General features: G+C 43.2%; 93 protein-coding genes and 2 pseudogenes (2 of these 95 cut by a window edge). 36 read left to right on the forward strand and 59 right to left on the reverse strand.

Annotated elements, in window-relative coordinates; genetic code table 11:
- The 3 genes from L3V23_RS05380 to L3V23_RS05390 form a co-directional block, all read right to left on the reverse strand.
- Positions 1 to 961, reverse strand: the 5' portion of a protein-coding gene (locus tag L3V23_RS05380) for a serine protease (protein ID WP_102966891.1). The gene continues 50 nt to the left of window position 1, outside the view; the window shows 961 of its 1,011 coding nt (coding positions 1-961); the start codon lies at positions 959 to 961; the stop codon falls past the left edge of the window.
- A gap of 117 nt (positions 962 to 1,078) precedes the next feature.
- Positions 1,079 to 2,212: a glycine cleavage system aminomethyltransferase GcvT gene (gene gcvT / locus L3V23_RS05385; protein WP_180980347.1), complete on the reverse strand. Its 1,134-nt coding sequence runs from the start codon at positions 2,210 to 2,212 to the stop codon at positions 1,079 to 1,081.
- Between the two features lie 290 nt (positions 2,213 to 2,502).
- Positions 2,503 to 3,126: an XRE family transcriptional regulator gene (locus tag L3V23_RS05390; RefSeq protein WP_042487373.1), complete on the reverse strand. Its 624-nt coding sequence runs from the start codon at positions 3,124 to 3,126 to the stop codon at positions 2,503 to 2,505.
- A gap of 585 nt (positions 3,127 to 3,711) precedes the next feature.
- Here L3V23_RS05390 and gcvH point away from each other — a divergent pair.
- A complete protein-coding gene (gene gcvH, locus L3V23_RS05395) occupies positions 3,712 to 4,092 on the forward strand; it encodes a glycine cleavage system protein GcvH (protein ID WP_042487376.1) in 381 nt (126 codons plus the stop codon).
- A gap of 88 nt (positions 4,093 to 4,180) precedes the next feature.
- Positions 4,181 to 7,042 (forward strand): aminomethyl-transferring glycine dehydrogenase, encoded by a 2,862-nt coding sequence (gene gcvP / locus L3V23_RS05400; protein WP_102966910.1) that lies wholly within the window; start codon positions 4,181 to 4,183, stop codon positions 7,040 to 7,042.
- A gap of 415 nt (positions 7,043 to 7,457) precedes the next feature.
- Here gcvP and L3V23_RS05405 read toward each other — a convergent pair whose 3' ends face one another.
- On the reverse strand, positions 7,458 to 7,952 hold the full coding sequence (locus L3V23_RS05405) for a DUF2938 domain-containing protein (protein ID WP_102966893.1): 495 nt from the start codon (positions 7,950 to 7,952) through the stop codon (positions 7,458 to 7,460).
- Between the two features lie 90 nt (positions 7,953 to 8,042).
- Here L3V23_RS05405 and L3V23_RS05410 point away from each other — a divergent pair, with 90 nt between their 5' ends.
- Positions 8,043 to 8,432: a helix-turn-helix domain-containing protein gene (locus L3V23_RS05410; protein ID WP_042487382.1), complete on the forward strand. Its 390-nt coding sequence runs from the start codon at positions 8,043 to 8,045 to the stop codon at positions 8,430 to 8,432.
- A gap of 219 nt (positions 8,433 to 8,651) precedes the next feature.
- On the opposite strand, the gene L3V23_RS05415 is transcribed toward L3V23_RS05410, so the two are convergent.
- Both L3V23_RS05415 and L3V23_RS05420 read right to left on the reverse strand, forming a co-directional pair.
- Entirely contained in the window at positions 8,652 to 9,482 is an 831-nt protein-coding gene (locus L3V23_RS05415) for an AraC family transcriptional regulator (RefSeq protein ID WP_237291996.1), read from the reverse strand.
- A 13-nt stretch (positions 9,483 to 9,495) separates the two neighbouring features.
- Entirely contained in the window at positions 9,496 to 10,089 is a 594-nt protein-coding gene (locus L3V23_RS05420; RefSeq protein WP_237291997.1) for a LysE family translocator, read from the reverse strand.
- Between the two features lie 370 nt (positions 10,090 to 10,459).
- On the opposite strand from L3V23_RS05420, the gene L3V23_RS05425 reads away from it, so the two are divergent.
- The 4 genes and pseudogenes from L3V23_RS05425 to acnA all read left to right on the forward strand — a co-directional run bounded on the left by L3V23_RS05425 (position 10,460) and on the right by acnA (position 16,377).
- Positions 10,460 to 11,665, forward strand: coding sequence for a DUF1611 domain-containing protein (locus L3V23_RS05425; protein ID WP_102966896.1), 1,206 nt, complete (start codon positions 10,460 to 10,462; stop codon positions 11,663 to 11,665).
- On the forward strand, positions 11,662 to 12,795 hold the full coding sequence (locus tag L3V23_RS05430; RefSeq protein WP_237291998.1) for an alanine/ornithine racemase family PLP-dependent enzyme: 1,134 nt from the start codon (positions 11,662 to 11,664) through the stop codon (positions 12,793 to 12,795). The genes L3V23_RS05425 and L3V23_RS05430 overlap by 4 nt, the downstream gene beginning before the upstream one ends.
- A gap of 409 nt (positions 12,796 to 13,204) precedes the next feature.
- Positions 13,205 to 13,407 (forward strand): annotated as a pseudogene (locus L3V23_RS05435) (cold shock domain-containing protein).
- A 246-nt stretch (positions 13,408 to 13,653) separates the two neighbouring features.
- Positions 13,654 to 16,377 carry an aconitate hydratase AcnA gene (acnA, locus tag L3V23_RS05440; protein WP_237291999.1) on the forward strand — a complete coding sequence of 908 codons (2,724 nt, stop codon included), beginning with the start codon at positions 13,654 to 13,656 and terminating at the stop codon, positions 16,375 to 16,377.
- A gap of 516 nt (positions 16,378 to 16,893) precedes the next feature.
- On the opposite strand, the gene L3V23_RS05445 is transcribed toward acnA, so the two are convergent.
- The 3 genes from L3V23_RS05445 to L3V23_RS05455 all read right to left on the reverse strand — a co-directional run bounded on the left by L3V23_RS05445 (position 16,894) and on the right by L3V23_RS05455 (position 18,576).
- Positions 16,894 to 17,445, reverse strand: coding sequence for a DUF4019 domain-containing protein (locus tag L3V23_RS05445; protein WP_237292000.1), 552 nt, complete (start codon positions 17,443 to 17,445; stop codon positions 16,894 to 16,896).
- A gap of 306 nt (positions 17,446 to 17,751) precedes the next feature.
- Entirely contained in the window at positions 17,752 to 18,096 is a 345-nt protein-coding gene (locus L3V23_RS05450; protein ID WP_102953523.1) for a YajD family HNH nuclease, read from the reverse strand.
- 231 nt (positions 18,097 to 18,327) lie between these two features.
- Positions 18,328 to 18,576, reverse strand: coding sequence for a LysR family transcriptional regulator (locus tag L3V23_RS05455; protein WP_180980348.1), 249 nt, complete (start codon positions 18,574 to 18,576; stop codon positions 18,328 to 18,330).
- A gap of 229 nt (positions 18,577 to 18,805) precedes the next feature.
- Here L3V23_RS05455 and L3V23_RS05460 point away from each other — a divergent pair, with 229 nt between their 5' ends.
- Both L3V23_RS05460 and L3V23_RS05465 read left to right on the forward strand, forming a co-directional pair.
- Positions 18,806 to 19,885, forward strand: coding sequence for a hypothetical protein (locus tag L3V23_RS05460; RefSeq protein WP_102953524.1), 1,080 nt, complete (start codon positions 18,806 to 18,808; stop codon positions 19,883 to 19,885).
- Positions 19,886 to 19,906: 21 nt separating this feature from the next.
- The gene (locus L3V23_RS05465; RefSeq protein WP_237292001.1) at positions 19,907 to 20,233 is read left to right on the forward strand and encodes a hypothetical protein; all 327 of its coding nucleotides are present in this window, start codon (positions 19,907 to 19,909) and stop codon (positions 20,231 to 20,233) included.
- 158 nt (positions 20,234 to 20,391) lie between these two features.
- Here L3V23_RS05465 and glgC read toward each other — a convergent pair whose 3' ends face one another.
- Entirely contained in the window at positions 20,392 to 21,648 is a 1,257-nt protein-coding gene (gene glgC, locus L3V23_RS05470) for a glucose-1-phosphate adenylyltransferase (protein ID WP_102964766.1), read from the reverse strand.
- Between the two features lie 555 nt (positions 21,649 to 22,203).
- Here glgC and tssI point away from each other — a divergent pair.
- The 5 genes from tssI (at position 22,204) to L3V23_RS05495 (ending at position 28,717) form a co-directional block, all read left to right on the forward strand.
- Positions 22,204 to 24,261 (forward strand): type VI secretion system tip protein TssI/VgrG, encoded by a 2,058-nt coding sequence (gene tssI / locus L3V23_RS05475; RefSeq protein ID WP_237292002.1) that lies wholly within the window; start codon positions 22,204 to 22,206, stop codon positions 24,259 to 24,261.
- A complete protein-coding gene (locus L3V23_RS05480; RefSeq protein ID WP_102969830.1) occupies positions 24,258 to 25,037 on the forward strand; it encodes a DUF4123 domain-containing protein in 780 nt (259 codons plus the stop codon). Before tssI ends, L3V23_RS05480 begins: the two co-directional genes overlap by 4 nt.
- On the forward strand, positions 25,034 to 27,130 hold the full coding sequence (locus L3V23_RS05485; protein ID WP_237292003.1) for a DUF2235 domain-containing protein: 2,097 nt from the start codon (positions 25,034 to 25,036) through the stop codon (positions 27,128 to 27,130). The genes L3V23_RS05480 and L3V23_RS05485 overlap by 4 nt, the downstream gene beginning before the upstream one ends.
- Positions 27,120 to 27,875 (forward strand): DUF2931 family protein, encoded by a 756-nt coding sequence (locus L3V23_RS05490; protein WP_237292004.1) that lies wholly within the window; start codon positions 27,120 to 27,122, stop codon positions 27,873 to 27,875. Before L3V23_RS05485 ends, L3V23_RS05490 begins: the two co-directional genes overlap by 11 nt.
- A gap of 299 nt (positions 27,876 to 28,174) precedes the next feature.
- Entirely contained in the window at positions 28,175 to 28,717 is a 543-nt protein-coding gene (locus tag L3V23_RS05495; protein ID WP_237292005.1) for a glutathione peroxidase, read from the forward strand.
- A gap of 60 nt (positions 28,718 to 28,777) precedes the next feature.
- On the opposite strand, the gene L3V23_RS05500 is transcribed toward L3V23_RS05495, so the two are convergent.
- The 3 genes from L3V23_RS05500 to L3V23_RS05510 all read right to left on the reverse strand — a co-directional run bounded on the left by L3V23_RS05500 (position 28,778) and on the right by L3V23_RS05510 (position 31,541).
- The gene (locus tag L3V23_RS05500; RefSeq protein WP_237292006.1) at positions 28,778 to 29,236 is read right to left on the reverse strand and encodes an EF-hand domain-containing protein; all 459 of its coding nucleotides are present in this window, start codon (positions 29,234 to 29,236) and stop codon (positions 28,778 to 28,780) included.
- A gap of 169 nt (positions 29,237 to 29,405) precedes the next feature.
- Positions 29,406 to 30,149 (reverse strand): hypothetical protein, encoded by a 744-nt coding sequence (locus L3V23_RS05505; RefSeq protein ID WP_237292007.1) that lies wholly within the window; start codon positions 30,147 to 30,149, stop codon positions 29,406 to 29,408.
- A gap of 231 nt (positions 30,150 to 30,380) precedes the next feature.
- Positions 30,381 to 31,541 (reverse strand): benzoate/H(+) symporter BenE family transporter, encoded by a 1,161-nt coding sequence (locus L3V23_RS05510; RefSeq protein WP_237292008.1) that lies wholly within the window; start codon positions 31,539 to 31,541, stop codon positions 30,381 to 30,383.
- A 99-nt stretch (positions 31,542 to 31,640) separates the two neighbouring features.
- Between L3V23_RS05510 and L3V23_RS05515 the strand changes: the two genes are divergently transcribed.
- The 3 genes from L3V23_RS05515 (at position 31,641) to L3V23_RS05525 (ending at position 33,366) form a co-directional block, all read left to right on the forward strand.
- Entirely contained in the window at positions 31,641 to 32,183 is a 543-nt protein-coding gene (locus L3V23_RS05515; RefSeq protein ID WP_237292009.1) for an XRE family transcriptional regulator, read from the forward strand.
- 327 nt (positions 32,184 to 32,510) lie between these two features.
- Positions 32,511 to 33,029: a YgjV family protein gene (locus L3V23_RS05520; protein ID WP_237292010.1), complete on the forward strand. Its 519-nt coding sequence runs from the start codon at positions 32,511 to 32,513 to the stop codon at positions 33,027 to 33,029.
- Positions 33,030 to 33,042: 13 nt separating this feature from the next.
- Positions 33,043 to 33,366, forward strand: coding sequence for a cupin domain-containing protein (locus L3V23_RS05525; protein WP_102968626.1), 324 nt, complete (start codon positions 33,043 to 33,045; stop codon positions 33,364 to 33,366).
- Positions 33,367 to 33,488: 122 nt separating this feature from the next.
- Here the strand turns inward: L3V23_RS05525 and L3V23_RS05530 are convergent, their stop codons facing one another.
- The 9 genes from L3V23_RS05530 to L3V23_RS05570 all read right to left on the reverse strand — a co-directional run bounded on the left by L3V23_RS05530 (position 33,489) and on the right by L3V23_RS05570 (position 46,426).
- The gene (locus tag L3V23_RS05530; protein ID WP_102964677.1) at positions 33,489 to 33,839 is read right to left on the reverse strand and encodes a helix-turn-helix transcriptional regulator; all 351 of its coding nucleotides are present in this window, start codon (positions 33,837 to 33,839) and stop codon (positions 33,489 to 33,491) included.
- A gap of 225 nt (positions 33,840 to 34,064) precedes the next feature.
- Complete coding sequence (gene kdgR, locus L3V23_RS05535) at positions 34,065 to 34,853, reverse strand: DNA-binding transcriptional regulator KdgR (RefSeq protein ID WP_042480882.1); 789 nt, start codon at positions 34,851 to 34,853, stop codon at positions 34,065 to 34,067.
- Between the two features lie 314 nt (positions 34,854 to 35,167).
- Entirely contained in the window at positions 35,168 to 37,138 is a 1,971-nt protein-coding gene (locus L3V23_RS05540) for a methyl-accepting chemotaxis protein (RefSeq protein WP_102965856.1), read from the reverse strand.
- Between the two features lie 63 nt (positions 37,139 to 37,201).
- The gene (locus tag L3V23_RS05545; protein WP_237292011.1) at positions 37,202 to 38,890 is read right to left on the reverse strand and encodes an ABC transporter ATP-binding protein; all 1,689 of its coding nucleotides are present in this window, start codon (positions 38,888 to 38,890) and stop codon (positions 37,202 to 37,204) included.
- Positions 38,890 to 40,050 carry an ABC transporter permease gene (locus L3V23_RS05550; RefSeq protein WP_042480889.1) on the reverse strand — a complete coding sequence of 387 codons (1,161 nt, stop codon included), beginning with the start codon at positions 40,048 to 40,050 and terminating at the stop codon, positions 38,890 to 38,892. The genes L3V23_RS05545 and L3V23_RS05550 overlap by 1 nt, the downstream gene beginning before the upstream one ends.
- A gap of 2 nt (positions 40,051 to 40,052) precedes the next feature.
- Positions 40,053 to 41,060, reverse strand: coding sequence for an ABC transporter permease (locus L3V23_RS05555; RefSeq protein ID WP_042480893.1), 1,008 nt, complete (start codon positions 41,058 to 41,060; stop codon positions 40,053 to 40,055).
- A 170-nt stretch (positions 41,061 to 41,230) separates the two neighbouring features.
- On the reverse strand, positions 41,231 to 43,150 hold the full coding sequence (locus L3V23_RS05560) for an ABC transporter substrate-binding protein (RefSeq protein ID WP_102965854.1): 1,920 nt from the start codon (positions 43,148 to 43,150) through the stop codon (positions 41,231 to 41,233).
- 74 nt (positions 43,151 to 43,224) lie between these two features.
- Entirely contained in the window at positions 43,225 to 44,937 is a 1,713-nt protein-coding gene (locus L3V23_RS05565) for a DUF2264 domain-containing protein (protein ID WP_237292012.1), read from the reverse strand.
- Between the two features lie 289 nt (positions 44,938 to 45,226).
- Positions 45,227 to 46,426 (reverse strand): anaerobic sulfatase maturase, encoded by a 1,200-nt coding sequence (locus tag L3V23_RS05570; RefSeq protein ID WP_102965852.1) that lies wholly within the window; start codon positions 46,424 to 46,426, stop codon positions 45,227 to 45,229.
- 180 nt (positions 46,427 to 46,606) lie between these two features.
- Here L3V23_RS05570 and L3V23_RS05575 point away from each other — a divergent pair, with 180 nt between their 5' ends.
- Together L3V23_RS05575 and L3V23_RS05580 are read left to right on the forward strand one after the other, a co-directional pair.
- Positions 46,607 to 48,082: a sulfatase gene (locus tag L3V23_RS05575; protein ID WP_237292013.1), complete on the forward strand. Its 1,476-nt coding sequence runs from the start codon at positions 46,607 to 46,609 to the stop codon at positions 48,080 to 48,082.
- Positions 48,082 to 49,545 (forward strand): arylsulfatase, encoded by a 1,464-nt coding sequence (locus tag L3V23_RS05580; protein WP_237292014.1) that lies wholly within the window; start codon positions 48,082 to 48,084, stop codon positions 49,543 to 49,545. The genes L3V23_RS05575 and L3V23_RS05580 overlap by 1 nt, the downstream gene beginning before the upstream one ends.
- Positions 49,546 to 49,652: 107 nt before the next feature.
- On the opposite strand, the gene gnpA is transcribed toward L3V23_RS05580, so the two are convergent.
- The 4 genes from gnpA to L3V23_RS05600 all read right to left on the reverse strand — a co-directional run bounded on the left by gnpA (position 49,653) and on the right by L3V23_RS05600 (position 55,880).
- The gene (gene gnpA, locus L3V23_RS05585) at positions 49,653 to 51,839 is read right to left on the reverse strand and encodes a 1,3-beta-galactosyl-N-acetylhexosamine phosphorylase (RefSeq protein WP_237292015.1); all 2,187 of its coding nucleotides are present in this window, start codon (positions 51,837 to 51,839) and stop codon (positions 49,653 to 49,655) included.
- Positions 51,840 to 51,919: 80 nt separating this feature from the next.
- Positions 51,920 to 53,089, reverse strand: a complete 1,170-nt coding sequence (locus L3V23_RS05590; protein WP_237292016.1) for a glycoside hydrolase family 88 protein — start codon at positions 53,087 to 53,089, stop codon at positions 51,920 to 51,922.
- A gap of 39 nt (positions 53,090 to 53,128) precedes the next feature.
- Positions 53,129 to 54,178: a UDP-glucose--hexose-1-phosphate uridylyltransferase gene (locus L3V23_RS05595; RefSeq protein ID WP_237292017.1), complete on the reverse strand. Its 1,050-nt coding sequence runs from the start codon at positions 54,176 to 54,178 to the stop codon at positions 53,129 to 53,131.
- A gap of 64 nt (positions 54,179 to 54,242) precedes the next feature.
- Positions 54,243 to 55,880 carry a SulP family inorganic anion transporter gene (locus L3V23_RS05600; protein WP_237292018.1) on the reverse strand — a complete coding sequence of 546 codons (1,638 nt, stop codon included), beginning with the start codon at positions 55,878 to 55,880 and terminating at the stop codon, positions 54,243 to 54,245.
- A gap of 706 nt (positions 55,881 to 56,586) precedes the next feature.
- Here L3V23_RS05600 and L3V23_RS05605 point away from each other — a divergent pair.
- The 3 genes from L3V23_RS05605 to L3V23_RS05615 all read left to right on the forward strand — a co-directional run bounded on the left by L3V23_RS05605 (position 56,587) and on the right by L3V23_RS05615 (position 60,752).
- Positions 56,587 to 57,552: a porin gene (locus L3V23_RS05605; protein WP_042480921.1), complete on the forward strand. Its 966-nt coding sequence runs from the start codon at positions 56,587 to 56,589 to the stop codon at positions 57,550 to 57,552.
- Between the two features lie 193 nt (positions 57,553 to 57,745).
- The gene (locus L3V23_RS05610; RefSeq protein ID WP_102965845.1) at positions 57,746 to 58,699 is read left to right on the forward strand and encodes a 2-dehydropantoate 2-reductase; all 954 of its coding nucleotides are present in this window, start codon (positions 57,746 to 57,748) and stop codon (positions 58,697 to 58,699) included.
- A 394-nt stretch (positions 58,700 to 59,093) separates the two neighbouring features.
- Positions 59,094 to 60,752 (forward strand): putative transporter, encoded by a 1,659-nt coding sequence (locus tag L3V23_RS05615; RefSeq protein WP_042480927.1) that lies wholly within the window; start codon positions 59,094 to 59,096, stop codon positions 60,750 to 60,752.
- Positions 60,753 to 60,827: 75 nt separating this feature from the next.
- Here the strand turns inward: L3V23_RS05615 and L3V23_RS05620 are convergent, their stop codons facing one another.
- The 4 genes from L3V23_RS05620 to L3V23_RS05635 all read right to left on the reverse strand — a co-directional run bounded on the left by L3V23_RS05620 (position 60,828) and on the right by L3V23_RS05635 (position 64,815).
- On the reverse strand, positions 60,828 to 61,553 hold the full coding sequence (locus tag L3V23_RS05620) for an amino acid ABC transporter ATP-binding protein (protein ID WP_042481561.1): 726 nt from the start codon (positions 61,551 to 61,553) through the stop codon (positions 60,828 to 60,830).
- 19 nt (positions 61,554 to 61,572) lie between these two features.
- Positions 61,573 to 62,517 (reverse strand): amino acid ABC transporter permease, encoded by a 945-nt coding sequence (locus L3V23_RS05625; protein ID WP_042480929.1) that lies wholly within the window; start codon positions 62,515 to 62,517, stop codon positions 61,573 to 61,575.
- A gap of 77 nt (positions 62,518 to 62,594) precedes the next feature.
- On the reverse strand, positions 62,595 to 63,401 hold the full coding sequence (locus tag L3V23_RS05630) for a transporter substrate-binding domain-containing protein (protein ID WP_102953545.1): 807 nt from the start codon (positions 63,399 to 63,401) through the stop codon (positions 62,595 to 62,597).
- A gap of 181 nt (positions 63,402 to 63,582) precedes the next feature.
- A complete protein-coding gene (locus L3V23_RS05635) occupies positions 63,583 to 64,815 on the reverse strand; it encodes a PLP-dependent aspartate aminotransferase family protein (protein WP_102965844.1) in 1,233 nt (410 codons plus the stop codon).
- 224 nt (positions 64,816 to 65,039) lie between these two features.
- Here L3V23_RS05635 and L3V23_RS05640 point away from each other — a divergent pair, with 224 nt between their 5' ends.
- A complete protein-coding gene (locus tag L3V23_RS05640) occupies positions 65,040 to 65,510 on the forward strand; it encodes an Lrp/AsnC family transcriptional regulator (protein WP_102965883.1) in 471 nt (156 codons plus the stop codon).
- An 86-nt stretch (positions 65,511 to 65,596) separates the two neighbouring features.
- Here the strand turns inward: L3V23_RS05640 and speB are convergent, their stop codons facing one another.
- Positions 65,597 to 66,523, reverse strand: coding sequence for an agmatinase (gene speB / locus L3V23_RS05645; RefSeq protein WP_102953546.1), 927 nt, complete (start codon positions 66,521 to 66,523; stop codon positions 65,597 to 65,599).
- Complete coding sequence (gene speA, locus L3V23_RS05650; protein ID WP_042480944.1) at positions 66,524 to 68,434, reverse strand: arginine decarboxylase; 1,911 nt, start codon at positions 68,432 to 68,434, stop codon at positions 66,524 to 66,526. It abuts the gene before it with no gap.
- A 493-nt stretch (positions 68,435 to 68,927) separates the two neighbouring features.
- On the opposite strand from speA, the gene proV reads away from it, so the two are divergent.
- The 5 genes from proV to L3V23_RS05675 all read left to right on the forward strand — a co-directional run bounded on the left by proV (position 68,928) and on the right by L3V23_RS05675 (position 74,438).
- On the forward strand, positions 68,928 to 70,115 hold the full coding sequence (gene proV / locus L3V23_RS05655) for a glycine betaine/L-proline ABC transporter ATP-binding protein ProV (protein WP_102964544.1): 1,188 nt from the start codon (positions 68,928 to 68,930) through the stop codon (positions 70,113 to 70,115).
- A gap of 2 nt (positions 70,116 to 70,117) precedes the next feature.
- Positions 70,118 to 71,236, forward strand: a complete 1,119-nt coding sequence (proW, locus tag L3V23_RS05660; protein ID WP_237292019.1) for a glycine betaine/L-proline ABC transporter permease ProW — start codon at positions 70,118 to 70,120, stop codon at positions 71,234 to 71,236.
- On the forward strand, positions 71,233 to 72,240 hold the full coding sequence (gene proX, locus L3V23_RS05665) for a glycine betaine/L-proline ABC transporter substrate-binding protein ProX (protein WP_237292020.1): 1,008 nt from the start codon (positions 71,233 to 71,235) through the stop codon (positions 72,238 to 72,240). Before proW ends, proX begins: the two co-directional genes overlap by 4 nt.
- Before the next feature lie 97 nt (positions 72,241 to 72,337).
- On the forward strand, positions 72,338 to 72,820 hold the full coding sequence (locus tag L3V23_RS05670) for a MarR family transcriptional regulator (RefSeq protein ID WP_042480960.1): 483 nt from the start codon (positions 72,338 to 72,340) through the stop codon (positions 72,818 to 72,820).
- A gap of 268 nt (positions 72,821 to 73,088) precedes the next feature.
- On the forward strand, positions 73,089 to 74,438 hold the full coding sequence (locus L3V23_RS05675) for a magnesium transporter (RefSeq protein WP_237292021.1): 1,350 nt from the start codon (positions 73,089 to 73,091) through the stop codon (positions 74,436 to 74,438).
- 100 nt (positions 74,439 to 74,538) lie between these two features.
- On the opposite strand, the gene L3V23_RS05680 is transcribed toward L3V23_RS05675, so the two are convergent.
- The 3 genes from L3V23_RS05680 to L3V23_RS05690 form a co-directional block, all read right to left on the reverse strand.
- Positions 74,539 to 75,969 carry a PepSY domain-containing protein gene (locus tag L3V23_RS05680; RefSeq protein WP_237292022.1) on the reverse strand — a complete coding sequence of 477 codons (1,431 nt, stop codon included), beginning with the start codon at positions 75,967 to 75,969 and terminating at the stop codon, positions 74,539 to 74,541.
- 226 nt (positions 75,970 to 76,195) lie between these two features.
- Positions 76,196 to 76,582 (reverse strand): cytochrome b562, encoded by a 387-nt coding sequence (locus L3V23_RS05685; RefSeq protein ID WP_042480968.1) that lies wholly within the window; start codon positions 76,580 to 76,582, stop codon positions 76,196 to 76,198.
- 56 nt (positions 76,583 to 76,638) lie between these two features.
- Positions 76,639 to 77,388 (reverse strand): phosphatase, encoded by a 750-nt coding sequence (locus tag L3V23_RS05690; RefSeq protein WP_237292023.1) that lies wholly within the window; start codon positions 77,386 to 77,388, stop codon positions 76,639 to 76,641.
- Positions 77,389 to 77,663: 275 nt separating this feature from the next.
- Here L3V23_RS05690 and L3V23_RS05695 point away from each other — a divergent pair, with 275 nt between their 5' ends.
- The 4 genes from L3V23_RS05695 to gnd all read left to right on the forward strand — a co-directional run bounded on the left by L3V23_RS05695 (position 77,664) and on the right by gnd (position 84,573).
- Complete coding sequence (locus L3V23_RS05695; RefSeq protein WP_237292024.1) at positions 77,664 to 80,537, forward strand: HD domain-containing phosphohydrolase; 2,874 nt, start codon at positions 77,664 to 77,666, stop codon at positions 80,535 to 80,537.
- Between the two features lie 358 nt (positions 80,538 to 80,895).
- Positions 80,896 to 82,398, forward strand: a complete 1,503-nt coding sequence (zwf, locus tag L3V23_RS05700) for a glucose-6-phosphate dehydrogenase (protein ID WP_237292025.1) — start codon at positions 80,896 to 80,898, stop codon at positions 82,396 to 82,398.
- Positions 82,395 to 83,111 carry a 6-phosphogluconolactonase gene (gene pgl, locus L3V23_RS05705; RefSeq protein ID WP_237292026.1) on the forward strand — a complete coding sequence of 239 codons (717 nt, stop codon included), beginning with the start codon at positions 82,395 to 82,397 and terminating at the stop codon, positions 83,109 to 83,111. Before zwf ends, pgl begins: the two co-directional genes overlap by 4 nt.
- Positions 83,112 to 83,124: 13 nt before the next feature.
- A complete protein-coding gene (gnd, locus tag L3V23_RS05710) occupies positions 83,125 to 84,573 on the forward strand; it encodes a decarboxylating NADP(+)-dependent phosphogluconate dehydrogenase (protein WP_237292027.1) in 1,449 nt (482 codons plus the stop codon).
- Positions 84,574 to 84,638: 65 nt separating this feature from the next.
- Here gnd and L3V23_RS05715 read toward each other — a convergent pair whose 3' ends face one another.
- The 4 genes from L3V23_RS05715 to L3V23_RS05730 form a co-directional block, all read right to left on the reverse strand.
- Positions 84,639 to 84,944 carry a hypothetical protein gene (locus L3V23_RS05715; RefSeq protein ID WP_042480984.1) on the reverse strand — a complete coding sequence of 102 codons (306 nt, stop codon included), beginning with the start codon at positions 84,942 to 84,944 and terminating at the stop codon, positions 84,639 to 84,641.
- A 169-nt stretch (positions 84,945 to 85,113) separates the two neighbouring features.
- Positions 85,114 to 86,856 (reverse strand): methyl-accepting chemotaxis protein, encoded by a 1,743-nt coding sequence (locus L3V23_RS05720; RefSeq protein ID WP_042480988.1) that lies wholly within the window; start codon positions 86,854 to 86,856, stop codon positions 85,114 to 85,116.
- Between the two features lie 437 nt (positions 86,857 to 87,293).
- Positions 87,294 to 89,036, reverse strand: a complete 1,743-nt coding sequence (locus L3V23_RS05725) for a methyl-accepting chemotaxis protein (RefSeq protein WP_237292028.1) — start codon at positions 89,034 to 89,036, stop codon at positions 87,294 to 87,296.
- A 212-nt stretch (positions 89,037 to 89,248) separates the two neighbouring features.
- A complete protein-coding gene (locus tag L3V23_RS05730; RefSeq protein ID WP_146029418.1) occupies positions 89,249 to 90,094 on the reverse strand; it encodes a DUF6279 family lipoprotein in 846 nt (281 codons plus the stop codon).
- A 351-nt stretch (positions 90,095 to 90,445) separates the two neighbouring features.
- Between L3V23_RS05730 and L3V23_RS05735 the strand changes: the two genes are divergently transcribed.
- Positions 90,446 to 91,525, forward strand: a complete 1,080-nt coding sequence (locus tag L3V23_RS05735; protein WP_102965837.1) for an ABC transporter substrate-binding protein — start codon at positions 90,446 to 90,448, stop codon at positions 91,523 to 91,525.
- Positions 91,526 to 91,641: 116 nt separating this feature from the next.
- Here L3V23_RS05735 and L3V23_RS05740 read toward each other — a convergent pair whose 3' ends face one another.
- From L3V23_RS05740 to L3V23_RS05755, 4 genes are all read right to left on the reverse strand, one after another.
- The gene (locus tag L3V23_RS05740; protein WP_102965836.1) at positions 91,642 to 92,469 is read right to left on the reverse strand and encodes an ABC transporter ATP-binding protein; all 828 of its coding nucleotides are present in this window, start codon (positions 92,467 to 92,469) and stop codon (positions 91,642 to 91,644) included.
- A 1-nt stretch (position 92,470) separates the two neighbouring features.
- On the reverse strand, positions 92,471 to 93,523 hold the full coding sequence (locus tag L3V23_RS05745) for an iron ABC transporter permease (protein WP_102953561.1): 1,053 nt from the start codon (positions 93,521 to 93,523) through the stop codon (positions 92,471 to 92,473).
- A 381-nt stretch (positions 93,524 to 93,904) separates the two neighbouring features.
- Positions 93,905 to 94,822, reverse strand: a complete 918-nt coding sequence (locus L3V23_RS05750; protein WP_102965835.1) for an EamA family transporter — start codon at positions 94,820 to 94,822, stop codon at positions 93,905 to 93,907.
- 130 nt (positions 94,823 to 94,952) lie between these two features.
- On the reverse strand, positions 94,953 to 96,008 hold the full coding sequence (locus L3V23_RS05755) for a beta-propeller fold lactonase family protein (protein WP_102965834.1): 1,056 nt from the start codon (positions 96,006 to 96,008) through the stop codon (positions 94,953 to 94,955).
- Positions 96,009 to 96,224: 216 nt separating this feature from the next.
- On the opposite strand from L3V23_RS05755, the gene L3V23_RS05760 reads away from it, so the two are divergent.
- A complete protein-coding gene (locus L3V23_RS05760) occupies positions 96,225 to 97,136 on the forward strand; it encodes a ZIP family metal transporter (protein WP_102964559.1) in 912 nt (303 codons plus the stop codon).
- A gap of 95 nt (positions 97,137 to 97,231) precedes the next feature.
- On the opposite strand, the pseudogene ribB reads toward L3V23_RS05760, so the two are convergent.
- From ribB to rutR, 10 genes and pseudogenes are all read right to left on the reverse strand, one after another.
- Positions 97,232 to 97,828: pseudogene (ribB, locus tag L3V23_RS05765) on the reverse strand (3,4-dihydroxy-2-butanone-4-phosphate synthase); the annotation flags it as partial.
- A gap of 48 nt (positions 97,829 to 97,876) precedes the next feature.
- Positions 97,877 to 98,638 (reverse strand): SDR family NAD(P)-dependent oxidoreductase, encoded by a 762-nt coding sequence (locus L3V23_RS05770; protein ID WP_102965832.1) that lies wholly within the window; start codon positions 98,636 to 98,638, stop codon positions 97,877 to 97,879.
- Between the two features lie 72 nt (positions 98,639 to 98,710).
- A complete protein-coding gene (locus tag L3V23_RS05775) occupies positions 98,711 to 100,192 on the reverse strand; it encodes an NCS1 family nucleobase:cation symporter-1 (RefSeq protein WP_102965831.1) in 1,482 nt (493 codons plus the stop codon).
- Positions 100,193 to 100,560: 368 nt separating this feature from the next.
- Entirely contained in the window at positions 100,561 to 101,118 is a 558-nt protein-coding gene (locus L3V23_RS05780) for a flavin reductase (protein WP_102965830.1), read from the reverse strand.
- Positions 101,111 to 101,701, reverse strand: a complete 591-nt coding sequence (locus L3V23_RS05785) for a malonic semialdehyde reductase (protein WP_237292029.1) — start codon at positions 101,699 to 101,701, stop codon at positions 101,111 to 101,113. Before L3V23_RS05785 ends, L3V23_RS05780 begins: the two co-directional genes overlap by 8 nt.
- 12 nt (positions 101,702 to 101,713) lie before the next feature.
- A complete protein-coding gene (gene rutD / locus L3V23_RS05790) occupies positions 101,714 to 102,490 on the reverse strand; it encodes a pyrimidine utilization protein D (RefSeq protein ID WP_237292030.1) in 777 nt (258 codons plus the stop codon).
- Between the two features lie 38 nt (positions 102,491 to 102,528).
- The gene (rutC, locus tag L3V23_RS05795; protein ID WP_102965827.1) at positions 102,529 to 102,918 is read right to left on the reverse strand and encodes a pyrimidine utilization protein C; all 390 of its coding nucleotides are present in this window, start codon (positions 102,916 to 102,918) and stop codon (positions 102,529 to 102,531) included.
- 14 nt (positions 102,919 to 102,932) lie between these two features.
- A complete protein-coding gene (gene rutB, locus L3V23_RS05800; RefSeq protein WP_042481036.1) occupies positions 102,933 to 103,661 on the reverse strand; it encodes a pyrimidine utilization protein B in 729 nt (242 codons plus the stop codon).
- A complete protein-coding gene (gene rutA / locus L3V23_RS05805; protein ID WP_102965826.1) occupies positions 103,658 to 104,749 on the reverse strand; it encodes a pyrimidine utilization protein A in 1,092 nt (363 codons plus the stop codon). The genes rutB and rutA overlap by 4 nt, the downstream gene beginning before the upstream one ends.
- Before the next feature lie 364 nt (positions 104,750 to 105,113).
- Positions 105,114 to 105,797: an HTH-type transcriptional regulator RutR gene (gene rutR / locus L3V23_RS05810; RefSeq protein WP_102965825.1), complete on the reverse strand. Its 684-nt coding sequence runs from the start codon at positions 105,795 to 105,797 to the stop codon at positions 105,114 to 105,116.
- A gap of 235 nt (positions 105,798 to 106,032) precedes the next feature.
- Here rutR and L3V23_RS05815 point away from each other — a divergent pair, with 235 nt between their 5' ends.
- Complete coding sequence (locus tag L3V23_RS05815; RefSeq protein WP_102953572.1) at positions 106,033 to 106,971, forward strand: LysR family transcriptional regulator; 939 nt, start codon at positions 106,033 to 106,035, stop codon at positions 106,969 to 106,971.
- 2 nt (positions 106,972 to 106,973) lie between these two features.
- On the opposite strand, the gene L3V23_RS05820 is transcribed toward L3V23_RS05815, so the two are convergent.
- From L3V23_RS05820 to L3V23_RS05830, 3 genes are all read right to left on the reverse strand, one after another.
- Positions 106,974 to 108,431, reverse strand: coding sequence for a glycoside hydrolase family 32 protein (locus L3V23_RS05820; protein WP_102965824.1), 1,458 nt, complete (start codon positions 108,429 to 108,431; stop codon positions 106,974 to 106,976).
- 81 nt (positions 108,432 to 108,512) lie between these two features.
- Entirely contained in the window at positions 108,513 to 109,697 is a 1,185-nt protein-coding gene (gene malE, locus L3V23_RS05825) for a maltose/maltodextrin ABC transporter substrate-binding protein MalE (RefSeq protein ID WP_102965823.1), read from the reverse strand.
- A gap of 556 nt (positions 109,698 to 110,253) precedes the next feature.
- Positions 110,254 to 111,297 (reverse strand): GMP reductase, encoded by a 1,044-nt coding sequence (locus L3V23_RS05830; RefSeq protein WP_102965822.1) that lies wholly within the window; start codon positions 111,295 to 111,297, stop codon positions 110,254 to 110,256.
- Between the two features lie 571 nt (positions 111,298 to 111,868).
- On the opposite strand from L3V23_RS05830, the gene L3V23_RS05835 reads away from it, so the two are divergent.
- The gene (locus tag L3V23_RS05835) at positions 111,869 to 112,423 is read left to right on the forward strand and encodes an outer membrane beta-barrel protein (RefSeq protein WP_042481111.1); all 555 of its coding nucleotides are present in this window, start codon (positions 111,869 to 111,871) and stop codon (positions 112,421 to 112,423) included.
- 26 nt (positions 112,424 to 112,449) lie between these two features.
- On the opposite strand, the gene L3V23_RS05840 is transcribed toward L3V23_RS05835, so the two are convergent.
- The 3 genes in view from L3V23_RS05840 to L3V23_RS05850 are tightly spaced (at most 59 nt apart) and all read right to left on the reverse strand, a layout consistent with a single transcriptional unit that may run on beyond the window.
- A complete protein-coding gene (locus L3V23_RS05840) occupies positions 112,450 to 113,922 on the reverse strand; it encodes an NAD(P)H-hydrate dehydratase (RefSeq protein WP_102965821.1) in 1,473 nt (490 codons plus the stop codon).
- Positions 113,923 to 113,981: 59 nt separating this feature from the next.
- Positions 113,982 to 114,428 carry a PAS domain-containing protein gene (locus tag L3V23_RS05845; RefSeq protein WP_042481116.1) on the reverse strand — a complete coding sequence of 149 codons (447 nt, stop codon included), beginning with the start codon at positions 114,426 to 114,428 and terminating at the stop codon, positions 113,982 to 113,984.
- Positions 114,428 to 115,343, reverse strand: partial view of a response regulator gene (locus tag L3V23_RS05850; protein ID WP_042481119.1) — the 3' portion only. It continues 89 nt past the right edge of the window; only the last 916 of its 1,005 coding nucleotides appear in the window; its start codon lies beyond the right edge, outside the window; it ends in the stop codon at positions 114,428 to 114,430. The genes L3V23_RS05845 and L3V23_RS05850 overlap by 1 nt, the downstream gene beginning before the upstream one ends.

Raw genomic sequence — 115,343 nt, forward strand, 5'->3', positions numbered from 1 at the left:
ACATAAAACCCAATGCCCCTCCGCCAGAATCTCCTGAGCTAGAAGGTTCTTTTCCGATACTGTCTACATATGCCTGTCTTTTTGCATCGGTCGCGATATATTTTGCTGTTTCGGTACCCGCTAGCACGGTGTCAATCCAAGCTTGATAGTCATAAACTTCGGTAAAGACTGAAGTAGAATTAAAGCTAGCATCACCACAAAACGTCGAAGGACCAAAACTGGTTAATCCGACTTGAATATAATTACTACCAGAATACCAATATAGAGGTCCTCCGGAATCACCTTGGCAAGTACTGGCTTCTAAACCATTTGACGGACTTACTACCCCTTCCATACATAATTTGGTGTCTGTCATGTTGCTGTAATTACATGAACTATTATCCACATATTTTAGAGAGGCTTTCTGCAAATAATCTTTCTCATCCACTCCTGTTTTAGTATTGCCATGCCCTACTGCATAGAAAGTCTCAGAGCTACTACGGTAAGTCGTACCAGTGGAAGGTCTGTTAGCGTAATGACTAGTGTTGATCGTTGTTAATGGAGATTCTAACTGCAGAATCGCGATATCATTATTCAGCGTAGAATTGTTGTAATCATCCCGATAATAGATTTTAGCTACGCGTTTCTTTTCAGTGATGTTGTACGGAAAATAACTCTCATACTGTAAGTCCGGAACAACAGTAGTAAACAGCGAATAAAGGTTGTTGTCTGGGTCCGCGCTATAAACACAATGAGCAGCAGTGAGTATATGAGTGGAATTCAAAATTGTTCCACCACAATAATTCCCCTCATAATAGGTGTTGTTGTAATCGATCAAATCAACAAACAGAGCCACATAGGAAGGAAAAGTTGTGATGCTGGCGTCGGTGCCGTTCACAATATAAGCCTGATAATCTTCAGAAGCAGCTAGATGGCAACTCATCCCTATCAGGGTGGACAACAAAACAGCCTTGTTCTTCATAATATTCATCCGTAACTTACATCTGGTATTAATTATTTTAGACGGCTAATGTAAATAAAAAAGAGCCGTAAGACTAGACTTACGACTCTTAGGACTAACCTATTTATTTAGATTCACTTAACCGCGGTAGTATCTTTGCGGTACAAACGGCATTTTTTCTACCAACATCGGGAGCATCTTGCCACGAACTTCTGCAAATACTTCTGTACCGACTGTGGCGAAATCAGTGCGGACATAAGCCATAGACACTGGTTTCTCCGCTGTTGGGCCTGCCGTGCCACTAGTAACGACACCAATATGTTGACCATCTGCATCAAACAACTCGGTACCTTCACGTACTGGTGCTTTAGTCTGACCAACTAAACCAACGCGTTTGCGTGCCACATCTTTAGTCGCGATCTGATTGAGGATAATATCAGCACCAGGGAAACCGCCCTCTCGTGCACCGCCTGTGCGGCGTACTGGCTGAATCGCCCATAGCAAGCTTGCTTCTACTGGCGTAGTTGTTGTATCTAAATCATGTCCGTATAGACATAAACCACACTCTAGGCGTAGAGAGTCACGAGCACCCAGACCAATCCATTCAACTTCTTCAAATGAAATCAGCTTACGAGCCAGTTTTTGAGCTTGGTCAGCTGGAACTGAAATCTCATAGCCATCTTCGCCGGTGTAACCACTGCGGCTAACAATGCATTCAATGCCATCAATGCTAACTTGCTGAATATCCATAAAGAGCATATCGGCTACAGCAGGTTGCAGACGAGCTAGAACTTCGACGGCTTTTGGGCCTTGAAGTGCTAACAGTGCTCTGTCTTCAATAATTTCAAGTTCAACCTCAGAAGGTAAATGAGCTTGCAGATGATCGATATCCTGTTCTTTACAAGCCGCATTAACGACCACGAACAGATGATCACCTAAATTAGCGACCATAAGGTCGTCTAAAATACCACCTTCTTCATTAGTGAAAAATGCGTAACGCTGCTTGCCTTGAGGCAAGTCCACGATATCCACAGGAACTAGAGTTTCTAGTGCTTGAGCAGCACCTACACCATGCAGACGAAGCTGACCCATATGCGAAACATCAAACAGTCCCGCAGCCTCGCGAGTATGCAAGTGCTCTTTTTTTACGCCTAGTGAATACTGAACAGGCATATCATAGCCTGCGAAAGGAACCATCTTTGCACCAACTTCAATGTGCAAAGCATGTAAAGGAGTAACTAGAAGTTCCTGAGTCGCATGTTCTTGAGTCATTTTATTCTCCATTTTGCCAAGCTCTTATACGTAGAGTCAGCCATCTCAAAAAGCAAAAGTTCCATAAAGCGGAAACCATGTTTCCAATAGTAAACAAGAATGCGCCTGTTTTCTCTGATTAACAAGTTTCAAACAGTGACTAAGATCTAAGTTAACAACTCAATCACATTCTGAGTAAGCAACAAAAACGCCGCATTGATTCTATAAACATCAATGCGGCGTATTTTTCTTCAAATCAAAACAAAATGCAAACGTTTGCCTTCACTATAGGAAACTTTGTATTTTTGAGTCTATTTTGCGGTTACCCAGAGAATATGAGCATCATCTTCACTTAATGAAACCAGCATATGCCCCATTGTGGCGTCATAGTAGACGCTGTCACCCTCTTCTAGGCGGACAGGTTCATAAAACTCGCTATAGAACATAACCACACCTTCGAGAATAAGAAGAAACTCCTCTCCGTCATGGCGAACCCAGTCACTGTACTCTTCAAAAGCACGAGCTCGAACTCGACTTTTAAATGGCATCATTTTCTTATTTGATAACTGAGTGGCTAAAAGTTCATGTTCATAGGTCTGTGTCGGATGCGGTTTCCCAGCACTGCTTTTTGTTATATCTCTACGCCCTGTCGCCAGTATTTTCTTAGGCGGTTCAAATAGTTGAGGCATATCGATTTGCAAACCATGAGCCAACTTTTGCATAGCTTGGAAAGTTGGCGAAATCTGTTCATTCTCTATCTTGCTTAATGTCGAGCGAGCCAAACCCGTTCGATTACTTGCTTCTTCTAACGTGATCCCTAACTTTGTTCGGATATCTTTTATTCTCTGCCCAAGTTTTAAAGGTTCTATATTTTGTTCACTTGCTTCTTTGGCAAGTATCATTGATGGGTACTCATCATAAATGTCTTCTGACATGCTTTCCCTCTAATGAATAGCATTCCTGTATTTGAAAATCATTGTGGCACAAAGCTATTGATTCATTAAAGAGCACATATTGAAATAAAGCGTGCTTTGGCTAACAAAAACGTCATGCATGTTTCCTATAGGAAATTTTTCATTGATTGTTGTCACACCAAAGAGTATGTTACTGGCTTGTTAGCTAAGCCAATAATGGTGGTATCGCTGAACCGGTTAAATTTAACATTTTTACTTAACAAAATGCTTATCAGAATCGACCGAGTTCACATTGCGAAGCTCAAGCAATAATCACAATACCAAGAGCACAACCATTCAGAATTTTTGAAGCGAAGCATAGACAAAATAAATCATCTCTTTTTGCATCAGAGATGCCTATCATTACTTTTGATGTGGAATTCACACATCATCACGAATAGATAGGTTTAAGCTGTTTAGAATTTGAAATCGTTGTTGATAAGGTCTATCTAAAAAGTCTGTCGACAACAAAACATTTGATAATGCTTGAAGATTGAATGGAACGTTAATACTCAAGGCTCCATTCAATCGGTAGTACAGTTTGGATACTTTTTTGGAGAATTAGCAATGGACAATACACTGAAGTTTACAGAAAGCCATGAATGGGTTCGTGACAACGGTGATGGCACTGTAACTATCGGTATTTCTGAGCACGCTCAAGAAATGCTGGGTGATGTGGTTTTCGTTGAACTACCAGAAACAGATACAGAGATTGATGCTGGAGACAGCTTTTCACTTGTTGAATCTGTAAAAGCAGCTTCTGATATCTATGCACCAGTATCTGGTGTGGTAGTTGAAGTAAATGAAGAGCTACAAGATAGCCCTGAGCTTATCAACGAAGAACCTTATGAAGGCGGCTGGATTGTGAAAGTAAAAATGTCCGATCCTGCAGAGCTTGACGATCTTAAAGATGCCGAAGAGTATCTGAGCTCAATCGAAGAAGACTAATTTATACAACAGGAAAGCTGTCCATTTGGGCAGCTTTTTTCAAAGCCACGCAAGCGAGTTGTCTCGTGGTTTAGAAGGTAAAGGGAAAATGACTGAACTACTTCATAGCCTAAGCACGCAAAATGAATTTGTTGCTCGACACAATGGACCTAATCATAACGATCAAGCAAAGATGCTTGCGACCATCAAGGCTGAGAGCTTAACCGCACTTATCGCAGATACGGTTCCATCAAACATTCGCCTAGAATCTCCGCTTAATCTTGCTCCAGCAAAAAGCGAAGCAGACATGCTTGCTGCTATGCGTGTTTTCGCAGAGCAAAACCAAGTCAAAAGAACATTCATTGGCCAGGGTTACTACAACACTTTCACGCCAAACGTAATCTTACGTAACGTGCTTGAAAACCCAGGCTGGTATACCGCATATACACCATACCAACCAGAGATCTCTCAAGGTCGTTTAGAGTCTTTGTTGAATTACCAGCAAATGGTAATGGACCTAACGGGTATGGACATTGCCAACGCATCACTACTTGATGAAGCTACAGCGGCAGCTGAAGCAATGACTCTGTGTCAACGCGCAGGTAAGAGCAAGAGCAACAACTTCTTTGTAGCGGATGATGTTCATCCACAAACTATCGAAGTGGTGAAGACTCGTGCAGAGTTCTTTGGTTTTGAAGTTATTATCGGCGCAATCGATTTCCTTGCAGAGCAAGATGTTTTCGGTGCACTTGTTCAATACCCTAGCACTACAGGTGAAGTTCGCGATTTAACCGATATCATCGAAAAAGCACACGCAAACAAAACGTTAGTAACAGTAGCCACAGATCTTTTGGCGAGCACTCTACTAAAACCAGCAGGTGAAATGGGCGCAGACGTAGTAATCGGTTCTGCTCAACGCTTTGGCGTACCTATGGGTTACGGCGGTCCGCATGCTGCGTTTATGGCAACTCGCGAAGCTTACAAACGTACTATGCCAGGCCGTGTTATCGGCGTATCCATTGACAGCAAAGGCAACCAAGCACTTCGTATGGCAATGCAGACTCGCGAACAACATATTCGTCGTGAGAAAGCGACCTCGAACATCTGTACAGCTCAAGCTCTGCTTGCAAACATGGCCTCTTTCTACGCGGTATACCATGGCGCAGAAGGTTTATTGAAGATTGCTCGTCGTACTCATCATTTAACAGCAATCCTTGCCGCTGGTTTAACTAAATCAGGCTACGAGCTTGCACACAACAGCTTCTTCGACACGATTACTATCAATACTGGTAGCAACACTGATGCTGTTTATCTAAAAGCACAACAAGCGGATATCAACTTACGCAAACTTTCAAATCAGCTTGGTATTAGCTTCGATGAAACGACAACACTTGCAGATATCGAAACTTTGTTTGCTATCTTCGACGTTAAAGAAGATATCTCTGAACTTTCAAACACAATCGCAAGTAATGAATTCGCGGCTATTCCTGAGAACTGCCGTCGTGCTTCTAAGTATCTGACTCACCCAGTGTTTAACACGCACCGTAGTGAAACGCAGATGATGCGTTACCTGAAGAAACTTGAAAACAAAGACTTCTCTCTGACTCACGGTATGATTCCACTGGGCAGTTGTACGATGAAACTGAACGCGGCTGCAGAGATGATCCCAGTGACATGGCCTGAGTTCGGAGCACTACACCCGTTTGCGCCAAAAGCACAAGCTGCTGGTTATACCGCTCTAGCGAATGATCTGAAAGAGAAGCTATGTGAGATTACAGGCTACGATGCATTTTCTCTTCAACCAAACTCAGGTGCTTCAGGCGAATATGCTGGCCTACTTGCGATTCAACGTTACCACCAAAGCCGTGGTGAAGGTCATCGCAACGTATGTTTAATCCCAAGCTCTGCACATGGTACTAACCCAGCTACAGCATCAATGGTTTCATTGAAAGTGGTTGTAGTTAAATGTGATGAGAACGGAAACATCGATTTGGGCGACCTTGCAGATAAGATTGAAAAACACAAAGACAATCTATCAAGCATTATGATCACTTACCCTTCTACACACGGTGTTTACGAAGAGCAAGTACGTGAAGTTTGTGACATGGTACATGCAGCAGGCGGTCAGGTTTACCTAGACGGTGCAAACATGAACGCTCAGGTTGGCCTAACTTCTCCGGGCTTCATCGGCTCAGATGTTTCGCATCTGAACCTACACAAAACGTTCTGTATTCCACACGGTGGTGGCGGTCCGGGTATGGGACCAATTGGCGTTAAGTCTCACTTAGCACCATTCCTTCCGGGTCATATCGAAGATGGCGTTGAAGGCACCGACTATGCGGTTTCAGCAGCCGATATCGGCAGTGCTTCTATTCTTCCTATTTCATGGGCATATATTGCAATGATGGGAACAGAAGGCCTAACTGATGCAACCAAAGTGGCCATTCTGAACGCTAACTATGTGATGGAACGCCTACGCCCACACTACCCAGTATTGTACCGTGGTAAAAATGGCCGTGTAGCCCATGAATGTATTATCGACATTCGCCCATTAAAAGAAGAAACAGGTATCAGCGAAGAAGACATAGCTAAGCGTTTAATGGACTACGGATTCCATGCACCAACTATGTCCTTCCCTGTTGCTGGTACATTAATGGTAGAGCCAACGGAGTCTGAAGATTTAGCTGAGCTAGACCGTTTCTGTGATGCAATGATCGCAATTCGTGAAGAAATCAACCAAGTTCATAACGGTGTTTGGCCACTGGAAAACAACCCATTGGTTAACGCTCCTCATACTCAAGTTGATCTATCAAGCACAGAGTGGGATCACCCATATTCACGTGAAATTGCTTGCTTCCCAAGTAAGCAAACGAAAGAGTCAAAATACTGGCCAACAGTTAACCGAGTAGACAACGTCTATGGTGACCGCAACCTAATCTGTTCTTGCCCTAGCATTGAAAGCTACGAGTAGCGATTGAATCTGTTGATGACTATTAATAAATTTTGTGACTAACTAAGTTACAGAGAGTAAAGGCGAACCGAGTGGTTCGCCTTTTTGCTATTAAGCCAAAACAATCTTGGACAAAAGCGGTGTCACATATTTTCGATTTGCATACACCACATATACGCCCAGAGGTTTCGGCTCCCACTCTGTTAGCAGCCCTACCAACTCACCACTTGCAATAAGAGGTTTAGCTGCAGCTACTGTCTGTAAACTGATTCCATGGCCTTTTTCTGTTGCTGACAACTAATGCAGTTATCAATACTACGAAAAAATGGATATCAACGTATTGATACTCGAGCTAATAGTTATTGCAGGAGGAACACTACACCTATATCAAAACACTCATTTAGTGGAAAGAGTTCGTTATCGGGGCTACTAAATTTCACAAGAAACGATAGTTCAATACCAAAGCCGACCAGAATAGGCCAATTCCATAGAAGCTGTGAGCCAATAAACTGAGTCCCCTAGCTTTCCATGGAGAGGGAGTTTTGCTCGCTGCAACCCCAAAGCCCAGGCAAGGTTGGATGATGATGAAAGGAAAAATCAGGGTAACGATACCAGTTATTAGAGCTGGAAGCATATGCGGATCAACTAGCCATACTTCGCCCAATAGTAATACATGAACTAAGGCGAAAACGATACCTATCAAATAATGTAGGCTCCAACCCAAAATTTTTTCTCCTTGTATAGGTGTTGTGTCCATTATTGTATGGTGAATCAACTGACCTCTTGGTATTAAACTTACCCACCGTGCTACAAGTGCATAATCGAGAGACTGAATTCGTAGTACTCGTTTTTGAAAACATGCCCATGCATCCATAATTAGAGTGGCACCAATACCAATCAAAATTGTTTGTAGCCAGTCCATTGTATCCATTCGATATTCCTCATTGTATTTCATCAAGAACTTGGTAGATTGGCTCGCATGATACAACTTGAAGTTGACTTTAAGTCAATGGTGGATTTTATGGATATTGCGACCGTGTCTAGTGAGTCTGGGTTAAAACCTTCAACACTGAGATATTATGAAAAACTCGGACTTATTCATTCTATTGGTAGAAAAGGACTACGACGACAATACGCGCCAAATGTGTTGAATAAACTGAATATTATCTCCTTAGGGCGTTTGGCTGGATTATCACTAAGTGAAATTTCAACGATGTTTAATGAAAACGATGAATTGGCTATTGATCGAGTTTTGCTTACTCAAAAAACGATAGAGATTGATGCGCAAATTAAACGGCTAAAAGCGGTACGAGATAGTCTAAATCATGTAGCGACGTGCCCTCAACCATCTCACTTAGAGTGCCCATCATTCCAAAAAATGATGAAGTCAGTTAAGCACTATATGTCTTAGACGCTGTATAGAAAGCCATTATCCTCCAGTCATTAAGAGAATCGTATTCGATGGCATTTTGGAGTATCAAACTTTAAAGTTCTGGTACGGAAAAACTGGAAGACCATATTGCATATAGGTTTACATGAGAGAGCATTCTCGTCCCATTTTTTTGCAATTCCGTCTTCCTATGTGTCTGACTCTCTCCTATTTATCTTCCAACTCCCAACAGTTAAACATTCACATACCAATAAAATGTGACTGGTAATATTTGGGAGTAACCGCCAAACGCTTTTTAAACTGGCGTTGGAAGTGAGCTTGATCTGAAAAGCCTAAACTATGAGCCACCTCTGTTAGAGAGCTTCCCGTTCTCAACATCACCTTAGAACGTTTTATCTTCTCATCCATCAAATAGGCGTAAGGAGGTAGCCCATACTGGATCTTAAATGCTCTAAGTAACTGGTATCGACTCATCCCGGCTTCCTTCGCTAAGCTCTCAAGTTCATGATGCTCTGCTATTCCATCAAGTAACTTTTCCTTGATACGCTTGATAGGAGGAGCGAGGAGTTTTTCTTCTTTGATTGACCTCGATTTGTAGAGACTGGACTCAACAAAATCATAAAAACAAGACTCTATGTTCAAGCTAGAAGACTCATCTTCTAATGCAGAAAATAGTGTTAGATATTGATGTTTCAGGGATTCATTGCGTTCATAATCAGCGTTGAAAGGCTGGTAGTCTAAGCTAATACACTGACTTTTCTCACGTAAGACATCTTGCTGCATCTGCCCCATTTTAAAAGCATTAACAAACAACATGCTATAGGACCATACATCTTGCTCTGGATTACAGGAATGAATATCAGAAGGGTTAATTGTTACTAAGTCTCCAACCCCTATAACATGAGATTTGTTTCGATTTTTATAAACAGCACAACCTTGGCGAATAACACCAAAGGAAAACTCGTCATGCGAGTGAGCTCCGTAGCAAGCGTTGCTCTTATTCGCAACTCGCAATTCTACCCACGGAAGAACAGAGTTTTGCTTAAAACGAGTACTGTTATCTCTTTTCATACCAGATGTTTTCTCAGTTCCAAATCATGATTACAGACACAAGTAGTATCATCGCCATTACTCGATTAAATATCTGCTGTCTTCTTTTGCCATTTAGGTAATTGGTGAGCATTGAACCAACTACTGCCCATATGCCTACACCGACCAAGCAAGCAATTAGTGAAACTAATGTGTACATCCATAACCATGACTGTTGTTCGTTCTGTCCAACAACAAAAAGGCTAACACCTGACATAGCCACTAACCAAGCTTTGGGGTTTAACAACTGAACCAAAGCCCCATTTGCCCAACCTAAATGATGCCCATCTTCGACACTCAAACTTTCCAAAGGAGCCGAATATAACTTGTAGGCAAGATAGCATAGGAATGCACTCGCTATAAACTGCATCCAAAGCTCGACCTTGGGCAACCACTCAACAAAGGTATTTAGAGTAATACCAGTGATAAACACAACAATTGTATAAGCTATCGAAGCTCCAAACACATACGTTACTGCGACATTCTTACCGCGTTGAGCGACCGTCGAAGCTGCAATCAGGTTCACAGGGCCAGGAGTCACTGCACCAACAAATGCGAAACTAACCATCGCGACAAATATACTGTCCATTCCATTCCTTTCTCTATCTAGAGCCATATAGGTAAAAATAACAGGTATAAAATGACAGTATTGAATGATATTGCAGTGACGTTTCTGATTAAAAGATTCAAATATTTATTAGGTCAATGATTGATACGAAGACAGCATGGAACACGAAAGAAAGCTTGCTGAATTAATGAGCCCAAATTTGCCCAATTAGCTCTAGTAAGGTTTGAAAGTGACGGATGCAGAAAGCGTGTTAATAATAACCAACAAAAGTATAGTAAGTGTGTTACCTTAGTTTTTATCCCTACCGCTTAGTAGGGACTTCTTTTCTTTTCCGAACTCGCATCTCGGCACTCCTTAGTTGCCCTCCTAAGCCTCACAACAGGCTTTAGTTATGCCCATCTCAACCCCAAAGTTAATAAACATATTCAAACTCACTAGAAGTGAAAATGTAGAAACTAACAATGACACCCACCGTATAGCACCTTGGTTACCTCTAGCTCAGAAAGTAAAACCTATCATCCCGTCTGCGATTATATATTGTGAAGGCAATTTCGGTAAAATTGATGGTAAAACAGCTAATGGTCTAGTTAGGCATTCATTAAACTATCGTATTCTATCGGTTATTGATAGTGAATCTGCCAGCTTAGATACTGGAGAAGTACTAGATAACAAAGCCAATGGAATACCTATCCTTGCTAATACAGAAGAGGCTATCAATCACGCAGAAAGCATTCCCGACTACTTCATTTTTGGTATTGCGCCATCAAGTGGCTTTTTATCTGACATAGATAAAAGCATCATTTTAAATGCCATGTCACTAGGAATGAACATTGTTAATGGTTTACATGAATTTCTTACCGATGATCCTCTATTTTTAGAAGCTAGCTTAAAGAATAACGTTCGAATATTAGATACTCGCAAACCCAAAAATAAAAGTGACATGAAAACGTTTAGCGGGACAATACACAGCGTTAAATGTCCGAGAATTGCTGTAATGGGAACGGATTGTGCGCTAGGAAAACGAACAACAGCAACGATATTGGCAAGTGAACTAACAAAAAAAGGCCTTAACGTTGTTCTTATTGCCACCGGTCAAACGGGCATTATGCAAGGCGCACAATACTGCGTTGCACTTGATGCTGTTCCTTCACAATTTTGTGCAGGTGAGTTGGAATCTGTCATTGTACAGGCCTATGAGAAAGAGGCCCCTGACTTGATTATTATTGAAGGGCAAGGAGCCTTAAGTCACCCTGCGTTTTCAACCAGCGCTTTTATCTTACGTGGCAGTTGTCCTACAGGTGTGATATTACAACACGCCCCTAAGCGTTTATATCGTATTGATTTTCCTGATTGCCCAATGCCCTCTATTGCCTCGGAAATCAATCTTATCGAAACATTTTCTAATACCAATGTAATTGGACTAACGCTCAATCATGAAGGTATGTCTTTGGATGAAACATACCGTGCGATAGATAGGTATAACACCGAATTTGGTATACCTGTTACTGATGCATTATCACAACCTGTTGAACATCTACTGAACATCGTAGTGTCAGCCTTCCCTATAATCGCAAGTAAACTGGCCGGAAAAGAGTGAACTACCCTAGGTTAGACATCGACTGTGGGAAAATTCACCACAACGCTCAGTTCCTTATTACTCAGCTCTCACTGAAAAACATCTCAATTACGCCTGTAACAAAAGCCTTCCTCGGCCACCCTATCATCGCACAAGTTCTTATTGATGCTGGCGCAACAATGTTAGCGGATTCAAGAATTGAAAATCTTCAAAAGATGACAGAATCTGGCATTTCTATCCCTAAAATGCTGATACGCACACCCATGCTAAGCCAAGCGGCTAGCGTAATTAAGTATAGTGACGTGAGTTTAAATTCTGAAGTAGAAGTTATTCAGAGGCTTTCATATTTAGCGGAACAACAAAATTGTCGTCACGATATTATTATTATGGTTGAGCTAGGCGATCTTAGAGAAGGTGTGATGCCGAATCGCATGATTGATTTTGTCCGTGAGATTATTTCTTTACCGAACATCACAATAAAAGGAATTGGTGCAAATTTGGCCTGTCGGTATGGTGTCGCTCCAGATGATCAAAATATGATGATTCTTTCTGATCTTGCCGATGGGATTGAAGTTACATTTGGAATCAGCCTAGAGATTATTTCAGGGGGAAATTCTGCTTCTGTTAACTGGGCTCTTCAGAGAACTGGCCTAACTCGAGTAAATAACCTTCGTATAGGAGAAGCCATTTTTTTAGGCTGTGAACCTTTAGAGCAGGAAAATATCAAAGGTTTACATACAGACGCGGTTTCTTTGACCGCAGAAGTGATTGAATCCAATATTAAACCGACTTTGCCTTGGGGAAATCGGGGGTTAAATGCTTTTGGTGAAAATCAAAGGCTTCAAGATAGAGGGGTGGTCTCACAAGCTATTCTTGCATTAGGCCGCCAAGATGTTTGTGTCAGCGGTCTTAAGGCTCCGAATGGGATTAAGATCATGTCCTCAACCAGCGATCATCTTGTCCTTGAATCTTCACAGAAACCATTATTTGTAGGGGAAACAGTCACATTCAGTCTAGATTATAGTGCTCTCTTATCTTCTATGTCTTCACGTTATATTCATAAATACTTCAAGGCACCTAAAGGGGCAAAAATATTTCAGCCGGGTGTGTCCAAATCGAAGCTGAACATAATCAGTTACAGCTCTTGCTAGATTAGTAAATTTCAAATTATTGGAAGTTTGGCAAAGACCTAACCTTCAAAACTAGACGGCTTATCCAGAAAGTGTCTATCAAGTCAGTAGATATTCAATCTAAGCGCTAATATCTATGGAATCATCGCAATTAACCAAAACGTTAAAAATATTGCTGATATTTTTTCATAAATATCATCACCGTATAACTAAAAGAATATATGGCTGAGGACTAAAGCAACTATTTAAAAATTAAGTCTTATACTTAAAGTAGTTCTGCCAGTTTGAGTTATTTTTTTCATTATAAAACAAGTTTCCTTTCACAGTAATTCTCGAAATTTTTCGTTTAACTTCTGCGACAGCCCTCTTGAGTGACTATGAAATAACTCAAGTTATCAGATCCTTAGGCTATAAAATAATCGTGGTATATATGTCTGATAGAGGCAATGAATCAGTAAAATGGTTTAACGAAAATAAAGGATCTGGTTTTATCACCAAGGATAGTGATGGCAAGAATATTTTCGTTCGACTTCATCTGATGGATTTAAGACCCTATTGGACGGACAAAAAGTCAGTTTTGAAGTTGAATTTGGTGAGAAAGGTCCGCAAGCAACAAAAGTGGCTCTCATCTAGATACGGTTGAAGGCACAGTAATCACAAGCTTTCCTTCATTTTTTGAGTCTAGTTATTGTTTGGTGGCAACAGTCCATTCCAACTTATTCCTTCTTTTGGATTTTCAACTCTGATCCTTTCACTTTATAGATTTTGAAATGATTAAAGTTATTTGGATATGGGAAAAAATAAAAATGCCCAAAAAACATCTCTACGACAAGGAGGTTCCTTTTACAAAGGTCAACCATTATTGAAAGGAAACAAATCATGATACCTACCAACGAAAAATCACGGTGCCAAACATATCTAAGATCACTGGATGTAAAAGGTATTGAATATAGATACTGGTCGTTAAGAAAACTTGCCCAAGATTATCAAGTAAGCCTGTCCAACATTCCCTTTACTAAGCGCCTGCTTATTGAAAATGTAATGCGTCAATCCTCTGACTTAAAAGAATCATCTCGAATTATCGAAGCTTTATTTCTTAAAAAATCGACGTTCGATTCCGAGAGCAGCAGTAACTCATCAGAATTTAATTTCTATCCCAGCAGAGTGCTAATGCAAGACTATACCGGCATACCTGCTTTGGTCGATCTTGCCGCGATAAGAGATGCTGTAGCTCAAGGGGGCGGAGACCCGTGCCATGTAACACCTAAGTGCCCGGTAGATCTAGTCATAGACCACTCGTTAATTGTTGACCAGTCAGGTTCAGAATCCTCAATACATACGAATCGTAAACATGAAATGGCTCGAAATAGAGAGCGCTATACATTCCTTAAGTGGGCACAAAAAAACTTCCGTAACTTGACCGTTATACCGCCAGGTAAGGGCATATGCCATCAAGTGAATCTGGAGTATCTATCTCAAGTGGTTCGTGTAAACGAAAATGGAGTGTTAACACCAGATACTGTTATAGGAACTGACAGCCACACTACTATGGTTAACGGGTTGGGTGTGTTGGGTTGGGGAGTGGGAGGTATAGAAGCCGAAGCTGTAATGCTGGGTCAACCGCTCAATATTGCCGTCCCACGTGTTGTCGGCGTGCGTCTTGATGGGCAATTGCGTCCCGGCGTTACAGCTACTGATCTGGTTTTAACAATTACAGAAAAGTTGCGGTTCCACGGAGTGGTCGGTAAGTTCGTAGAGTACTTTGGTTGTGGCGTAGCGCATTTATCTGTGCCCGACCGTGCTACTCTAGCCAATATGGCCCCAGAGTATGGCGCCACATGTGGATTTTTCCCGATTGACGAAAACACGATTACCTATTTAACACTTACAAACCGCCCCTCTTCATTAGTTGATAGAGTTCGTGCTTATGCTCAAGAGCAAGCACTATGGTTGGATACAAACAGCCCTTCACCGGAATATGATGAAACTGTTGTGGTGAATTTATCTGATATTGTCACTTCAATAGCAGGTCCCAAACGACCGCAAGATAGACTTAACATCAGTGCAATTAAGCAAGTGACTCTTGATCATTGTTCTATTGAAGGTGCCTCAAAGTTAGACCGCTTAGACTCATATAAGCACTTAAACCATGGCGATGTCGTCATTGCTGCTATCACATCATGCACTAACACATCGAACCCTGCTGTTATGCTTACTGCTGGTCTGGTTGCTATGGCAGCAGTTGAAAAAGGGTTGACAGTTCCTAGTTATGTCAAAACTTCTCTCGCACCCGGGTCATTAGCTGTCGCTCGATATCTCAACGATACTGGTTTACAACACTACCTAGACCTATTGGGATTTCATCGCGTTGGATACGGCTGCACAACATGCATTGGTAACTCTGGCCCACTGAAGAATAATCTTGAAACCGAGATCGTAGAAAACAACCTGAACGTATCGGCAGTATTATCAGGCAATCGGAACTTTGAAGGCCGAATTCACCCATCCGTTAGCCTAAACTGGCTTGCCTCACCACCATTAGTCGTCGCATTTGCGCTAGCGGGTACAACCTGTATTGACTTAGAAAACGAACCAATTGCTATCAATGGTAACAATGAACCTGTATTTCTAAGAGATCTTTGGCCAAGCCAATCCACGCTAAATGAAATGCTGAATCAAGTACATGAAAGCCACTTTAGATTGAGCTACAACGATATTACTGAAGGCAATGAAGAATGGGAACAATTGTCGATGAAAGATAGTCCCTGCTACCCGTGGGACGAAAACTCCACTTATATACAACGCCCACCATTTTTGGAAGTACCACCACCAACTTTTCCTATTGAATCAGCGCGTGTATTAGCAATTTTGGGGGATTCGATTACAACCGATCATATTTCACCAGCGGGTCTCATTTCAGAAAATAGTCCGGCGGGTCAATATTTGCTTTCAAAAAACGTCCCATCAGGGGAGTTCAATAGCTATGGTTCACGCCGAGGCAATCATCACATCATGGTTCGAGGGACTTTTTCAAATTCACGTTTGGAGAACAAAATTGCCTCCCCGACTATAGGCGGTTTCACGAGATGTCACGGCGATACCAAACTTAATGACTGTAACATGTCGACCACTGAGAAAGCGTCCCCAGTTATTCCTATTTTCGACGCGAGCAGGAGATCAATTGAACTTCAAGTTCCTTTGGTAATATTTGCTGGCAAAGAGTATGGATCAGGTTCTAGTCGAGATTGGGCGGCAAAAGGATGTTTGTTATTGAATGTAAAAGCGGTAGTCGCGGAATCGTTTGAACGGATTCATCGCAGTAATTTAGTCGGTATGGGCGTGCTGCCTCTTCAACTGACGCGACCAGATGAATTGGATTCACTGACTCTAGAGGGTAATGAGACCGTATTTATCGCCCCGAATGAACCTATAAAGCCCTTATTAGACTTGAATATTATCGTGGTAACCGCTCAAGGTTCCGAACTCACCATTCCAGTTATTGCACGTATAGATAATTACAAGGAGCTAGAGTATTTCAACTCAGGAGGTATTCTTCAGTATGTTCTGAAGCAGCTGAAAGCGAATATACCTAAAATGTCATAGTGAAATCTGCCCCTCTAGCGATGGAATAGCGGCTTCTGCGATAATTTATTACCGCAGACTGCCGCCCCTCTATATTTCAGATCTGATGTTGTTCTTCTTTTCTCTCTCACAGAGAAATACCGTAAAAGTTAGAACGAGCAATGTTGCACAGATGGAAGCTGAGAAAGTCCCAAGATTTATAGCATTAATGTGGTCAGGGCTATAAGCCAATTCCTAGATAAACAAGACCATCGTAAAACCAAAACTGGCTAACATATCGCCTGATAAATCATTCCCTCTACTAGAGAGAAGAGTAAAACGTTGCGAACTCCCAAGAACCTCATATTTCTCGAAGAACAATAAAACCTACCATTCATAAAAGAAACCGGGACAAAATCGAAGAGCCGAGAAAATACATTGATGAAGAAAGAAAAGGAGGCATAGCTGATTTTGTTCCCATAATGGATTCAGAATGAGTAACAGTGTTTGAAGATGAGGTGTATTTTTAGAGTTAAATAACTCCTTTTAAATCAATTTTTAATTGATGAAATACCCTGCAACTCGCCATTCACTGGCTATTTTCTGCAACGTCACAGTTTCTATAGCCGAGCTTTTTTGCCCAAAACTTGCTGCGAAATTGATAACAAGATACTGACCATCAGCAACCCCAGGAAGAGAATTGTGTTCAGAAGCTCTTTTAACTGAGCGAGAAATAACTTTGCCTAAAGGTGTGCGTATTTGAGTAAGCATTCTTATCCATTTGGAACTTGAAATCCTTTCTTGAAACACAGGCGCAGCTTTACTCCAACTCAAGGCATATTCACCTGAATCAACAATCTCTAACCATGATATGGCCGCATCTCTTTTACTATCATTTATACCTAAAACCGTTGAATTTGATTCAACACTTAGATCAGCAACATTTAGTTCAAAAGCAGCTGCAATAGCTTTCTGTGATTCCAACGAACACTTACCTTCATTTTCCGCTCTTTGAACTGTGCGAAGACTGATACCTGCAATGAGTGCCAGATGTTCCTGAGACCAGAATTTTCCTGAACGAAGTTTTTTGATTAGTTCTTGATTTACCATCTATTCCAACTTTCCCAGAGAAAATACGAAAACAAATTATTACAGGAGTGTTATTAGTTTTCCACGTCAGTCATACGACACATACGCCAAACACTAGCCTAAGCAATTAGCTTTACTAAATTATGCAGCGAGAATCCGTTGAGGATTGAATATTCACTTTAGGAAATAGTGAATAGCCAACATGATGTTAGTCTCTTTTAAAATTACCCAAAATCGGTCAATTAATGACAAAAGCGATATGTCCGAAATTTGGGACAGGATCAATACTTTAGCGCACAAGAGTCAAATCGCTCATGTGCTTTAGATTCACTTCTTCATCATCTTTGCTAAATCAGCAAATGGATTGTATGTCGCCCCTTTGTGTTCATCTTCACCTGGTTTTATCTCACTACCATAAAGTTCATGTTCTAGGTATTTACTATGCTCATGATCGTGGCAGTAGAGACACAATAGCTCCCAATTGCTGCCATCCTCGGGGTTATTCGTATGATCATGATCTTTGTGGTGAACCGTTAATTCACGCAGATTTGAATACACAAACTCTCTAGCACACCTCCCGCATACCCAGGGATAGAGTTTTAGTGCTTTTTCTCTATAGCCTGCTTCTTTACGTGCGTAATTGGCACTGGTTCCGTAATGGTCTGATGACATGTTTGTACCCTAAGTCGTATTTAAACTCAGATGCTAGCACGAGTATAAATTGGGGAAAAGTGACCAATGTTTCGCTGTTCGCAATCAGGGATTGATGCAAAATGGACCTTAACTCAACCAGCCAAAGCAGTCTGCGCCTTGTTGGCAAAGTTTGTCAGTACTTTTATTAAGTTAGCGATTCATGAACAACAACATGCATGAAAAGTCGCTTAATAAGGATTCAGTTTGTAGCTATGATGGCATGCCATTGAGCACAATATGAATATTCGGAAACGCCTGTTTAAACTGAGCGATATAATGTGGAGCAAGACTATAGGAAGATATCCCAAAGCCTATTTTAAGGGTTCCCGTCGTTCCCTCGGCCACCAAATGAGTAAAAGCCTGAAAGACATTAAAGTTATCCACCATACGTTGTGCTTCGGGCAGAAGCGTCAGACCGGCCTGAGTCAAACCAGCTCCTTGTCTTCCTCTCTCGTTCATATTAAGTATTCCAATAACACTAACAACTTGCCAATCTATTGATGCTAATTAACATCAGATAAAAAGGACGCAAATCTAATGAAATATAAGCCAATTCACTTTTGGACAGTAGTACACCTTCTTCCTTAGAGCACACCGAACTGTGAACATTATTTTGAGAGCTTCACACTACTTTCAATACTAAACGTCTACTACGCTTTTAGCTGTTTCACTAAACAGGGACGCTAGGATGACAAAAATCAAATTATCACAATATGTTATCGCCCTTGGGGCAATAACAGTACTTTCCGCTTGCTCTTCAACATCAACCCAAATCAGTAGTTATGGTGCTGCTGTGGAACAACTTACAAGCCAGATTGACGCTACCATAAACGAGACTAACCAATTGAGTATCGACTATAAGTTGTCAAGAATAGCAGAGCAAAGCCACTACGGGGCTAACAAGGATTCTTCCAATGGTGGATGCTTCATCGTTGTTTCGCAAATAACAGACAACGTTGACGGTAATAGCAATCTCTGTACTCGTATAGGATTACCGACATTTGAAGATATTACACCCGTCATTCCAGAGAATGAGATAAAGTCACTCTACCTTTATAAGGCCAACAAAGCATTGCAATCTTATGCTCAGAGTCTCCAAAAGCTTAATGACGCAGGCTCCGCTCAAGAAATTACATCTGCAACGATCAAACTCGATAGTTCACTCGTGGGGTTATACACGCAATACGAGGCTCTATCGGGCGACACGACATATAATGAAGATTTCCATAAAACCTTAGATATTGTCTCTGGCTCGATAGCTGCCATAGGACGCTCAGTAGCTGAAGCAAAACGACGTAAGGCGCTCAAAACTATTATAAAAGAAGCTGATCCATGGATTATCAGAGTAACGAAGTCAATGGAACAGGAACTTAACAATGACCATTTTGGGAAGTTAAAAAAAGCCTATGAGCAGACCTCTTTAAGGGAATTATTCACAAACTATAATGACTTAGTGCGAGCGAGCAAACTAGATAAACAACAGCGCAAACAGATGATCAACGATATTTATGAAACATGGAAAGATTACAGTGCCCGTGAAATGAAGAGCAATGCTTTAGTCAAAGCCGTAGAGAAAATAAGAGTCTCACATAACACTCTAAAATCCGAAGTTTCAAAAGATATATTTGCCAGCTCAGAAATATCGAATACTGTCAGCGAACTTAACGACTATTACAAGCAACTTGACTCTTTTCATGAACTGCTCGCTTCATGCAAAGGCATACTTAAGTTAGAAGATGAAACATACACTTGTAGCAATGAAGGCTAAGGACGTCAGAAGGAATGATGTATGGATATTGAAACCCAATTAGAAGAACATTTAGTTAAAACGATAAAGATCACAAACAGAAATATTCCGATTTTAAGTGACGAAAAACGACGTATCGCAGAACTTACTGTAATCGAAGCAATAAACAAACTAGAGCTACTTATAAAAGGCAAATCAACAGCATCGTCTCAAGAACAACAAGAAGCTCTGGATGCACTGAAGGAGATCACTAAAGAGGCAACGGAAGCTAAGAACGATATAGCTAAGATATCGAATGCCATCGACAAACTGGCGGGTGCAATTAACAAAGTGGAAAAAGTGGCATCGAAAGTCGTTAAGTATATTTAGCGATACACAGGATTACGACAAGTTGCAAAATGGTCTTATCTTCAGAAAGTGAAGACAAGACCTTAATTCGGGTGTCAGACCAATCAATCTCGCTTGCCTTGTCTCTCGGCAAGCGATGTCTCTGACCAGAGTTTCCCTATAGCGATAATTCAGTACGTTTATTTTGCGAGTTTATCCAGCATAGCTTTAGTGACCAAGGTCACTCCTTTTTCAGTCACGCGGAAACCATTCGCTATATCTTGCTCTCTATCATAACCAATACATAAGCCGGCAGGGACACTACAATAGCTGTCAAGAATAACTCGTTTCAACTTAGCGCGCTCACCCACATGGCTACCATGCAACAATACTGACTCTTCGATAAGGCTGTATGAGTGGGCATGAACACTCGAATATAACAATGATTTTCGAATGGTAGAGCCTGAAATAATGCACCCTCCTGATACCGTTGAATCTACGGCCATTCCGCGTCGTTCATCGTTGTCAAAAATGAATTTAGCAGGTGGAAGCTGCTCTTGATATGTCCATATTGGCCAAGCTTTATCATAAAGATCAAGTTGTGGCTTAGGAGTAACAAGCTCCATATTGGCTTCCCAAAATGAGTCTAATGTGCCCACATCACGCCAATAAGGTTGATTGTCACTGTCAGGGTCTTTGAAAGAATACGCGAAAACATTGCTCTCATTAATAATTGAAGGAATGATGTCGTGTCCAAAATCATGGGTCGAGCCTTCGGTATCCACATCTTTGAGTAACTGGTTGAAAAGAAAATCGACATTGAAAAGATAATTTCCCATTGAGGCCAAACACTTACCCGGTTTATTAGGTATTTCATTTGGCTGGGCTGGTTTCTCATCAAAGGCAACAATTTTACTTTTAGAATCTACAGTCAAAACACCGAAACTGCCCGCTGCTTCTTCGGTATCGACTTCAAGACAACAGACTGTCATATCGGCATTATTCGCCACATGCTCAGCGAGCAAAGTACCATAATCCATGCGGTACACATGGTCACCAGACAAAATTAGAATGTATTTAGGATTATGAGAACGAATGATATCAATATTTTGATATACCGCATCTGCTGTACCAGCATACCAATCATCACCGGTTCGTTGTGAAGCTGGCAAAATTTCAACAAATTGTTGAGCCCTAAAACTTCCCCAACCACGGCTAATATGGCGGATCAACGAGTGTGATTTATACTGAGTTGCGATACCTACTCGGTGAATACCTGAGTTGAAACAATTTGATAATGGGAAATCGATAATACGAAACTTGCCACCAAAATAAACAGCTGGCTTGGCTCGAGAATCAGTGAGTTCAAAAAGACGGCTACCACGGCCTCCTGCCAATATCAAAGCATATGTATCTTTAGTCAAATTACTGATATGTCTGTCATAGTTATGGGACATAGAGGCCTCCTGAGCGTACGATTTATATAGATTTATTAGTTAGTTTTGTTATTAAAAGGCGTAGTTAAAGAACGGGCAGCGGTGCTGTCTATTGAATCTATGTTAGTTACTATATCGTTCAATCAACCGTTAAACTGTGACTAACTCAGGGCATTGCAGTTAGACAGGTTGAGCTAATCTGAAATAATTAAAGAACTAACAAGGCATTGCTCACCTACAAGTCTCACTTACTTTAAAGCTAGGTCGAAACCTATTTGCCTGCTTCACTTCTCGGTTGTTTTGCTGTTTGAAGTCACAAACTTTATTTGCTCCAGCGTTATGCCTAACTATTGCCTAATACTCCTCGGCTACACACTGAGTTCACCTTTTGCGAATAGTGAATACATCCAAGTAAAAACTTGCACCAAGTGTCACTTATTGCTCGCTGACTAGTAAAAACTTGCCCAACACTTGATAAAAAATCATTAAACCACTGAAATATATCCACTTTATAATTGGCACTTCACTTGCCTACTCCCTCTACTCATATGCGATAAACGTTGTTCAGAGGGATACATGACAAAGCTTAATTTCACGTTAACGGTTGATGAACTACCTGAAGACACGTTTGTTGTACGCGAATACAAAGGCTATGAATCTCTATCCGACACCCTTTTAGACAACGGTGATACTTGTTATGGATTTCGCTACTACATTGATTTAGCAAGCCGTCGGGCAAACCTCACGGCTAACAATATTGTCGACCGAAATGCGCATTTGAAGGTGTACAGAAACGGAGAGGTGGTTCAGCAGGTCAACGGCATCGTTCGAAGTTTCAGCCAAGGTGACACTGGGCACTCGCACTCTTACTATTCCGTCACTTTAGTTCCCTCATTAGAGCGTTTGTCGCTGCGCCAAAATTGTAGGATTTTTCAGTTAAAAACCGTTCCTGAAATCATCACCCTGTTATTGAATGAAATGGGCATCAGTGATGTTGTCTTTACCTTGAAACAGCCCAAAAAGAAGCGTGAGTTTTGTGTTCAATACCGTGAAAGTGACTTGGCTTTCGTGCAAAGACTCGCAGCAGAAGAAGGCATCGTTTACCACTTCGCCCATAAGAATGGTAAACACACGTTATGTTTTAACGATGACAGCAATACTCAACCAAAGCTCAATACGCCAATTCCTTACAATGCTGCCTCTGGCGGAACGGCGGATTCTACCTTCGTTTTTTCTCTCATCAAGAGCACTCAATCCGATGTTTCTGAGATTCAGCTTTCTGACTATAGCTTCAAAAAGCCCGATTATCTTTTCCGCCAAACTAGCGCTGGCACTGAATTGGATTACCAATTAGAAACATACGAACACTTTGATTTTCCAGGACGATTCAAAGACAACGAAAACGGTAAAGCTTACAGCCAAGCTCGATTAGGCTTTTTGCGCAGAGAAGCGAAGACAGCAATTGCGAAAAGCAACGAGCCAGCACTTCAAGCGGGATATAAATTTGATTTAGAAGAACATCTGGACGACACCAATAATCGAGATTGGCTGGTGGTTTATGCTCAACATTCCGCAACCCAGCCGCAAGCACTAGAAGAAGCCGGTGGGCATGGCGCGACCACCTACTCAAACCAACTCAAACTGATTCCTGCACACATACACTGGCAAGCTACGCCAATGGTAAAACCTCAAGTGGACGGCCCCTGTATTGCCACCGTCGTCGGGCCTGAAGGCGAAGAGATTTTCTGTGATGAACACGGACGTGTAAAGCTTCACTTCCCATGGGACAGATATTCCAAAGGAGACGAACACAGTTCTTGTTGGGTTCGAGTATCGCAAAGCTGGGCTGGAAGCCAATACAGTGTTATAGCGGTTCCACGCATAGGCCATGAAGTGATTGTCTCATTCTTAAATGGCGACCCTGACCAACCTATCGTGACAGGGCGTACCTATCACGCAACAAACACTCCACCCTACTTGCTGCCGGAGAACAAAACCAAAACCGTTATCCGCACTGAAACCCATAAAGGGACAGGATTTAACGAGCTCAGTTTTGAAGACCAAGCCAACGAGGAAAAAATCTATCTGCATGCTCAAAAAGATTATGAAGCCGATGTTCTCAATGATCATTCAACCCACATAAAACAGGACAAGCACTTAACGGTTGATAACGACCAATTTAGCTATATCAAAAACAATCAGCACATCACTGTAAACGGAGAAAGCCGCTTAAAAGTCGTGAAAGACTTCACCCAAATAATAAGCGGTAACCATCACCATAAAGTGGGTAGCCTGTATACCACTATCGCAGGAAGTGAAATTCACTTACAAAGTGGCACCAAAATAGTCATTGAAGCAGGAGCAGAAATCACATTTAAAGCCGCTGGTAGTTTCGTCAAAATAGACGCTTCTGGTGTCAGTATCGTAGGCCCAGCAATCAACCTGAATTCCGGCGGTCGAGCAGGTAACGGAAGCGGATATAACGGTCAATCTCCCACACTCCCAAATGGTGTTGAAAAACGACAACCTCCAGTAAAAAGCTCCAGTCAAGTCTCATATCAGCAACTTTTGAACGCTGAAAAAAATCACGTACCGGCAGTTAAAACATGCCCACTAGTAAAAGAGAATAGATGATGAAAGAGTGGGTTTTAGATCATTCAAATCACATCTACTGGTTGGTTACCGCTGATCTATTTAAAAAGGCACTCAATGAAAACATGCCAGCAGATGAAGCCATTCCCCTTTTCTGTATCGGTCAATTTAAAGACTTGATGCCGATGTCACCTTGGCTGCTACCCTCTGAATCGTTAACAGTTCTAAATGAAGAACTCCTTCAACAAGGATTGCTGCTGGAATCAGACTACCCGACAAATGAAGTGTTGGACCATCTGCGCAGCCTGCTGCTTGCGGGATTAGACGGTGAAGAGGTTCTTTTTAGGTTTTATGACCCTATCGTCATCGCGCCAATGTTAAATCTGATGCAAGAGTCAGAAAAATACCTTTTTATGGGAAACATTAAAACGTTACGTTATTGCCATCTCGAAACCACCATCACGTTGAACAATCCGCTACATGATTGCCATAAACAACATGAAGAACCTTGGTGGGTTATTCAACCTGAGCATTTAGTGAATTCCTATGACCTAGATATTCATTGCCAGATTTTAGATAGACGTTTTTGGAATGTCGTACCCGAAGTCATGGAGGCTAACGTTACTTCCAATATCATCATCAAAGACGCACTTATCTATGCTTCAAATCAGCAATGGTCTATTGATGAGGCTGAACTTTATGCTCTTTCACAACTGCTAGTAACAAGCAACTCTTCTATCGCAGACATAACCAAAAAATTCCACTTATCCAGCAGTGACGCTACCACATTAGTAAAATTTAGTGAGGTTAAAGCATGAGTACACTTGGCGTTAACAGTTGTTGCCTCAGCTGTGAACAATATAAAGACTGGATAGAAATTGTGATTCGTGATGAACACAATAGGCCCTTCCCAAACATAAAAGGCATCCTCACAGGTGCTTGTGGTGCTACTTATCCAATCACTGTTGGAGAACACCCAATCTTTTTAGACTCATTAGCTTCAGGCCGTGTGTCAATAACACTAGAAAACGATTTGTGGCTAGAAGCAACTCAAAGTCGCTTACCTGCAGAAGGTAAAGCCAAAGGTCTCAAGGATTGGCTTAGTTTACATCCACATGGTTACAACCAAAGCGCTTGGAAGAGTCAAACATTAGCTTTGGGAGATTTCATTCAACTAAAACCAAATCAAGAGATCCCTAAACGTCACCTCGCTAATGCATGTGAAACGCCAAACCTCGTCACAGGCAAGAGTCACTATATAACCATTCAAGGGTGTCGATATATCACTTTACGTCTGGGAGTATTTTTTGATGGTACAGCAAACAACACCTACAGTGCCAAATGGGGCAAAAAGCAACTCGATAAACATGTGAATCTTTGGAAAACATCGTATGAGGCTTCAAACGCCATCCTACGTGACAAGGGGATATTTAAGGAACACCTATCGGCCGTAGAGCTAATAGATAAATGTTTTGAATACCCAGCAGAAATAGAAAATCTTGAATGTGCTAGCGCAAAAAACGAACTCACCAATATTCAAAAGTTGTTTGATTTATACAGAAATAATGAATTCAGCGATAACAAAGATGCTTACTATCATGCTCAATACATAACAGGAATTGGTACAGGAAACAGTACAGAGATAGCTCCCGCTGATGAAGATCAAGAATGCGGTCAAGGCATGGGTATAGGTAAATACGGAGTCTCGGAGAAAGTAAAAACTGGTATAGAACAAATCTGTAGTCAAATGGAACAAATCATTCTCAATGTAGAAAGAAAGTTCGCGCTAGATGGGTTTCATAAAGTTGAGTTCGATGTTTTCGGATTCAGTCGAGGCGCGGCGGCGGCAAGACACTTTATAAACGACGTTCTTGATACTACAGAGGGCTTATTCCAGAAATCGTTTTCCGCAACATGTAAATCATACAAGCTCGACATGACTCATAATTTCGACTGGAATAGCAACGAACATTGCTGCATTGCCTTTGCGGGATTGTTCGATACCGTTGCGGCAGTGGCAAACTTTTGGGAGCTGGACTTTTCAGCTCATGATAATGATAACGGTCCTATCAAACTCTGGTTAAACCCAGACCGCGTAGCGAAAGCCGTTCATCTCGTAGCAAGTAGCCATACTGAATACCGCCACAACTTCAGTGTGAACTTATTAAATAAAGCACCACACTTTGATGAAATAGTGGTGCCGGGCGCGCATTCAGATATAGGAGGAGGTTATCATTCTAGACAAGCGTTTAGTGATAAAAGCTACTTACTTCCGTTACTCGAAAACCAATTAATTAAGTCTATCTCAAAAGACAATATTCCCCGCTTTGAGGAAACACGCATAGTTAATTCAATGCTATCCCGGCTAGAAAAATCAAAAGAATTCGACCAGTCACATGGCTGGAGTAAAGACAGCTATCTTATACCTAAACATAAAATTCGTTTTGCAGCCAAAGACAATAAGTATGCAGAAGCGAGGTTATTGTATCGTAACTGTACAGAAGGCGATTTATCTCGATTGTACTTAAGAGTGATGTTTGGGCTTGCTGAACACGCAGGAGTACCTATGAATGACAGAGATGAAACTACTGATGTTTGGAACTGCACTGAAAGCTTACTTGAAAGACATCTCTACTATCCTATTTCAGAAAAAATGTCGGCTAAACACGAATCAAGTCAGAGCTTCACTTTTAATACTTACTGCGAAAAGATCTTGGAGTTAGCAAAAAAAGGACAAATTGAGGAATTGCGCAATGAATTATCTCAGACTGACCTAACAAAAACATTTCATTCGCTAAATCTTGTACATCATTCAGCTGATGAAAGCATTAGTGGCGGCGTTATCAAACCATTCAAACCCAACTTAGTTGGTAATCGTTATATGCGTGGGGAATATGATTGTGAACATTAGCTTAAAATGTATAACTCTAATATTGATTGCTTCAAATGTTTCAGCATGTTCAACCACTGACGGCTTCCCTCAAGACGCACGATTCCATCCATGGAGAATTGGTGTCGTTATTCCATGGGTCTATGTTTCCGGTGTAACACAAGCTTACGGTATAAATGAGAAAAAAGACTGGACCAGTTTAATGCTTCCATATGGTCAGATGCTCAGTGATAGCAGACGAAACATCAATTACATTAGGGAAGATTTGCAACGGCAAGACTATGACGGATATGGAATTGCACTTGGACATTCAGACTTTACCCCTAACCAAATTGGCTTAGGTTACAAAACTCTGCCAGATGAACTCTATCTCTATTGGAACTCAAGTTTCACTAATAGACATTACGCAACCGTGGTCAAAGTTACACCACAAATAAAAGCCGCTATGAAAAAGCCTTATCCACATCCAAGTTGGCGATTCGAAGGACAAAACTGCTATCAGACTACTTTTAAGTTCGGATTATTGCCCGATGGACGAGCAAAACTTTGGCTGGAGGGGTGTAATATTTATACGTATGTTGGAGTGTTTGCCCCTGCTCGCTCCGAGTTAAGAAGCCCAAATTGGACGAAAGAAACTTCAAGTGCTTATCACGCGGCTAAACAGGAAGGTTTAACTATAGAACCAATACCTTGGGATAAAGTAGACAAAGTTTGGTACAACAAAAAAAGAGATACAATGCAAACACTTGATGATGCTTTGAAATAGATAATTAAGATTTACTTCGTGCAACTAACACAGATAATAATTTAAATGCCTCTTAGTTTAACGGTAAGAACGCTCTCTACTATCTCTATTGTCACGTCTCTCTAACAGCATACTTGAATACTATAGAAATCGATTCGTCTTTAACTCGTCAACCAATTTATCATTGCTCACAATATAATTGTGCGATACCTTAATGTTGTGAACGTTAATCAGACTTGAAGTCTCGGCTATTGCCGCTAAAACTTCATTGAGAAAATAAGAAACTAAAAGTACTTCAACCGGAATACAAGGACGGAATAATGAGCTCAATTTATGGTATTGATTTAGTGACAATCGAAGGTAAACAGCAAAAGCTGGCTGACTTTAAAGGTAAAACACTGCTGATCGTTAACACTGCTTCTGAATGTGGTCTCACACCTCAATATGAAGGTTTAGAAAAGCTTTACCAAGCTGAAAAAGACAATGGATTGGAGATTCTTGGTTTTCCATGTAATCAGTTTGGCGCACAAGAACCAGGCCAAGAAGCAGATATTCAGTCATTTTGCAGCATGCGTTTTGGCGTAACTTTTCCTCTATTTAGCAAAATCGAAGTTAACGGCGAAGGTCGTCACCCTCTATACCAACATCTGTTTTCTGCTCTACCAGAGCGCACTACTGCGCCAGAAAGCGGTTTTGCAGAAAAGCTCAAAGGTCATGGTATCGAAGCGAAAGAAGGCGATATTATGTGGAACTTTGAAAAATTCCTAGTAAGTAAGGATGGCGAAGTTATTGGGCATTTTGCTCCAGATATGACTCCAGACCACGAAATTCTAGCTAAGGCGATTGAAAAAGCTCTAGCATAATTCCTTACCCAGTATTTAATCCCCCGAGCCATCAAGTTCAGGGGATTATGTCTTATCTAGTTAATTATTTTTATTGCCTTTTCCGTTGCTGTTGTTGCTGTTGCTGTTGCCACCACCATTATCATTTTTAGATTTGTTGCGGTTAGTCTTTTCTTCTTTATACATCTTCATTTCACCTGTACCGTTACCAGGGTTTGAATAACGACTATGGGCTGCAAATTCTTCTTGGGTAATCACACCATCTTTGTTCTTATCGAATGAGGCAAATGCGCTCACTGAATCTCTCTTATTCAATTGTTTTGCATTCGTAGTTGAATCACTTCCCTGATTCATTTGCATGGGCATACTTGAACGGTATGTATCCAATTCAGACATACTGATCACGCCGTCACCATCGGTGTCCACGCTCTCAAATGAAGGCATCATTCTCATTGGTCGAGTATCTGTCTCTTCACTCGCAAAACTGTTAACAGACAATACGCTCGCACACACTAGTAATCCGACACTTAGTTTGTTCATAGTTAGGTACCTACTCATGACTAAAGACCTTTTAATAATAGAATAGTTAACGCTAACTGCAGCCCTATAAATGAAGTAAATAGTTTTAAAAATAAAGATTGGAATCAGAGTTTAAAAAGGCCTCTGATTTCTTTCATAACCAAAGGCCTTGATGCGAATAAATACTAGATTATTTTGACTCTACAAATTCGAGTTTGGTACCAGGAAATACCTGAACGATATAGCGGCTAGTTGTGTAGATGAGAAGAGCAATACCCAACATTTCCAGCGTTTCTTCACAGGTGTAGCTGATGGCATAAATAAACGACTCTGTTCCCGATTTCTGCGCGATCACACCGCCCACCAGTTCAAGCCCTATCGCTCCTGATAAGAACACTACGCCAGATAGCAGATACAGTCCCAACATATTTTTTGGCAAATTCAGCAGGAATCGAAAGTAAGCTGTACCCAACACAATTGCCACAATGCCATATGGAATAACCCATGCGAAATAGAAAACACCTGAAGTATGTAAAGTCTCTCTTACTGGGCCAACCAGCATTTCATGGAATTCTGAAGACTCATCGATTGATAAGAAAATAAAGATAAATGCCAACCCAAACCAAGGAAAACCAGATTCTCTCCTCACTCTATGCATATAACCAACCAAAGCAAGTAAGGCGCTTGCAACAAACATTGCAAATGAAGAATAGAGTGTTGGAATATTCATTTCTGTATCGACGTCAACAAGACGAATGAAGCTCTTAATATGAGGGAACTGTAGATAAAACCGAGCCCAAATGCCCGCCATATTGGCAACAACAATAAGTAATATAATAAATAAAAACGTCAAAAGTATCGATTTAGGATTTAACTTTAAACTCACCGCTGCGCTCCAACCATTTGCAGGATCAATAGATACTAATGGATACATTTAATATGCAACCATACACATTACAAACATTTCATGATGCTAGCTAACTTGTTGATGTAGCGTCTAGGAATTTCTCGTATAAATTCAATTAATAGCAATATTAAGAATATAGGAGTCTGGAAAAATTCAGACTCCTATTACAGTAATAACGCACTAGAACACTAAGCAGATATATTTGTAAAAACTAAACCGCAGCGAATCTTGTAAACAACAACTTTTGTAAATAGCGTTCTAAGCTTTTGGGGCTATAAAGTGTAGATGTAACAACCCAACAACTAAACCCCACACCACGGAACCAATCCCAAGAAATGTTACTCCAGACATGGTAATCAGAAATGTGTACAGCGCGGATTCGCGAATATTTTCGTCTTTAAAAGCCGTCTGAAAACACATCAGTAAGGTGCCTAGCAAGGCGAGACCTGCAAGAATCTGCGTCACTTCTTTAGGCAAAGCTAGAAAAGTGGCCACCACCGTGGTCGCCCAAATACCTGCTATCACATAGAAGATGCCAGCCCAAATCACAGCTCGGTATCTTTGAGCAGGATCTTCATCAACATCTTTGTTCATACAAATAGCTGCAGATATAGCCGCCAAATTCACGCTAAAGCCACCAAAAGGGGCAAACAGAATATTGGCTATACCACTTCCAAGAAGCAATGGTTTAACAGGGACTTCATAAGCGTGCGATCTCATCATGGCAATACCAGGTAAGTTCTGAGAAAGCATAGTAATGATATAAAGCGGAAAACTCAGGTTGATCATCGCAGCGATACTAAAACTCGGCGTGATCCACACCGGTTTTGCAAACGTCAGATCAATACTTTGACTGTCGAATGCACCACTAATCACTGAATAAACAATGCCAACAACCAGCAATATCGCCATAGTGTACTGAGGCACAAACCTCTTTCCTGCCATGAATGCGGCAAACATACAGAAGAAGATAATCGGGTCTGTCATCACAGGGCTAAAGGTTTTCACGCAGAACGAAAGCAAAATAGCTCCCAACATCGCTGTCGCCAGCTGCGGAGGGATATTAGCCAGTGCTTTACTCAGTGGCGATATCAGCCCGGTCAATACAATCAATAAGCCTGAGATGACAAATGCGCCTAGCACCACTGACATATCATATTGCCCGACAGCGGCGACAAGCATAGCCGCTCCCGGCGTTGACCAAGCCGTTAAAACTGGCTTCTTGAAATACCAAGAAAAGATAATAGAAGTGATGCCCATTGCCAGACCAAGAGCCAGTAGCCAACTTTCTATTTGAGAAGAAGTAGCGCCTGCGGCTGTTGCAGCCTGAATAATTATTACCACCGAACTGGTGTAACCCACTAATACTGCGGTAAAGCCTGCCGAAACGTGACTTAAATTAAATATTCCTTTTTGCATTTCATACCCTTTTCCTAGAAATCTTTTCACGCGTGCGTTATAACGTACACTGCTGAGAATATCACCGTGCGCTATAACGCACAACAAGGATTTTTATTTGTGGACGACACCATTTTCAAAACTCAGATAGCCAATTACTTACGCTCTTTAAGAACAAACAAGGGATTGAGCTTAGATGCTGCGTCAAAACTAACTGGAGTTTCAAAAGCCATGCTTGGGCAAATCGAAAGAGGCGAATCAAGCCCAACCATTTCAACACTTTGGAAAATAGCCAGTGGATTAGAAACCTCGTTTTCAGCCTTCTTTGCTGATGAACCAGAGCTACGAGGCAGTGAACTGACCTTTCCTGACGATCCAAAAATGAAAGTAAATACTTTGTTCCTCTTTAGGGAAGACGCAGGCTTTGAAATGTTCGAGATAACCTTAACTGACCAGCATCAACAGATGTCGGAAGCCCATGATGTAGGAGTAATAGAGCATGTCCACGTTCTAAGTGGTGAACTAAATCTCTACTTTGAGGGGCAATGGCACCTTATTGGTCAAGGAGGAAGCATTCGTTTCATGGCTGATCAACCCCATGGCTATAAAGCGGTTACAGATAAGACTGTATTTCAGAACATAGTCTGTTATCCAAGAAGATAAGTAGCTTTATATCTAAGCGCTGATTTAAAAAAGTTAATCACCCACACATTATTGAAAAGGTGTTTTAATATTAATTGTAATTGATGTGCTTTTTGTATATCGTACCAACGATAAAACACTCAGATACTGATGAATAGTAGTTTACTTGGCGTTTCTAAATACTTGTTAAAATTGCATTTGATTAGAATCAGTGGGAAGAGTGGATAGGCAAAATGGCTCGCTGAGCATGTCAAAAGGTAAACATCAAGCGCAGTCCATTTGAAAAGGGTTCTGAGTAATTTTTATGATTTGCTCAGTTGTCTATTACTTTTCGAGTGTGAGAGTTTGATGGATTTTTCTTTGGCTCAGGCTTTAGGGTTAGTCAGTTTTGCTTTGGGTATATCAACGTTTTATCAAAAAGATGACCGTAAGTTGAAAATCATTATGTTGATTTTCAATATGAACCATCTGTTGCATTACTTGTTACTCGGTTCAATGACTTCGGCTTTAAGTGCTGCCTTATCTGCCGCAAGGACCGGGACATCGATTTATACTTCCTCTAGATATGTTGCCGCTGTTTTTATCGTTTTGGGTCTAAGTCTAGGGTTAAGTATCTCAAACCAATGGTGGGACATGTGGCCGATTGTTGGAACCGTTATCGGAACATTCGCTGTATTTATGCTTAGAGGGATAGCGATGCGCATTGCCTTCTTAGTGGGGGGAGTCTGCTGGCTAATCAACAATATAATCGTCGGTTCCATTGGTGGAACCATGCTTGAAGCGACCTTGATTTGCGTTAACTTGCTGACCATGTATCGCTTGGTTAGAGACGAAAAGAAAGCAGCAATTCCATCAGAAGTTATATAGGAAAGGGCAAGCTATGTTCATATACAACAAAGACGTTAAATTGGAAGATCTAGGCAATGGTGTATCTCGCAAAATCCTTGCATACAGCGAGAACATCATGAGCGTAGAAGTCTATTTTGAAAAAGGTGCGGTCGGTACTCTACACAACCATCCACACGAACAGCTAACTTATGTCCTTTCCGGCGAATTCGAATTCACCATAGGTGATGAAAAGAAAATCGTGAAAGCAGGAGACGCGCTCTACAAAGAACCAAACGTAATGCACGGTTGTGTTTGTTTAGAAAAAGGCGTCTTGCTAGATAACTTTACGCCAATGCGTAAAGACTTCATCGCCTGATCAAAAGTTTATTAAAACAACGACATGACAACACCCTAGAAATAGGAACTCATAGATCTCCTTGCCAGTCTCTATGACTGGCTTTTTTATCAATCTACAATCTTAAATCGCGCCCATTCTCATTACGACTTCGCTACATGCACATATTCAATGATGACTTGATTACCTTCCACATGTACTTTCTGAATCTCGCCATCCACACTAACTCGGTTCTGCAAATAAACGACAGACTCCCCTCTTCCACTCTTCTGTCTCAACGTCGGTAATACGTTTTCCGGTTCAACGTGAAGGTGTTTACAGAACTTTGTCACGAATGACATAGATAGGGGTTCGCTACCACGTAGAAGATTTGAAAACTCCACTTGGCTTACACCAAGGCGTTTGGTTATTTCCATTTGGGTAAGATGCATTTTCGCTTTCTGCGACATCCATACATCATATAGGGCTCTTCGATCTTCTTGGCAAAATTCCATGTTATATCTCTTAAAACATTACTCAAACATATAAGTACAATGCCAAATCATCATGAGAAAAATGTCAGTCCAGAGTGAGATTCTGTCCAAGGTTTTGGTAATTTCCGTTCATTCTGCTGTTGCAATATCTGAATGAAAGATTCTGTTTAATATTTAATCAGTACAAAGTAAAAAGCCGTGTATAGATAAGGCTATACACGGCTTTCATTTGTTAAAGATGGTTAATTAGTCTGCATACGGATAATCAGCGCAGCCTAGCTTCTTAGAAATACGTCGAGCAGCAGCATGCAACTCAGTAACATATTCCACTTTCTTCTCTTCGGTAAAACGTATGGTTGGAAGAGAAATACTTAAGCCCGCGATCACTTGATGGAAACGGTCGTATACAGGTACGGCAATACAGCGCAAGCCGATTTCTTGTTCTTCCACATCTTCTGCAAAACCTTGCTCTTTAACCAGCGCTAGCTCAACGAGTAAAGAATCCACATCTTTATGCGTACGCTCTGTTGTTTGAACAAACTCAACCTCAGAAAGAATGTCGCGAACTTCCTGCTCAGGGCGAGTACATAGCAATACTTTACCGATTGCCGTCGAGTAAAGCGGATTGCGGCGTCCTATACGAGACTGCATACGTAAGTTGTATTTAGAATCCAACTTATGCACATAGATAATGCTATCACCGTCCAAAGCCCCTAAATGGAGGGCTTCCATAGTCAGGTCAGAGATGCGACGCATTTCGATGTTCGCTATCTCCACCAAATCAACATACTCAAGTGCAGCTGAACCGAGTTCAAACAGCTTTAGAGTTAACGAATAGTTCTCGGTTTCACCTTCTTGAGCAACGTAACCAAGAGATTTCATCGTTTGCAGAAAACGATATACCGTGCTTTTAGACATCATTAATCTTTGAGCTAACTCACTGATGCCAATATCCTTTTGCGTCGCAAGTGCCTGTAAAATACCAAATGTCTTCAATACGGAAGAAACAGATTCGGGTTGCTTGTCAGCTGTCATCTTGTCTTACCTATTATTCATATTCATTTTTATCGACATACTCTTTATCGCCCAATGAGCAGTTGGCATGAGCTCGATTCAGATAGAATGCCGCCTAGAGCAGCTTTCAAAAAAACTAAAACACGTTTCCAAACAACTAAACGTCCACCCGTTAATTTAAAATAATGTGCTCAAAAAAAATAGGGTTCAGTTATCTTTTTTCACAATTAATCGCCGAAGTGAACTGTTTTAGTGATTTTCATGGCCTTTTCAACAAAAAATGGCTGATAGTCAAGAAATTACATACAGTTTCATTAACATTATCTATCTTGAGCTCAGATGGCGTAGTCACTGACTAAGGCGCGCTGTTTAGAAGAGACTTGCTTGATCTCACTGATGCTATCGGAAAGAGCCTCAACACTCTTGGTATTGTTTTGCGCGCTGATTTTAATTGCCGTCAACTTTTCCACCATGACATGACTTGTTGTCAGTTGTTGCGACGTTGCAACGGATATTGCATGTGACATCTCGGCAGCAGTATCAATGCATAGTTTTACTTCCTTCACCGCATCATAAGAGATTTGAGAACTGTGTGTGGCTTCTAACATGCTACTTTTACATTGTTGAATCAGTTGTACCGATTGAGATACACTTTGTTGCAGCGATTGAATGTTGCCCAAAATACCGTTGGTTGATTGCGTGGTGTTAGTCGCTAATTGGCGAACCTCATCAGCAACAACGGCAAAGCCACGGCCATGTTTTCCTGCCCGGGCGGCTTCTATCGCTGCATTCAATGCGAGTAAGTTTGTTTGATCTGCAATTTCTTCGATCATCGCAAGGGCAGATTCTATTTGCTTGGCATCTATTACTAGATGGTCAATCGTTTCTACTGCTTGATCGAGTAACATTGAAGTCGAAGCAATGCACTGGTCATTGAGCTTTATATGTTCATAGCCTTTTTGAGATTCATCAACCGCTAATGCCATTCTGTCGCTGGTTGCTTTGGCCTGCTGAGCCACATGTTTGATAACGCCCTCCATCTCTTCGGTTAATGAAGCGACTTCATCAGTTAACTCAACTTGGTGTTTTAACGCTAGCTCAGTTTGGCGCGCATGGACGCTGTTATGTTCCACGACCTCATTCAGGGTATGAGAGGATTGTTGCAGTTGCCCCAATAATCCACATTGTAGCTCACGAACCGATTCTACGTGCTTAGCCAACCACGCCATTTCTCTACTTTTGCTATACGATGCTTGCAAGGTGAGATCACGATTTGCCATCGAATTTAGAACCGCTCTTAGTGCCCTTAAGCCAGCTTGTATATTTCGAGAAGTAGCGATGACAAGCCCTAATGACAATACCCCCACAGCGGCGATGAAGGCAACCAACTGCAACATATAACGACTCTGCTGCTCTTTTACTTCCAAGACCTTGTTTTGGGCTTTAACAATTAAAACATCTCTAAAGGTCTCTAAAGCATTTATTTGTTCTCGCACATGAAAAGAGAGATTCTGCGTAATGCTTTTCTCTTCGGTAGATAACTTTATCATCTGTAAATGATTAAAAACCGCACCATCATCCTGAGTACCGTGCGCTAGTAGTGATTCAATTAACTTCTGATTTTTTTTCGACACACTGTTACTACGCTCGGCGAGTTCCGAAACCATAGCAATGATTTGGTTACTGACTTCTTTGTTCTTGACGAAAAAAGTTTCAACCTCTTCTAGGTTGGTTGAATCCAATGCCTTGTCTGTATTGAACATAAGGGAGTCTAAACGACTACTTAAGTTCTCCACCATCATGGCACTGTTCATATCTTTCTCAGTAGCGCTCAAGGTATAAATAAAGCGTTTTACCTGTGAAGAAAGTAAGCGGTAGTTTTGTGTGCGTTTTTGCTGTTCCGATAACAGTTCACCGTGAATCTCCATCATGTTCATCAAACGTTGAAAATCTTGCTCAAAGCTTTCTGGTACCACCCACTGTAAACTTAACCCATTGTGTTGATTGTCAATTTGAGCGATTTCTTGTTTTGAGAAGTTGACGTGAACCAGTACGTGCTCACTGATCTCCTTCCAAGTCTCATTGTTAAAATGAGCGATATCGTTTTCCAAATCGACCAACTCAGTTTCAACGACCGATAAGCGAGACAGCTCATCCATAGAAAACTTGCCAATGTAATCTAACTGCTCCGTCAGCTTCTGACTTTGCCAATAGCCAATGCCTCCTATCGCTGTAATGACCACCAGCAAAAGGCTAGTGACAAAATAGAACCTACCAACAATAGACATTTTGTGCCAAATACTCATGCTAGATCTCCAACGAAAGAAGCCTTCTCAATATCCCTAATGAGAAGGCTATGAATAATAGAATTAAACGGATATTTCAGGCGCTAATTCAGCGACGGGAACGGCTGAAATTAACTGTTGGGTATAAGCCTGTTCCGGATGGTATATCACCTGTTCCACAGCCCCTTGCTCGACGATTTTGCCATGTTGTAGCACTAACACTCGGTCACAGAAGTACTTCACTGTTGCAATATCGTGGGTAATGAGGATGAATGCTGTTCCATACACGTTCTGGAACTCGATAAGCAAATCCAGAACCTGAGAACGTAACGATACATCCAGAGCTGCCGTCGCTTCATCTGCAATAACCACTTTCGGAATAGTGACCAAAGCGCGTGCAATGACAATACGTTGTCTCTGACCACCCGAGAATGCGTGGGGATAACGGCTTGAGAACTGAGGTGGCAACCCAACCCACTTCATGATGTTACGAACACGCTCCTCACGTTCCGCTTTGTTCATTTCAGTACGCAGTTTAATTAACGGCTCTTCGATGATATCGAATACAGTCATACGTGGATTTAACGACGACCAAGGGTCTTGGAATATCAATCGAAGGTCCGCAAACAGCGGGTCACGTACCACACGTTTGTAGTCAGATAGCTCAATGTCAACGTTACCTTTTTCATCAACGTATTGAATCGTACCTGATGTCGCCGGAGACATACCAAGAATGGCTCGCCCTAAAGTACTCTTACCCGAACCAGATTCACCCACAATGCCCAACGACTCTCCCGGATACAGTTTGAGGTGAGCATTATCAACCGCTGTCATCGTGCTTTTTTTCTGGAACATTTTTGCAGGCTTATGAAAAACTTTCGTTACACCATTCAAATCCAGAATCGGACGAACATTGCTGCCCTCTTGCAAGCAATATGGCACTTTCACTTTTGAAGGTTTTTCTAGAGATCGCGTCGCTTCCATCAACTTTTTGGTATATGGATGTTCAGGACGCTCAAAGACTTGGCGAATATTTCCACATTCAACCATCTCTCCCTTTTCCATCACCACAACTCGGTCTGAAATTTGTGCAACAACACCAAGATCATGAGTGATGAACAGAATCGCCATACCTATTTCATCTTGCAGCTTCTTAAACAGATCTAAAATCTCTGCCTGTGTAGTGACATCAAGGGCAGTTGTCGGTTCATCGGCGATTAAAACGTCGGGGCGAGACGCAATGGCCATTGCAATCACGACCCGCTGTCTCTGACCACCCGATAACTCAAATGAGTATTTATTAATTAGACTTGATGGTTCCGGCATCTGCACTTGTTCAAGCAGTTCAATTGCTCTCATGTGCGCTTGTTGTTTCGTGATGCTTGGGTCAACCAGACACAATACTTCTTTGATTTGATCACCGACAGTGTGCACTGGGCTCAACGCTGCCATCGGCTCTTGTGAAACTAGTGAAAAGTTGAAACAGCGTAATGAACGCATACTCTTGCTGCGCGGATCCATTTGTGCAATATCAATAACATCACCCGTTTCGGTGGTGTAAAGAATCTCACCGGAATCTATTCGCCCTGGTTTATCTAAGAGCTGCATAATTGCAGACGAAGTGACCGACTTACCTGAGCCCGACTCGCCGATAACAGACAGTGTTTCACCACGATACAAATCGAATGACACATTTTTAACCGCATGGAAGTACTCCATACTGGTCGGAAAACTCACATTAAGGTTTTTAACTTGTAGAATTTTATCGCTCATTATTTTGCTCCCTGATCATGGTATGGGTCACAGGCATCACGCAGACCATCGCCAACGAAGTTCATCGCTAGAATAACAATAATTACCGCTACCGCAGGAATGAGTAGCCAAGTAGCTTCAGCCAAAGCTCGAATGTTTTGTGCTTCTTGAAGTAGTACACCCCAGCTCACCATAGGAGCTTGTAGACCTAAGCCAAGGAAGCTCAATGCTGTCTCACCTAGAATCATCATAGGAATCGCGAGTGTCACCACGGCGATAATGTGGCTCATGAAGTTCGGCGCCATATAACGTCGGATAATTTCAAACGGGCTATTGCCATCCAGCCATGCAGCAGCCACATATTCCTCGCCACGCAATGACATAAAGCGACTACGCACCACTCGAGCCATATCCGGCCAAGAAACTAAACCCAAAATGATGGTGATTAAGAAGTATTTGGTTAGTGAGCTCCACTCAGCTGGAAGAGACGCCGACAGTGCCATCCACAGAGGAAGTGTTGGAATCGATTTGATGAACTCAATCGTACGCTGAATGATGTTATCGACTGTACCGCCAAAATAACCCGACACACCACCGATCAAAATACCCAAAACAAATGTTGTGAATACCCCCATAAGGCCAACAGACAATGAAATACGTGCACCATAAATGAGACGCGACAACATATCTCGTCCCATACGATCTGAACCCAAAATGAAGAAAGGTTGCTTGGTATCGTGCGGCACGATGAACTTGTAACTCATCGGGATAAAGCCCATCAGTTCATAAGACTCTGTTTTGCCAAAGAATGAAAAGTAAACTTTAGTCTCTGGATCCAACTGATAATGCCTCTTTAAGGTGCGCTTATCTGTTTCACTCTTATAAAACTCCAAATGAGGAGCCCAGCGCCATCCATCATGGCTATTTTCAAACAAGCTCACAGATTGTGGCGGAGCATAGGTATAGCGTCTCCAGTTATCACTCGGATCAAACGGTGCAAAGAACTCGGCAAACGCAGCAATAACGTACACAATGATCAAAAACTTCAAACTGAACCATGCCAGCTTGTGCTGACGCATTTTCATGCCTATAAGCTGCCACTGAGTTGCAGTACTTAAATCAATAGTTTTCTTGCGGCGCTTAAACAGATGCCCAAGATTACGAATAGCAGACGTAGTCATAATTAAAACTCCTTCGCAACGCCAACACGTACTCGAGGGTCAATCCAGTACAGTAAAAGGTCAGAAATCAAGGTACCAATGATGGTGAGAATGGACATGATCAATAGAACATCACCCGCAACATACATATCTTGAGAACGTAATGACGCGAGCATTAGTGGGCCAAGAGTTGGGATGTTCATTACTTGGCTTACAATAATGTCTGCGCCCAGCAACGCAGGAAGCATCCAGCCGATAGTTGACACAATCGGAAGAATCGCAATACGAACTGGGTATTTCAAAATGAGTTTTGCTTCCGTTTGTCCTTTCGCTCGCGCTGTTTTTACATAGGGCTTTTTCAGTTCATCGAGTAAGTTCGCGCGCATGATTCGAATAATGCCAGCCATACCTGCGGTACCGACAACCAGAATGTAAATCCAGCTTCTTGAAGCAGCGTCCATGAGTTTTGCCCAAGACATTGGCTGGTCAAGATATGCATCAGAATATAAACCGGAAACCACGGTATCGAAGCTATAGTAACCAATCAGTAGAGCGACAATTGCAATCACGAAGTTAGGCGTTGCCATGCCTATAAATCCAAAAATCGTCGCTATGTAGTCTCCCCAAGAGTACTGACGTAACGCTGAATACATCCCAATCGGAATAGCGATTAGAAACTGGAAAATGAATACGGCTGCAGCAAGTGAAACTGTAGGCCATATACGTGGCTCTATCGTTTCCCACACAGACTGGTTAGTGGTTAGCGATATTCCTAAATCGCCAACTAACAATCCTGCAATCCAATTGACATAGCGTTCGCCCAGAGATTTATCCAAACCATACATTTCGCGCATGGTATGAATCATCTGCGGATCCACAGTTTGTCCCATCGCTTGAAGTTCAGCGATCTTGGCCGTAGCAAAATCTCCTGGAGGCAGATCTATAACGGCAAAAACGACAATTGATACGGCCAAAAGAGTGACAAATATAGACACTAGCCGCTTACCTGCAAACAGAAAAAAACTGTTCATTACTGTTCCTTAAATAGTGACACCAAATTGTTTACCACTGACGTGTGATGAATGTGAGCTTGGAGAAATTGAACACTTCTCAAGCTGCAGCTTTATAGGTTTATTTATTGTTATTCGTGCTAGTAATTGCCCCACGATCCCGTGGGGCAAGGACAATCAGACATTATGGATTATTGGCTTTTCCATAACTGGCTCATGCGCATTGGTCCAGGTGTTGGGAAGTTCCAAGACTGAGGCATATTTTCCGGAACGTTATGCAGTTTATTACTGACCACAACACCAGCAGGCATAGCTTCAACAGTACCAATCACGTAGAAATTTTCTTTCGCGATTTGCATGATTTCTTTCATGTATTTCTGTTGTTCTTCCTGAGAAGAGGTTTCTGTTACCTTTTTCCACAACTCAAGCTGCTGTTTCACGTAAGCTGGTGGTTCAACGGCAAACTCGTTGGTTGGCTCATTTGCCCATAGGTAGTAACCCATACCCCATGTAGATTCAGGGCTGAATGGGAAGTAGTAACGAGCTTCATCAATAACACCAACACCGCCTTCACCTAGGTTAGGAATCAAATCGAAATCATTCGTTAGACGAAGGTTGATCAGGTGATTAGATTCAATGATACGGATGTCTAGGAAGATGCCGACGTCTTTCCATTGGTTTTTGATCAGTTCTAATGCATCTGCAAATACGCCTTTTCTGCGAGTTTCAGATATCGCTTCAATACGCAGACGCTCGCCATTCTTAAGCAAACGATAGCCTTCCGAATCACGTTTAGTCAGGCCTAAATCATCAAGGATTTTGTTGGCTTTCTTAACATCATATTGCGTGTACTGCTCTACAGCATCTTTGTCATAGAAAGGCGAAATATCCGTTGGAGCAGCCTGATGAGGGCCTACAACACCTGAATATACTGTTTCGCTGATTTCCGAACGATCAATCGCATGTGACAGAGCAATACGGAAATCCTTATTCGCGAATAGCTCACGTTTTAGAGGATCTTTAGATGTTTGGTTCAAAGGCAGTGCAAGCTCAGTGCTTAGTGTGCTAGGACGGAACTTGTAGGTGTAATTGCCTTTCTCTTCATTTTCAATCAGCAAAGAACGGTACGATGTCTGACCGATATCGCGGTGTTGAAAATCCGTTTCGCCATTCGCGGCACGAAGCACCATTTCTTCCTGATCTTCACTGTAACGCCAACGAACTGAATCCAAATATGGTAGCTGGTTGCCTTCAGTATCGACCTGCCAGTAATAAGGGTTACGCTCATAAACTGCATACGTCGCGTTTGGTCCCGGTGGTGTGGTCACTTTCCATGCAGTAAGTACTGGGCGGTCTACGTTTGCATGGTGCTCAAGGAAATAATGCGCTTCACAACGTGTTGAAGCATATTGACGCCATGAATCAAATCCTTTTGCTTTCGCGTTTTCTACCGCTTTGTCATTGAACTTAGGCATAAATTGAGAACAGTAGTGTTTAGGGAAAGCGGTGAAACTTTCACTATCTACAGTCGCTAATGTGCGAATAAACATGCCGTTTGGTTTGGCTAAAGTGATTTTCACAGTATGCGCGTCAATCACTTCTGCTTTTGCTGAATCATGAGCAGGCAGTGCTAAAGGACGGTTACCAGAATGTTCTGGGTCACCAATAATTTCATTGATATAAAATGCAATATCGTCCGCAGTGAACGCAGTACCGTCAGACCATTTCACACCCTTACGTAGTTGAATAGTGAACTCAGTATTTTCGGTGTTTGAAGTAAAACCAACCGCTAAGTTTGGAATGACTTTCGAGTATGTAGTATCAAAATTAAACAAGTTGTCATAAGCGATGGTGCGGATGCGGTGACCGTTATCCATTGCTTTACCAACTAGGTTCAAGGTTCCACCGTATTGACCGATAGACTCATTCGGCTCAACAACCAATGGATTTTCCGGTAAACGTTCCTCAACTTTAGGTAACTTACCGGACTTCACCAACTCATTCAGCTGAGGCGCTTCATTATAAGTACCTGCCCAACTTGAGAAAGACAGCGCTGCAGCAACTGCTAAAGCCGCTTTGCCCAAATGAGGTATCTTATTGTGTTTCTTCATATTTAACTCCATAAGATGATCTATTGTTTCAAGGTTTTTGTTTTAAGGAATTCAAGGCATTACATAAGCAATGCTCATATATTTCCGGCCAGAACATGGACTTCTATGTCCGTGTCACCAACATTGATGACACCCGAAATAGCGGGAACACTGGAATGCGGATACACAACGTTGGTGTTCGGAGCGCACGGGTAGCAACAGGCTTGCCCCTGACCTCTGACCAACCGCAATTCACTAAATAATTTTTTGGATTCAATTCGCGAAGGCGCTGCGGCAGCGTGACTAAACCAGCCTCGCCACTCGTCCACACAATATCCGGTCATAAGGAACGACAAATCTCGGTCACTCGTTATTCGATGAATACGAACTTCTCGATCTGTTTGAAGAATTTGGTAGGTGGTAACGTTGCAACCATTGAATGGAGACCAGACAGAGACCAACGCCTCTCCCTCTCGGTAGGCTTCAATATGTCTCGGTCTGCTGTACCACTGCAGCGTTTCAGGATGCTGGAAAGCAAGAATGTTATCGCCCGCCCAGCCTTGGTTTATCCAACGGACACTGTCGATGCAGAACCCATGGGCAGAGCTGTAAGCAAATTTATAGTATTTATCGACACATTCACGTAGCTCGTTGCTGCCAGAAGCATTGGTTAATAAGTAACTGCCACCATTACGCCACTGAAGATGTCTGTCGTTTACCCACTGTGGTTTTGTGGTAGGCGTCAGTGATGCTAACTCTGCCTGCCAGAAAGGATGAGTATCTTCCATCGCTAAGGCATTAAACGCTTTAAAAGCTAATAGTGGTGACACCGAGCTGGTATAGAATTCACTCATGAGCAAGTTAGGGTAAGCGAATCCCGGTAGAAGTAAGCCGTTGTTGTCAGAAATAGGCTGATTCGCCCACCAGTTCATCCCTTGTGTCCAAAGCGTTCGCCATAAGCCAATATCAGGATGCTCTGGGTTAACTCTGGCAAGTTCGGCCCAAAAAGCTAATGCTGCGAAACGGTAATTTAATGAACGGCCGTAGGCGAGTTGACGTCCTTCAACGTCAAACCAGTCACTGTAAGTTTTCGCGAACTCTAACGCGTTACTAAGCAGTAATTCTTTACGTGGTGATTCTGGATTCCAGCGACAATACATCAAGGCGTAAAGCTGAAATGCCATAGGATTGTAGTAATCCATAACACCAGTGGCGCCATCTTCATACCAACCTTGCTCAAGCTGCATATCATCGATGGCTTGTAGATCGAACTCTAAGTTCAACGCATCAACAGCAATACCAAGCGAAGACAGAGATTCCAAAACAAGCACGCGGAACCAATACCAGTTGTTGGGTGGCAGTGCGATGTACGTAGACGATAGCAACCATTCAGACAAATTCGCTTGTTGCTCTTCAGTTAATGGTTGCCAGTAGATTTCAGGCGCTTCCACAAGCGCCATCGCGATGGCCGACATTTCTACAACTCGTTGGTCATAGTCCTTTGTAGGTTGCCAAAACTCACTAGAATCAGGCGTAGTTCCATCAATGATTCTCTGACTCAACAAATGATTGATTTCAGGATGAACATGCTTTGCCGGAACCGCTAACCATAATAAACGGCATACATATTCAATATCTGCAGTTTGACGCGTGTAATGGGCGGCACTATTTGCTTGAACATCTAATTTAACTTGGTCTGAAATAATCATTACGTGTTGATGCAACACATTCTTGGCTAATTCTGCAACGCTCTGACGAGTCGCAAATAAATTGTCTTTCTCGGTTAAATCTTTCCAGCACACAGACATTATAAATAATCACTCAGTTAAATAAGCTGCTTCGTTGGAAATAATTTAATATCACGAGTTATTATTATTAAAACGACTTTTTATATTTTCGATATCTGAGTCATAACTCCATCCATTCACCTCAATTATTTTTCGATTGCATCGCATTTTTTGACGAAAGATTAATTCACACTTTTACAAAAATTATTAAAAACAAATTAACAGAACATAAATCAAGAAAAATGGAACCCAAAAAATCATTAAGCGCATCGCACTTATAGAAGAAGATATTTACTCACTTCAATATTATTTATTCTTCCCCTTTGACGAAATGTGAGTAATAAATCACCGGCAATTGTTGTCTTAAACATTCACCCATCGCTTTTAAATACGGTTCAATATAAGAGAAGAACATAAAGTATCCTTCACAAAGATGGTGCTTCTCAGTGAACGAGATCTCTCCCTTTTGATTGATCCTCTGAGCAGGACAAGCGCCATGACACAAATTACGTTGTGAACACTGACCACAGTGCAGCGCGCTTGACGATGGTTTTCCGCGAGAAAAGTTCTGCTGGATTGGTGTTTCAATCAGATCTGGATAGTCACTGCGTTTTATGTTGCCCAGCTTAAATTGCGGATAAACAAAATGGTCACAACTGTACACATCACCGTTGTGCTCAATAACTAAGTTATTGCCACAGCTTGGCGAATGAACACAGCTCGATGAAGGCATACCCAAGCTCATGCCCAATGCATTGTCGAAGTGGCTTACAAACACACGACCAATATCGTTTTCACGCCAAGTGTTAAATACCTCAATCATGAAGCGGCCAAATTGCTTTGCTCCGACTGTTCGATCTGTGACACCTTTGCCTTTCTCAGCTTCAACGACCGGAATAAATTGAATGAATTGAACGCCAAGTGATGTGAGATGTTGATAAACCCTTCTACCGTGATTGCCGTTATTTGCTTGAATCACGGTTAACACGTTGTATTCCACATCATACTTTTGAAGACACCGTAGCCCTCTGACTACCTGCTGATAAGATCCTTTGCCGTTTCGATGTTTACGATAGTGATCATGCAACTCTTCGTCGCCATCAAGACTAATACCCACCAGAAAACGATTCAGTTTCAAAAACTGGGCCCATTCATCATTGATAAGCACACCGTTGGTCTGAAATGTATTCAACACATTCATGCCTTCTCGTTTGTGCTTATGCTGATAGGCGATGGCTCGCTTGTAAAAGTCGATACCGCGTAGAGTCGGTTCTCCCCCTTGCCAGCCAAAGGTCACCTCTACCGTGCCGCGGGGCTGACTTTCGATGTATCCCTTAATATGAGCTTCTAGAAGTTCGTCACTCATATCAAAACGATTTTGATTTGGAAAATATTCTGTCTTATCGAGATAGAAGCAGTAGTCACAATCTAGGTTACACAAGGGGCCAATGGGCTTAATAAGTACATGAAATGGATTTAAAGCGGTTGGTTTCGATGTAAATATGTGCATATGAGTTGCTTCATTGAGATTCGAAAAAGAAAATACTAAAGCATTAAACTCATGAGGTAGATAAGAATATATCGAACAAATTATTAATTTATCGTTTGCGAGTAAGTTAAAAAAATGCCATAAAAACACTCAACTAAATAGTTATAAAATCCAGTTATTTTTCATACATAAGTTGTCTATATGAATAAACCAAATTTACTCTATATATTCCCAGATCAATTCCGACAAATGTCGATGAGTTTGTGGAATGAATTACTATTTAAAGAACATTGTTCTGGAAAATCTGATCCAGTATATACGCCTAACCTCGATAATTTTGCTCAACAAGCCTATTTATTACCGAACGCTGTAAGTAATTGTCCAGTATGCAGCCCTCATCGTGGAAGTTTATTTACCGGCCAGTATCCAAATAAAAGTGGTGTTCCCCTTAACTGTAATTCTGATCGAGTAATATCTGACCTCCCAGCTAGCGCAACTTGCTTTACCGACATTCTGGCTCAATCTGGCTACCACGTTGGTTATATTGGTAAATGGCACCTTGATTTACCAACCCCTAATGCGCCTGATAAGCCCGGAGAGTATGTTGATTCCTCCGTCCCTGCCTGGGATTCTTATACTGAGCCACAGCGCAGACATGGTATTCATTACTGGTATGGTTACGGTACTTTTGACGAGCATCGTAACCCCCACTACTACGATACTGATGGCGTGAGACACGAACCTCGCACTTGGTCTGCTGAACACGAAGTAGACAAAGCTATCGCTTATTTAAAAAATGAGAATGCGGAAAGAGACCCAAGCAGTCCATTTGCTCTTTTCGTTTCTATGAATCCTCCTCATAGCCCTTATCAAAGTTTAGAAGACTGTCGTGAGCAAGACTTACAGCTTTATGAAGCATTCATCGATGAACAACTTCTGGTGCGTGACAACGCCAAACTGGATTTAGAGAAAGCCGCAAGCGCAAGATATTACTTTGCGAATGTCAGCGGCGTTGACCAGCAGTTCGGACGAATTGTTGAAACGCTAAAAGAGATTGGCGAATGGGATAACACTATCGTGGTGTTCACCAGCGATCATGGTGAAACCTTGTGCAGCCAAGGCCTAACAGATGCGAAAAACGTTATTTTTGAAGAAGCGTTCCTCGTACCATTCTTAGTCAAAGACGTTGATCAAACTCTGCCTAAAGTGTCTGAAACCTTTCTAAACAGCGCAGACATCATGCCAACGATTTTAGACATGCTAGGTCTAAAAGAGAACTTACCAACCAATATCACAGGCCAAAGTAAAGCGTCGTCGATTGTCGACAACAAGAACGACATTCATTCGAACTGTGCCCTTTATATTCGCAATTTAGATGGCGAAAAAGACGAAAATGGCAAAGTAGTTAGCTACTTCCCACAAAGCAGAGGAATTAGGACTGACCGTTATACCTTTGCCTTGGAAATCGACCGCAAGCTTAAGCTCGATAGCATTTTACTATTCGATAATAAGAGAGACCCTTACCAGTTAGCCAACATCGCTTGGCAAGCATCCGCTTCTCTCACTCAAGAACTACTTTCACAACTTGCTGCAGAACTGGCTCGTATCCAAGACCCTTGGGCAGAGCTGAAAATTCTAAACGATATATTACCTTATCCTCATTCTAAGGACTGTTAATGAACAATACTCCTCCTAATGTCATCATTCTCTATGCCGACGACTTAGGTTTTGGCGACTTGAGTTGCTATGGTGCCAACGATATTCCCACGCCAAATCTCGATAAGCTGGCAGACGAAGGCATTAAGTTTCATCAGGGTTATGCCACTGCAGCAACCTGTACTCCTTCTCGCTATAGTTTGCTGACGGGCAGCTATCCTTGGCGAAATCCTAACGCAGCCGTGTTACCCGGTGATGCCGCTCAAATCATCAGCAAAGATCAGCCAACGCTACCTAAGATGTTCAAAACCCAAGGTTACAACACAGGTATTGTGGGCAAATGGCATTTAGGTTTGGGAGATGGCAAGCTCGACTTCAATAAGTCAATTTCAGGCACACCGAATGATGTCGGCTTTGACCAATCTTTTATTATGGCCGCCACCAATGACCGTGTACCTTGCGTGTATATCGACAATCGCAATGTAGAAAACCTAGACCCAAACGACCCGATTGAAGTGACCTATGACTGGGACAAAGCATTTGCTGATGTGCCAAATGGGCGTAGCCATCCAGAGTTGCTCGACGTGATGTATGACCATGGACATGACGGCACCATCATTAATGGCGTGAGCCGTATTGGTCATATGCGCGGTGGACAATCTGCGATTTGGAATGACGAAACCATGGGCGAGCGTTTCGCCGAGAAAGCGATTGAGTTCATAGAACAAAACCAAAACACGCCGTTTTTCCTATACTACGCGATGCATCAACCTCACGTACCGCGTATTCCAAATCCTAAGTTCAGAGGCGCTACCCCACACGGCGTGCGTGGCGATGTCATCGTAGAAATGGACTGGTGCATTGGTCAGGTTCTTAACAAAATTGATGAACTGGGGCTCAAGCAAAATACCATCGTCATTTTCTCCAGCGATAATGGACCTGTACTCAATGATGGCTATAAAGACCAAGCAATTGAGCTCAACGGTCAGCATAAAATGGCTGGGCCTTTACGTGGTGGAAAATACAGTTTGTTCGAAGGCGGTACTCGCGTGCCATTCATCGTTCGCTGGCCTGAAACTATCAGCGAAAAGCACAGTCATGCATTAATCAACCAAGTCGATCTTTACCACAGCCTGGCAAAAGTTATTGGTTACGATCTGACGGAAGACGAAGCACCAGATAGTGAACAACAGCTCGAAGCGTTAATCGGTCGTGACCCGCATGGACGTGAGAGTATGGTGCTGGAAGGAATGCAGTATAAAAAAGTATTCCGCGATCAACGTTACGCCTACATTCCACCTCATGATGACGACTTCATCTGTCAATATACTGGTAATGAAAAAGGCAATATGTCATCGGCTCAGTTGTATGATCTGTTTGACGACATCGGCCAGTTAAACAACCTTGCGGATACAATGCCGGAAAAGGTTGAGCAAATGCAAAAGCTACTGGATGAGTCAATCAAGAACGAAAAGACTCGTTAAAGTGCCAAGTTAATCAAGGTCAGCGATTAACCTACCTATCGACACTCATAAACGTAAAAAAGGTGCATTCCCATGCACCTTTTGTTTTATCTCTACTTAGCGAAAGGTTAGATGGAGATCCACTTCCATTCATAGCCTTCCAAACTGATATTCACGAACTCGCCTTGAGCGTTAGACACCGTCACTTGCTGAGGCTCACTTACGTAGTTAACGGCAGCGACCATGCCAGTTTGCGGATAATAAGCGACATCAACATTTGGATAGTCTGACAACCACGCATGCTGCTGTGTCTCATTGTGGCTTAGCCATATCAATACTTGCTGTAGTAAACGGGCATTTTTCATATTGAATGGCAAATTACCCATGTATACCGAGCGCCCTTGACCATAATTGCGTGCCGTTAAAGCAAGGTGCTGACCTTGAGCAGCCAACACTGCAATATCTGTCGCCTGCGGATATACGTAACTAGGGTTGCCAAAGTCTAGTCCTTCAGTGACGTACTGGCTTAGGTAATGTTCTTTCGCGATAGACAGCGGCATCGCCACGCGGCCCATAGTCAGTGCCGTTTCTTTCTCTAAGCCAAATACATCACCGAGTTGGAAATAACGTCCATTTTTCTGAAACGCTGAAGGATCACATACCCCAAGCAGACCACCACCTTGGCCGACAAACTTGCGCAATGCCACCAGTACTTCACTGTTGTCCCAGCATTCGCCACCGCTCCATGCAGAGTTGGCATCACCCGTATTAATGATCACTTTGATATCTTCACTAATACCGTTTTGGATAATGTCGTCGAAACTGATGAACTCAACGTCAAACGGCAGACCCGCCAAACACTCCAGCAAGTTATTACCGACAAATTCCATCACATCTGGGCGTGGCGGAACATAGAAACGTTGATCTCTCGCTTGGTTTTGCAGCCAACTGCGAGCCTTACCCCAAGCACTTAATACAGCAATTTTGCCCGTCAACTTCTCAGATTCTGTGCCTTGAGTGTGTTGTAGATAATCGCCAAACTCACGTGATATCTCAGTTACATGGTCAATAAAATGCGGGAATTTATTAGCTAAGGACAAGTAGCCACCGTAACCAATTCTGTCCAGAGGCTTCTGCAACATTGCTCGGCGAATTTTCACCCAGTTAGACATCGACTCAACGACAGGATCATTACCTTCACGGAAAACATCTGGGAAGAAGTAAGGATAAAAACGCGCTTCACGAGTTTGTTCTCCCATCGAGTCCGTTAAGCGACGAAGTGCAACCCCGTCTTCCACCGCACCGATGTTGATATCAAGACCAATGTTTTGGTAGCTTTCTAAAAACGGTTCTGTACCAATCCAGTGGTCGCCCTGGAACATGGCAGTTTTCTTTCCAGCTTTATGCGCCATTGCGACTAACTCAGCGGCGAAATCAACCACAAACTCCTGAACGAAAGTCATCCAATCTTGGTAACGCTTTGATGGAGCTTTATAAGTGCCGTTGTAATAACCCGCATCCACGAAATCTTCTGGCGTTAAAGCGTAACCAAAACGCTTTTCAAAGTCCTCTAACGCTCGTGGGCTGACGGTTTCTCCGTAGCCAGTCCAGTCACGATAGATATCCTGATTTTGCTCACCAGTGTCAATTACGAACAAGAATGCGAAAGTCGTAAATCGTACGACTGTGGTGTTCGGATGTTCATCCAGCCACTGCGCAAAGTGCTTGATTAAATGTGCGCGACATTCTGGATGATAAGGATCTAAGCTCTTGATACGCGGCCCTTTCCAATCATTGGTTAGCGCATTGTACATAGATACGCTGTCCCACACCTGACGAGCCATAAAGGTCACCGTGTATTCATGGTATGGCTGTGTCTGCTTAATCAAAACTTGTTGAGTAGCAGCGTCAAATTCCCACAGCGACACATCAATAACGGTATTGGTCGTGCGGTTGCGTACTTCCCACCAGCATTTTGGATCGCTGTCGTCATCAAGCTCATACTTGTCTTTGCTATAGCCATCAAGAGGCTGGATAACAAGCGTCTCAGCCATAGCTGTGACAGGAAATGACATCAGATATTTACGATGTAAATACTCAGGGTGTTGATTGGCAAACTGTTGGTCGGCACGCACCAAACACACGACAGAATAAATATCGCTGTCTTGCTTTGCTAATGATTCCGGCATAGTAGTGCCATCACTGTCTCGCAAAGCGTCCGCTTGCCAACGTTGGTATAAATCCAATACCACTTCTTCTTGTCCAACCTCAACAGGCAATGTCATGTGCCCTTTAGTTGAAGAAACCTGTTTCATGTTCAAACTCCAAAACGTTAAATCAGCGGGCAGACTTGCCCGCGTAAATCAAAAAATAAAGGTAAAGACAATCAGAGGGCTTACCAGAAGAAGTTCTGATATCCGTTCGCACGCATTAGCGCTTCTAAGTAGTAGTAGTCACCATAAGGAAGCATGTTGTCGCATAGACCCACTTTGACAAAAGATGCCCCATGAGCCAGCAGACCAAGCGCACTTTCATCATGAGTTAGGTCGCACTGCTTCATCAGGCCTTGAAGCAGGTACAACCCCCACTCTCGATACATTTTTGCTTCTTGTTCGTCTTCAATACATTGAGCGATAAGCAGTAAACCGGCCGCAGTAATGGCACCGGCAGAGCTGTCTTTGTATTGAATTTCATCACTTGGAAGCAAGTAATCCCATACAGGAACGCCATCATCAGTAATATGATCAGTTGCGTACTTAGCCAGTTTCTTTGCCAACGTTAAAAACTGCTCATCTTTTGTATACAAGTATGTCTGAGCAAAACCATGAATAGCCCAAGACTGACCACGCGCCCAGCAAGAGTCATCCGCATAACCTTGGAACGTTTCACCTTTCAATGGTTGCTGAGTAATGGGATCGAAGTTGAAAGAGTGATAGGTAGAGAAATCATCTCGGACAATATGTTTCGCTAGCGTCTCGCTGTGACGCTTTGCCGCATTTGCATAAACAGGTGATCCTGTAATTTCAGAAGCCCAGAATAGCAATGCTGTATTTTGTAAAGAGTCGATAATTGACTTGCCCAGCGTCACTTCAGGGCCGAGTGGATGGGTATCATTCCATGCCACGATATAGCCACCAATTTTTCTGAAGCGGTGAATCAAATGATCAGCGGCCCTCAACGCCATCATTTTCGATTCTTCATCTTCAGTAAGTTTGTAATCTGCAACACAGCTAAGACTGTATTGAAAGCCTAAGTCATGATCGAGCCAGAACGGATCTAGAAGCATATTGGCAAAGTAGTTCTTACGCAGTTTTGCACTGTTCTTGAATATATCTTGCCCTGTCATTTGGTAACTCAGCCATAATTCGCCAGTCCAGAATGACGAAACCCAATCGAATTGATCGCAGTAGTCCCACTGATGAGTTGCCGTACCTATCTTAGGGTTGCGCTCACCAATTTTAGCGATATTGCGACGAATCGATTCCACAACAGTTGGTAAATGATTAACGACACTTTGCTCGTCCAACGCTGATGGCAATGGACGTAGAAATACTTTCTCGGTCATAGTGAATACTCTTTATAGATTAAAATTAATAACTTAAATTTATTTTTCTCGGTAATGAACATTACTTACAGCGCGGAGTTTTTCTGCTGCTTGCTCTGGCGTTAAATCTCTCTGAGACTCAGCAAACATCTCATAACCCACCATGAATTTTCTTACCGTCGCGCTACGTAAAAGAGGAGGTAAAAATGAAGCATGCACTTGCCAATGGTCGCTGTTGTCTCCCAAGGAGAAAGGCGCACCATGCCAACCCATGCAGTAAGGGAAAGAACACTGGAACAAATTGTCATAACGGGTAGTGATCTCTTTAAGAGCTATAGACAAATCGGCTTGCTGCTCTTCAGAGAGATCAGTGATGCGACTTACTTTTGTTTTTGGCAGAACAAGTGTTTCAAAAGGCCAGCCTGCCCAATAAGGCACCACCACCGCCCAATGTTCTGTCTCTACGACAACTCGTTCTTTATGCATCAGTTCGCGCTGAACATAGTCATGCAGTAACGGCGAACCCTGTTTGTCAAAATAGTCCCTTTGGTGATGGTCTTTTTTACTCACCATGGTAGGAATGAAACTGTTTGCCCAAATCTGTCCATGCGGATGAGGCTGGGAACATCCCATGGTTTCACCTTTGTTCTCAAAAATCTGAACCCACGGATAACGCTTACTTAAGCTGTTCGTTTCTTTAATCCAGGTTGCAATTACTTGCTCGATTTCAGTGTGTGAAAGCTCTGCCAGTGTCCGACTGTGATCTGGAGAAAAACAGATAACTCGGCTTTCTCCTTTTGCACTTTGAAGCATAAATAGCGGGTCATCCATCGAATCCTTTTCTGGAGTGTCTTTTGTTAATGCAGCAAAATCGTTTTTAAATACAAACGTACCCGTATAGTTTGGATTCACATCTCCACTAATTCGCTCATTACCTGCACATAAAAAGCATGACTTGTCATAACTGGTTGAAACCTCTGTTGCCGGCATTTCTTGTTGCCCACTCCAAGGTCGCTTCGCTCGATGTGGAGAAACCAACACCCATTCACCCAACAAAGGGTTGTAACGGCGATGGGGATGTTCAATTTCATCAAACTGGGTTGCTTTCATAGTGACTCAATATCCTTCTATACAATGTAAAATTCGCACCTTCCCACTTCTCGAATGCAGACTATCAATGCACATCTATACGCCACCCCGCCAAAAACGGCGTTAGGCGTTCAGAGAAATGGGTTTCTTTGAAAACGGAAGAACCATGGAGCAATGCTTGTTTAGCGTTCGCTTTAAAGTGGCAGAAATAGATTTCTCGATTTCCTTGTGTGGAGAGTTCAGCCAGCATTTGCACACCAAGGTGGTCAATAAAGTTGATCCCTTTTCCTAAAATGATGAGTCGCTGCGCCTTGATCGAATCCAGCTCTCTATGCAGGTGTTCTACACAGCCGAAGTAAATAGAACCATTGATTCTGACGATCTGCGTGTCCGGAAAACTGGCTTCATCAATATCCAGCTCAGTTGGGGTTACTTTGTCGACCACTGGCCGAGAAGTTCTTCTAAGATAAAAAAACATCGACATCATGATGCCCACGTAAATAGAGAGCTCTAAGTGCAAGACGATTGCAGCAACAAAAGTAGTCATTAGAACTGCGGACTCTTTCTTATCTTGTTGAATGATCGAACGTATGTAGGGAATATCAACGAGGTTATAGGCAACAACTAATAAGATGCCTCCCATACCAGCGAGCGGAATATAGCTGACATACTCAGCCATCACTGGCATCAGCAATAACAGAATTAACCCCGCAAAGACTGCTGCTAAGGGAGTTCTGGCTCCGCTACTAAAATTCACGCCGCTACGGGTAAAAGAACCTGAAGACATATAGCAAGAGAAGAATGCCCCCACTAGGTTTGAAATACCCTGCCCGATGAACTCTTGATTGCTGTCTATACGTTGTTTTGATTTCAACGCCACTGCACGACCAATTGAGATGGCTTCAACCAGACCTAATAATGCAACCGCTAGAATCCCACCGGACAGTTCTCCGATAATTGCTGAATCGAGTTCTGGTGCTGACAGCTGGAGCGTTGAGCTTTGAATTTGGTCTACGTAATCGATGTGAATACCAATTTGAGTAAGCAAAAGAGCCAAAAGCACAGACGCCAACATCGCGACTAACATATTTGGAATGGCAGGCAATAATCGCTTTGCTACAATACAGCTTGCGATGGTGATCAGAGCGATAAGTAATGAGAAAACCTGAAGTTGGTTAAGGTGCAGTATTACCAACCACAGGTTTTCAATCGCAGTATTTGCCGAAGAGTAGTCTAAACCGAGTACATGTCTCAATTGGCTAACGGTAATCACAACCGCGGCTCCGGCTGTAAATCCGATCACAACCGAATGAGAAACAAAATTGACTACGGCTCCTATTCTCATCACGCCCATCAAAAGCTGTACTATGCCAGCGCAGAAGGTCAGAGTAAGGCATAGCTGGATATAGAATGGCGTTCCTGTATCAGCAAACTGGCTGATAGTACTGAAGACAATGACGGACAAAGCGGCGGTTGGCCCAGAAATCAAATGGTTTGAAGAACCAAATAGAGCCGCCAGAATGGCGGGAATGATTGCAGTATATAAACCATATTCAGGAGGAAGGCCGGCAATCATTGCATACGCTACACCTTGAGGCATAACGATCACAGCGCCCGTTAATCCCGCTAATAAATCCGCTTTTACAACGTCCATTTTTACTTGCGGCAACCAAGCAATAAAAGGGAAACAACGAACTAAAACTGTTAGAAACCGACCGCTCATAATATCTCTTACATTTAGAATTCAACTATTTTAAAAATGCGAATCACCACACAAAAACAGTCAAAACCAGAATAAAAACAAACAAAACCACTTATTTAATAAAAGCTATTATAGTCAACAAGCCACCTTGTTCAATCCAATTTGAAATTGCGTTTCAAATAATGACTTACAAGTATTACAATTTGCGATCCAGATAAAATTTAACTCAAGAAAAATATAAAGCCCTATCTACTTATTTGGCCAACCTCAGACGTAAAGAACTTCACCCTCCGAACAAAACCTATGTGACCGTCCTTCTCAATTACAAAACAACGTAAGGAATATCAGTGCTTAGCTGCCATATAAACCAATCTTCTCAAATGTAAACAAGCACCCAAGAGCTATCGCGAGGCACATCTCAAAATAAATAGCCATGTAAATTAAATTAATGAATACGTTAAATAATATCGAATAAATAAATTTATTAATTGCATTGAAACTTGTTACTTAACAACAAACATTAATATCGCAATGATTATGAAGTAGATCGTAAAAAATATTTCAAAAATAAATTTTCAATATATTTAAAAGTTGTTTTGTATAAGATTCACCTGTCGATTTGATTAATAAAAATATATTGCTCACCGGCAAGTAAATTAGGTTGTTAAGCAAATTAATACACTCGATTACGTTTTTGAGTAATCAATATAAAAATATGGAGTAAAATATGAACATCAAACCATTAGCAGCAGTGGTATCTCTTTTAGCAGCAGGTTCTGTAGCGGCAGGCGAAATCTACGCTACTGACACAAATACAGTTGAACTTTCAGGTTGGGCTAAAGCTACTGGTCTATACGTAAAGGCAGACCAAGCAGAAAAAGAAACTCATGTTTTTACTGATGCGCACCTAAAAGCGAAAGCAACACACTTCCTTAATGAAGAGACTAAAGTAATCGGTTCATTTGCAATCAATACTGGCGACAGCGCTGGTGACAGAACAGCAAAGTTCGAAGACATCAAACTGGAATTTGATCACAGTGGCTTTGGCAACCTATCTCTAGGTGACACAGGTAATTCATTTGGCTCAATTGAAAAAGCGAAATCTGGTGAAGGTGCAAACCTATACATCGTTGGACAAGGTGGCGTTGACGGCCAGGGTATCCGTTATAAGAAAACGATTGATAAACTAGAATTATCAGCTAACTATGAAACTGATAGCGAATCTAGCAACGATTCAAACTACGCTCTTTCTGCAAACTACAAAGCTGATAACTTCTCTGCGGCAATTGCGTATGGTTCAGACGGTGATGAAGCAGATTCAATGGGTGTAGCTGCAGACCTAACTCTTGGTTCGCTAAAACTTGCTGCAGGTTACATTTCTTTTGAAAATGCAAAATCGTTGAAAGCAAACGATAGTGTTGAGCTAAAGCTTGATCTACCTAACGATGGCGACACTTACTCTGTTGCAGCGACTTATACTATCGACGTAATCCGAATCTATGGTTCTCTGCAATATGCAGAAGGTAACTACCAAGGTAACTCGTTTGACGCTCAAACAGCATATCTAGGTCTTGGTTACGACGTAACTAAAGAATTCAAAACTGACTTCGTTCTACAAACTGGTGAAATCGAAAAAGCTGGCGTTGAAGAAGACGGTCATGCAGTTAAATTTGTAGCAAAATACTCGTTCTAATTACGAGTACTTTATCTACTGACTTTTCTTATTAATTCCGCATTTTGCGAAAGCCACATCAAGGTTGATGTGGCTTTTTTTAATTGTGCTGCCAACATCTTATCGTATATTCCTACTCACTTAACTCTGGTGATTACTTTCTTAAGCGTTTAATCTGTTTTTGCTTATAAATGTGTACGTAAGGAGAGCTCTCTTGAAATTAGCAATGATCGGTGCAGGTGGTATTGGTTGCTACTATGCGGCAAAGCTAGTTAATGCAGGACACGATGTTGTTTTTGTTGCCAGAGGTGAACATTTAAAAGCGTTACAGCAACAAGGTCTTGAGATAACACATCCAGATTTTTTCTTTTCGGCCCCCGTTTCGGCTACCGATATTCAAGGGCTTTGTGATGATTACAACGGCAATGATTTTGATTTGCTAATTCTTGCATCAAAAGGCAGCACAACCAGCTCAATGATGGATCAAATGAAGCCATGGCTTGATGCGTGCGATACTCCTGTTTTGTCCATTCAAAACGGCGTGATGAATGAAGGCATTATCGCCAATACGGTTGGATTAAAACGCACCATTGGCGGACTGGCAATACGAATCGGAGCCCATGCTCTGGAACCCGGAAAGATAGAAGCGACAGGCAAGGCACAAATCGATTTCGGCGCGTGGCCATCAGAATCTGCAAACCCACACCTGAAAGATTTCCTTTGCGAACTTGGCTCAGTTTTCGACTCTGCAGATATTCCAAATCAGCTTTATGAAGATGTAAGTTATGCGTTGTGGCGTAAACTGCTCATAAACAACGCGATAAACCCAATTACCGCTTTAACAATGAAAGATACTCAAACCGTCACAAAAGACCCAGTATTGAAACAAGCCGTTTATAAGATCATGCAAGAAACAGCAAGAGCGGCAAGGTGTGCGAATGTGAATATGACTGAAGATGATGTAGCAGAGATGTTTAGTCTTATCTGTGAGTTTGATGCTATCAAAACATCCATGTTGGTCGACCGAGAAAAAGGACGCCCAATGGAGATCCAAGAGATCTGCGGCCCGGTAATAGACTACTGTCGGCAAGCTGGTGACCCAGCAACTACCACAGAATTAATTTGCCATCTGTTACAGCATGCCAGTGATCAAATGATCGAAGCCTAAAACTGCTTTTTCTGCATATCCCAAACTCATCTAATTGGAATATGCAGTGAAATATTATGTTACATTCAGGCTCTCAGCGTTTACTTTACTTGCATTTAGGAAACGCTTTTTACCCTTATTTAACATATGTTTATTGGCTAAATCTATTTCCTGCTAAACAGCACACTTTTGTATAACTAGAGTTAACAATCTAAATCTATTGCAGTATTACTAATAGCATAGTTAGGGCAATAAAGTGACGTTGAACTGCTCAAGATACCTCGCACATTCAACGCCTATATCTGAACCCTCCAGCCGTAGACATAACCACGTTTTAGTTCTTACGCCTACCCCTGCCTGATGTTCAACAACGATTGCCCGTCAACCGTTTTTGTAATTGTTCAGGAGACTTACTATGAGTGATATCGCACTCTCTATCAGTATCCTTGCTCTGGTAGCGGTGTTAGGTCTGTGGATAGGGAACTGGCGACTCTATGGCGTTGGTTTAGGGATCGGCGGAGTGCTGTTTGGCGGCATTTTCGTTGGTCACTTTACTGGAGCATGGGGCGTTGAGCTCAACTACCACACCTTACACTTTATCCAAGAGTTTGGATTAATCTTATTCGTTTATACGATTGGTATTCAGGTTGGACCCGGCTTCTTCTCATCACTGAGAAGTTCAGGCTTAAAACTCAACGGCTTTGCCGCATTGATTGTGTTGTTGGGATGTTTGGTTACTGTTGCTCTCTACTACCTGTTTGATGTCCCTCTTCCTGTTATTCTTGGTGTCTTTTCTGGTGCTGTGACTAACACCCCTTCTCTCGGTGCGGGTCAACAAATCCTGACGGAACTCGGTGGTCAGGAAAACCTACTTGATATGACGGGGATGGGCTATGCCATTGCCTACCCGTTTGGTATCTGCGGGATATTGCTCACTATGTGGTTGATTAGACTTATCTTCCGCGTCAATGTGAACCAAGAAGCCGATGAGTTTGAAATCAAAAATGGCCACAAGAAATCAAGTTTACACACCATGAATATCTCCGTTAAAAACCCCAACTTAAACGGATTGTTTTTGAAAGATATTCCAGCGCTAAGTGACGGTAACATTGTGTGCTCACGCCTAAAACGCAATGAACAGTTATTGGTACCAAAACCGGATTCTCGTGTTGAAGTCAATGACCTGCTCCACCTTGTCGGCGACAAGAACGCTTTGGAAAAAGCGCGTCTCGTGATTGGCGAAGAGGTTGATGTATCGCTCTCTACCAGAGGAACAGAACTGCGAGTGCAACGTTTGGTTGTTACCAATGAAGTTGTTCTGGGTAAAAAGCTCAGAGACTTAGATCTAAAAGAGAAATATGACGTTGTTGTCTCACGCCTTAACCGTGCAGGTGTTGAGTTGATCCCCACCAGCAACTCTACCCTTCAGTTTGGTGACATTTTGAACTTAGTCGGACGTCAGGAAGCCATTGAAGCGGTTAGCGGCATGGTCGGCAATGCTCACCAAAAGTTGCAACAGGTACAAATGCTGCCTGTGTTTGTCGGTATTGGTCTCGGAGTGTTGCTCGGTTCAATTCCTTTTTACCTACCGGGTTTCCCCGCTGCAATCAAACTCGGACTGGCTGGCGGCCCACTGATCGTTGCACTCATTCTTGCCAGAATAGGCAGTATCGGCAAAATGTACTGGTTTATGCCACCCAGTGCCAACTTGGCGCTACGGGAAATTGGTATAGTACTGTTCTTGGCTGTGGTAGGTCTTAAATCTGGTGGTAACTTTATTGAAACGCTGGTGCAAGGCGATGGACTTAGCTGGATGGGATATGGTGTCGCTATAACAGCAATTCCGCTGATTACGGTTGGCATATTGGCAAGAGTGCTGGGCCACATTAACTATCTCACTATCTGTGGCATGTTGGCAGGTTCAATGACCGATCCACCAGCGCTCGCATTTGCCAATGCCTTACATGAATCAAGCGGTGCATCAGCACTAGCTTATGCCACTGTATATCCACTGGTGATGTGTCTACGAATACTGTCGCCACAAATACTCGCGCTGATACTTTGGGCCATGTAACCTGCAAATAAGGAAAAACCGAGCTTTAAGGCTCGGTTTTGGTTTAATCGTATCGCTACTATTACAAGACTTTTATTACAGAACTTTCGCCAAGAACTGCTGCAAACGAGGATGGCTTGGATTATCAAACACGGCTTGCGGGCTGTCATCAACCAACAATTTACCATCTTCCATAAACAACACACGGTCTGCAACTTCACGGGCAAAGCCCATTTCATGAGTTACGATAACCATGGTCATCCCTTCTTTTGCCAGACCTTTAATAACGTCTAGTACTTCCCCAACCATCTCAGGGTCAAGGGCTGATGTTGGTTCATCAAACAACATCAAGTCTGGGTTCATTGCTAAAGCGCGGGCAATCGCTACACGTTGCTGCTGGCCACCGGATAAGTGCGTTGGGTAGTTGTTCATGCGATCTTCAAGGCCGACACGTTTTATCAACACTTTCGCGGCACCTTCCACCTCATGTTTAGGGCGCTTCGCCACTTTCATGGGTGCAATCATTACGTTTTCCAACGCAGTCATATGCGGGAATAAGTTGAAGCTTTGGAACACCATTCCCACGTTCTGACGCAATACGTTAATGTCCGTACTTTTTGCGTACATATCGAAACCATCAACGATGATAGTTCCTGAGCTGATCTCTTCTAACTGGTTCAGAGTACGTAAAAACGTCGATTTACCTGAACCTGAAGGCCCAATGATAACCACGACTTCACCACGTTTTACCGTGGTTGATACCGATTTTAAAGCGTGGCAACCATTAGGATAGAACTTGTCGACATTGCTGGCGTAAACCATGTCTTCGCCGTTGTATTCACTAGTCACTGGCTGATAACCTCTTCTCTAAACGTTGAATTGCCCAAGACAGAGTCCCGGTTACTAGTAAGTAAAGTGCTGCGACGGTAAACCACACTTCAAAAGGTGCAAAGCTGCCACTGACCACTTCACGGCCCGCTTTAGTTAAGTCAGTAATTGAGATAACAGAAACCAGCGATGAGTCTTTTATTAGGTTAATAAACTGACCAGCCAGAGGTGGTAACGTACGTTTTAAGGCTTGTGGAAGAATGATGTAGCGCATGGCTTTGGGATAAGTCATACCCAATGAACGCGCGGCTTCCATCTGCCCTGTTGGAATGGCCTGAATACCTGCGCGTACGATTTCGGCAACATAAGCACCTGTAAATACTGATAACGCGACAACACCGGCAGTAAAACGATCGAAATCGAGTACGGTTCCGATAAAGAAATAAACGATGAAGATTTGAACCAGAAGTGGCGTGCCACGTATCAGTTCAACATAGGTTAGAGATAAATTTCTCGCCACTTGATTTTTGGATACCCTCATTAGGCCAAACACAAGGCCAAGCAAAACCGCAAAAATGAGGGAGATAAAGGAAATTTCAACCGTCACCCATAAACCATGAGCAATCGGGCCAAACTTCCATTCATTCAGTTGTGCAACGGCATCGCCTTGGAAAACCAAATCACCGTTTCCAACCAAAAGTGTTGTGTAATGATCAATGATCTGTGGTTGGCTAGCATCGTCGAATTCAATCGTTAACTGACCCGCTTTAACCACCGCTGTACCATCTCCGTTTGCACGAAGTTGTTGCATCTCGGTGTTAACAACGTACGGCCAGAGACGATCCCAATGCCAGTTATAGTTAATACTCTTCCCAGAGAAATAGACCGCGCCAATAAGCATGGCCATAATTAGGACGTAAATTCCGTGTCCTATCCACTTTGAGGATTTTGACTGCATCACTCAGATTCTCTTTATTCTTTTTAATGAACTGGGCAACATTACGCTGCCCAGTTGACTACAGCTTAAGACGTTAATTATTGAACGTCTTTCAACCAGTCGTCAGATTTAAACCACTTGTCGTACATACGATCATAAGTACCGTCGCCTTTGATTTGACGTAAGTAGTTATTCAAGAAATTTAGGAAGTTCGGGTCATCTTGACGAATCGCCCAACCTAGAGGTTCGTAAGTGAACGGTTCTGCTAAATGCGCAACTTTGCCTTTGTTTTGAGCAGCGTAGATCGCGTTGTATGGGAAGTCATAAACGAAAGCGTCTGCTTTACCGTTAACAACCTGCAGAACGGCGTCTACTTCAGTGTCGTAAAGGTCAACTTTTGCATTGAAAAGGTGTTTCTTCGCAGCTTCAACACCAGTAGTGCCAAGCTTTGTTGAAACTGTGTATTTAGGATCATTCAAATCAGTGTAGCTTTTGATTTTACCTTCAAGCGCTGGAGAGAAGATTATAGATTGACCGATAACAATGTACGGGTCAGCAAAGTTAACTTTCAAGTTACGCTCAGGAGTGATAGTCATACCACCCATGATGATGTCACATTTGTTGGTTTGAAGCGCAGGGATAATACCATCCCAAGCGGTGTTTACAGGTGTGAACTTAACACCCATAGAGCGAGCCATGTGCTTACCTAAATCGATATCAAAACCAATGAAACGGCCATCTTTGGTTTTCATTTCGAAAGGCATGTAGCCCGCGTCGAAACAAACTTTTAATTCACCTGAGCTAAGAACACCTTCTAGGTCAGACTCCGCCATTGCTTGATTGGCACCAAGCAGAGAGCAGGCAAAAACAAGTCCAGCAGCTGAAGATTTAATAAATTTTTTCATAATATCCCTTATAAAAAATTTTGTTATTTTTCTGTTCGTCCAATGACAAATACGATGTTGTATTGAATATCACGCAAACGCGTACTGACATCAAAAACCACCAGATAATGCAACACAATCTAATAACATTTCAATAACTATCCGAATTTAAAACCAATAAAATGCTATAAAAATTCAGCTTTCATCTAAGAAGATGACTTAAGTCCCGAATCAAATCAGTTGGTGACTCAAGACCAACTGAGAGCCTGACCACGCCTTTGCCAGCTTCCCTAGAAAACTTCGCTTTTTGTTCCGGACTAAATCGATAAGTCGACTTGTCCAAATCATCGGTTTTTAACACCACTGCTAAACTGCGTTGATGTCCTATGGAATAAGCGTAATAAAACATCCTCGACTCATGTGCAAACCGTTGCTCAATCAGTTCGATATCCTCTACTTGGAATGCAATAATGCCGCCAAAAAATGTCATTTGCTGCTTAGCCAGCGAAAATTGTTGATGAGACGCCAAGCCGGGATATAAAACCCTTAGCACCTTGGGGTGGTTTTCTAACCACTCAGCAATGGTTTGAGCCGATTCACAAAGGGTTTTCATACGTGGATAAATCGTCTCCATACCCCGCATAATTAGCCATGCGCTCTGCGCACTTAAAGATGCACCAAAATAGATGCCAGCAACGCTTCTAAGCTTGCTAATCAAGGCTTTTGAGCCCAGCACGCATCCGCCAAGCACATCTCCATGCCCGTTAATAAACTTGGTTAAAGAGTGAATCACCAAATCTGCCCCAAGTGCAAGTGGTCGGGTAATAACCGGGGTTGAAAAGGTCGAATCAGCACTGAGCAAAATTCCACTGTTTTTAAGCAGCAAAGAGACCTCTTGAATATTGGTTAGTCTTAATAACGGGTTGCATGGCGTCTCTATGTGCACCAACTTAGTGCTAGGGCGCAGTGCATTTTGCACACTTTTGATGCATGAAGTATCCACTGCAGTGACTTCGATTCCATACTGGGGCAATACTTGGGTAGCAAACTCATACACAGCGGCATAGCAGACATCGCTGATTACTAGGTGATCCCCTGCTTTGAGTAAAGACATAAATACCGCAGTGATTGCGGCCATTCCGCTGGCAGTCGCGAGTCCATCTTCAGCCTGTTCTAAAATAGCCAAGCGCTGTTCGAGTAAGCGCACCGTTGGGTTTGTCCAACCGGCATAGAGAAACGGAGAGTCGGAGATATCTTCCATGCCTTGTGCTGAAAATGCGCCTTCATTCGGCAGAAAGCTGTGATTTACCGACATCACAATGTTCGGAGCAATGGCGTTCGTATGAGGGTCTGGTCGAATAGCCGCATGCACCGCAAGTGTTTCAGGAGCGAAGGTTTCAGGGTTTAACCCTGTATCAAAATCATCATTAAGCATTTTTTAATCCAGTCATAGCCATTAGGCCAGCCATAATCATTAAACTAACCAAAGTTACGAGCTAAGAACCATTTGAGGTTGATAGCCGGTTTTCTTTCTAAACCGTACGAAATGGAGTAATTGTGGATTCCAATTGGTAAGTAAAATCCGCTATTCTTGGCACCACATGGAAGATTTACCGCATTTAGGCACCAATAATGCGGAATAACCGCAAGAGGAAAACCATGAGTGAAACCACTCTGGATAATTTCGATAAGAAAATACTGGAACTGATGCAAAGCAACTGCCGTATGGCGAGTGAAATCATTGCCGAACAGGTGGGTCTATCCGCTTCTGCCGTGCAGAGACGCATAAAACGTTTGAGGGATGAAGGGGCGATTAGAACCGAAGTAGCGGTGATCAAACCCGAGCTTTCCACCCATCCAATGACCTTTATTGCCGGAATAGAAATCGACAGAGACAACTACACCGTCCTTAATAAATTCAAACGCTGGGCAGAGACTAAACCTTCGATTCAACAGGTGTTTTACGTTACTGGTAATGTCGATTTAATGGTGGTGATGACGGCTGAAAATGCCAAAAGTTACGATGGATTTATTGAACACATCATGGAACAGTTCCCGCAAATTCGCCGTGTAATGACTAACGTAGTACTAGATACGCCAAAGCAAAGCCTGTATCTGCCTGTTGAATAGTTATCCCGTGAGTTACGCGCATAAAAAAGCCGAGAAGATTTCTCCTCTCGGCTTTCAATTTGGTGATTTAACCTGCAGTAAACGACTTATTCACGCTCAGGGTTTGAAGCCCAAACGTAAAGCAGTTCTAGAGCAATTGTCGCACCGGCAAGTGACGTTAAATCACTTTGGTCGTACGGCGGAGAAACCTCTACCACGTCCATACCAATTAGGTTAATGCCTTTCAGTGCACGGATAATTTTCAGAATCTTATCTGAAGTTAAACCGCCACATACTGGTGTACCTGTACCCGGTGCAAATGCTGGATCTAAACAGTCAATATCAAACGTTAGGTACACTGGCTTGTCGCCAACGATTTCACGAATTTGCTCAACGATTTCGTCCGCAGACATATCGTTCGCTTGCATCGCGTTGATTACGTTGAAGCCGTGACCTTCCTGTTTGTACTCAGTACGAATACCCACTTGCACAGAATGACGAGGAGAGATCAAACCCTCTTTCGGCGCATGATAGAACATAGTGCCGTGGTCATACGCGCTGCCGTTTGCATAAGTATCAGTGTGCGCGTCAAAATGAATCAGCGCCATTTCACCGTAGTGTTTCGCGTAGGCACGAAGGATTGGCAGAGTGATGAAGTGATCACCGCCCAATGCCAATACTGTCTTACCACTCTTTAGAATCTCACTGGTTGCCGCTTCTAGGCGGTAAGTGAAATCTTCTGCGTCACCACAATCAAACACCAAATCACCCGCATCTACTAACTTGATGCGTTTGAACAGGTTGAAATCCCATGGGAATTTTTTGCCTTCCCACGCTAAGTTAACTGAGGCGCGACGAATCGCGTCTGGTCCCATACGAGCACCTGGTCGACCTGAAGTCGCCATATCCAAAGGCACGCCTAACACCACAACATCAGCATCCGACTCTAGCGGATCTCTCTGGTACGGCTGGCGAAGGAACGTCATTGCATTTGAATACAATGAATAATCCGTTTTAGTAAACAAATCATTCATTTAAAAATCCTCCAAGTAGGTATAACCATTTAAACCATGCTCTAATTCTGCTAACACGTCTTGCTGTTCGTTTTCAGCCACACGCTGAGAAACCAACTGACGGTAGTTAGCTCTAATTGCGTCTACGTCGATATGCACGTAACGCATCATATCTTCAACCGTGTCACCTTCATTGATGAAAGTGATTTCAGATTCGCCTTCGTCTGTGATGTTCACAACTGCGCTGTGTGTATCACCAAACAGGTTATGCATATCACCAAGGATCTCTTGGTATGCACCCACTAAGAAAAAGCCCATCAAGTAAGAGGTATCTTTTGACCAAGCAGGAACCGGTAACGTTGTTTCAATACCCTGACCTTCAACGTATTGCTCAACCGCACCGTCTGAGTCACAAGTAATATCCAACATCACTGCGCGGCGATCTTCCACATTCTGCAAGTTAGACAGAGGCAGAACTGGGAACACCTGATCGATACCCCATGCATCTGGTAACGATTGGAACAATGAGAAGTTGACGAAGAACTTGTCCGCCAAACGCTCTTGTAACTGATCTAAAATCGGACGGTGAAAGCGGTTTTTCGCACTCATTTTCATGCGTAGTTCATGATAAATACGTAGCGATAACTGCTCTACCCATGCACGATGTTGCAGGTTGATTACGCCAGTTGAGAACAACATGTGTGCTTCATTCAAATCACTTTGTGTATCGTTAAAAATTTCGATCAATGCACGAGCATCGGTATCATCGTTCAACGTTTGCCAACTGCGCCACATGTTTTGTAACAGCGTAGGTGCATCCGCTTCTGGCTCAACAATCGCTTCAGGAGTGTAACCTTCTGTACCAATTACGTTCGTGATCAGCACTGCGTGATGCGCCGTCACCGAGCGACCAGATTCCGAAATAATGGTCGGCTTTGGTTGATTGTATAAGTTACATACGTCGCCAACCGTGCTGACGATGTTACGAGCATATTCAACCAGACCGTAGTTCATTGAGTTTGAAGACTGGCTACGCGTGCCATCGTAGTCGACAGCCAAACCGCCACCTACGTCAAAGTACTGAATATCTGCACCCAGTTCACGAAGTTCACAGTAGAAACGAGCTGACTCGTTTACACCGTTACGCACGTCGCGAATGTTCGCCATTTGCGAACCTAAGTGGAAATGCACAAGTTGTAGAGCATCAAGCTGACCTTCGGCTTTCAAGCGGTCAATAACAGACAACACTTGAGCCGCAGCCAAACCGAACTTCGATTTTTCACCACCGCTTGATTGCCATTTACCCGCACCTTGTGATGCAAGACGAATACGAATACCTAAGCGAGGTTTAACGCCTAAGCTTTTTGCTTCTTTTAGTACCAAATCAAGCTCAGAAAGCTTCTCTAGTACGATAAATACTTTATGACCAAGCTTTTCGCCGATCAGCGCAAGACGCATGTACTCACGGTCTTTATAACCGTTACACACGATGACAGAACTTGCTTGTTGCGCCATTGCAAGTACTGCTAATAATTCTGGCTTACTGCCCGCTTCTAAACCCAGTTGCTTTGTTTCTAGCTGAGCTTGGCTCGCTAGGATTTCATCAACAACTTCACGCTGTTGGTTAACCTTGATTGGGTAAACCAGCAGGTATTTGTTCGGGTAATCGTATTCATCAATCGCCTGATTAAATGCGTCACAAATGTTGTGAACACGTTGATGCAGGATTTGAGGAAAACGAACAAGCACCGGTAAATTCAAACCGCGTGTTTCTAGCTGACTCACAATTGAACTCAATTGCGTTTGATATTGGCCATCTTTCCTTGGTGACACATAGACTTCACCATGGTTATCTATTCCGAAGAAACCTTGGCTCCAATAATGAACGTTATAATCAGCACGTACGCGATCTAATTTAGATGATTGTTCCACATTTAATCTCACACACTAAGAGAGAATGAAGTGGCTTCAAGAGCCACACCTGACACCCTAAATGTCACGCGCTTTATCGGACAAAACAGGGGGGTGTGTCTAATCATAATAATTTGTCGTTAAGACAAACTTTTATTGTTTCGGCACACCTGATAAAGGGTAGTAAAAAAAACGCAAAAATGTTGTTTCAAAAAAACGTTCATTTCTATCACTCCATCCGAAAAAATTCGTTTAAACGGTTCATAAAATTTCCATTCTTTGTTGTTCTCATCTGCTGAAATTTCAAAATTTAATTTCCACACAAAAACATTCCTACTCAAATTAATTTAAAATTTTTATAGGTAAAAATATTCGTTATATTTCAATATCATAGTGATCAACCCCTCCTATAGAACGCCAGTAACGCCTTGTAATCCTATAAAACATTAATTAGTGTACTAATAATTATTTTGATATTTCACGTCAAAACCGTACAGCAACAAGGATGAAAAACATGTCTACCATGCTGGAGGTCAAAAACCTCTATAAAGTATTTGGCGAAACTCCGAGTGAAGCTTTCCCGCTGATAGAGAAAGGGTTAAGTAAAGATGAGATTTTTGAACAAACGGGACTCACCGTCGGTGTCAAAGATGTCTCTCTCACGGTTAACGAAGGCGAAATCTTCGTCATAATGGGTTTGTCAGGTTCAGGAAAATCAACATTAGTTCGATTGCTTAACCGCTTGATAGAGCCAACAAAGGGCAACGTTCTGATAAAAGGCAAGGACATTGCCCATATCTCAGAGCAGGAGCTGAGATTAGTTCGTCGTCAAAACATCTCTATGGTTTTCCAAAACTTCGCATTAATGCCTCATATGACTGTGTTGGAAAACGCATCATTTGGGCTTGAGCTTGCAGGTATTGATGAAGCAACCAGACATAAGAGTGCAAGAAAAGCGTTAGAACGTGTTGGGCTAGATGCCTATTGCGAATCTTTTCCAGATGAATTATCAGGTGGTATGAAGCAGCGCGTTGGTCTTGCCCGTGCACTGACGAATGACCCTGACATACTCTTGATGGATGAAGCCTTTTCAGCACTTGACCCACTGATTCGAGCTGAAATGCAGGATGAGCTGATTCGTCTACAAAACGACGACAAGCGAACCATTGTTTTTATCTCCCATGATTTAGACGAAGCAATGCGTATCGGCGACCGTATTGCCATTATGCAAGACGGTGTAGTGGTTCAGGTAGGGACGCCCGACGAGATTCTACATAACCCTGCCAATGATTATGTCAGTTCGTTTTTCCGTGGCGTAAATGTGGCATCGGTATTCAGTGCGAAAGACATCGCACGCAAAAAACCTGCTGCTGTGTTTAAAAAACACGATAACGACGGACCAGCTGCCGCACTGCAGCTGCTCATGGATCACGACCGTGACTTTGGCATCGTTGTTGACCGAACCAACAAATTCAGCGGCATTGTTTCGATTCACAGTTTGAATGAAGCGAAGAAAGAAAAACGTTCGCTAAGCAGTGCCCTGCTTTCTGACACCATCACTATTCATCCTGACGTTTCCGTTGGCGATCTCATCAGTCAAGTGGCAGAAGTACCCTATGCGGTGCCCGTCGTCGACGACCAAGGACAGTATTTTGGTGTTATTACCAAATCTCGCTTACTTCAAACTTTAGACAGGGAATAAACATGGCTACAGAAAATGTTTCTAGCGCACCGGAAACAGCCGACCCGTGGGGAGCCGCTACGCAGTCAGCAACCGATGCAGCGAACAATGACCCTTGGTCAACGGCTACAAATGCATCCACTTCAGGCAATGATTGGCTTAATTCCGCGCAGGTGCAACCTGAGTCATTTGACTGGATGCATCCATTTAAAGACGCCATTATCCCATTTGATCACTGGGTTGAAACTGCACTTAATTGGCTTGTTACACATGGACGCCCGTTATTTCAAGCAGTCAGAGTACCCATAGATTTTATTTTGAGTTCATTCGAAGGTGCGCTGGTTACTACTCCAGCGCCGATCATGCTGCTCATTCTATTTCTATTGGCATGGCAGTTTGCAGGTCCGCGCTTAGGTATTAGCTCATTTTTATCACTGCTCGTCATCGGTTTTATCGGTGCGTGGGATGAAGCAATGGTCACGCTGGCCTTGGTAATGACGTCCGTCTTTTTCTGTCTGCTGATTGGATTGCCAATGGGCATATGGCTTGCCAGAAGTAATACAGCCGCCAAAGTCGTACGGCCAATTTTAGACGCGATGCAAACCACACCCGCATTCGTCTATTTAGTACCAATTGTGATGCTATTTGGTATCGGTAACGTACCGGGCGTCGTCGTGACAATTATCTTCGCCCTGCCCCCTATTGTTCGTTTAACCATATTGGGTATCCAGCAAGTGCCTGAAGAATTAATTGAGGCTGGACACGCTTTTGGTGCAAGCCCCAAGCAGATGCTTTATCGCATCCAGTTACCATTAGCAATGCCAACCATTATGGCGGGTATCAACCAGACACTGATGTTGTCGCTTTCTATGGTGGTGATTGCCTCGATGATCGCTGTAGGCGGGCTGGGACAAATGGTACTACGCGGTATCGGTCGCTTAGATATGGGACTGGCTGCGGTAGGTGGCTTAGGCATTGTGATACTCGCCATTCTGCTCGATCGAATCACGCAAAAAGTGGGTAACGAGAGCCACGATACAAAAACTCGTTGGTATCAAAAAGGCCCAGCGTCTTTTGTATACCGCATTAAGCAGAAACTCACACATACCGAAGGAAACAAAAAACTAGGAGAACAGAAATGAAATTAACATGGAAGACTTTGTTAACCAGCAGTATTGCAATGAGTTCAATTATGAGCGCATCCGCATACGCGGCGTCATTACCTGGTGAAGGTATTTCAGTCCAACCAGTACAATCGACAGTAGCGGAAGAAACGTTCCAAACCTTAATCGTTAACAAAGCCATGGAAGCGCTCGGATACGAAGTTAAGCCGACCAAAGAAGTGGACTACAACGTTGGTTACACCTCTATTGCGGAAGGTGATGCGACTTACCTAGCCGTTAACTGGGCACCGCTACATGATGACAAATTTAAAGCTTCCGGCGGTTACGACAAGTTCTATCGTAAAGGTGAATATATCTCAGGTGCTGCTCAAGGTTATCTGATTGATAAGAAAACCGCTGAAAAATACAACATCACCAATATTGAACAACTGAAAGATCCAAAAATTGCCAAGCTGTTTGATGCCAATGATGATGGAAAAGCAGACCTAACAGGCTGTAACCCAGGCTGGGGCTGTGAAAGTGTTATTGAACACCAACTTGATGCCTTTGGCCTAAGAGACACCATCACGCATAACCAAGGTAACTACGCTGCAATCATTGCTGATACCATCTCGCGCTATAAAAAAGGCGATTCCATTTTGTATTACACATGGACTCCATACTGGGTAAGTGGCGTATTGGTTCCGGGTAAAGATGTAGTATGGCTAGAAGTACCTTACTCTTCACTTCCGGGTAATCGAGCAAACGTTGATACCGCCTTACCAAATGGTAAAAACTATGGCTTCGAAATGAACTCAATGAAGATCGTTGCAAACAAGAAATTTGCTGAAGAGAACCCAGCAGCAGCGAAATTGTTTGAAATCATGAAGCTGAACATCAACGACGTCAGTGCTGAAAACATGATGATGAGTCAAGGTCATAACTCAGCGAAAGACATCGAAGCACATGCGAATGGTTGGATCAAAGCGAACCAAAAAACGTTCGATTTATGGATTGAGACAGCTAAAAAAGCCGCGATGTAATGAAGCGCTATAAAAATAGAGTTAACTGATTCTATTCGTCTGTGGGGTTGCTGTCATTCAGTAACCCCCCTTTTAAAACACGGCTTAGGAGGTTTACTTGAGTACCCACGATGAAGTGTTGATATCGATAAGGCAAATTGTTCGCGCAATAGATCTGCATTCAAAGCAATTGAATAAGAATTTTGGTTTAACCAGTCCTCAATTACTGTTGATGCGGACTATTCAATCATCGCCAAAAATGACGCTCCGTCAGCTCTCTAACAACAGCAACATGAGCCAAGCAACGGCTACCAGTATCCTTGATCGACTGGAAAAACGAGGCTTTATCAAGAGAGAGCGCGACACAAAAGACAAACGTAAAGTACATGCGGTTATCACAGCCGAAGGTGAACAAGTTTTAGAACAAGCGCCACAGTTACTACAAGATAATTTCATTGAGCAATTTCAAGCATTAGATCAATGGGAGCAAACGCAAATTCTATCGTCTCTCCAACGTGTTTCTCGCATGATGAACACTCCGGATATTTCACCCGAAGATTTGATACTTGCCATTGATCCTGAGGGTATCCATTTTTCTTAACACTGCGGAAATAGGAACTGCTTGCTAGCTTTTTGTAACATATTCACCTTTAAGCCCATTTTTTAAGCACTTACAGAAAAATATATACCGAACGCCCCTCGAAAATAGCCATGCATTTAAAAAGAATTATGGTAAGTTAACCACGCTAGGAGCATGGCGCTATATTCATACATATCTATAAATACAAAAGCCAACCCTAACAATACGTTGCCAACTTTACCTCGGCATCAATAATATATTTACAACCTTGGCTAATCGGAGTTACACGTTGAGCGAATATCAAGACTTAGCACAACACATTGAAATGCTGGCGAAAGCAGATGATGACCAGCAGCAAATTAGCCTTCTAAATGAACTGGTCGAAAACGTTCTGGATTCAGGCTCCATCGCGCTTATTCTCGAAGCATTCCCCGTTGATCAGCGTGTTCGAATGTGGCGTAGTCTGCCACTGGAAATGCACATTGATGTATTAACAGAAATGCGTGCGGATGTACGTGTTTCCGTTATTAAAAGCCTTTCTGACACAGAGCTAAAACTAACACTAGCAAAGCTGGATAACTTATCTCTTATCGAATGGGAAGACTCACTTCCTGACGATATTGTTACCGAAGCTCTGCGTTTAATCAGCCGCGACGAACTTGAACTCTATGACCAAGCAAACGAATTTGGTGATGATGAGATTGGTCACTGGGCGGACAGAAAAGTCTACACCCTGCCATTTAGCATTACCGTTGCCCGTGCAAAAATGCTGTTGGATAAGTACCACTATGAGTCGCCACAGTATATTTTTCTGATCAACAAAAAGAAGAAGTTCATTGGTATCGTCACCTATACCGACATTCTACTTGCTGACAGCGCAGAAAGAATAAAGACTCTCGTGCTGGAAGATACCTCAGTGATCAATGCGCATTTAACGCTTGCCGAAGGTGTAGAAGCTCTGGAGCACTCAACACAGTCACTTGTTCCAGTGGTCAATGATGACGGTACTTTAGTGGGTATTATCGATTGGCAGTTTGCACTGGGCACTCAACGCGAAATTTACGAAGCCCGATTGATGGCGGGTACCGGTATGGATGAAGGCGATGACCTTTTCGCCCCTATTGTTCGAAGCTCAAAGCGACGCGGCGTTTGGTTAGGCATAAACTTAATCACAGCCATTTTTGCGTCGATTACCATTGGCTTGTTTGAAGATGTTATCTCTGAAGTAGTTGCACTGGCCGTGCTGATGCCGATTGTCGCATCTATGGGTGGTATAGCTGGAAGCCAGACACTGACACTTATGGTTCGCGCTATGGCGCTCAATCAGATCACCGTTGGTAACCGTCTCGCCTTACTCAAAAATGAAGTAGGAATCGGCTCAATCAACGGCTTACTCTGGGCGCTAATAATCGGTGCAATTGCAGCGTTATGGTTCCAGTCACCTCTGATTGGCGGCACGATTGCTCTGGCGATTGTGGTGAACATAGTCACGGCGGCTTTTTTCGGTGTAATTATTCCAATTATCCTCGACAAGTTTGAACTAGACCCTGCACTGGCAGGCTCCGTGATATTAACCACAGTCACTGACGTGGTTGGCTTCTTTGCTTTCTTAGGCACCGCAAGCCTTGTGATGCTGTAATTTCATCACTGCACAAATGCAAAAAGGTCAGAACACTCTGACCTTTTTTTTCACCCATTTTCCGCTGAGTATTTTAACTTAGGAGCAAAGCTAGTTCACTTTAACGCAAAGCTAAACGCAGCTTTTCTACCCTGCTGAACAACAGCCAGTCCAACATCAATGTGATGACGATAGTGATGCCACCCAAAGGGAAAAGGACGGCCAGTAATATCAGAGTGACCAAGCCTGCCTTCCAAATACCTGATGCAGCAAACCGAGGCGGCACGCCTAAAGCTGAGCTACCTGACGGCCTGCGAATCCACCACATCACAATACCTGTCAGGGCAATAGCGATAAACGCCAGACAAAAGAACACGTTTAAACCTTTGTTTAAGCGACTTAAATCGCCTTGGTGCAATGACACGCCAGCGGCCATCGCTTTGGCGTAAAGAGTGTAATCAGCCCAAGTGACATCCACCAGCAAATTGCCAGTGTATTGATCAAAGTGAGAAGTGCGATCGTTTCGCGGGTCTGTGATATCGCCGGCCATAGTATTAGCAGCAACCGTGTACACCCCTTTCTCTCCATTGGGAAAATAAACACGGTATTGAGTAAAACCGAGCTGTTCTGCTTTAGCGACAATCTTATCCACGTTGATAGAACCGTGAGCCATTTCAGGCATCTCCATGTTCATTGCAGAGTGATCATGTGCAGCCGTAGACTCTGGCATTGGTGCTTGCTCTAGGTTCCATGGCATCTCTTCTTCAGCGCCATGATTAAGACTGGCGTGAGTCAATGTCGACTGTGGTTTTTCACCCCACGTGTAGTAAGTCGGGAAAGTATTCCACGCCTGAACTAATGTTTTCCCCCAGATACCTGTCCAAGAAAGTCCCGATATGAGGAAAAACAGCAGCACAACAGACAGTACTCCGCCAAGGTTTGCGTGCAAGTCACGCATAAACACTCTCGTGCCTTGAGTCATTCTCAGCTTGAGAAATCCGGCTTTAGATGCGTTGTCACGTGGCCACCACAAGTACAAACCTGTCACTAGCAGGAGCAAACCCAAACTGGCTGCGACTTCAATTAAATAGTCCCCTAGGTCACCCATCAATAAGGTGGCATGAATTTCATTGGCCAGCGAATACCAGCTTTCGCTTCTATCAATAGTACCGAGAACTTGTCCAGAATATGGGTCTACCATTGCGAAAAGATTGATCCCATCCGGCGTGCGTACCGAAACCTTATTCGCCAGATCATCAGCCTGCGAGGGAATAAACTGAGTAACAACATAATCTGGGTAACGCTGCTGCACCGCCGTAACTTGTGCCGATACCGCCAATTCATGATGTTGTGGGGTTACGATTAATAAATCGTGATAGCGGGCTTGTTCAATTTCATCATCGAACAACATCACTAAGCCTGTCAGAGATAAAATCAGAATAAATGGGATAACAAAAAGACCAGCATAAAAATGCCAGCGCCAAGTCATGAAATAAAGTGATTTTGCCCGAGAAGTCGCTTGGGGCTGAGGAGGTGTTGAGTTTCTCAACATGAGCTTTCCTTTTTGTGTAACGCACCTAGATAGAGTGCCTGAAGAGTGACTTTTATTGATTATTAGAATGATTCTTTTATGGGCGCGTACTATACCAGCCACAGTCAGAAATAACATCGATAATACATATCATTTACAACACGGCTTCTTGGACACAAAAAAGGTAGCCATTTGGCTACCTTCGATATTCTCATCTGATGCTGTTGAGCATACTAATCTGTGGCTATTAGCCAAACAAACGCTGCCAAATACTTGGGTTGCGTTTGTCATGGTACTCCTCACGAAGACCATCGATTTGTTTCAATGACTCTTTTGCTGCTTCGAACTGACCCGCTTGAAGATCAGTTTCAATCTTCTCTAGAGCAACCGTCAGCTTGTTGAAGCCTTCAAGATAGATGTCTTTCTTTTCAGGTGGGTAATCGCCCTGCTTCGCCTGTTCTACCAGTTGGTTTAAGTCGATGATTGGTTGCTGCATCTCTTCAATAGTCTGAGCCTGCGCAGCTTGTTTGAATGTTTGCTTCATCTGCTTCATTGTCGCTTTAAGATCAAAGTCAGCAGCAAACAGTTGAGTTGACAGCAACAACCCTAGGCCAATGGTTAATAGTTTTTTCATTTACTTTCTCTTCCGTGTTCGCCTTACTTTTTTACAGTAAGCCAGAATCGTTATTGTTATTTATACCAGTCCGCAAACTCTTCTATTGGCTCTCTTCCTCGAAGTGCCAAAAAGTTTAGGAACTGCTGTGCACTATGAGTAATTACTTGCTTGGAATCAACACCAACATTGTTAAGAAGTTGTTCCGCTTTCGTCAGTACGCCGACATCTTGGCAAAAATGAGCATCACTACCGGTTGTTATCCAAGCGCCTAGTCGTTTTGCAACTTCCGCGATTCGATAACAGCGATCGACGCTGCCTACTCGGCTGTGACCTTTTAGAGTGCTGTTATTGATTTCAATTGCCACGTTGTGCTCAACCGCACAAGCAATCACGGTTTCAAAATCAAAATCGTAGTTTGGATTACCCAAGTGACCTAAAGCGTCAACACGTCCACCTTTGATAACATTGAGCAGTGCTTGAGTATGATCTTCTTTGCTAGAAGGTCTAAAAACCGCTTCATGAAAACTGGCAATTACCCAATCCAACTTTTCATCTAACGTAGGATGAATATCCACTTCGCCTTCAACGTTCATAATGTTGGATTCAATACCGCGAATAATTGCCACCCCTTCTAGAAAACGCGGAACAACACGTTGGTTGGCAAAGAACCAATAATGAGGCGCACCGGGCATAGTTTCAGCGTGGTCAGTCATACAAAACATGGCGAGATTGTTCTGCTTCGCCAGTTTGGCATTTTCAATCAGGGTACTGTATGCGTGACCGCTAGCGTAAGTGTGGGTATGGGTATCTACTTCGAGTTTCATTTTTCTTTCCTTACATCACGATATACGCAGTGTATCAGTCCCACTATGAACTACAACCGTACAGCATAAGTAAAACTAGATGAATATCAGCCCACACCTGATTCCAAGCCAGATTGATGGTCATTTACCTTGTACTTATGGCTAGAGATTACCGACAAAAAGACTAATAAGTTAATGATTTTGTGAAATTTTCAACACCAATTTTTGCGGATATTTTTTTGCAACTTTTCTAAGTTCGACAATACTTATACAACCAATTGTTGAAGGGATTCTGCATGAAGCGCCGCTACTCACTCAGTATTCACATTAGTTCTCTTTTTTTCATATTAACGGCTATTGTAGGAGCGGTACTGATTAGCATCAGCTCTCAACATGCAAAGCAGTTACTTAGTGGCAGCGCTCAAGAGTTGAGTCAGGAAAACAGCCGCAAACTGGAGTCCATCTTTCAAAGAAGCATCGCGCCTATCTTTTCCACATTGGATTTCATGGCTTACAGCAGTTTTATCGATGAAAACAAACCACCTTCCGAACAAGCACGTTGGCTTTCCTCGATGCGCTTATTGTTCGAACGCCAACCCAGTTTAGTCGCCCTATATTTTGGTAATGAAGATGGCGATTTCACCATAGTTCGCCCCTTGTTTGACAACCAATCCAGAGAGCGCGTCAACGCACCAGACACCGCCCGCCTATTTATTAACTACACCAAGATGGATGGTACCAACAAGTTTATTTTCTTCGACCAAAACCTAGCGCAAGTGGGTCATGTTGATCACCAAGGCAACCAGTTCGATCCACGAACACGCCCTTGGTACACCTCTGCGGAAGAAGACGATGTTATTCGCTTAACAGAACCTTATGTGTTCTATCTGTTTCAAACGCCAGGTGTCACACTGTCACGTCGCTCTGCGGATGGCAACAAGGTAGTCGGTGCTGATTTTACGCTGGATTCGCTATCACAAGAGCTTTCGCATATCGGCTTCTCACAAAACGCTAAGTTAGCGCTTTTTGATCATCAGTTCCGAGTATTAGCCCAACACAATACTTCATTAAGCCTGACTGATGACGAACAAACGACTCAGCAGAAATTAAACAGTAGTATTTTCACTCCTGTTGCTAATCGAATCAGTAGCTCAACGTTATATGAAACGGTAGAACGAGATGGTAAATCGTGGTCTGTTACTCTGACGCCTGTCGCTTTAAGTCCAAGTATTCATTTGCTTCTAGCCGATGCTACTCCACAGGATGATTTGATTGCCAGCTTGCTTTCAATGCGAAACAAACAACTGCAAGCGGCTTTTGGCTTGATGGTGATATGTTTTACAGCGGTCTGGATTATCTCTGCTCGCCTTGCCAAACCTCTCGTGAATTTGATGGAGCTGACTGACAATATTACTCGTTTCGAGTTTAAGAAGACTCGTTACCCGAAAAGTATTATTAAGGAGGTAGCAAACCTCACCAAGTCGATAGAATTGATGGAACATACGTTACACGATTTACTGCGGCTTCTTCGCGATACTGCGTCGAATCAGGAATTTAGCGTATTAGCAAAAACCATCACCCATCAGAGCTATCTTGTCACTCGCGCCGAGACGATTCAGCTTTACACCTATTCTCCTGAGGAAGCGACATTCACCAACGTCGCAGACCACGCGATTATTCCATTTAAGATCGATCTCAATTCATTGATCAATGGCACACCGTGGCTAATGGCTGAGCTTAATAAAGGTGAAACGGTTCACTTAACTCGAAACGACAATATTTTGAAAAAGCATCAGGATTATCTGTACAACTCAGATATCTATTTCTTCCCGCTGCTCAACCGTCAAAAACAGTTAGTCGGCGTATTGAATTTGGGGTACGAGCGTGCGATTACCTCAGAGCAATATGACAAGCACGCCTTCTTACGCGAACTTTTAAGCTTTGCCGAAATTGCTAAAGACAACATCGACAAGATTCAACAACAAAAAGACATGTTGAATGCATTCGTCACTCTAATAGCATCCGCCATCGATACCAAATCTCCGTACACAGGTGGTCACTGCCAACGTGTCCCTGCGCTGACCAAGATGCTGGCAGAAATAGCAGACAAAGATACTCACTATTACCGCAATTTCTCAATGACTAAACAGCAGTGGGAAGAACTCGACCTAGCAGCTTGGCTACACGACTGCGGTAAAGTGACCACGCCGGAATACGTAGTGGACAAAGCAACAAAGCTCGAAACCATTTACGACCGAATACACGAAGTTCGTATGCGTTTTGAATTACTGAAAACACAGGCCGAAGCGGATTACTGGCAAGGTGTTGCTCTGGGTGGCGATGAAAGCCAACTTAAAGCGACCTTAGCGCAGACTCATCACTCACTGGATGACGACTTTGCTTTCGTTGCTAAATGCAACATCGGCGGTGAATACATGTCTGACAATGACGTTGCCCGATTAGAAACCATAGCGCAGAAACAGTGGAAACGAACCCTTGATGATCAGTTGGGTATCTCTTGGATTGAGGCACAACGAGCAGGAGAAAAACAACCATTGCCCGTGATGGAAAACCTCATCGCAGACAAACAAGTTCACCAAGTAAAATGGCAAGCGAACAACAACCCGAAAAACACATGGCAGGAACCTTTTGTTCTTCAACCGGGAGAATACCAATACAACCGTGGTGAGTTATACAACCTCTCGATTCGCGGTGGCACATTAAATAACGAAGAACGCTTTATGATTAATGACCACATAGTGCAAACCATTACCATGTTGCAGCGTTTACCCTACCCTGAACATCTCAAAAATGTTCCTGACATTGCAGGTGGTCACCATGAGCGTATGGATGGTAAAGGGTATCCAAGAGGCTTACACGAGGAAGAACTTTCGGTTCAGGCAAGAGTCATGGCTATCGCAGACGTATTTGAAGCGTTAACCTCCAATGACAGGCCTTACAAACAGGCCAAAACCATTGATGAGTCAATCTCGATCATGACCAGAATGGCGACCTCAGGACATATCGACCCGAAACTTTATCTGCTCTTCCTAGAACAGGATGTGTACCAGAAATACGCCGACATGTTCTTGGAAAAATTCCAGCACAGTGACATCGACAAAGAAGAACACATAAAAACTGTGAAAGCGTATATGAAACAGCAATTCTAAACCGGTTAATAGAGTCACATATTCTGGCTCTATTACCGACAAAAAATGAATTTATGGTTACGAATCGAACAAAAGTTAATCGATTGCGCGAACAATAGTTGATGTACGTCAAATTGTCGTAGACAATACCGACCTCGCGTTGGTTTGAAGTCACATTTTGACCCCAAATCAGCCATGTCCCGATGTCCAATGTAAAATAATGACATTGAGTACAAAGGGCGTTTCGGTTTTTCTAATTACAGAAATAGACAAAACCAATTACTTATTTGTGCATTGCGCTGCTAGGGTAAGCCATTGCTAAATATACCCAAACAACTCCATTGGTTTTTGGGCACACCTAGTTTCTAAGGGAAAGAAGATGTTAATACCTGAAAACAGCAGCATCGTGATATTTGGTGCTTCGGGCGATTTAACCTACCGCAAGTTGATTCCTGCTTTATACCACCTATATGCAAGTAACCAACTGCCAAAATCCTTTGCAATCTTAGGCGTAAGTCGTACTGAATACAGTGACGACTCTTACCGAGAAAAATTGAAACGCTCGCTTCAAGAATTAGAGAAAACCGAACCTGAGATTCTTGATGCTTTTTGTGAATACATTCACTATCAAGCCATCAATACATCGGATGTCGAAGATTATGTAAAACTGAAAGATCGTTTAGACTCACTTTCAGACCAATACGCATTTGAACAACGTAATACCCTGTTCTATCTTGCTACTCCTCCTAGCCTTTATGGCGTGATCCCTTCTTGCCTTGCTGCTCACGGCTTAAACGATGAAAAAGATGGTTGGAAACGTCTGATCATCGAAAAACCATTTGGCTACGATTTAAAATCAGCACAAGAACTGGATATTGAGATTCACCACTATTTCAAAGAACACCAAATCTACCGTATTGACCACTACCTAGGTAAAGAAACTGTTCAAAACCTACTCGTGTTCCGCTTTGCAAACGGTATGTTTGAGCCACTTTGGAACCGTAACTTTATTGATTACGTTGAAATCACAGGTGCTGAGTTCCTAGGTGTAGAAGAGCGCGGCGGTTACTACGACGGCTCTGGCGCAGTACGAGATATGTTCCAAAACCACTTGCTACAGGTATTAGCAATGATCGGTATGGAGCCTCCAGCAGCAATTAACGCAGATTCTATCCGTAACGAAGTGAACAAGGTTCTACAAAGCCTTCAGCCACTGTCTGAAGATGACTTGCGTAACAACCTAGTGCTTGGTCAGTACACGGAATCAGAAGTACGCGGTAAGTTCCTACCGGGTTACCGTAACGAACCGGGTGTTGCAGAAGATTCGCGTACAGAAACGTATGTCGCACTAAAAATGTTTATCAACAACTGGCGCTGGAATGGCATTCCTTTCTACGTGCGCAGTGGTAAACGTCTGCCGACTCGCGTGACTGAAGTGGTGATTCACTTTAAACGCACTCCTCACCCTGTATTTGGTAAAAATGCGCCTGAGAACAAACTGATCATCCGCATTCAGCCAGACGAAGGCATCCTGATGAGCTTCGGCCTGAAAGAGCCGGGCGCAGGCTTCAAAGCGAAAGAAGTGTCAATGAACTTCCATTACGCATCTTTAGAAGAAACTAAGATGCTGACTGCCTACGAGCGCTTATTACTAGACGCACTGAACGGTGACGCAACGCTGTTTGCTCGTACCGATGCGGTAGAAGCTTGTTGGAAGTTCGTTCAGCCAATTCTGGATTTCAAACAAGACCCGCAATCCCTATACGGATACGCATGTGGTACTTGGGGACCGAAAGAGTCTGATGACCTTCTAAATAACGACGGAAGAGCATGGCGTTTCCCATGCAAAAACCTTACTGACACGGATTACTGCGAACTATGATCAATTCAAAGATTTTTCAGACAGCTGAGCAGGTTGTTGAATCATTAGCCAACGAAATGCAGCGCTACAGTGAACAAGGCACACCAGTGCACATTTCACTGTCTGGCGGCAGCACACCTAAAATGCTGTTTAAGCTAATGGCAAGTGCACCTTATGCAGACGCTATTCAATGGCAAAACCTACACTTCTGGTGGGGAGATGAGCGTTGTGTGGCACCGGATGATGCTGAGAGCAACTACGGTGAAGCGAATGCGCTGCTATTTAGCAAAGTAAACCTGCCTGCAGAGAACATCCACCGTATTCGTGGTGAAGATGATCCACAAGCAGAAGCAGAACGTTTTGCAAAAGAGATGGCTGATGTTGTTCCATGTGAAAACGGCACTCCTGTTTTCGATTGGATTCTGCTTGGTGTTGGCGCTGACGGCCACACTGCGTCGCTATTTCCAAATGTAACCAACTACGATGATCCAAACCTTTCTTTGGTTGCGACTCATCCTGAATCTGGTCAACTTCGCATTTCAAAAACAGCGAAGGTTCTGGAAGCAGCAAAACGTATTAGTTACCTCGTTCTTGGTGCAGGTAAAACCGAGATCGTCAATGAAATTCACACTACTCCAGCCGCTGACCTGCCTTATCCAGCAGCTAAAGTACAGTCAAAGACTGGCGAAACCGAGTGGTATTTAGATTTAGACGCAGCAGCAAAGATTGCGTGAAGGAGAGAAACAAATGAAAGGTGATATCGGTGTAATCGGCCTGGCGGTTATGGGTCAAAACCTGATCCTAAACATGAACGACCACGGCTTCAAAGTGGTTGCTCACAACCGTACTGCGTCAAAAGTTGACGAGTTCCTAGAAGGTCCAGCGAAAGGCACTAACATCATTGGTGCGTACACTCTAGAAGAGCTAGTAGAGAAACTAGAAACTCCTCGCAAAGTGATGCTTATGGTTCGTGCGGGTTCAGTAGTTGACGCATTCATCGATCAACTAGTACCACTTCTAGACAAAGGCGACATCATTATCGATGGCGGTAACACTAACTACCCAGATACTAACCGTCGCGTTGCTGCGCTACGTGAAAAAGGTATCCACTTCATTGGTACTGGCGTTTCTGGTGGTGAAGAAGGTGCTCGTTTCGGACCTTCAATCATGCCTGGCGGCGCACCAGAAGCTTGGGAAGCGGTTAAGCCTATCTTCCAAGGTATCTCTGCAAAAACTGACGCTGGCGAGCCATGTTGTGACTGGGTTGGTAACGACGGTGCTGGTCACTTCGTTAAGATGGTACACAACGGTATCGAATACGGCGACATGCAGCTAATCACTGAAGCTTATCAGTTCATGAAAGACGGTCTTGGTATGTCTGCAGACGAGATGCAAGCTGTATTTGCTGATTGGGACAAGACTGAGCTAAACAGCTACCTAGTTGAAATCACAGCTGACATCCTTGGCTACAAAGATGAAGACGGTGAGCCACTTGTTGAGAAAATCCTAGACACTGCTGGCCAAAAAGGTACTGGTAAATGGACAGGTATCAACGCGCTAGACCTAGGTATCCCACTAACTCTAATCTCTGAGTCTGTATTCTCTCGTTGTCTATCTGCACTGAAAGACCAACGTGTTGAAGCTGAAAAACTGTTTGGTAAAACTATCACTCCAGTTGAAGGCGACAAACAAGAGTGGGTTGATGCACTACGTCAAGCTCTGCTTGCTTCTAAGATCATCTCTTACGCTCAAGGCTTCATGCTAATGCGCGAAGCATCAAACGAGAATGGCTGGGATCTAAACTACGGTAACGTAGCGCTAATGTGGCGTGGTGGTTGTATCATCCGCAGCGCATTCCTAGGCAATATCCGTGATGCATTCGAGAAGAACCCAGAACTAGCATTCCTAGGCTCTGACGAGTACTTCAAGAACATTCTACAAAGCAGCCTAGTGGCATGGCGTAAAGTAGCTTCTAAATCTCTAGAAGCAGGTATCCCAATGCCATGTATGACTTCAGCTCTAACGTTCCTAGACGGTTACACAACAGCTCGTCTACCAGCGAACCTGCTGCAAGCGCAACGTGACTACTTCGGTGCTCACACTTACGAGCGTACAGACCGTGCACGTGGTGAATTCTTCCACACTAACTGGACTGGTACAGGCGGCAACACTGCGTCTACTACTTACGACGTTTAATCGTTATAAGTGACCAAACAGAAAAGGGATGCTTGAGGCATCCCTTTTGTTTTCCTGATGTTGATTTAGTGCTTATGTTTATGGAATGAAGACTCTTCAACATACTTTTTCTTGTGGTGGCCTTTGCCCGGATGTTTTCCGTGTACAGGGTGGCTGCGATAATGATCTTCTTCAACCACTTTGACGACCTTAACCACTTTCACTGTTTCCACTTTTCTGTTGCGACAATCTCCTGTTTTTATTGAGACATCTTTGTTTGCAACAGAGACACAGCCTAATTCTATGTCTACCTGTGAATCCGACGCCTGAGCGTGAGTTGTCATTAATGTACCTAGCAGTACAAGCGGTGCAATTATCCCATATCGTTTCATATTGGTTCCTTTTGAGCTGATTCGTCACCAATTTAAACGTGTGTTAACAACTCACTCAATACGAAGTCGGCAACACTGACAATCATCTAACCTACCTTGAACATGGCATTGAAGAGCGGACAAAAAAAGAGCACCTATTGGTGCTCCTTATGACATTTGAAACAAATCATTAATGAACTTTAAACTGCCCCACCACTTGTGACAGATCGCTTGAAGTTCCACCGAGTTCACGGCTGATATTGTTGGTCTGCGCTGCGCTATCATTCAACTGACCAATTAGAGCCTGAATGGCAGCCATATTGCGGCTGACTTCTTCAGTCACATGGCTTTGCTGCTCAGCAGAGGTTGCCATTAATGTGTTCAAGTCGTTAATTTCTACCACGGATGTCGTCACTGTATTCAAGGACTCCATCACTTTGTGAGTGCTTTGCGATGTTGCTTCACAGCTCTTACGTGTGGTTTCCATCTTGCTCACGACATTTTCGGATGTGTTGTTGAGCTTAGACAGCATCTCATTAATCTGCCCTGTACTCTGCTGCGTACGAGCTGCCAGTGCGCGAACTTCGTCAGCTACCACGGCAAAACCACGACCTTGCTCACCTGCACGCGCGGCCTCTATCGCAGCGTTCAATGCCAACAGGTTAGTCTGCTCAGCAATATCACCAATCACCTGAAGTACAGTGCCAATCTGCTTGGTATCTTGATTCATCGCACTGATGGTGTTCGACATTTCTGCTACATCCGACTCCAATGCAGTTACGCTTTGTACCGCTTGATTAACCGTTTTCTTAGAATCGTTCGCATATGAGTTTGTCAGTTCTGTGAGCTTAGCTGCGTCTGATGCACTTTGAGCGATAGACCCTGCTGTTGCGCTCATTTCATCAATCGCTGTGATCACCTGTTCTGTCTCAATGGTATGCGCATTTAACATCTGCATGTTTGATTCAGACTGGCTGCTAAGGTGATTAACCGCAGAATCAATTTTCGATGATGAGCTAGAGACTTCAATAAACATTCCCTGAAGCTGTTCGATGAAACGGTTAATAGAAGTCGAAATCTGACCGATTTCATCATTCGATGTAACGCTCAAACGTTGAGTTAAATCACCGTTACCTTGTGAAAGGTCAGCTACAAGTTCTTTTAGACGCAGTAAAGGTTTGAATGCAAAGTGCAGCATTGCAACACTTAAACCGATAATGATCACGGCACAAATAAGTAGAGCCATTGTGATCTTCCAGTTCAAACTGTCAGTATTGGCTTGAATGTCATCAAGATCGATATAACCGTTCAACCTCCATGTCTGGCCAGCCAAATCAAAGTTGCGCTCAACAGGAATCAAGTTTTCACCGGTTTTATCAGTGAAAATGGTGACCTCATTTGAAGAAATCAGTTCCATGTAGCTGCCTGACAGCGAATAGGCTTCTAAAATTGGTTTTAATCCACTCAAATCAAGCGTGAAAAAGTTAGCAGAGCCGTCCATATGCTTAATTGAGATATTTAAACTTGGACGCCCTTCAATGATCGTCACTTCGCTCACCGTTGGTTCAGCGGTCAAGCCTTCTGCAAGTGTTATGTACTTTTGAGTTTCATCTTGTTCTAGTACTCTGCCCGTATCATCGAACGCATAGCTGCTTGCAAGACGCACAATATGAGAGAAACCAGCCGACTCTTTGGTGGTGCCGATATCCATCATGTTGAATTTAAGGCTTTTCGCCAGACTAAGCTTGTCGCGTAACTCACCTTCCAGTGTTCGGTTCACTAACTCAATGTTATGTTCAATTTTCTCTATATCTGACTGATAAATATAGGAACTGATAAAGTGGTTTACACTGAGAAACGAAACAAAAATGGTGATTGAAATTATGGCAACTATTAGCGATATAATTTTGTTTTTAAAGGAAAAACTCTTCATTATTCTTCGCGTCCTTCACAAAGTTTTTAGCTTACTGACCCCGATAAAATCAGTGAGCGAATGGTGAATAGAGTATTAATTATTATGCGGGTTCTCAGTTAACTGCTTGTTGGCTAGCACTTGGTATCGACTACCAAGCTGATTTTCTACTCTTTGACACAACAGTTCGAAGTGGGATTATTCCTACAACTTTACTAAGCCACGTTTATTATTCGGCACATTGTATCCAAACTTAATATGAAACAATGAGTATTAGTTCAAAATTGAGACAACATCGTTCGGTAAATGAGACTCCGGTCATATTTTTTTAGAGTTAAATCGCATTTTATTTAATACATCGTTTCATTTTTTATAGATATATTTTTCAACCTTACCGTTTCTACAAAAAAAGAGCACCATGTGGCGCTCTTTTTCAGTCATCTTGGGAACGACTATTTTCAGTGAACTTTGAACTGAGTAACGACGTCAGACAGATCCGTCGAAGTGCCTCTCAGTTCCTGACTAATGGTGTTTGTTTGTGAAGCGCTATTATTAAGCTCGCCGATTAACTCCTGAATCGTTGCCATATTGCGGCTGACTTCTTCAGTCACATGACTTTGCTGCTCAGCAGATGTTGCCATTAGCGTGTTCAAGTCGTTAATTTCAACCACAGATGTGGTCACTGTATTCAATGACTCCATCACCTTATGAGTGCTTTGCGAAGTTGCTTCACAGCTCCTACGCGTGGTTTCCATCTTACTCACGACATTTTCGGATGTGTTGTTGAGCTTAGACAGCATGTCGTTAATCTGCCCTGTGCTTTGCTGCGTACGAGCCGCCAGTGCTCGAACTTCGTCAGCAACTACGGCAAAACCGCGACCTTGTTCACCCGCACGCGCCGCTTCAATCGCAGCATTCAATGCCAACAAGTTAGTTTGTTCAGCGATATCACCAATCACCTGAAGTACCGAACCAATTTGCTTGGTATCTTGATTCATGGCACTGATGGTGTTCGCCATCTCAGCCACATCGGCTTCCAATGCGGTCACGCTTTGCACCGCTTGGTTTACGGTTTGTTTAGACTCATCTGCATAAGCGTTGGTCAATTCGGTAAGCTTGGCGGCGTCTGCGGCACTCTGTGCGATTGATCCTGCTGTTGCGCTCATTTCGTCTATCGCTGTGATCACCTGCTCGGTCTCAATGGTATGCGCATTTAACATCTGCATATTTGATTGGGACTGACTGCTGAGATGACTCACCGCAGTATCAATTTTGGATGATGAGCTGGACACTTCAATAAACATACCCTGAAGCTGTTCAATGAAGCGGTTAATAGAAGTCGAAATTTCGCCGATTTCGTCGTTCGAAGTGACACTTAAACGCTGAGTTAAATCTCCATTCCCTTGAGACAGATCAGCCACCAGTTCTTTAAGGCGCATTAGAGGTTTGAATGCGAAATTCAGCATTGGCACACTCAGACAGATAATGATTGCTGCAGAGATCAACAACGCCAGAGTGATTTCCCAGTTGAGACTGTCTGTGTTTGTTTGGATATTGTCTAAATCGATATAGCCATTCAACGACCAATTCTGGCCATCAATTGTGAACTGTTTTGAAACTGGAATGACGTTGTCACTCGATTTATCAGAGAAAATGGTGATTTGGTTTGCCGATATCAGTTCCATATAGCTGCCCGGCAATGAATAAGCTTCAATAACGTCTTTCAGGTTGCTAATGTCGAGAGTAAAGAAGTTTGCCGAACCATCATATTTTTTAAGTGAAATACGAACCGTTGGCTTTCCATCCACCATTTCAACATCACTCATCGTTGGCTCTTCCGTTAACTGTTCAGCTAACTTCAAGTAAGTTTCCGTTTGCTTATCATCAAGCGAGTTAGCAGTATCATCGAAAGCATAACCATTCGTTACCAACACAATGCTCGCAAAGCCTGTCGACTCTTTGGTGTCTGCAATATCCATCATGCTGAAATTGAGACTTTTCGTCAGTGTTAACTTTTCTTGCAATGCTCGTTCTAGCTGAGCGGTGACCAAATCAATATTGTGTTTGATTCTTGCCGTGTCTGACTCATAGATATAACCACTGATAAAGTGGTTCACACTCATATATGACACAAAAATGGTCACAGTAATAATGCTAGCAATCAACGCTATAATTTTGTTCTTAAAAGAAAAGTTTTTCATGTATATCAGTATCCCTACTACAAAATGACTAGCATTGTTTTGAATAATCAATGGATTAGGATTTATATGCGCTAGACCAGATTTACTTATTGTTACATTTGCCCGATGATTGTAACACCAATTGAGAATATTAATTAATAATGTTCTCAACACATTAGCCTAATGAATATAATCATTTTGAAGCCACCCAACGACACACCCGTAATAAAAACTCAGCGTTTGGCGGCATGGAGATCGCTGGCTAAACTTCGCCATTCAAAGACAGTCTCTTTAAAATGCTCGATCTGTTTGGGAGTAGAGAGGTGGACAATACTGAGTATGTATTCGTTTGATGCCTGTTCGTTGTAGTTGAGCTTTGCTTTGAGCACAGGGCTGTAGGACTCTTCTTGGGAAAAGAGAAGTTTCTGTAATCTCTGATTGAAATCAGTTTGGTTATGGCGTTGATTCAACAGTGATTGAATTTCGTTTCGTTGCGTCTTTTGAAACGCAATCCAATCATAGGTCGTTATTTGTAGAGCTTTCGCCCATTGTCCTGCTAATTGTTCTTGGTCAGCAGTTAGAGAACCTAACCACTGTTCCATACGATCAATAATTCGTTCTTCATACTTGGCTCTGGTTTCACTTTCATTCAAATCCGCATACTTATCGGCGTATTTTTGATGCCGCTTTGCTAACCCCTGCATAAATTCATCCACCTGTTTGTCTGACAAAGCGGTGGCTATTGGAAAAATACTCGGAAAGATTTGAGTCACTAAACTCTGGTAATGCTCATAAATCCAATCTCTGTGCTGTTGAAGCTGACCAAGAGTGAGAGTTTTAGGATTGAGCTCAAGCAGTTGATCAAACTGCACAATATAGTTGCTTAGCTCTTCCGTTTGATGCCATTGGCTGAGCGCATCAATTTGCGTTTTCACCAAACTTTCCTGCTGGTCTGTCAAAGTCACATAATCATCTAGGTACTCAAGAATAAACCAGTCCATATTATGGTAAACAAACTTGGTACTGCACCCGGCAATGAGTAGTACCGACATCAACAGCAGCGTTATCCTTTTCTTCATAACCACGTCCCTAGTCGTCCTTTCTGCCGCCAAGTCACTTTAAAAAACATCACCTCTAAAACATAGCTGTTCTAACACCAGATGCGAAGATGAAGATAGCTATATGGCCTTTTCTTGTTGAAAAACTAAACATTCAGGTATGCATATGCGAAGCACAACACTGAACGTAATCAACTGATTTTTAAACTTGCATACGCAATGAGTCAATTATTGCGACAACTCTTTTTCTAAAATTAAATGATAATAGTTTGCATATGCATTTTCTTTGGCAATATAATCATGCCCTTCGCAATCTATGCGAATTCGTTTCATCACTATCTTTTCAACAAGGACAAAAGTAGGTTCCAATAAATGATTCAGAAACTGATTAGCCTTTCTACTTTGCTGTTTGCTTCTTACAGCTTTGCACAAACGACAACTATTACGGACGTGCTTGATCGTGAAGTTACTTTCGATGCGCCTGCAAAACGCGTTATTGTCGGCTTCTATCCAGAAGATTACATGGCAATTGGTACGGAAGCTGCGTATGACAACGTTGTGGGAATGTCGAAATACATTTGGCAAGCGCGCTCAGCAAACTGGGAAATGAACGTTAAGCACCGTCCTTCTCTAGACGAGATTGCCGCTATTGGCCGTGTTGATACCAACACTTTCTCTGTAGAGAAAGTGATCAGCCTTAATCCGGATCTCATCATGCTGGCTGACTGGCAATATAAAGCCTTGGGTAGTGATATCCAACGCCTTGAAGGCGCAGGTATTCCAATTGTAGTTGTGGATTACAACGCTCAAACTTTAGAACGCCACATTAAAAGTACCGAGCTAATCGGTGTGATCACAGGTCAAGAAGAACGTGCAGCGAAAATCGCTAACGAGTACAAGCAGAACATCGAAATGATCACTGCGCGTTTAGAGAAAGCGAACCTTCCAAAGCCAAAAGTTTACACTGAATTCGGTGCTTCAGGCGTAAACGAAATCGGCTACACCTTTGGTAAAAACATGTGGGGTGCCATCTCTACTGTAGCCGGTGGCGACAACATTTCTGCACCTTATGTTGAATGGTGGGGCAAACTAAACCCTGAGCAAATCATTGCAGCAAACCCAGATGTGATCGTTATGACTGGCTATGAAAATGGCGGCAGCGATGCAATGTTAATGGGTCAAGGTGTAGAAGAATCGGTAGCGAAAGAACGTTTAGAAGGATTCAAAAAGCGCACGGGCTGGTCTTCAATTTCAGCAGTTAAAAACAACCGTATGTACGCAGCTTACCATGGTGCATGTCGTACCATTCTTGATGGCGCGCTGATTCAGTTCTACGCAAAAGCCATGTATCCAGAATTGTTCGCCGATTTAGATCCAAACCAAGCGTATTTGGACTTCTACAAGAACTACCTACCAGTGGTACCTAAAGGTACGTTCGTTACTCAACTGTAAGCACTTTTAGTCACCGGCTCTGAGAGTCGGTGTTATCCATGCAAAAAGGCCAGAACATCAGTTCTGGCCTTTTTATATCTTGTTCATATCACAACGGAAGGAGTAAATGGTCTGGGTTACGCCGCGCTGGGTCTGCGAGTGCGGACGAAAGGTGTACCATTTTCATCGGTAAGAACATCCGCTTCCACATGATACAGTTCGTGAATCAGTTCGCTGGTTAACAGTTCCTTCGGACTACCAAAGGCTCTCAATTCACCTTGTTTTAATATCAAAAGGTTATCAGCGTATTGTGCCGCTAAATTGAGGTCGTGCAGCACCATTAAGGTGGTGTAATTTTGCTTTTTCGTCTGAGTAACCAAGTGATTTAGCAATACATGTTGGTAATGCAAATCTAACGCACTTACTGGCTCATCCAGCATCAGAATTTCAGGACAACGCATCAGTGCTTGTGCAAACAGAATCATCTGACACTGACCGCCACTGAGAGTTCTTACATCACGACTGGCAAGGTGTTCCAAACCAATGCTCTTGAGAATGCTCAACGCTTCTTGCAGCATTTTAGTTTCAATTCGCATGCTGAGTGCATCAAGTCTGCCTAACAACACCACTTCGATTACCGTCATATTGACATCAAGGTGAATGTCTTGCGGCATGTAACCAAACTTAGTTCGCCACTCAATCAGCGACTTGCCAGATAAAACATTGTTTCCATACTGAATTTCTCCGCTTACGGTTTTAATATCACCGAACAGAGTCTTCAGCAGAGTACTTTTACCCGTGCCATTTGGTCCAAGAATAACGTTCACTTGCCCCGGTTGCAGTTGGAAACTGATGTCTCTTGCCAACACCAAGTCGCCTAATCGTACGTTGAGATTATTCACCTGCAATTGGTTACGTTGTGGCACTGAATCGTGTGCTTGCGATAAATGACTGACTTCAAACATATTATCTTCTCTTCGCGATGATGAGCCAGAAGAAGAAAGGCACACCAATGATGGCAGTTACGATGCCGATTGGGAACAACGCTCCCGGTACGATCACTTTTGATAAAACAGAAGCTGTCGACAACAAAAATGCACCGATTAGGAATGAAAGTGGAAGGAAGAAACGCTGATCTTCGCCAACCAGAATTTTAGCGATATTAGGTGAAACAATGCCGATGAAGCCAATGATACCAACGAAACTGGTCACTGTTGCTGTCATCACCGCGACAATCAGCAAGGTTTTTAAACGCAGTTTTACGATGTTCACGCCAAGGCTTTTCGCACGCTCTTCGCCGAGTTTCAATGCGGTCAATTTCCATGAATCTTGCAGTAACAAGAAAAGGCTCACCATGACTACCGTCGCGGTAATGGCTAGGTTTGTCCACGTGGCTTTTGAAAGACTTCCGAATAACCAAAAAAGAATCTGTTGGCTCAGTTCAGGTGAAGAGACGAACTGTACCAATGAGAGTAAGGATTGGAATAGAAACAGTAACGCGATACCTGCAAGGATCAACTGCCCCGATCCGATATGCCGAACAGAAGCCAATGCAAACAAGAAACACGCCGAAATCATACAGAAGACAAATGCACCGATAGGTACGGCTAAGTTGCTATCAATACCCAGAGAGCCAGTGTAGAGCATTAATGCCGCGCCAAAACCCGCTGCCGCAGCCATACCTAAAGTGTATGGGCTTGCCATGGAGTTGTTCAGCAAGGTTTGCATTTCCGCACCGCCCATCCCTAACGATCCGCCAACAAAGATGGCCATCAGTGCAATAGGTAAACGTAGATTACTAACAATGACTTGCGTGGAAGCATCCACTTGGAATGGTAATCCTACCCACTCTAGCAGCGCATAAATAACCGAGCTGGCATCAATCATTGAAGGGCCGGTCATAATATCGAGAACAAAAGAAGCGGCGAGTAATGCGCCAAAACTGGTTAATATCATTCCGCGACGCTTTTCGCTTTTTCGCTGCGCCTCTACGGCCTGCTGTACTACATCCGATAGCATCTTAACTCACCAAACTTAGAATATCGCTTAATCTCCAGACCTTGCTAAACATGGCTTTCATCGCCACACACCTGCAAGATCCGGTCTAATTTTTAGGGTCAGATGGTAACATTATGTAAATGATAATTGCTAGTATTTATAGTTCTATTTGCAACTGAAGAAATAAGACGCACCAGCTTCAGTACGTGGTTATAGCCAAGTACCCCAGGGCACTTTCGCGATAGAGAATATTATTTGTATTGAAATGGTTCCGCGAGTAACACAGATGCTCGCCAACAGTGTGGAAGGTAAACATCCTGAAGACCCGATTGGATCTGACATTTACTTTTAAATGCAAAGAGCCGTTGAACGGCTCTCGCTTTTGGAACAGTTTGCCTGCTCTTATTTATCTAGCGCTGGCGCTTTAGCTACCCTTCTCTCACCAAACCAATTCTTGCCAAATACGTTGATTACTAGGCCCATTGCGATCACTATCACGCCGATGATTTGATAAAGGCTTAGACTTTCGCCAAGCAGTATCCATGCGCTTAGCAAACCAAATACTGGCACTAACAACGAAAGCGGAGCAACCATAGACGTTTCATAACGGCTAAGTAAGTAGCTCCAGCCGCCGTATCCCAGAATTGTCGCCAGTAGAGACAAGTAAACAATGGAAAAAACGTTATGCCATTCGATATTGACCAGTGATTCAGCAATAAGCTCAGGACCTTCAATCACATACGAGGAAATGAAGAATGAAACCATTGGAACAAGCGCGCTCCATACGATGAGCGACATGGTCGGAACCGGATAACGTTGCATGATGACTTTATTCACGATATTACCCAGAGCCCAAAAAGCCGCCGCACCGATAATTAAAACCAAGGTGAATAAGGTTAATGACGTTGAATCATGCCCCTGAGCTGCCGCGAGAAGATATATCCCCGCCCCAGCAACAGACACCGCAATCATATTGTGGATGCGGACTTTCTCTTTCAACAGTAAAACACCAAAGCCCAGAGTAATAAACGCTTGCGCCTGCAAAAGCAGAGAGGCTAAACCTGCCGCCATACCCACTTTTAATGCCCAGAAAAGTAACGAGAATTGTAGAAAATTGATGGTTAAACCGTAAGCCACCAGCCATTTCAAAGGCACTTGAGGGCGCTTAATAAAGAAAATGGCAGGCAAAGCGACAAACGCAAAACGTAACCCTGCGAGCAGAAGAGGCGGCATCCCTTGCAAGCCAATTTTGATAACCACAAAGTTAACACCCCACACCAAAACTATGGCAAGAGCTAAAAACCTATCACGTACCGACATCCAATATCCTTAAAACGCTACTCTACGCATCCTTGATACATTCTATCGGCACTTCACATAGGCGATTTCAGTACATATGCATAAACAAATTTTAACCAAACTGAAACAGCAGAGTGCCTCAAAGTGTGAACTAAGACAAGCTGTAATCCGTCATCGAAACCCAGCCAGCACCTTCACCACATGGCGCAGCAGATACTTTGGATAATTGCCCTGTATTTGCATCTATTGAGTAAGCACCCAGTTCATCTGCCAATTCGCCACTGGCTAAAATGTATTGATCATCTGGTGAGATGATAAAACTGCGCGGTTGCTTCTCAACCTGATGGTGATGTCGGTAATAAGGAATATGCGTGTCTTTATCTACTTCAAGGCATGTAATCACACTTAGTGTCCGCTCTGACACATAAATGAACCGACCATTGCGTGTGATATGAATATCTGCAGCCCAAACTCTTGGAACATCATTGGCCACTTTTTGTGCTGGCGGAAGGCCTCGTTCCAGCCCTAACGCTTCTCTTGGTATCGCTGGTGATTCTGCAACGAATTCCAACTGGCCAGTTTCAGAATCAAACGTTAACGTCACCACTGTCGCGTCCATTTCCGTCACTACATAGAGGAATGATCCACACGGCGAAAACGCAATGTGTCTTGGGCCAGCGTCCTTGGCAAACTGATAACTCGCTACAGGCTTATCAACCATTCCCTCTGAGTTTGGTCGCGGGTAAACCAGTATTTTGTCTACTCCGAATTCTGTCGCTACCATCCATTTATCATCAGGGCTGAAGAGACAAGTATGGCAAGCGCTGCTGTGCTGAATCGTTACCGTTTTGTCGGTAAAGTGCCCAGTTTCAGTCATAGGTTTGGCGACAACATTATGTTGATCGAACGATGATGCTAACAACCACTGGTTGTTTTTGTCGGTAGTTAAACTGACAAGCCCCTCATTAACTGGCGTTTCACCTTCAAGAGTTAAATCGCCCGTCTGCGGATCAATTCTCAACTGTTTTAAGTGAAACGGTTCGCTATGAATGGCCGCATAAAGGTAATTCTGACAAGGGCTTACCGCCATTGGCATTACCATGTAACCTACTTCTGTTTCTCCTAGCAATGTAAGCTCGCCCTGATGGAGTTTATAGCGAGAAATTGTCCCTGATAATGCGTTAGACAAATAAACAAACTGTGTCATTATTAGCCCTAATTAAGCGTTAAATAATAAGAAGATAAACCCAGACTACTCGATTTATGGAAGCAACGTAAACCGTATGGGTTACCACTATATCCCAGTTAAAAGAGCTGGATAAAGTCGAAATTTGCCACTCGGTAGATTTACGACATTGGGTAAAGGTACATGTGAGCAGGAAACAACCGTATATTTCTATAAATAATCTCTAGGATTGACTCTATGAACCACACTCAAGAACAGTCATGGGTTGAAGTGTTAAGAGGACACTCAAACCAACACCCAATAATGGCGGGTGGATTGATTGTCTCTTTGCTTTTAATCGCCTTTTTCCTTTTCCACGCCTTAACCGGTGAAAGACAACTAAACGCGCAATATGCGCTGGTTGGTGGCGGTATTGCTTTTCTCGCCACGGCATCTGGCACCTTACCTGCCCTCTTCATTCGAGATATTCCGCAAAAGCTTTCTGACTGCATGCTTGGCTTTGCCGCAGGCATGATGCTCGCCGCTTCTGCTTTCTCACTTTTATTGCCCGGGATAGAAGCAGGCACAGCGTTTTTTGATAACGGATTTCTTGGTGGCATGATCGTTATCCTCGGCATGGCTATCGGTGTAGCACTAATGCTCGGACTGGATGCTTTCACACCCCATGAACATTTGGAAACAGGACCTTGTGGCCCGGGACACGACAGATGCAGCCGCGCTTGGCTATTTGTATTTGCCATAGCGCTGCACAACTTCCCTGAAGGGATGGCGATCGGCGTCGGTTATGCGCAGGGCGATCTTTCCGTAGGAATTCCACTGACCACAGCCATTGCTTTGCAAGACATTCCCGAGGGTTTAGCCGTGGCTGTGACTCTGAGAGCCGCAGGATTCAATGCAAGATTATCGGTTTTAGTCGCCGCACTAACTGGCTTACTGGAACCGATTGGCGCTTTGCTCGGAGTGAGTTTAGCTGGCGGATTAATGATCGCTTACCCTATCGGGCTCGGCTTAGCTGGCGGTGCAATGTTGTTCGTAGTGTCACATGAAGTAATTCCCGACACACACCGCAACGGTCATCAAACCTTAGCGACCATTGGTTTAATGTTAGGTTTTGCTTTGATGATGGTATTAGATACCACTCTTGGCTGAGCATCGTTTTATTTAGGAATCACAACACCGTGGTTCCTAATCCTTCCAAATAGTTAACGCTAAGCAACAAGCTCCTGCGGTATTTCTTGTTTTAGTCGATAAGCGATTAAGTCGGCAATAGTACCCAATTTGATCTTGTGTTTTTTGGAGAATACTTCTAAGTCTGGTCGGCGAGCCATGGTTCCGTCCGTATTCAAGACTTCGATGATCGCACAAGAAGGGGTTAGCCCCGCGAGAGGGGCTAAATCACATCCTGCTTCGGTATGACCGGGACGAACTAATACTCCGCCTTCGCGCGCGACAACAGGAAAGACATGGCCTGGTGAAACCACATCTTTGGGTGTGGCATTTGCAGAGACTGCGGTCTTAATCGTGACAACTCTGTCATGCACTGAGATTCCTGTTGTCACACCTTTGGCTGCTTCAATTGAAACCGTAAAGTTGGTACCAAACTGCTCGGTATTGTTTTTGACCATCAAAGGCAACTCAAGCTGTTGCGCTATCTGTTCAGTAATCGTCAGACAGAGCAGACCACGAGCTTCAGTGACCATAAAGTTAACGATTTCAGGCGTTATTTTGTCAGCCGCGACAATAATATCGCCTTCATTTTCCCTGTTTTCATCGTCCATTAAGATCACCATTTTTCCTAAACGGATGTCTTCAATAATCTCTTCAATTGCACTCAGTTCCATTTTTAATTCCTTTTAAAAATTCGCCTATTTGAATCTGTCGATGATAAATCAGCTTTCTCGATGAATAGCGAAAGGGTTCCACGCCTGTGCCGTTGGCATCACTTCAAGGCGGTTGAAGCACATATGTGCAGGAAGTGTCGCTAAGTAGAACATGGTGTCTGCAATATCTTCCGCCGTTAAAGCTTGAGTGCCTGCATAAAGCGCATCCGATGCCGCTTGATCGCCTTTGGTTCTGACCAAAGTGAATTCCGTTTCCGCAATTCCCGGAGCGAGATCTGTAACTCGCACACCAGTGCCTAAAAGGTCACAACGCAAGTTATAACTGAACTGTTTCACAAACGCTTTTGTTGCGCCGTAAACATGACTACCCGGATAAGGCCACTGACCAGCGATTGAACCGACATTAATAATCGACGCGCCTTTGCCCACTTCAATCAATGTTGGAAGCAGCGCATGAGTCACATTCACTAACCCCGTTACGTTGGTATCAATCATGGTGTGCCAGTCTTGGATATCCACGGTTTGAGCAGGGTTCGGAGATAAAGCAAGCCCCGCATTATTCACCAAGCAGGTGATTTGTTTGAAAGATTCGGGTAACGACTTAACCAGAGCGTCGACTTCTTCTTTACTGCGCACATCGAGTGTTTGGTAGTGTACTGGAACGATTTCAGACAACTCTTCCGCCAGCTCTTTCAAACGCTCTTCACGTCTGCCGGTAATGACTAACGCCCAGCCCTCAGAAGCAAATTTCCGCGCGGCTGCTCGTCCAAAACCCGACGTTGCTCCAGTAATAAATACCACTTTACCCATATCAATTTTATCCCTTAAATCTTGAGTGAATTAAGGGTATAGGGAATGCCCCCACACCCTTCGAACAATGGTTTACGCTTTTTCCAGCTCAGTTTTCATCACCAACTGAGGTGTGAACTTACAAATAACGTAGTACAAAATGGCACCACTGAAAGCACCTGTAAACCAGCCATAGTCATAGAACCAAGTCATCACATTGAAGAAAATCGCCATCATAGTGAAACTAACAGGGATGAGTAGCGCAATGAAGCCAGCCCAGTTAAACGCCGGATAGGCATCTTCCTTGTACAGCGCCAACACATCTAACTTCTGCTTCTTAATTAGGAAATAATCCACAATCATGATGCCAGCAATTGGACCAAGCAGACTTGAGTAACCTAATAGCCAGTTAGAAATATAGGCTTCTACGCTCAGATCGGATTCGACCCAGCCAACTTTTTTCAATAGCTCCCACCCCATCAACAAAATACCGATTGCACCCGTAAGCAGTACGCCTCTGGTATGGTCGATATGTTGAGGTGAAATGTTTTGGAAGTCGTTAGTTGGAGAAACAATGTTTGCAGCGGTATTGGTTGATAGCGTTGCAATCACAATCATCACCATAGCTACTGCCACTAGAAATGGGCTGTCGATCTGACCAATCAGCGTAATTGGGTCTGAGATGGTTTGACCAAACATAGTTTCAGAAGCGGCCGTCATTACCACACCAAGTGAAGCAAACAAGAACATGGTAAGCGGAAGCCCCATGATTTGCCCTACTACCTGATCTTTCTGCGATTTTGCGTAACGGCTGAAATCTGGAATGTTCAGTGACAATGTTGCCCAGAAACCCACCATTGCGGTCAAACCAGACATAAAGTACTTCGCGAAACCTTCACCTTCAGGACGATTGGCAGGTGTCGAAAGCAATTCTGTGTATGAAACTTTATCACTTGCCCAAAATAGCAGTCCAAGCGACACAATCAGCAATAGCGGTGCTGACAATGTTTCCAGCCACTTGATGAAGTTTGCCCCTTTAAGCACAACACCAATGTTCAGTGCCCAGAAAATAAAGAAGCCAATCACTTCACCTACGCCACCTAAAGATGCCCATCCTGATGACACTTCAGATAAGAACAAATGAATAGCTAAACCACCAAACATGGTTTGAATACCAAACCAGCCGCAAGCGACAAAACCACGAATCACACAGGGAACGTTGGATCCCATGATGCCGAACGACGAACGAAGTACGACAGGGAACGGCAAGCCATATTTCGTCCCTGCGAAGGCATTCAACGTTAGAGGCACCAATACAATAATGTTCGCAATAAGAATGGTGAGTAGTGCCTCAACCACAGATAAACCAAAGTAGTTGGTTAATATGCCGCCCAAAGTATACGTCGGCACACAAATCGAAATGCCGACCCACAAAGCCGCGATGTTGAACTTGTTCCATGTACGTTCTTTGATTTTGGTTGGTGCCAAATCACTGTTGAAATTTTTGCTAGAGATGAGGTCTTCACCGACTTCTAATTCGTAGAAATCCCCCACTTGCTTCATTTCCGTTTTCATTTGAATCCCCTCTTCCTAATTGAGATTGATTATTTCCCTTCGGCTTTATGTTGCTACCTATCCAAATAAATCAAATGAACCACTAAACCACTCGTTTAATTCTGGAAAACACGAAACGTGAAGATAAAAATCACTGTTACTGAATGTTCATATACCCAAACTACTTGGAGTTGCAGGTAGGCGGCAAGTGAGTGAACCCCCATGAGCATAGATAACTATGTGATTGGGGCGAACGAACGTAGCCAACACCGCTGCAGCTTCAAGTAGGAAGGGTATATCGTTAAAACAAAATCCGTATAGATAATACGTATCCATAGACATCGTCATTGCTGAGCTCCTACCCTAAGTCGTTTATTTAAGTAATCCTGTTAAACAAGGCTGTGATACTTACGATTGAAATAGACAAGATTCGACGCTTGTTCCGTTTGACCAACTCCGAGCACTTCACAGAAAAAGACATCATGAGTGCCTACCGATGTGCGTGAAGCAATGCGACAGTCAAACACGGTTGATGCCGCATTTAACGCTGGCGAACCTGTGACAAACTGCTGCCATTCCACAGAATCAAAACGTTCAGCTTGGTTGAGTTTGCTGGCGAACACACCCGATACCGTTTCTTGGCCTGCTGCCAGTGTGTTTACGCACAGATACTCTGCTTTATCAAACACGGAGAACACTGAAGACGAGCGGTTTAAGCACACCAATAACGTTGGCGGAGCATCAGTCACACTGGTGACTGCGGTTGCAGTGAACCCCGCAGGTTTGCCATCTACCATAGTGGTAATAACATTCACTGAAGCACCAAGCCCAGACATGCCATCGCGGTAAAGCTTTACACCTTTGTCGTCAGTGTCAGCAAATGGGGTAAAGCTGAGTTCATTTTCGTTTGCTAACGCAAATGGAATATTGATAGCCAAATTAGACATACAAAGACGCCTCTTCTAACGCTAAGCGAGGTAGACGACCATACAACTTAGAAGCGTCTCCATAGCCAATATTGATGATTAAGTTGACGTTCCAGCTTGTACCTGAAAAAAACGCTTCATCCACCGCTGCTGCATCAAATCCCGAAAGTGGCCCCGTATCGAGTCCCATAGCCCTCGCCGCCATAATCATATAAGCCGCCTGCATAGAGCTGTTTCTCATCGCAGTTTCAGATGCCAGTGCCTCACTTGAGGTAAACCAGCTTTTAGCATCACCATGAGGGAAAAGTGTTGGTAAAGCGTCGTAAAACTTGCGGTCATAAGCCACTAATACCGTCAAGGGTGCGGTCATGGTCTTTTCTAAATTGCCGCTCGACAGTGTCGGGGCTAAACGTTGCTTTCCTTCTTCAGAGCTAATAAAAACAAAGCGTGCAGGAGAGCAGTTTGCCGACGTCGGCCCTAAGCTGGTCAGTTGATACAACTGTTCAATCTGCGCTTGGCTGACTTTCTTATCCAACCAGCCGTTGTGCGTTCTCGCTTCTGTAAACAGTTGCTTTAACGCTGACGAATCCATCGTCTCGTTCATTCAGATTTCTCCTTAAATCTCGTTGTAAAAATCAAGCATCGTTTTATTAAACGTCACAGGGTCGGAGACATTACAGGCGTGTCCCCCTTTATCTAATAAATAAAACGAAGAGTGGCTGAGTTTTTTATGTAACGTTTCTGAGCAGGAATATGGCACCAGTAAATCATCACAGCTTGCGATAACACCTGTAACACAACGTATCGAATCAATATTTTCAGAGATATCGAAACTTTCTACCGCCGCGATTCTTCTCAGTAAGTTGTCTTGATTGAAAGGCGAAGAAAGAACCTTATCCGCTTCTTCCTTCAACAAAGCAGCATTATTCTTCATCCATTCCGCAGGATACAAAAACAGTGGCTGCGCCTTGAAAAACATCTCTATACCAGAATTTCGCAGCAGCGATTTTCGGATTTCAAAGCACAACTTGGTGTGTTCATCGGTTTTATCCCAAGCGTTGATCAGCAACAGACTTGAAACTCTGTTTGGAAACTCAACCGCCAGTTGTAACCCCACCAAACCACCGAGCGCGTGACCAATAAAATGAACACGTTCGCTATCTGTTTGATCCAGTAACACCACCACTTCACGTGCCATGTCCGCGATGCTGTAACCTTGCGGAATATCGCCTTGGCTTTGCCCTGTACCCAAGTGGTCATACACAATCACTCGAAAGCGACTTTTCAACTGTGGTAACTGATGATGCCAATAGCTGTGCGAACCACCCAAACCAGAGGAGAGAATCACCGTCTCTTTATTTCCCTGACCATCGTCATGAATTTCGTAATACATGTGCTGCTCTACCTTTTAAAGCGTTGAGTCAAAGCAACTCAGGCTTTACCAACGTGTGCAATAGACGCAATTTCGATCAACGCTTCTTCTTTCACTAAGCCACATTGAATGCAGTAGCGAGCCGGTTTATCACCCGGAAAGAAATCCGCATACACAGCGTTAATCGCAGCGTAGTCCGCCCAGTTTTTAATCATGATCATGTTGAAGGTCACGTCATCCATTGTGCCGCCAGCTTCTTCAACAACACTGCGAATGGTGCTGAGCACGTGACGAGCTTGCGCTGCTGCATCTCCCGGAAAAACCACGTTATTTTCACTGTCAAAAGGCAGTGTTCCGGAAACATACAACACTCCATCTGCCATAGAACCTGGCACATAAGGGGCAAGCGGTTTTCCTGTTCCTGCAGGAAGTACGGTTTGTTTAGGCATAGTAATCTCCTTATTTAGCCAACATTTACCAAAGCGTTTGAATAATCTTCCACTGTCGTCACCCAGCCAAAAAAGGTTTGAATATTGAGTAACGCGGCATCCTGCGCCGACCTCGGGCCAGCCTGATGAGTGGCATCTGAAAGCGCGACACCAAAATATTCAAGATGAAAACCATCACGTAATGTCGATTCAACGCAGACGTTGGTAGCTATGCCGGTAAAGACGAGATTACGAATGCCGCGTGAACGCAACATGGTGTCTAAATTGGTATTGAAGAAACCGCTGTAGCGAGTTTTAGGAATAATCCAGTCTTGTTGCTGCGGTTTGATTTCGTCGACAAGTTCGTAATCCCAGCCACCCTTTGACAGGAAGCGGCCAGAAAGTTCTGGCTGCTTACGCATGGTTTTCAAAGCATTCGACTTATGCCAGTTTGGCGAGCCTTCACCACCCGCTTCGACGTAATTGCTGTCCCAACCGTTTTGTAGAAATACTATTTGGATTCCCGCTTTGCGCGAGACATCAATGGCTTTATTAATGTTTTCAATAACAGAACCCGTACCAGAAACATCAAAGCCCGCTAAATCCAAATAGCCTTCTTTGCTTGCATATGCGTTCTGCATATCCACCACTATCAGAGCGGTTTCACTCGGTTTGATGGCAAGTTTTTCAGGCTCGGTGTTGAGTATTACCTGCGCAGATTCACCCGTGTTCAGAGAGTAGCCAGAAATAGACTGCTTGATCATGCTGCGTACTCTCCTTGAACCGAGATGTGTTGGCGCGTTTTCATCAGTGGCTGAATTCGTTCGCCAAACGCAGTTACCCCTTCAACAAACTCATCGAAAGTCAGTAATACACCGCCCGTGCCTTCCACTTCATCCACTTCGTCCAGCAAACGGGCAACGGTTTCGTAAGAACCAACTAAAGTCCCCATGTTGATATTGACCGCTGAAGTCGGGTCCGACATTTGGCGCACGTTAGTATCGCTACCAGATTTGGTATCCTGCGCAGCTTGAACGCCCAGCCACTCCAACGCTGCGTCATCTTTCCCAGCTTTGTAGTGTTCCCATTTCGCACGCGCGGCTTCATCTGTTTCGTCAGCAATGATCATAAACAGAACAAAAGAACTCACTTCACGACCGGTTTTTTCAGTTGCTTCAAGCAGACGACTCGCTTGCGGAGCGAACGCTTTGGGCGTGTTGACACCCTTACCAAAAATGAAGTTGTGATCGGCATATTTGGCCGAGAATTCCATGCCCGCATCACTGGAACCAGCACAGATGATCTTCATTTTTTCCTGAGGTTTAGGGCTTACGCGGCAGTCTTCCATAGTGAAATAGTCACCTTTGAAATCCGAAGATCCGGTATCCCATAAATCGCGAAGAACTTGTGCATATTCAGAAAGGTAATCATATCGAGAAGAGAAAAACTCATCGCCCGGCCACAAGCCCATTTGCGTGTATTCCGGCTTTTGCCAACCTGTCACCAAGTTAACGCCAAAACGACCATGGGAGATCGAATCAATGGTAGAAGCCATACGAGCAACAATCGCCGGCGGCAAGGTTAAAGTTGCTGATGTCGCGAACAACTGAATTTTAGACGTTACCGCCGCAAGGCCCGCCATTAAACTGAATGACTCTAGGTTGTGTTCCCAGAACTCTGTTTTGCCGCCAAAACCGCGTAGCTTGATCATCGACAGAGCAAAATCTAATCCGTAATGTTCTGCTCTCAACACAATCTCTTTGTTCAGATCAAAAGTCGGCATGTATTGAGGTGCATTTTCCGAGATCAACCAGCCGTTATTTCCAATAGGAATGAAAACACCAATCTGCATATAAAACTCCTTGTAATTAACCATGCATACATTTACTTCCTCGCATTGATCTAAATCAAAGTTTATGCCAACAATTTATTTACCTTTATTAACAATTAGTTAACGTTATTTATACTCAAAAACCAGACCATCTGGTCTGTTTTGAAACATCTGGAATGGTGCAAAAGCACTAATCAAGTGCACAAAAAACACTCAACACGCACACAAAAGCAAACGAGAACTTGTAGCTAAACGAGTAGATTTATAAGCACAGATGAGGGGTGAAATGACAGATAAAAGGAAAGGAACAAGGAAAGAAAAAGGTCACCCTTTTGGTGACCTCTCAAAGCTGAAACAGTAGGTATAAAAAGCGCTTACTTAAGAGTTAAGCAATACCATTAAAGATAATATTTTGGATAGACTGGCAAGTATCTTCAAAAAATTTCTTATTAGTCAGATCTTTACCTGTAATCGCCTTAACCTGAACACTAAAATCAGCATAGTGCTGTGTGGTCGACCAAATAGTAAAAATCAATTGTGTTGGATCGACAGGCTTAATTTTGCCTTGGCTTATCCAACGTTCGATGACTTTAGATTTCTCTTCAATGATGTTTTTCAAATCACCATTTAAGTAGCCTTTAAGAATCGGCGCGCCTTGAATGATCTCCAAGCAGAACAGACGCGAAGCTTGTGGCTGGTCTCTAGAGAGTTCCAACTTAAGGCGGATATAGTTTTCTATCGCGGTTTTCGGTTCATCCACTTCGTCAAAGCCAGCAATCGGTGCAAGCCAGTCGTTAAGGATGTTCTCCAAGATGGTTAAGTAAAGCTCTTCTTTACTTTTGAAGTAGTAAAACAGATTGGTTTTAGAGATATCAGCACTATTGGCGATCTGTTCAATCGTTGTTCCGTGAAATCCATATTGTGAAAACACAGCCAGCGCCGTTTCAAGAATAAACTGTCTTTTGTCGTCAAACTTCTTTCGTCTACGAACTCCGGGTTCTACCGTTGAGCGACTTTTCTTTAACGTGCTTACCTTCGTCCCTTTTAGCGATATACCTGCTTTAGCCATACGTCTTCCTGACACCTACTCAATACTGCTCAATGAGAGCCATACTAGCATCTTCAAATCGAAATGTGTTTTGGATATGTATACGTAAAATCACGTATTCAAGAATCCACAAACTACATCCCCCCCTTAAACAGCCAACTTTAAAGCCGTAATAATAGAGGGTGCGTACTATCGACAGAAATGCTATTTTTTGCATCTATTATGTAAAAACAAATATCAGAACATAGCGAAAATCATGGACAGAATTTGGCGTCAATATATGGAAGTGGCCTCGTGTAAGAATGTCAGTCATGCTGCAAAAAAACTCTGCATCAGTCAGCCCACACTCACCCACAATATGAAGAAGCTGGAAGCCGAACTTGATATTGTACTGTTCAACCGTTCATCAAAAGGTATCACGTTAACAGAGAGTGGCGAGTTACTGCTTGAACAAACTCGAATCATGCAGCGCCTTTATGACAACACTCTGAGTAAGCTGGCCCATATTAACAAACGTCAGGAACGAGAGCTGAAAGTTGGTACCGGCCATGCTTGGTGGCACCTTTTCCTTCGAGAAGCCGTAAAAGATTACCGTCAAAAACACCCCGGAGCCAATATTACGATTGATGTGGGAAACCATTTACCACAGATGGACTTGTTGCTGAGCGGTGATATCGATTTATTCATTGGGCATGAAATTACGGGGTTAAGCCGAAAGGCAGAAGTGAAATTTCTCCCGTTGCGTATGACCGAAAACAGTGTTTTTGTTCGCAAAGAGCATCCACTGACCTACAAAGAAAGTTGCACTCTTCAAGATCTCGTCGAATTCCCTACATTGGAAGTGAAACCGAGCGAGGACCGATATCAACATCTGATAGAAGATCCTCAAGAGATCAAACTGTACCGCTCCATACATCAACTGACTGAAAAAATAATCTATGCCAGCAATTCACTCAGTGTCAGTATGGACCTAGTCAAAGACAGCAACGCACTGCTGCCTTTTCCTGAAGTCATGGCGGACTATTTTTCTGATTTTGGGTTAGTCCCATTACCATTGAATGAAACGTACTCAAAAGCATCCTTCGGTATCTACCTGCTTAGAGAGTCCAGTGAAGATAATCATATATGCGAGCTCGTGGCGCTGATAAATCATTATATTGATGAAAAATTTGGTTATCTTAAAGCTGCAAACTAGTTCTAAGTTACCTGCTGAAAACTACTTTCAGTAACTGTTGCTGAGCCTTTAGTGCACGCCAATCTTGGTGATAACGGCTCTGGGCAAAACGCTAGGTTCGTGAAAGAATACAAGCCATCGAACAACTGCATTTCACTGGAACAAGCATCGGATACATGCACCAAATCAATGAGTTCTCGGTCCGGTAATTTTAGTTCACTCTCAAAAGCGAAATGACTCTCGTACTTATAGCTTCCGTTCATATCTAGAATATTTCGTTTGGTCGTCACGGTTAACCCGGACTCACTTCGGGAAAATGCATAGCAGATAGCGTCATTTCCAAAAGGATAATATTCAATCTCACTACCGACATGAAGTGACAACGAGAATCTAGTGATACCGACTTGAAAATCACTTGATAGGTGTAACTCATTGCCTTCACTTAATAAAATATTACTTTCAATATCCGAAGATTGTGCATCTAGCCACTGATGAGGGAGCTTGCTAACCAAGCGTAGCCCATCTTCTTGGTTCGTTAACTCTAGTTCTCTCGGAACACTCATCGCTCCTCGCCAGTGGGAGGTAGGAGTACTGTCAGCGTATAGATTATTGCTCATCCAAGAGATAGCGATACGTCGACCATCCGCGACATCAGACCAACTTTGTGCTGCGTAGAAATCACGGCCATGATCCAACCACAGGACAACTTCAGTGGCGTTTACATTCACAAATTGATAGCCATCGAAGGTACCTACAAAATACTGAGTACCAGTTCCGCCAGTAGGTCCGCAATGCTGCACTCCGGCAACCAATACCCAATACGTTTTGTTTTCAAATGTAAGCGGAAATAGATCAGGACATTCAAGAGCACTCTCGTCATGAGCTCCAGATGAGGCACCAAACACACTGGATTTCTTCCAATTTTTCATGTCTGGTGAGCGATAAAAGCCAATATCCTGCCCTTCTGAAACGACCATGACCCAAGCATCTGACTCATCATGGCGAAACACTTTAGGATCTCGAAAATCAAGTAGCCCGGGATTCTCTAATACAAGGCTGTTTTCCTCCTTGCTCCAACTTTTGCCACCGTCACGGCTGACTGCAACATGTTGGCTCTGAATCCAAGGTGAGCCGTCTTTGGGCTGAAAATTTGCGGTATAAAATGCAACAACACCTGGTTGAGTATTCTGCGCATCAAAGAAGCCGCTTGAGTTTTTCCAGTCAACAACAGCACTACCTGAGAAGCAGGCACCAGACCTATCCGGTTTTAAAGCAACTGGCATATGAATCCAATTTATAAAATCTTTAGATACTGCATGTCCCCAGTGCATGGGTCCCCACACTGTGTCAAAAGGGTGATACTGATAAAAGAGATGATATTCATCATTAATACAAACTAGGCCATTGGGGTCATTCAACCAACCGAAAGGCGGTGTAAAGTGGAATTTAGGGCGATAACTATCGCTGGTTAGAGTTCTCATCGAGGTATCCTTAAACCAATAAAAATTGGCCCGCAAAGAAAATTGCGGGCTAAAGCTAGTGGATAAATGAAAGAACGTTGATTATTTGATCATTTGCTTTTTGGCATCTTCAAGAGCAGCGTCTACAGTTTGACGGTCATCAACAATATTAACAATGGCATTCTTAACCGCCCCCCAGAACCCATTCATCTCTGGGATATTTGGCATAATTTCGCCATTAATTGCATTATCCATGGTCGCGGCTATACGCTGATCTTCTTCAAGTTCTTGCTGAAATGACTTCAGAGCAACTGCACCCAAAGCCGAATCGTTGTTAACGGTACGCAAACCTTCGTTGGTTAGTAGGTAGTTTTCCAAAAATTCAATTGCTAGATCCTGATTGGGAGAAGCAGTACTAATACCTGCCGCTAGAACACCTACAAAAGGTTTGGAATCTTGACCATTAAACTTAAGTAACTTCGTTACACCGTAGTTTACCCCTGACTTGTCCATATTTGCCCAAGACCAAGGACCGTTGATCGTCATAGCAACACGACCCTGGTTAAATTCAGCATCTGATACGGAGTAGTCCATATCTGAGGAAATGACCCCTTTACTGACGAAGCTTTTCACCAGTGACATCGCCTCTTTTGTCCCCGTATTCGCTACACCGGCATCCTTAATGTCATACCCTAAGGCAGTTTTTTTAAACGCATAACCACCATTTGCTGCCATCAAAGGCCAGGTGAAATACGGCTCTTTCAGGTTCCACATAATGGCTTTCTTGCCATCCTTTTGCAGTTGCTTATCTAGAGCTTCAATTTCTTCCCAGTTTTTTGGGGGATTAGGGAGTAAGTCTTTGTTGTAGATAAGAGATAACGATTCAATCGCGATTGGATAACCGATAATTTTTCCTTTGTAATCTACCGCATCCCACGCAAAATCAACGATACCGTCTTTGGTGGTTTTTGAAGGTTTTATCTCGACTAGAAGACCAGCTTCAGCGTATCCACCAAATCGGTCATGGGCAAACAACATGATATCAGGGCCATCCCCTAGAGCTGCGGTTTGAGGGAAAATATCCTGCAAAGAGCCAGGATGAGCAACTGTAACCGGAATACCCGTATCTGCCTCAAAGCGTTTAGCGACTTCAGCCATTCCCTTGTAGCCTTTGTCACCGCTCATCCAGATTGTTAACTGCCCCTCTTCAATCGCTGCAAAAGAGTTAATAGGACTGATTGCTGCAAAGGTGCTTAGCGCAATCATGCTCAAGTTTGTCTTCTTCATCATTGGATTCCATTTCACGTATATTATCGGTATGCAAAAAATTCGGTTTTAAGACCACTGTTACTTGTATGTGAAACAGCCAACCGTCATTTCCCGTCCATAATAAGAAATCTACTCACGAGGATGAAATGCATATTTACCAGCACTTCCATAGAAAAATTCTATATCAAACCCAAAATTCGTGATCATTGATAAAGTACTCTTACATAAATGGGAGAAGTTCAATCTAAAAAGCGTGAATCGTTTATCAAAATGTAGGCCTGCTATTACGATGTAGCAGTGTATCCACATGAAGTTATTGCCAACTGTTCCTTGAAGGAAAGTTAAAGCTCGTTCTAAATATGGATTCTTTTCTTTAGGACATACGATTATCCAAAAACATGAATACTCTTCACTGAAACTATTCAGTGATATATCCCTGCATCGGCTAATGTGTAGCCGAAATATTCCCAAAAAACCTCTGTCGCCACTTCATCGCCACTTTGTGTTTTTCGGGCAAAAAAAGAGCCGCAAAAAGCGGCTCTCAATAACTCAATTTTTCCGAAGAGTTGGAAGTTTACTCTTTACCGTAAACGTTGTTCTCTTGCTCTTGTACGCGGATGAAAGTTGTACGCTTAGTTAGCTCTTTAAGCGAGGCTGCACCTACGTATGTACAGGTTGAACGTACGCCACCAAGGACATCTTGAATGGTGTTTTCAACCGGACCGCGGAATGGGATTAATACGGTTTTTCCTTCAGCTGCACGGTAGCCCGCAACACCGCCAGAGTGCTTGTCCATCGCGCTCTTAGAAGACATTCCATAGAACTTCATGTAAGTTTCACCGTTCTTCTCAACGAGCTCACCGCCCGCTTCTTCGTGGCCCGCTAACATACCGCCAAGCATGACGAAGTCTGCACCGCCACCAAACGCTTTTGCCACATCACCCGGACATGTGCAGCCGCCATCACCAATGATGCGACCACCTAGGCCGTGAGCTGCATCAGCACATTCAATGATTGCAGACAGTTGAGGGTAACCAACACCGGTTTTCACACGTGTTGTACATACAGAACCCGGTCCAATCCCTACTTTTACGATATCCGCACCAGCAAGAATCAGTTCTTCAACCATGTCGCCAGTCACTACGTTACCAGCAACAATCACTTTGCTTGGAAATGCTTCACGTACTTTTTGAACGTAATCAACAAGGTGTTCTGAGTAGCCGTTTGCGATGTCAATACAGATGAAAATAATCTCTTCACTCATCGCCATAATGTCTTTCGTTTTTTGGAAGTCATTATCCGATGTGCCCGTTGATACCATCACGTTTCTCAACGTTTGAGCTTCAGCGTTTTGAACAAACTCAGCCCATTGCTCAACACTGTAGTGTTTATGAATAGCTGTCATCACGTTGTGTTTAGCGAGTGCTTCCGCCATTTTAAAGCTGCCTACAGAGTCCATGTTTGCAGCAATAACAGGTACTCCAGACCATTGACGACCACTATGCTTGAAGGTAAACTCGCGGGTTAAATTTACTTGAGAACGGCTTTTTAGGGTTGAACGTTTCGGGCGAAACAGTACATCTTTGAAACCTAACTTAAGTTCTTGTTCGATACGCATTGTGTAATTCCTTGATTAATTCACAGTTTGTGTCTCTTTTGCAGAGTGCGTAGTGAACACGTTGGCAGACGTAGTCACTTTTCGGACACAAAAAAACCGGAGCGTTGGCAGACGCTCCGGTTTTCAGCATTATAGGTTGTGATTTCTTTCCGGCAAGTCTGATATTTGCATTTTTTTTGTGTTACCCTGTCGAAGATTTCATATCCCCTGCCCTGATAATCCTTCTCTTTAGAGTCAAAAATCAACAATAACTTAAATATCAATAGATTAGCATTGAGCGGTCAAATTAACGTCGCTTGGCAAACGATTAGTTATTGGCTTAACAGCAGTACGTCATTCGAATAACGTGAACTAAATCACCTTAACTTGAAAATTCCACACCTTAACTTTCGTTCATTTTTCACTCAATCAACGTCTGATCACAGCTTTTTGCTTACGCTAGAGATAAAAACAATTAGCGGTTCATAACTTGCTTATATTTAAAAGAAACCGAGTTATTAAAACGAACAAGACAGAGTGTCAAAATTCTATAAGACACCAGTGCATCTTCAGATGGCAATGGAGAACAAAGATGAAATATTTAGGACAAACTTGTGTTGGTTTAATCTTTTTGTTTTTGGCTTTACCAACTCTAGCAGCAGAGAGCAGGCATCAGTTTTACGCCGATAGCGGCTTTAACTACATCGATAACAGCAATTCTACAGAAAGTGCTTGGACAACAACCCTTGGTTACAGCTACTTTTTGTCTCCCTTTGTTGGGGTTGATTTCGGCTATACCGATACCATGTCTGATGGTGCGACGTTTTATGACAAAAACGGCGATTCACAACAGGTTAAGTACCGTAGTTTTTTTGCGGGTGCAACGATAGAGCAACCCATCAATAGCTTCACCAGTGTGTATGCAAGAGGTGGTGTTGGGCAAACAAACGTAGAAGAAACGAATACCAGTGTTGTGCCAGAAACCAGTCAAGATCATTCAGGTATTAATCCATACATAGGCATCGGCGCTAAAATTCAGCCTATGTATGTTGAGAAACTAGAACTGAGTGTCGAACTCAAGTATCAAGACTTACAGAACGAATATTCAGCGACTTCGTTTACTCTGGGCGCGAAATTTAGTTTGTAAGCCAAGTTATTGAATGACTGAGTAAATCAATTCACTAAGCTACGTAAATGGCTAAGTAAATCGCTGGCTAACATACCTCGTTCGCCTTTTTCTTTGGCGTTGAGATCCGCCGCTTTGCTGTGAATAATAACACCCAGTTTTGCCGCTTCGAAACAGCTTAAACCTTGAGCGAGAAGTGAGGTAATCACGCCCGTTAACACATCTCCCATACCGCCGCTCGCCATACCCGGATTACCTGCCAAACACACGTATATTTCGTTGCCATCACTGACTAATGTTCCCGCACCTTTCAGTACCACAACACCGCCAAACTTCTTCTGTAACTCTTTTATGGCTTTGAATCGGTCTGCTTCAACAATGGCAATTTCCACACCAAGCAGCCTCGCAGCTTCCGCAGGATGAGGAGTAATAATTCGGTTGGCGTCAAAATTGGGATTCTTCGCGAGAAAGTACAGAGCATCAGCATCAACCACTTTGTTTATTGATAGATCCTGTATTTGACAGAAGAGTCGCTCTGACTTTGAGTCTCTTCCGAGTCCGGGACCAATAGCAACAACGTTGCTCCATTCAATCCGCTGTTGAATTCGCTGCTCATCATCCCAACCCGCGCTCATCACTTCAGGTACTGATACCAAAATCGAGGAAACATTTGAGGAATGAAGCAGTGAAGCTGTTAAACCGCACCCCACTCTGGCGCAAGCTTGAGCGGCTAAAATCATTGCTCCGCCCATCCCTTCATTACCACCGATAAGCAGACCTTTGCCGTACAAACCTTTGTGAGCACACGCTTCTCTTTGAGCCAATATCGATTTGATGGATTTTGGAGAGATTGATCTTAATGTAGGTGTGTTTTGCTGTTCAAAACTTTCTTCGACACCTAATCCCGCAAAATGTAACTGTCCCACGTAGTTACGAGCCTGCCCCGTGACTAGGCCTTGTTTGAGACCAATAAAACTAATGGTGTGATTAGCTTTTACTGCGATGCCAAGAACCGCACCAGTATTGGCACATAGCCCTGAAGGAACGTCTATAGCGACGACGGGAACGTTAGTTGCGTTGATCAATTGAATAAGATCATAGATTCGCTCACGAACCGTGCCGGATAAACCCGTCCCTAATAATCCGTCAATGATGAGATCAACATCATCGGGAATCACGTCATCAAAAGGATAAACTTCACCACCGTGATCCAACCAATGATAATAAGCAGAAAGCGCATCCCCTTTAAGATTTTCAGGATCACCATGCTGCCACACAGTCACATGAACGCCCATCGACTTAGCCAAGCAGGCAACGATGTAACCGTCACCACCGTTATTACCACCGCCACAGCATACAAGCCAATGATGCGTCCCTGGGTATTGAGCGAAGGCGATTGTAAAGGCTGCTTGTCCTGCTCTTTCCATCAAACTGAACATTTCTAATCCCGTTGATTTTGCAGCTAGAACTTCGCCTTGTTTTACTTGTTGGGCTGTGTAAAAAACGCTGGGTATAGGCATAGTAATCCCTCTCTGCTCCCCCAATGCTGAAATCTATCAATTGTGAAACGGTAACTCGCTCAACTCTGGTGTGCTTTTAAAACCACAAGCGCTTCTGCAGTTGTATCTTGAATAGAAAGAAACAGTGAATTTATCGCACCCGTCGGCGTACGCATTGGGTTTAACGTTATGTTTTGATACATAAAATCCGCTTGCTGTGTCACAGGTCGAACATTGCGACATTTAAATAAATACGGACGTTGCTGCCATGTAATGAAGCTTCGGCAACCTAGATCGTAAACAGGTTTAGTTTTAAGACGAAACCACTCTTGCGGAATCTCAGGGAATACCTCGAACAAAGATTTCCCGATCACTTCCTGAGCCATTTTGCCACTATGGTGTGTCATAAAACCATTCCACACCTGAACATTGTAATCACGATCGATCACAATTAATCCCATGTCGACGTTTTGTACCATGTCGACCATCCAATGAAACTGTTCAAATTCTGCTGGAAGAGACAACATTAGAAATCCTCCATCAAGTAGGCAAGTTTGCTGTCGAGCAAAGGCAATGATTCGTCGACAAACATAAATAGCAGGTCGCATCGAATCGAAGTGTCTTCTATCGTATAGCTGACCTCAAACGTCATTGTTTTACTGAACGATCCCGCCGTTGAGCTGATCACGGAATCAATTGTAATGTGCTGACCAAGTAGGACTGGCGAGCTTTGGAAAAAGCGAACTTCCGCCTGTTCTCCTAGCCCATTAAGAAATGAACCCACTAGGATATTGGACACATCCATTAGCAGTTCCAACTCTTCGAGATCTTCACTCTCTGCGGGCACTTTCATCAGCTTTTTCAAATCAGAAACACTGGTATCACTGAGAAGCACTAAAGCTTCACCTGCGATACCCTCACCGCTAAATCCTTGGCATACTCCGGACACGTGCGCATTATCCGCAAGATCGCGAAGTGCCATATGCAGTTCAGTAACTTCAAAGATGTTCACATTCGGTAAAGGCAGACGAACAAACACGTCAAAGTGCCTTGCCAGTGCATCCGCAGCACGACCAATAGCCACGTTGGCTACTTCCATATAAATATCACGCCTGCGAAGCACGGGTAATTCAAGTGAAACCGGAGTGACTATTTTAGGAACCGAGACTGGCTCGACGAGGTTTTTTAGTACGTCTTTAAGAACATTGATATCTATTGGCTTTTGAATAAAGGCTTTCGCCCCCAAAGCCATCACACGTTCTTTCGCTTTAGGCTGAATATCGCCCGACACCACCACGACAGGAGTAGAGATACCTCTACTCTTCATTTCCTCTAACGTACCAAAGCCATCCAGCTCAGGCATTGTCAGGTCAAGGAACATCAGGTTGAATGTTTGCTGTTGCAGGATCTGCAACGCATCTAGCCCATGCTCAGCAAAGGTA

This window comes from Vibrio sp. A1-b2 (assembly GCF_021726015.1).
Taxonomy (GTDB): domain Bacteria; phylum Pseudomonadota; class Gammaproteobacteria; order Enterobacterales; family Vibrionaceae; genus Vibrio; species Vibrio diazotrophicus.

What these genes read in the sequence shown, in the direction of transcription:
- gcvT (WP_180980347.1), bottom strand. Translation starts at nt 2,212, where the DNA reads ATGACTCAAGAACATGCGACTCAGGAACTTCTAGTTACTCCTTTACAT.
- L3V23_RS05595 (WP_237292017.1), bottom strand. Translation starts at nt 54,178, where the DNA reads ATGAAAGCAACCCAGTTTGATGAAATTGAACATCCCCATCGCCGTTAC.
- L3V23_RS05495 (WP_237292005.1), top strand. Translation starts at nt 28,175, where the DNA reads ATGAGCTCAATTTATGGTATTGATTTAGTGACAATCGAAGGTAAACAG.
- pgl (WP_237292026.1), top strand. Translation starts at nt 82,395, where the DNA reads ATGATCAATTCAAAGATTTTTCAGACAGCTGAGCAGGTTGTTGAATCA.
- L3V23_RS05500 (WP_237292006.1), bottom strand. Translation starts at nt 29,236, where the DNA reads ATGAACAAACTAAGTGTCGGATTACTAGTGTGTGCGAGCGTATTGTCT.
- L3V23_RS05720 (WP_042480988.1), bottom strand. Translation starts at nt 86,856, where the DNA reads ATGAAGAGTTTTTCCTTTAAAAACAAAATTATATCGCTAATAGTTGCC.
- L3V23_RS05445 (WP_237292000.1), bottom strand. Translation starts at nt 17,445, where the DNA reads ATGGTAAATCAAGAACTAATCAAAAAACTTCGTTCAGGAAAATTCTGG.
- L3V23_RS05735 (WP_102965837.1), top strand. Translation starts at nt 90,446, where the DNA reads ATGATTCAGAAACTGATTAGCCTTTCTACTTTGCTGTTTGCTTCTTAC.
- L3V23_RS05540 (WP_102965856.1), bottom strand. Translation starts at nt 37,138, where the DNA reads ATGAGTATTTGGCACAAAATGTCTATTGTTGGTAGGTTCTATTTTGTC.
- L3V23_RS05485 (WP_237292003.1), top strand. Translation starts at nt 25,034, where the DNA reads ATGAGTACACTTGGCGTTAACAGTTGTTGCCTCAGCTGTGAACAATAT.
- L3V23_RS05405 (WP_102966893.1), bottom strand. Translation starts at nt 7,952, where the DNA reads ATGGATACAATGGACTGGCTACAAACAATTTTGATTGGTATTGGTGCC.
- L3V23_RS05635 (WP_102965844.1), bottom strand. Translation starts at nt 64,815, where the DNA reads ATGCTTAATGATGATTTTGATACAGGGTTAAACCCTGAAACCTTCGCT.
- L3V23_RS05625 (WP_042480929.1), bottom strand. Translation starts at nt 62,517, where the DNA reads ATGCAGTCAAAATCCTCAAAGTGGATAGGACACGGAATTTACGTCCTA.
- L3V23_RS05775 (WP_102965831.1), bottom strand. Translation starts at nt 100,192, where the DNA reads ATGAAAACGGAAATGAAGCAAGTGGGGGATTTCTACGAATTAGAAGTC.
- L3V23_RS05755 (WP_102965834.1), bottom strand. Translation starts at nt 96,008, where the DNA reads ATGACACAGTTTGTTTATTTGTCTAACGCATTATCAGGGACAATTTCT.
- rutB (WP_042481036.1), bottom strand. Translation starts at nt 103,661, where the DNA reads ATGATCAAGCAGTCTATTTCTGGCTACTCTCTGAACACGGGTGAATCT.
- L3V23_RS05525 (WP_102968626.1), top strand. Translation starts at nt 33,043, where the DNA reads ATGTTCATATACAACAAAGACGTTAAATTGGAAGATCTAGGCAATGGT.
- L3V23_RS05640 (WP_102965883.1), top strand. Translation starts at nt 65,040, where the DNA reads ATGAGTGAAACCACTCTGGATAATTTCGATAAGAAAATACTGGAACTG.
- proX (WP_237292020.1), top strand. Translation starts at nt 71,233, where the DNA reads ATGAAATTAACATGGAAGACTTTGTTAACCAGCAGTATTGCAATGAGT.
- proV (WP_102964544.1), top strand. Translation starts at nt 68,928, where the DNA reads ATGTCTACCATGCTGGAGGTCAAAAACCTCTATAAAGTATTTGGCGAA.
- L3V23_RS05555 (WP_042480893.1), bottom strand. Translation starts at nt 41,060, where the DNA reads ATGAACAGTTTTTTTCTGTTTGCAGGTAAGCGGCTAGTGTCTATATTT.
- L3V23_RS05600 (WP_237292018.1), bottom strand. Translation starts at nt 55,880, where the DNA reads ATGAGCGGTCGGTTTCTAACAGTTTTAGTTCGTTGTTTCCCTTTTATT.
- kdgR (WP_042480882.1), bottom strand. Translation starts at nt 34,853, where the DNA reads ATGACAGCTGACAAGCAACCCGAATCTGTTTCTTCCGTATTGAAGACA.
- L3V23_RS05730 (WP_146029418.1), bottom strand. Translation starts at nt 90,094, where the DNA reads ATGAAGAAAAGGATAACGCTGCTGTTGATGTCGGTACTACTCATTGCC.
- L3V23_RS05480 (WP_102969830.1), top strand. Translation starts at nt 24,258, where the DNA reads ATGATGAAAGAGTGGGTTTTAGATCATTCAAATCACATCTACTGGTTG.
- L3V23_RS05530 (WP_102964677.1), bottom strand. Translation starts at nt 33,839, where the DNA reads ATGGAATTTTGCCAAGAAGATCGAAGAGCCCTATATGATGTATGGATG.
- L3V23_RS05560 (WP_102965854.1), bottom strand. Translation starts at nt 43,150, where the DNA reads ATGAAGAAACACAATAAGATACCTCATTTGGGCAAAGCGGCTTTAGCA.
- gnpA (WP_237292015.1), bottom strand. Translation starts at nt 51,839, where the DNA reads ATGAAACAGGTTTCTTCAACTAAAGGGCACATGACATTGCCTGTTGAG.
- L3V23_RS05505 (WP_237292007.1), bottom strand. Translation starts at nt 30,149, where the DNA reads ATGTATCCATTAGTATCTATTGATCCTGCAAATGGTTGGAGCGCAGCG.
- gcvH (WP_042487376.1), top strand. Translation starts at nt 3,712, where the DNA reads ATGGACAATACACTGAAGTTTACAGAAAGCCATGAATGGGTTCGTGAC.
- L3V23_RS05420 (WP_237291997.1), bottom strand. Translation starts at nt 10,089, where the DNA reads ATGGACAGTATATTTGTCGCGATGGTTAGTTTCGCATTTGTTGGTGCA.
- zwf (WP_237292025.1), top strand. Translation starts at nt 80,896, where the DNA reads ATGTTAATACCTGAAAACAGCAGCATCGTGATATTTGGTGCTTCGGGC.
- L3V23_RS05835 (WP_042481111.1), top strand. Translation starts at nt 111,869, where the DNA reads ATGAAATATTTAGGACAAACTTGTGTTGGTTTAATCTTTTTGTTTTTG.
- rutC (WP_102965827.1), bottom strand. Translation starts at nt 102,918, where the DNA reads ATGCCTAAACAAACCGTACTTCCTGCAGGAACAGGAAAACCGCTTGCC.
- rutA (WP_102965826.1), bottom strand. Translation starts at nt 104,749, where the DNA reads ATGCAGATTGGTGTTTTCATTCCTATTGGAAATAACGGCTGGTTGATC.
- L3V23_RS05605 (WP_042480921.1), top strand. Translation starts at nt 56,587, where the DNA reads ATGAACATCAAACCATTAGCAGCAGTGGTATCTCTTTTAGCAGCAGGT.
- L3V23_RS05620 (WP_042481561.1), bottom strand. Translation starts at nt 61,553, where the DNA reads ATGGTTTACGCCAGCAATGTCGACAAGTTCTATCCTAATGGTTGCCAC.
- gnd (WP_237292027.1), top strand. Translation starts at nt 83,125, where the DNA reads ATGAAAGGTGATATCGGTGTAATCGGCCTGGCGGTTATGGGTCAAAAC.
- L3V23_RS05580 (WP_237292014.1), top strand. Translation starts at nt 48,082, where the DNA reads ATGAACAATACTCCTCCTAATGTCATCATTCTCTATGCCGACGACTTA.
- L3V23_RS05425 (WP_102966896.1), top strand. Translation starts at nt 10,460, where the DNA reads ATGCCCATCTCAACCCCAAAGTTAATAAACATATTCAAACTCACTAGA.
- L3V23_RS05630 (WP_102953545.1), bottom strand. Translation starts at nt 63,401, where the DNA reads ATGAAAAAATTTATTAAATCTTCAGCTGCTGGACTTGTTTTTGCCTGC.
- rutD (WP_237292030.1), bottom strand. Translation starts at nt 102,490, where the DNA reads ATGTATTACGAAATTCATGACGATGGTCAGGGAAATAAAGAGACGGTG.
- L3V23_RS05760 (WP_102964559.1), top strand. Translation starts at nt 96,225, where the DNA reads ATGAACCACACTCAAGAACAGTCATGGGTTGAAGTGTTAAGAGGACAC.
- L3V23_RS05780 (WP_102965830.1), bottom strand. Translation starts at nt 101,118, where the DNA reads ATGTCTAATTTGGCTATCAATATTCCATTTGCGTTAGCAAACGAAAAT.
- L3V23_RS05390 (WP_042487373.1), bottom strand. Translation starts at nt 3,126, where the DNA reads ATGTCAGAAGACATTTATGATGAGTACCCATCAATGATACTTGCCAAA.
- L3V23_RS05575 (WP_237292013.1), top strand. Translation starts at nt 46,607, where the DNA reads ATGAATAAACCAAATTTACTCTATATATTCCCAGATCAATTCCGACAA.
- L3V23_RS05690 (WP_237292023.1), bottom strand. Translation starts at nt 77,388, where the DNA reads ATGAAACTCGAAGTAGATACCCATACCCACACTTACGCTAGCGGTCAC.
- L3V23_RS05685 (WP_042480968.1), bottom strand. Translation starts at nt 76,582, where the DNA reads ATGAAAAAACTATTAACCATTGGCCTAGGGTTGTTGCTGTCAACTCAA.
- glgC (WP_102964766.1), bottom strand. Translation starts at nt 21,648, where the DNA reads ATGTCCCATAACTATGACAGACATATCAGTAATTTGACTAAAGATACA.
- L3V23_RS05680 (WP_237292022.1), bottom strand. Translation starts at nt 75,969, where the DNA reads ATGTTGAGAAACTCAACACCTCCTCAGCCCCAAGCGACTTCTCGGGCA.
- L3V23_RS05815 (WP_102953572.1), top strand. Translation starts at nt 106,033, where the DNA reads ATGGACAGAATTTGGCGTCAATATATGGAAGTGGCCTCGTGTAAGAAT.
- speB (WP_102953546.1), bottom strand. Translation starts at nt 66,523, where the DNA reads ATGAATGATTTGTTTACTAAAACGGATTATTCATTGTATTCAAATGCA.
- L3V23_RS05410 (WP_042487382.1), top strand. Translation starts at nt 8,043, where the DNA reads ATGGATATTGCGACCGTGTCTAGTGAGTCTGGGTTAAAACCTTCAACA.
- L3V23_RS05725 (WP_237292028.1), bottom strand. Translation starts at nt 89,036, where the DNA reads ATGAAAAACTTTTCTTTTAAGAACAAAATTATAGCGTTGATTGCTAGC.
- L3V23_RS05450 (WP_102953523.1), bottom strand. Translation starts at nt 18,096, where the DNA reads ATGTCATCAGACCATTACGGAACCAGTGCCAATTACGCACGTAAAGAA.
- proW (WP_237292019.1), top strand. Translation starts at nt 70,118, where the DNA reads ATGGCTACAGAAAATGTTTCTAGCGCACCGGAAACAGCCGACCCGTGG.
- L3V23_RS05550 (WP_042480889.1), bottom strand. Translation starts at nt 40,050, where the DNA reads ATGACTACGTCTGCTATTCGTAATCTTGGGCATCTGTTTAAGCGCCGC.
- rutR (WP_102965825.1), bottom strand. Translation starts at nt 105,797, where the DNA reads ATGGCTAAAGCAGGTATATCGCTAAAAGGGACGAAGGTAAGCACGTTA.
- L3V23_RS05840 (WP_102965821.1), bottom strand. Translation starts at nt 113,922, where the DNA reads ATGCCTATACCCAGCGTTTTTTACACAGCCCAACAAGTAAAACAAGGC.
- L3V23_RS05745 (WP_102953561.1), bottom strand. Translation starts at nt 93,523, where the DNA reads ATGCTATCGGATGTAGTACAGCAGGCCGTAGAGGCGCAGCGAAAAAGC.
- L3V23_RS05510 (WP_237292008.1), bottom strand. Translation starts at nt 31,541, where the DNA reads ATGCAAAAAGGAATATTTAATTTAAGTCACGTTTCGGCAGGCTTTACC.
- L3V23_RS05785 (WP_237292029.1), bottom strand. Translation starts at nt 101,701, where the DNA reads ATGAACGAGACGATGGATTCGTCAGCGTTAAAGCAACTGTTTACAGAA.
- malE (WP_102965823.1), bottom strand. Translation starts at nt 109,697, where the DNA reads ATGAAGAAGACAAACTTGAGCATGATTGCGCTAAGCACCTTTGCAGCA.
- L3V23_RS05740 (WP_102965836.1), bottom strand. Translation starts at nt 92,469, where the DNA reads ATGTTTGAAGTCAGTCATTTATCGCAAGCACACGATTCAGTGCCACAA.
- L3V23_RS05750 (WP_102965835.1), bottom strand. Translation starts at nt 94,822, where the DNA reads ATGTCGGTACGTGATAGGTTTTTAGCTCTTGCCATAGTTTTGGTGTGG.
- gcvP (WP_102966910.1), top strand. Translation starts at nt 4,181, where the DNA reads ATGACTGAACTACTTCATAGCCTAAGCACGCAAAATGAATTTGTTGCT.
- L3V23_RS05695 (WP_237292024.1), top strand. Translation starts at nt 77,664, where the DNA reads ATGAAGCGCCGCTACTCACTCAGTATTCACATTAGTTCTCTTTTTTTC.
- L3V23_RS05455 (WP_180980348.1), bottom strand. Translation starts at nt 18,576, where the DNA reads ATGAACGAGAGAGGAAGACAAGGAGCTGGTTTGACTCAGGCCGGTCTG.
- L3V23_RS05465 (WP_237292001.1), top strand. Translation starts at nt 19,907, where the DNA reads ATGGATATTGAAACCCAATTAGAAGAACATTTAGTTAAAACGATAAAG.
- L3V23_RS05415 (WP_237291996.1), bottom strand. Translation starts at nt 9,482, where the DNA reads ATGAAAAGAGATAACAGTACTCGTTTTAAGCAAAACTCTGTTCTTCCG.
- L3V23_RS05845 (WP_042481116.1), bottom strand. Translation starts at nt 114,428, where the DNA reads ATGTTGTCTCTTCCAGCAGAATTTGAACAGTTTCATTGGATGGTCGAC.
- L3V23_RS05570 (WP_102965852.1), bottom strand. Translation starts at nt 46,426, where the DNA reads ATGCACATATTTACATCGAAACCAACCGCTTTAAATCCATTTCATGTA.
- L3V23_RS05615 (WP_042480927.1), top strand. Translation starts at nt 59,094, where the DNA reads ATGAGTGATATCGCACTCTCTATCAGTATCCTTGCTCTGGTAGCGGTG.
- L3V23_RS05460 (WP_102953524.1), top strand. Translation starts at nt 18,806, where the DNA reads ATGACAAAAATCAAATTATCACAATATGTTATCGCCCTTGGGGCAATA.
- L3V23_RS05545 (WP_237292011.1), bottom strand. Translation starts at nt 38,890, where the DNA reads ATGAGCGATAAAATTCTACAAGTTAAAAACCTTAATGTGAGTTTTCCG.
- L3V23_RS05715 (WP_042480984.1), bottom strand. Translation starts at nt 84,944, where the DNA reads ATGAAACGATATGGGATAATTGCACCGCTTGTACTGCTAGGTACATTA.
- L3V23_RS05770 (WP_102965832.1), bottom strand. Translation starts at nt 98,638, where the DNA reads ATGGGTAAAGTGGTATTTATTACTGGAGCAACGTCGGGTTTTGGACGA.
- L3V23_RS05830 (WP_102965822.1), bottom strand. Translation starts at nt 111,297, where the DNA reads ATGCGTATCGAACAAGAACTTAAGTTAGGTTTCAAAGATGTACTGTTT.
- L3V23_RS05520 (WP_237292010.1), top strand. Translation starts at nt 32,511, where the DNA reads ATGGATTTTTCTTTGGCTCAGGCTTTAGGGTTAGTCAGTTTTGCTTTG.
- L3V23_RS05820 (WP_102965824.1), bottom strand. Translation starts at nt 108,431, where the DNA reads ATGAGAACTCTAACCAGCGATAGTTATCGCCCTAAATTCCACTTTACA.
- L3V23_RS05590 (WP_237292016.1), bottom strand. Translation starts at nt 53,089, where the DNA reads ATGACCGAGAAAGTATTTCTACGTCCATTGCCATCAGCGTTGGACGAG.
- L3V23_RS05565 (WP_237292012.1), bottom strand. Translation starts at nt 44,937, where the DNA reads ATGTCTGTGTGCTGGAAAGATTTAACCGAGAAAGACAATTTATTTGCG.
- acnA (WP_237291999.1), top strand. Translation starts at nt 13,654, where the DNA reads ATGATACCTACCAACGAAAAATCACGGTGCCAAACATATCTAAGATCA.
- tssI (WP_237292002.1), top strand. Translation starts at nt 22,204, where the DNA reads ATGACAAAGCTTAATTTCACGTTAACGGTTGATGAACTACCTGAAGAC.